The following is a 115343-nucleotide window of genomic DNA, read 5'->3' as shown; positions in this document are numbered from 1 at the left end:
GCAGGGACAGGTGGTGGTGCCGGCAATCTATGAGAAGCTAGGCTGGTCCAATGGCCAAAGTGATATCACCAGCGAGTCTATCGGATATTTTGAAAATGGCAAATGGGGGCTTATCAACATCCGGACCACCAAGCTGACTAACGCCCGATATGCTACCCTGGAGCCGTTCAATGATGTGCTTTTCGAAGCAGGGATTGCCGGAAAGTTCACCAACATTATTTTTCGTGGCCTGATAGACAGTAAGTCAGAGGTACATCTTGATTTTAAGTACTATACCATTGATGATTTGGGAGACCACAGGCTGCTCGTTTCCGAATACGTGGCTGGAGGTGAGCTACGCTTTGGGATGTTTTCGGATCAAAATGTGAGGTTGATTGCCCCTGAGTTCGCCTCTATAGACCGTGTTGGAAATTACATTTTGGCCAGCAACAAGGTGCGGAAAACAAGGGTTTATGATCTGAATGGACGGGTAGTGTTGCCTATGTGGGTCGATGAGGTAACACCGACCTCAGAAGGCCTGGTGGTCATCAATGAGGGATATCAGGGCCTGCTGGATCATGATGGTAAGTTGATTCGAGAGCTTACTTATAAGTCGGTTGAAGATTTGATCGAGTTCCCCCACTGGGAAGTGAGAAAGTTAAATGGCGCTGATCAGCGATTTTTTCTCTGCGATTCTTTGAGTTATGATTTTGAAACGGACTTGCTCATTGCTCATGTCAATAATGCGGAGCACCTGCTGGGGGCGAGCGAAACACTCTTTCAGGATCAGCAACATGGCCTAAAGCACATCAGCAACGGATTTTTGGTGACCCGTAACAAGTACCTTCAAACCTGGGGGATTTATAAGACCGATGGCCGTGAAGTGGCCGTGGGGTTTGATTCAGTGGCTGTGGACACTGATTATTTTTATACAAAATCAGGAACTGCATGGGATGTCTATAACCTCTTCGGTAGAAAAATTAACGACAGGCCCTTTCAGCAGGTGAGGAGTTCTCAGGAGCGCAACGTTCCGGTCAGGAAAAACGACTATTGGGGGTGGATTGATTTTCAGGGAGAGCAGCTGATCAACTATCATTTTGAAGACATTGTACCCACTCCCAATCCGGGATATTTTATTGCTAAAAACTATGGCAGATGGGGTGTAAGCACCTTGGAGGATGAGTGGCTGATCATGCCTCAATATGACAGTGTATATACTTATCAGTCCTTTTATTTGGCAGAAAGGGGCTATGCCACCCACATATATGGGCTGAATGGAAAGCTGTTATATGAGCTGCCCTACACCTTGGTGCCGGGAGATTTTCTGGCGGTTCAGGACTCTGCCACAGTGGGTGCTGTGACGGATCAGGGGTATTACATTTACCCTGAGTACGATCAGGTGAGCAGACACGGTGAGTTCTTCGAATTGAAACAGGGAGCAATCACCGGATTAATTTCAGGAACAGGGAGGGTGCTCTTGGGGCCAAAAGATGAGGTGGAGGATGTGCTGTCCTATTCAGAAGGCTATTTTCATATCATCAAAGACGGCAAGCACGGTTTTGTAGACGAAAATGGAAAGCTCAGAATAGCCAACAGGTACGACTCGGCCCAATATTATCATGACGGACTGGCTCCTGTGAAGTTGTTGGGAAAATGGGGCTTTGTAGACCCGGCAGAAAATTTGGTGATCCAACCGTTTTACAAGTACTCCAGCGTATTTGATCATGGGCTCGCTGTGATCCAGTCTGGTGAAAATTTTGGGATTATCAATAAGGAAGGGGGGGAAGTGATCACTCCGGCATGGAAGTATATAGAGCGCCTCTCTACCGGCAATTACAGGGTCACTGACTGGGACCTGAAAATGGGTCTGGTAGATACCAATGGTAAATTTATCGTGCGGCCCAACTACGGATCCATAGAGGATACTGATCAGGCATTGATTATCGCTGGGAGGTCTGGTAAAAAGGGAGTCCTTGACTACTCAGGCTTCACCAAAGTACCCTTCGACTATCAGCAGATAGAGATTGTTGGCGATTACCTGTTGCTGCGGAAATAATCTAGACTACTTTCAAATGGATCAGGTCATCCTCCACAAAATACCGGGTGGCCATTTCACCAAGATCCTCAGGCCTTACCGTGTCCAGTGTATCAAGGAAACTGTAGAAATACTCATCGGAAAGTCCGGCCTGTTTCAGTCCTTTGATCATTTCCAGGGAGCTAAAAGGCGAGTCGAATGAATTGAGAAATTTGCCCTTCATGTAGTTGATCACCATTTTGAATTCCTCTGACCCTGGAGGCTCACTTTTCAGTCGACCGATCTCTTTAAGGATTTCCTGCTGAGCCACCTCCGTTTTCTCACGGAGGATCTCTGAACTAATGGTCCAGTAGGATGCATTTTGCAGATGGATCAGGCTGGAGTGAATCCCATAGGTGAGTCCCTTTTTCTCCCGAATGTTTTTCATCAGTCGTGAGCCGAAAAAGCCACCAAGTAACTCGTTGGTGATTTTCAGCAAGTGGATGTCAGGATGAGTCCGGTCAATTATGATTTTACCCAACCGAATACTTGCCTGAGTGCTGTCTTCACGGGTCACCTCCAGCTGTTTGGTGGTCTCGGGTCGGTGCTTGCCTGAGGCCTGCCGCGTGTGAAAAGCTACTTTACCAAAGCAACGGTCAATGGCCCCAATCTCCTCATCGGTCACCAGACCGGAAATGTAGAGCTGCGGAGTGGTGAGGAGGGCGCTTTTGAAACGGAGAAGGTCCTGATAGGTGATCTTTTCCACCATCTCCACGTCCATCAACAGGCCATAAGGATGGTTCTTGCCAAAGAGCATTTCCCTGAACTTCAGGTTGGCGAAAGCGTTGTTTTTGGCATGCTGCTGCCGCACCTGCTCTATTCTTATTTGTTTGAGGGTATTGAATTCACTCTCCGGGAATACCGACTCGGTCAGCATCTCCACCAGCAATTCCAATAACGCAGGGAAAAATTTATTGAGGGTATATAGCTTGATCGAAACCCCATCCAGCGTGGGAGTTACCTCCAGATGACTCCCAAAGAAGTCAAAAGCTTCCGCAATCTCCTCCGAAGACTTTCTGCTGGTGCCTTCTGTGAGCATCTTGAAAAGGTAAAATGCCAACCCGGGTGATGGTTCCTCCCAGCGACCTACCGGCACAGCGATTTCAAAAAGTACCAGTGGCTGCAATCCCTGATTGACAACAGTCACCGGAATATTACCCAACATCATTTCCCTTGGCTGAGGCAGATGGGGCCGGGCTACGGCGGTTGCTTCAGGGGCTACTGATCTGTCTGGCATTAATTCACCGTTGGCTCTTCGTCTTTGGTATCGAAACTAAAGACAAATGAAAGTCGGAGCGTATTCCCCAGCGGGTGATTGTTTTCCTGAGGTACCAGATATGAGAAATCAATTCCGAAAACCTGGTATTTAAAGCCAATACCGGCTGTAAAATATTTTCTGTTTCCTTTGTTCTGATGCTCATAGAAATAGCCCGTGCGAATCGCAAAAACCTCGCGGTAGCGATACTCAAGTCCCGTAGAGATCATGATCTCCTGCATTTCTTCGCTAAACCCATTGGGAGCATCCGTAAATGAACCGAATGAACCGCTGAGCAGAGGTCTGTTAGGGTCTTTTCCTTTGGCAATTACCGGATCACCATTGTTATCTGTCACCAGATCGCCATCTGAATCCACTTCGTAGATTGGCGGTGTGGGCACCAGTAGTTTGTTGAAGTCCAGCAAGAGTGCCACACTATTGTAAGGATCCATATCTATTTTGAAGGCCGTTCCCAAACGCAGGTTGGTTGGGATAAAGTCTTCATTGGAGTCGTTACTGTAGGTGATTTTTCTTCCGAAATTGGACAGGTGCGCACCAAAGGACAGCTCCGAGTTCATGCCGTTGAAAATGAGTTCCTTGGTGTAGTAAAAGCCCAGATCGATCGCCACACTGGTACCAGCTTTGGCATCTGGCGCTCCGGTGATGTTTCCAGAGAGGTTGGACCAGATGTACCGGGCAGTCACCCCCACACCTATGTTTTCAGAAAGTTTTCTGCTGTAGGTACCATCAAAGGCTGCTTCTCTGGGGTTTTCCAAACCAAGGGGTTCGCCATTGGAGTCGGTCAATTGGATTTCACCCAAATCAAAATACCTCAAAGAAACGCCGATGGTCTGTATTCTGTCAATTTTGGTGTGAAAGGTCAGGTAATTGAGGGACATGTCGTCCACAATATTTCCCAACCAGGGAGAGTAGGAAAACGAAAATCCGAGATCGTCTTCTATGAAAGCGAGTTTGCCATTGTTCCACTGCACACTGTACTCATCAGGAGAGGAGGCTACACCAGCATCTCCCATAGCTGAAGCGCGGCTGTCCGGAGCGAAACTCACGAATGGAACTGCCACGGTAATGGGATTTCGGGCACTGTCTTGTCCCGAGATATAAGCGGAGTTATTTTGAGCCGCCACCCCGATCGGAAGTAGCCCGACGAATGTCCAAATGGCGTGTTTAATACGTAAACTCATTCAATGATTTTTTAAGGTTGGCAAAGATAATTAATTAATGATTATTAGGCGTTTGATAACTTCATTGGTCGCATCATCCAGCGTGCTGGTAACTTTGAGTCGGTACAGGTAGATGCCCTTATCCAATGGAGCTCCCTGATAGTTGGACGCTCTGATGGTCAGATGATCCACTGCCCTGGGACTACTATCCACCTGAAAGTTACTTTCCTGTACCAATTCACCCCGCATATTATACAATGATATTTTCACTTCCAATTCTTCGTCTTCCCGATCATGCTCAAACCTGAAAGTTGTTTCCCCAGCCTGGGACACCGGATTGGGGTAATTCACAGCATTGTACAGCCTTATGATTGGTTTTTCGGATACCCTAAACTCAACTGTGGTTTCGGCTACATTATTGTGTGCGTCAAAAACTTTTAGGGTAGCGATGTACTTGCCCGCTTCCAGATTTTGGAGAGGAAAAAGCACGGTGCCACTTTTGTAAGTATCCGTGTGGGCAGTGTAAAATTCGTTTAACACAATTTCATCTCCGCTGTTGATCCGAAGGGTGATACCCTGGTTAAATCCATTGTCAGAAATGTTAATCCCTGTTTCGTCGGACAGGTTGGCAATAAGGAGACTATTGGTGCCTACCGTGCCACCGGATGAAAACGTGGAGTCGTTGATGAAAACTCTGATTTTCGGAGGTGTTTCATCTTCAGGCACATTATCAGCAATGCCTCCCAATACAAAGTTCCGTGAAGCTCCGGAAGCATCCGTTCGTTCGTTTTCGTTCCAGGCATACATCGTTAGTTTGCCAGGTTGAAATTTGTATGAGATGTTTTTCGGTAGGATAAATTCAGTATCGAAGCGTCCGTCGGTCACAGTAATTTCACCTCTGAACAGTGAATTGGTCTGGTCAGAATAAGTGAAGGGGTCACTTTCCTGCCCCTTGGTCACTTTTTCCTGAGGAATGTCCCAGAGCGTGACGATGGCCTTGCCCGAGAAGTCAGATACCAGGGCACCCTGGGAGGTGATTTTCCCGGAGAGGTGAAATACTTCCAGCGCACTCAGCGTGTCTGGTTCCGCTTCCAGCTGGTCAAAGCTGATGTCGTGTTCAGGGTAGTTGAGTGTGAGCATGGGATCCCCGAGAAGTGAAAAATTCCTGTTGATAGGGCCACTCAGACTGCCGTTTTTGGTCAGCCGAATGATGTCACCAAGCCGGGGGTGTCGTCCATCTATTTTCTTAAACAGGTTTTCGTGTAAGGCCTGGTTTACCGGGAAGTTGGTATGCGCATATACAGGCCTTGTGGTGGTGAGCAGCGCGATGGCCCCGCCATTGGGATTGAGCAGAAGCCGCTCAGCTCCTGAAACGAGGATGGGGCTGTCATATTTTCCAAACTGGCAAGTAGCTGTAATGAACAGGGGAAGTTTATGTCTGTTGGTCAGGTTACGAATGACCGAAAGCGTAATTACATTTTCCTCTGTGAGTTGACTTTCGTTGCCATGTCCCATGTAGTTGAGCATAAACACCCCATCTTTTATGGTGTTTTGAAAGGCCTCCAATGCTGGCGAAGGACTTACATCTTTACTTTGGTCATAGAGGTCCAGATAGAGTTTTCTGGCGGTATATTCCATGGCTGTGGTATCTATGATCTGGAAAAATTGCTCCGCCTGAATCATATGGGCATTGCGATCTCCATCGTCGGAGAAGTAGGCTATCTGATCTCGCCATTTTCCAAATACCTGAGTGGCTGTTTTGTACCTGATGATTTTGTCCACTACCTCATGCCCTTCTTCGGGGGTTTTCACGGGTAGTCTGCCCACACCAATGTCCATGGTATGGTCTTCATATGGAATGAGGAAGGTAGTGGAAGAGTTTTCTTTTCGAACACCCTCGTACCAGGTGCCCTCGTTTTCTTCCAAAAAGGCAAAATAGTCGTCTGAGGAGTGACTCAGGATGTTATGAGCCGACTCATGTGATTCATACACAGGCACAAAGTTGGTGTTGTTGCTCAGGCGGTCTTTGTAGTCATAGGAGGCATCGCCAAAAAGCAAAAGGTACTTAATTTTTCCACTTTTCAGGTAGCAATATCTCACGTAATCACGGATGGCTGTGAGATCTTGTCGGCCAGCCGAAAATTCATTGTAGACCTGACTAGTAGTGACTACCCCCACAGAGAGACCACTATAAGATTGATGGAAAGCTGCCAGCCTGTTGGCGGCATCCAGAAAATCGGGATGAGTGACTATGATGCCCTCATTACCCGCCAGACTTTTGATGTTTTGGTTGCTAATGGCATGGAAGTATTTGGGCGCAGGAAAGTCATTTCCATCAAAGGTGATGAAGGTGTGCTGGGAATATTGGTTCGAAAACTGAATTTTGGAGTCAATCACGGTGCTGTTCAAACGACCAGCATTCAGCGGATCGGTGATGTCCCACACCTGTGATTGGTTAGAGGCCTGGCTGATTTCAAAGGTACGTAGACTACCGGGAGCAAGTCTGATGATTATCTCCTTGTCATTGCCAAGATTGATTTTCCTTTTGATGGCCATCACAAAAAAGTCGAGGAAGCCAAGAGAAGTATCCACTCCAGAAGCAGGTTGAAAGCTGAGCGTGAGGGTGACCTGATCTCCCGAGACCCGTGTTTTCTCTTTTAGGGAGTTGTATTTGATTTTTTCGCCATACACCCCATTCTGAATGGCCTCCAAAGGGATACTACCCAATAGGTTGCCATTCACGCTGACATCAAAGGAACAGGGTCCTTCAGAGTTGGCTGCCGCACTTACCCAGACTTCCACGGAATCGGCCTGTCCCGATATGGAATATTCAAAACTTTGCTGGGCATCCTGATTTTTTTTGAATTTTTCCCCGAGCCAGTTGCGTCCGGATCTAAGCTGATTCTCAATGTCTACCTCATGCGTCACATAGTCATAGTATGAGGTGGTCAGGCTCCCACTTATGGCCGGACTTTCGATGGTTCCAATTCGTTTTCCGGGAGCACCACCCGTGGTGATAAAGTAGTAGAGTGTATCACTGTAAAGATTGTTTTCATACACGGGAGCGCCGCTGCTATCCAGCATGAGCTTGTCCGGCCCTTCGCTGTAAAACAAGAAATAATCCTGATCGTCCAGACGCCCATCCTGGTCCCCTACACCCCAAATCGCCAATTGTTGCGGGTCTGAAAACCGCTCTGCGCTGTTGGCCTGAGGGAGCATGCCCCCGCGCCGGGTTCCATATATTTTTAAGGTGCGGGCATCAAACGCGGCATTCATTCCAATCTCCTTCATCAGGAAATTCTTGTCGAGTTTGTAGATACCCTCCTCTGTAAGGCCTACTTTGTGCCATTGGCCATCTGATAGCACACTTTGGCCCAGAGACCAGGTGGCGATACTCAATGTAAGGAAGGTGATTAACAGGCGCATCTATCTACCAACGTGCATTAAATGGATAAAATTATATTTTGACATGAGATTAAACGCCTGAGCGAGTACTTAAATTCCCAACAACAGAGAAGACCAGGTACACAGGGATGATCAGCGGCAGGGCCGCATCCTGGAGTACAGCAAGCAGACCTATTACGACCAGCATCAGGAGGTATTTCCATTTGTTTTCAGCCCAACTGACCCCTTTAAATTTGAGAGCTATGAGTGGTAAATTGGCCACAAGGAGCAAACTAGAAACAAGTGTGAGGAGCAATAACCCTGATATGGATAGGGAAAAAGTGGCTGGCAAAAAGGTAAGGGAGGTGATTAGTACGGTATTAGCGGGGGTGGGCAGCCCAATGAAATGATCTGTCTGTCTGTCATCGATATTGAAGCGTGCGAGCCGGATGGCAGAAAACACGACAATCAGAAGCCCGGAAAATGCCAGGTACTCATTAGTGGGCTGCTGCTCCCGGATGAGCATGACCATGTACAGGGCCGGCAACAGCCCAAATGAAATCATGTCAGCCAGTGAATCCAGTTCCTTGCCTATGGGCGATTGTACACCCAGGATACGGGCAGCAAATCCATCCATGAAATCAAAAAGCCCGGAGACGATGACAAAGTAGGTGGCCAGATGAAAGTCACCTTGCAGAATGGTAATGCACCCAAGGGCACCTGTAATCAGGTTGAGGCAGGTGATGAAATTTGGAATGTGCTTTTTCATGCGCCTTTGATGAAAGGATTATTTGCCTTTTCATAACCCACGGTGGTTGAGGGGCCGTGCCCGGGGAAAACCTCCGTTTCTTCAGGCAGGGCGTAGACCTTAGTTTGTATGTTTTTCAGGAGCTGTGCGTGATTACCCCCGGGGAGGTCGGTTCTCCCTATGCTTTCGCGAAAGAGCACGTCCCCACCAATTAGCTTCTTCTCTCCCTCATGAAAAAACACCAAATGACCGGGAGAATGCCCCGGAACGGAAATGCATTGCAAGGAGGTCTCACCGAAAACAATATGGTCTTTCTCTGTCAGGAGCCGATCAGGCTCTGCTTCACTGTATTGATGAATCCCCCACTGCGGTGCGTAAGCTTTCACTGCCCTGAAAATCTCCAATTCGTCCCCGGGCAGCCAAAGCGGACAGCCAAATGCCAGTTTCATATCGTAGTTTCCCAGCACATGATCTATGTGGCAGTGAGTGTTCACGATCGCCTTGATTTGGATTCCGGTTTTTTTAACAAAATCCGTCAGTTCTTCCTTTTCGTAAGACTCATAGCAGCCAGGATCTATGATGACCCCTTCCATACCGGCATCCCACAAAACGTATGTGTTTTCGTAGAAGGGGTTAAATACGAATGATTTAATTTCCATTTATTCAGATTCAATGGTTCAGTATGATGCAAATTTGTGAAAAATAAGTTTAGGCAGTGGAGAAAGTCGATTATTTGATTGTGGGGCAGGGAATAGCAGGTAGTTTGCTTGCTTATGAACTGATGCAGGCAGGGCAGCGGGTGTTTGTGCTGAATGAAGAAAAGGAAACTACCTCATCCAATAAGGCAGCGGGTATCTATAACCCGATCACGGGCCGAAAGCTGGTGAAAACCTGGCTGGCTGATGCGTTGTTTATGGAATTGGAGGCGTACTATCTGGGCCTGGAGCAAATATTGGGCACTCATTTTGTCTACCCCATGCCCATTTACAGACCTTTTTTCAGCTTTGAAGAGCAGAATGACTGGTCAGTGAAAGCTTCAGAGCCGGAGTACGCTCCTTACGTAAAAGAATTGCGGGCCAGGTCTATGCAGCTTCCGGGAGTGATTGATCCTGTGGGAGGTTTGGTGTTGGACAAGTGTGGGTATGTCAATCTGCCAGTCATGCTCCGCCACATCAAAAAGTATTTTCTGGATAAGGGAGCTTACCGGGCCGAAGTGTTTCAGTACGACCAGATGACAATAAATGAGCGGGAGGTGACGTATAAGGATATCGTGGCAGAGCGGGTGATTTTTTGTGAAGGGCCTATGGCTGTAAACAATCCTTACTGGAATGAGTTGCCATTTAAGTTGGTAAAAGGTGAAATTCTTGAAGTGGACAGCCCACTGCCCACTGATCTGATCCTGAACAGAGGGGTGTTTGTGCTTCCAAAAAACGGTCACTTCAGTGTGGGGTCCACCTACGACCACACGCAACTGGACTATGAACCGTCGGTCAGTGGAATCAAAAACCTCAAAGACAGGTTAGGTAAATTGTATCAGGGAGAATATACAGTCGTTTCAACGTCAGCTGGTGTTAGGCCAGCCACATTTGACCGACGGCCGTTCATAGGGTTTCATCAGGACGAACCTCAGATAGGCATATTTAATGGGTTTGGAACAAAAGGCGTTTCATTAGTTCCATATTTTGCCCGCCAATTGGTAAATTACCTAAGCGGGGTTGGTGAAATAATTCCCGAGGTGAACGTAAGCAGAGTGATTAAATGAAAGGGTTCTTATTGACAATTGTGATGGTGATGTTAGCGACGGTTTCGGCTGTGGCTCAATACTATCATACCCCATTTGGACATAACCGAATTCAGTACAAGCGATTCGACTGGTACTATTATTCCACGAATAACTTTGAAGTATACTACTACCCCGGAGGTCAGGAGTATGCCAACGAGGCGTTGAGTTTTCTGGAGAAGGAGTTTGTGGAGCTCACCGATATTCTGGGCTATGCGCCCTACACCAAGACTAAAATATTTATCTATAATTCTATTCAGGATCTTCAGCAGAGTAATATTGGCATTGGCGGGGACGTCTTTACCATTGGGGGAAAGACCGATTTTGTGAAACTTCAGGTGGAGTTGGCCTATCCCGGTCAGGCTTATGAGTTTAAGCATGAAATGATTCATAAGCTCTCGCAGATCCTGATCAATGACATGATGTTTGGCGGTAGTCTGGCGGAGATTTTCCAAAATTCCTATCTGCTCTCCCTCCCGGAGTGGTTCATCGGAGGAGCGGCTCGCTACCTGAGTTACGGATGGTCTCAGGAGATGGACGATTACGTGAGAGATTACCTGAACCGCAAAAAAATTAAGAAACTGGTGAAAATCCAGAACGAAGAAGCGGAGATTATTGGTCAGTCTATCTGGAACTACGTCGCCATCAAATATGGGAAGAGCAATATTTCCAACATTCTCAACCTTACCCGGATCATCCGCAATGAGGAAAACAGCATTTCCAGTACCCTGGGAATTTCCTTCAAGGATTTCCTGAGCGACTGGCAGAATTACTATATGCTCCAGCGGGAGGAGATCGGAGAGAATTATCGGGGGCCAAAACAGGAAGATATTGTCGCCGGATTCAGGAACAAGGACATCACCCTTTCTCATGTGAAGATGAATGCCGATGGGGATAAGGTGGCCTATGCATACCACAAAAACGGTCGGTATGAGGTGAATGTATTCAACCTCACCTCGGGCAGGGAGTCCACTGTAGTGAGAGGAGGCTATCTGATCAATGATCAGGACATAGATTATCACCTGCCACTGCTCGATTGGCAGGACAATCAAACGTTGGGGGTTCTGCTTTACAAGAGAGGCTATTTGTATCTGAACACCTATGACGTCAATACCGGAGATAAATTTCAGAAACCCCTCAATCGTTTCAGACAGGTAGAGAGTTTTTCCTTCAACGATAATGGGAAACTGGCCATTATCAGCGGGGATGTGGATGGTCAGAATGATTTGTTTTTGATCAGTATGCGGCGCAATGCCCTGAAGCGAATTACCACAGATCTGTACGACGATCTCGATCCCGTGTTTATTCCAGGTACCTCCACCATTGTATTCAGCTCCAACAGAGAGTCTGATTCAGTAAAAGTTTCCGGCTCCAAGTCTACACTGGAGGCTGTGGGGAATAATTACAACTTGTTTGTCTACAACCTGGACACTACCACCACCATGTTTTACCGGCTGACGAATACCTATAGCGTAGACCGCAAACCGATAGCCAAAAATCAGAATGAAATTTTCTACCTCAGTGATCAGAAGGGCATTACTAATTTGTATAAATACAGTCTGAGAGACTCTACTTTCGTGCAGGTTTCTGACTTTCACTATAGCATCATCGACTATGACCTGGCTTTCAATAACCCTGATAAGATCAGCTTTATGATGTTGGATGAGGGCCGGCCAAAAGTTTTTGTGGAGTCTCCGTATGATCTCAACCGGCGTATTTTCACCCCACAGACAGGGCGCCAGCGATTGCAGCAGGCCCGGTTTATTGCTGCCCGGCTACCTCAAAGAAAGAAGCCAGAGCCAGAGCCCATTCCTGAGCCGGAAAGAGAACTGACAGAAATCGATTCATTGGTTCTGCCGGATTCATTCTTCTTTGAAGAAGAGTCTGAGAAGGATGAAGCGGTGGTGGACAAACCCAAGGATGATGGCCTCATCGATACGGACAATTATGTGTTTGAGGAAGATGTGAAGGCAGCGTTCCGTCCGGAATCATTTTTTTCCAGCTACAGAAAACTTGAGCGGGAATCCAGGGTGATCGGCCCGCAGGCTTACGATCCCAGGTTTAGCTTCAATAACCTCATTACTTCCTTTGCCATAGATCCGATCAGAGGGTTTAGCATCCTGCTGGAGACGGAGATTAATGACTTGCTGGAAAACCACAGACTCAATGGGGGCGTGCTGACCAATACGGACCTGAGAAGTGCCAACATCTACGGAGAGTACCAGTATCTGAAATACTGGATGGATTTTAAAGTGCGATTTGACAGGAATACTTATATCATCGATCCAAATGTAAGTTTCCTGAGAGGCACTCAGGAAGGGGATCTTATTCAGAAGTACACCCTCAACCAGGTGGAGGTAGGAGCATCACTTCCCCTTACGAATACTTTTCGGTTTGAGGTATTCCCTTTTTATGCCAATACGCGATTTTCAAACCTGCAATGGGAAGCTGTGATCCAAAATAACACCGCAACTGTACTTGCTCCGAATAGCATGGTTCATTATGGCGGGGCTCGGGCAGCACTGGTGGTAGATAATACCATCGAGAAAGGTTTTAATATTTACCAGGGTACCCGCGGCCTGATTGAGTTTGAAAACTATCTTGGTTTGAATGAGGTAGAAAAGAGTTTTAGCCGGCTCAATGTAGACCTGAGGCACTATCAGAAAATTCATCGTGAATTCACTCTGGCCGGTCGCCTGTTCTACGGTCGGTCCATGGGGCCCAACCAGCAGAACTACCTCATTGGGGGAATGCAAAACTGGATGTTCAATAGCTATGAAGATCAGGGTGTAAATGATCCCCTGGCCATGTCCAATGCCAAGGATAACTCCAATATCCTGTTTTCCCAATTTGTGACTAATCTCCGGGGGTTTGACTACAATGAGCTTTATGGCACCAACGCTTTAGTCTTCAATGCAGAGCTGCGCTTACCTGTTTTCCGCTATTTTTCAAATGCGCCCATTTCATCCGCTTTTCTGAGGAATTTTCAGCTCATTGGTTTCTATGATTTAGGCACCGCCTGGACAGGAAAGCCACCTTTTACACAGGAAGGAAGTGCTTTCACCAAGAAATATGTGGTAGAAGGGTCTGCCTTCAGTGCAGAGTTGGCCAATTTTCAAAATCCATGGCTGGCCAGTTACGGATTTGGTTTGCGAACTGTGCTCCTGGGTTATTATTTAAAGGTGGATGTGGCCCACCCGATTCGGGACTTTGCAATAGGAGATACCAGAATTCACCTTACTCTCGGATTAGATTTCTAAATTAGCGCATGCTTTATTCAATGACTGGTTTTGGATCTGCCGAGGCAGAGTCCAAAATGTACCGTATAAAAGTAGAGATCAAAACCTTAAATAGTAAGTTTTTGGATCTGGCACCCAAACTCCCCCGAGAGCTTGCGGACAAGGAAATAGAGATTAAAAACCTCATTACACACCACTTGAAGCGAGGCAAGGTGAATCTCGCAATAGAGCTGATTCCGGTAAACCTGGAAGAACCTGCCGTTCACATCAATCAGCAGTTATTCAAAAGTTACTACCGTCAATATGAGCAACTGGCAGCAGAAGTGGATGCCAATCCAAAGGATCTGTTTCGGTTGGCCCTGCACTCTCCTGATGTGATTGTGCCGGATGGGGATAGCAATGAAGTGGACTGGGAAATGGTGCAGGGAGCACTTATGGAAGCATTGGAGAAGTGTAATCAGTTTCGTGCCGCCGAAGGGAAAAGCCTTCAGGAAAAGCTATCGGGCTACCTGGATGGCATAGCGAATGGGCTGGCTGAAGTCACCCAGCATGATCCGCAGCGAATCAGTCAGATTCGTGAGCGCATCACCTCCAGCATTGAAGAGATAAAGGAGAAAACACAGGTAGATCAGAATCGATTTGAGCAGGAGCTCGTCTATTATGTTGAAAAACTGGACATCACTGAAGAAAAGGTCCGGCTGGGAAGACACCTGGAATATTTCAGAGAGGTGATGGAGTCAGGAGATTCTCAGGGTAAAAAACTGGGTTTTATTTCCCAGGAGATCGGACGAGAGATCAATACCATTGGCGCTAAGGCCAATGATGCCGTGATCCAGCGTGCCGTGGTTCAGATGAAGGACGAGCTGGAGAAAATTAAGGAACAAAGTATGAACATTATTTAGACGGGCGCAGCCCGAGTACAAATAAAAAAGCGCGACAGGATGTCATCCTGTCGCGCTTTTTTATGAATAATGCTTCAGATTTAATCGATATCAAACCGGGCCGAAAGATTGGCCCAGTCCATATTCACCACGCCATCTTCTGACAAGCCTATGGTAAACTGTTCACTGAATTTGGCGGATTTCAGAGGGGTAGCTTTCACACGGAGCACATCCTTGCTTTCGTCGTAGTTGTAATGCCCCCACTGGTCCCACGTGCTATTGAAAATCACCACCCATTCATCTTCTCCGGGAATTGTAAACATTGAATACTTGCCTTTTGGCAAAGTATTGTCACCAATTTTCACATCAGCGGAGACTTCAATCCAGGTGGCTTCATTGGCACCGGTTCGCCATACTTTCCCGTAAGGCACCAGATCTCCCCAGATGGTTCGCCCTTTTACCGAAGGCTGACTATAATCTATGGTGATGGTCGTTCCATTCACTGTATTGGTTACCTGAGCAGGTGGACTGGGTCGTTTGCTTTTGTCTTTGTCCTGAGCCACCAGCGTCGATGAGGTGAACCAGATAAAGGCCATGGCCAGGAATACTTTTGAGTAGGTTTTGAATTGTTTCATAAGGGTTTGTTTTTCTAGGTAAACACGTGTTAAACCACTAATGGTTTTCACTTGGAGCCAAAAAAGCCCCGTATTGCGATGGAATGTCTGTAGGATGCTATTTGCGGAGAGGCTTTAGAATGGGTAGAAACAGCTGAAGGCTGCTCAGAAAAACAGGAAATAGTTATATTGTAAAAAAAAATCATCAACCGTATGAAAAAGCTCATTTACCTAACCGTTGCTGCCTTAGTGCTCGTTGCCTGTGAGGGACAGGTCAGTAAAGAAAAAAGACCGCTGGTGAAGGCTATTAATCAAAAGGTAGGCGACATAGATGCGAATCACAGAGTCCGGATCGTAGAAGATGATTTCCACTCCGGCGATTCAGTATATAAAATCCGTGGTTACTTCATGGATGAAAGCCTTCTGAAACTTGTTGGTATTCTGCATACTTCGCACGTGGACAGGGACGATTATTTTTATTTTGAAAAAAATGCTCCCATTTTCAGCGGGCATCTGGTCGTGGAAAAAGACGGGCAAATAGCCTCTGAATATAAGTACTACTATGGGGCTGACGGGCTTGTTGATGAAGCCCTGTTCTGGGAGGATCACTACGAGGTAGGTAAGCGCTTCCCTCATGAACACTTTGAAGAATTCAACCCTGACAAGGATTCGCTGAGGATTGCAGAAGAGGAGAGGCTGTATTTTTTCCTCAGTAATCTTGACATGGAAGGCTTTGAAATCAAACACCTCAATGAAAACCTGGATGCCAATGTCCGAAGGTGAGATCACGATCAGGGAGGCACAGCAAAAGGTGGATCAGTGGATAAAAACCACCGGAGTGAGGTATTTTGGTGAGCTTACGAATATGACCATTCTGACCGAGGAGGTGGGGGAACTGGCACGTATCATGGCTCGTACCTATGGAGAGCAATCTTTTAAAGAATCCGATAAAGGGCGGGACCTGGGAGATGAAATGGCGGATGTGCTCTGGGTATTGATTTGCATGGCTAATCAGACGGGCGTGGACCTGACCGAGGCTCTTCAGAAAAACTTTCAAAAGAAGAATGTGCGGGATGCCACCCGGCACCAGGAAAATGAGAAGTTGAAATAATGGAAGTAACACTGACCACTCCTGCATTGCTGTTCCCGGCCATTTCGCTGTTGCTCCTGGCATACACCAATCGGTTTCTGGCCATTGCAAGTATTATCCGGCAGCTACATACCAAGTATCTCAACAACCCCGAAAGTGTACTGAAAGGGCAGATTCAAAACCTCCGTCTTCGGCTTTTTCTGATCCGAACCATGCAATTTTTTGGAGTGGGGAGTTTGTTTTTGTGTGTACTGGCCATGTTTTTTATCTACCTCAAGGTGGGCGAGTGGGGGAGTGTTATTTTTGGGATCAGCCTGGTCTGTTTGTTGCTTTCCCTGTTTATATCTTTGCGTGAAATACAGCTTTCTACCCGGGCGCTCGAAATAGAGTTGAGCGACATGGAATTGGGCACCAAACCAAAATTTTAAATTTTCATATTATGACCTATCTGGTAATCGGCCGTGACCACAAGGACGGCTTTGAGAGAAGACAGCAAAATCGTGCCGCCCATTTGGAAGGTGCCAAAAAGCTGAAAGAGGAAGGGAAATTACTCTATGCAGTGGCTATCCTTGAAGAGGGCAAGATGGCGGGTTCCGTCATGGTGATGAATTTTGATTCTGAAGCTGAGCTGAATGACTGGAAGGCCAACGAACCTTACCTGACAGGGGACGTCTGGGGTTCTGTAGAGATCACCGAAGGTGCTGTGGCGCCACTTTTCAGCTGATCACCTTCAGGCAACCCTCGGTATAAGTTGGGATGGTGGAGTATAAGCTTTGATCCATGCAAAACTCAATATCCCTTTCCACACCAAATCCTGAGAGCCTTTGAGCATGTGAAGAGGCTCTTGCTATTTTCAGCAGATCAGATTTGTTGGCTTCAAAAAGCTCAAACGCCAGTAGGGCAGCATCTCCGGAAAGCGTATGACTCTCTCCCAGGGCACTGGCCAGGGCCCCGGCAAATAGGGTATCTTCAATGTTCACGGTTCCTTTCCAGCCTGCGCAGTGTACCACCACATCTTTTTGCCGGGTAGCAATATAGTCCTTCAATGCCTGCAGGTTGAGAAAAGCACCAATCAGGATCTCGTCAGCATCAGTGGATGCGAGTATGGTCTTGGTGCCATTGGTGGTGCTCACAGCGATGGACTGTCCTTTGAACTCCTCCTGCATATACTCAAACGGAGAATTTCCAATGTGAAAGCCTTCCACTTTGATGCCTCCGCGCTCTCCGGCAGTCACCATACCCTGCTGGCCCAGGGCAAGACACTCCTCCACACTGGCTACCGGGTGAATGGATTGCACGCCGTAAGCCATTCCTGTGACCATGCATGAGGTGGCCCGGAAGATATCCACTACTACAGCGATCTTACCTTGAAGGCTATATTGATGGATGAGTTCCGGCGTGAGACAGACTTCTATGACGTTCATTTGATAAATGGGGGTTTAGTGACTCTCGCTTCGAGTTGCTTGTTTCTGATGGCAATGAAAATTTTGCTGTCGGGCTGATGGTAGCCTGTGTTCACATAGCCAAGGCCGATGCCTTTATTGAGCAGTGGAGACATAGTGCCAGAGGTCACATGACCAATGCCGTTACCGTTTTCATCTACTATTTCATAGTCATGTCTTGGAATGCCCTTGTCAACCATTTCAAATCCGACCAATTTCCTGGTGATTCCTGTCTCTTTTTGTTTTTTCAGTGCTTCGGCATTCACAAAGTCTTTGGTGAACTTGGTGATCCAGCCCAGCCCGGCTTCCAGCGGAGAGGTCTCATCGGTAATGTCATTGCCGTACAGGCAAAATCCCATCTCCATCCTGAGCGTGTCACGTGCACCCAGGCCGATCGGTGCTATCTCAAATTCCTTTCCCGCTTCAAAAATGGCCTCCCACACTTCCAGGGCATCTTGCTTGTCTACATACAACTCAAATCCCCCGGCGCCTGTATACCCGGTGCCAGAAATGATCATTTCTTTTCCAGCCAATACTCCGGTGGTAAAGTGGTAAAATTTAATAGCTGACAGGTCCACGTCAGTCAGGCGCTGCAGCACCTCCGCAGCTTTGGGACCCTGCACGGCAAAAAGTGCCGTATCAGCCGAAATGTCTTCCATTTCAGCATCAAAGTCATTGTGAGACTTGATCCAGTTCCAGTCTTTTTCGATGTTGGAGGCGTTGACGACCAGCATATACTCTTCCGGCCCAAACCGGTAAACAATCAGGTCATCCACAATGCCACCCTTGTCATTTGGCAGGCAGGAGTATTGGGCTTGTCCGTCTACTATTTTCGAGGCATCATTGGAGGTCACTTTTTGGATCAAATCCAGTGCCTGTGAACCAGTGATCATAAACTCCCCCATATGAGAGACATCAAATACTCCAACGGACTCGCGTACTTTCATGTGCTCCTCTTTGTCTGAGCTGTATCTTACAGGCATCTCAAATCCCGCAAATGGGACCATCTTGCCACCAAGGGAAACGTGTAATTCGTGCAGGGGTATTTTTTGTGTTGTCATGGGGAATGTTTGTTTGGGCGCAAAAATAGGAAAAACTCCTAAAGTCCCACGAAGATCATTTCATCCGTCATATTTTCCGGGCGAATGACCAGGTCAGAGCCTGAGTGGGAAATATGAATAGCATCCGGATCCAGCAGGCCCTGCATGTAGCGATTACCATATTTTTCGGAGCTGGTGGTGGGTGCCAGCGCTTCCCGGTAGCAAAATGATCGGGTAATGATACCCAGCGAACCGGAGAGCAGCCGATAGATATAGACACAATCATTTACCCCATTGTAGATCTCCGCAAAGTACCGGTCATCCGGATTCACCGGGTTCACCTGGCTGGTGGTGAAAACGAGGTAGAGAAAGTTTTCTTCACAGGTGGGTGAAAGGAGCCCTTCAGGGGTTCTAAAGCCCAAAAAGCGCCAATAGGTCATTGCCAGAGGCCGGTCGTTTGGCTGTTTGGAGTTTACGGCACAGTAGCTGATCTTCTCGGCATTGAAGATGTCAATAAACTGAGTAGGCACCCCGTTGATGCTGGGGTCAGCTGGACACGCCGCTTTAATATCTCCTGAGACGTAATAATGCGAGAGAGATTCAGCACCCAGAAAGTTCTTATGGCCTGGAGAAAAGATCAGGAGTGATAACTGGTCATTGGCATCAAACCATTCCAGATAAAAAAAAGAGGTGTCTGGATTGATGACGCGTTTGAGCACCATGTGCTCATTATCCAATACCTGAGCGGATGTTCTCTTCGGATCGAAAAAACTCCTTTCACAGTTCGCCATATTGTCCTGATCACCATGATAGCAGCTGGCCAGGGTTGTCAGACAAACGAGCAAAAGAAGGGATTTTCCAATCATTCCATAATTTAACCATTTGAGAGTTTAATCCCTACCGGACAATGGTCAGATCCGAACCGATCATTGTAGATGTGAGCAGACTGAAGGGTGGGTCCGAGCTCTTTACTCACCAGAAAGTAATCAATGCGCCAGCCTACATTTCGTTCACGAGCCTTGAACTTGTAGTTCCACCAGGAATACTTGACTTCATCCGGATGGAAATGGCGATAGGTGTCTATAAAGCCGGCGTTAATGAGGTTGTCCATTCCGTCTATCTCAGTCTGGGTATATCCTGAGGTCTTATTGTAATTGGCCTTGGCCCGTGCTATGTCCAGTTCTGTATGGGCCACGTTCAGATCGCCACACACGATCACCGGTTTTTTCTCATTGAGGGCTTCCAGGTGTTCCCGAAATACCTTGTCCCAGTCAGCGCGAAAATCCAGCCGCTTCATGCCTTCACCGGAGTTGGGGGTGTAGACAGTGACCAGAAAGAACTTATCAAACTCGGCAGTAATGACCCTTCCTTCCTGATCATATTCCTCTATTCCCAGGTCGTAAGTGACTTCCAGAGGCTCCTGTTTGGTCAGAATGGCAGTGCCGGAGTATCCTTTTTTCTCTTTAGAGGAGTTGAGGTATGATTTGTACTGAGGTAGCAGCTCCAGGGCAGTTCTGGCATCTTCTGGCTGAGCCTTGGTCTCTTGCAGGCACAGGATGTCCGGATCCATTTCCTTGATGTCTTTGAGAAAATCCTTTTTGATGATCGCTCGGATGCCATTCACATTCCACGAAACCAGGTGTAGCTCTGCCATAGGTTTTTTATGCTTTTTGTTATTGGCTCGAAGTTAATACCCTCAGTCAAAATGAACCCGATTATGGTTGAATATCCTCGTACTTAGTCGAGAAGAAATTGCTGGAATAATTCCAGAAACTGGCCTACGTGGAAGCCATCCATCAGGCCGTGGTGTACATGCAATGACACGGGAAGCTTTTTGTTTCCGCCTTCTTCATAAAACTTCCCAAAGGTAAATTTGGGAATACTGTCTTGACATTTGAAGTCGCGGGCATGGGAGATGGCGGTGAAGGGAAACCAGGGGATGGACGAGTAATGAATCACATCAGCTCTGTTGGTGTTCTCACTCATCCTCAGGCCGATTGAGTTTTTGGCGTCATCAAATTCCGCCCGGGCGGCTTCTACAAATTCCTCAAATGTGTCCGTGTAAGGCACAAATGTAAATGCGAAGGTTTTGTCCTCGCGCAACAAAGTAGTGGATGCATGGATTCTTTCGTAAAGCCAGACTTCTTCCCCCTCCATTCGGTACCTGAACGGGATACTCTCATTGATGGCACGGAGGGATTGATAGAGGTAATAGAGGTAGAAGGAGAATCCTTCGGTTTTGGACCTTTGGTAGGCGCTGGTACAGTCCACATGAGTGGTGATCCCAAAGAAGGGTTCGTCAAATCCCTTAAAGAAATGGAAGTGCTCACTTCTATTCCATGAGGTCAGGTCTACGCTTGTTTTTTTGCTCTTTACCGACAAATTTAGGTCTGATTATCCGATTTTGGCACCATTGGGTGCGGCTTGCTCTGGCTGTAGCAGTATCACTTGATTATGTTCATTGTAGATTCCCATCACCAGGCATTCACTTATGAAAGGGCCGATTTGCTTGGGTGGAAAGTTCACCACTGCAATCACCTGCTGGCCTAAAATATCTGAAATTTTGTACAAATCGGTTATTTGTGCCGAGCTTTTTTTAGTACCTATTTGAGGTCCAAAGTTAATTTCCAGTTTGTATGCCGGCTTTCGGGCTTCAGGGAAGTTCTCCACCCTCACCACGGTACCTACGCGCATATCTATCTGTTCGAAATCTTTCCAGGTGATCATTGACGGTTTCAGTTTAAGGATGAAAAAAGGTGTCCAAATTTAGAATTTAGTTTTGATCGGAGCAACCACACCGATCCAGGGAAGGGCCAGGGTGCCGGAGTTGGTATCAGACAAGAGGAGCCCATATTGAAGATTTACGCCTGATAAATTCTGATGACAGATGAGAGAGTACAAGTACAGGTCCGGAAGGGTGTAATTTTCTGAAACCAGGGTAATGTTTTTGGAGATTCTAATGGCGCCACTGAAGGTTACCAGCAGTTCCGGAGTGAGCTCCTCTTCGGCATAGCCTTTACCGGCACCCAGGCTGATGTGAGCGGAGGGGCCACCGACAGAAAGGTCTCCATAGACCATCCCGAAGCTGGATTGAGATTCACCTAAAACCACCCCATTGAGCGCGCCAATCCCCAAATTTACCTTGTCTTTAAGAATCGGCAGGGTCAGTTTTGGAGTAATCCACACAGGCAGACTATTCCCGATAAAGGGCATCATGCCCAACCCCAGGGAAAAATGGTCTGTAAACCCGATGTTGAGTTCATTGAGTATCAACCAGGCATTGCGATAATAGGCCTCTCCTTTTTTTACACCAAAGCCGGAGGATCTAAATAAATAGACGTTAGGAGGATGATACCGGGCATTTGACCCACGGTACCTGGTATTTGACTCACGGTAGCTGTCACCGGACCCACCATAGCGTTCGTCGTTTGTTACTTTCCCTAAGCGTCGTATCACATTGATGTCGTCAAATTTGATTGTTATCTGGCCGATATTATCAGTCTGAAAAAGGATGTATTCGATTTCCTTTTGGACAATATGCCCAACATAGGTATTCCCATCGCGCGTTTGAATTTGATAGCGTGTACTGTCCTGGGCAACTGCCTCAGTGGACGAAAAAAGGGCTGAAAGTATAAGAAAAGCAACCCCAAGTGTATTGGAGTAATGATTAATGGACATTTTCAGGCGGTTGGTTAAGGCTCAAAATTCTTCTGTGATCGGTGAAGTTTCAATAAGACCCTGCTAATCCTTTTTTGGTGGGAAGGGCTGATCAGCTCGGGGTGACGCACTTCCAGGACATGAATGAGTTTTGCGCCATCTTCATGGGAGATTACCGGCATCCATTTCTCAGCATATTGGCCCAGTTGGTTGTCGGGAGCGGAAGTCACCTGCTCAAGGAGTAACGGCCCGATGTCCGCGCAGTATGCATCCTCGGTATATAGGCCAATGAGAATTTTCACGCCATGGTCTCTGGTGATCACACCCCCGCTATCCATCAGGTTCAGAATGACCCCAAGATCATTGAAGGTGGCCGCGTGGTGAAGGAATGAGAATGTGCTCAGTGCCGACATGGCCCGCCATTGAACCTTATTCATGGCATGGTGTAAGAGCATGAACACCGGCTGATAGGCATCTGCTATCATACCGGGATTTTGTTCTCCGATCATCTCAATCACTTTTAATCCGTCCGAGAGTTCATCGGGGTTGGTGGACTCACGGAGTACTTGCAGTATTTCACGAATACTTGCTTCATCTGAGCTGGACAGTATTTCACTGGCGAGTTGCTTGTTAGGGATTTCGTTTGATATTCCCTGCGACCTGGCGAATCTGTGTCTGACGTTCATGTGTTGAAATTAATCAAACAACTCCAGTTGGGCAGGGAGTAGCTGGAAAGTCATGCGATGATGCGGGGTTACACCCTGTGCTTTGATGGCTGACCGGTGAGCCCTGGTGGGATAGCCCATATTGGTTTCCCAACTATATCCCTCAAATTCGAGAGCGAGTTGCCGCATGAGCTCATCCCGGTATGTTTTGGCCAAAATGGAAGCTGCGGCGATGGAATAGTATTTACCATCTCCTTTAATGATGCACTCAAAGGGAATTTCGTTGTGTGGTTTGAACCGGTTGCCATCAATGAGGAGTAGCTCGGGGGTGATTTTCAGCTGGTCTACGGCGCGATGCATGGCCAGGTATGAAGCATTGAGGATATTAATGTCATCTATTTCTCCCGGGGAGGCCACCCCCACCCCAAAACTGATCGCTTCTTTTACTATTTCTATTCTCAGGGTATCGCGCTGCTTTTCCGTGAGCTGTTTAGAGTCGTTCAGTACCGGGTGGTGATAGTCTGGCGGTAGCACTACCGCCGCGGCCACCACTGGTCCGGCCAGGCAGCCACGTCCGGCTTCATCGCAGCCCGCTTCTATTTGGTTTTCCTGAAAATAGGGTAAAAGCATCGCTGTAAAATTATATCAATCTGACTTACTACAGTGGGTTGGTCAAACTAATGTGAAACAGGTGTCCAAGGTTCGTACGCTTTTTCAAAAATGGACACTGCGCTGTATTATTTGGATACACCTGGTGCATGTAAAATGTGAGGCAATAGCTGAAATTTTGTGATTGAAGTGGTTTTATTTTTTTGGCATTGATATGGTAAGGCAGGCCAGAGTTGTTTCTAATGATATTCAATAGCATATGAAATTTATCGCCACAATCATTTTTTTAGTAGCCGGAACATATGTTTCAGCTCAATCGCTCACTCAGACCATCAAGGGTCGTTTAGTAGACCAGCAATCAAAGTCTCCAATCATCGGAGCAACAATATTGGTGAAGGATTCGGAGCCTATGCTAGGTGCAGTGACCGACCTTGAAGGGTACTTCAGGTTGCCGTCAGTGCCTATTGGCCGACATGTTTTGATTTTTTCGTCGGTTGGTTACGAGGTAAAAACACACCCCAATGTGTTGGTCACCTCGGGAAAAGAAGTATATCTGGAGGTGGAAATGGTAGAGTCACTGGTGGAAATGGCCGCGGTGGAAATTGTGGCTTCCAACAAGCAGGATAAGGGTCAGCCAATGAATGAAATGGCCACCGTAAGTGCCATCTCACTGAGTGTGGAAGAGACCAGTCGCTATGCGGCCACATTTGACGACCCGGCCAGGGCGGCGGCCTCACAAGCCGGAGTGACCACCGGTGGAGATGACTTGCTGAATGAGATTGTCATTCGTGGTAATTCACCAAAAGGGATTCTGTGGCGACTAGAGGGCGTGGAAATCCCCAATCCAAACCATTTCAATTCGGTGGGTTCGTCCGCAGGAGGGGTGAGTATGCTCAGTGCCAATGTGCTCAATAGCTCAGATTTTTTCACAGGCGCTTTTCCGGCACAGTACGGAAACGCGACCTCTGGAATCTTCGACCTGAATTTGCGCAAAGGAAATTTTGACAAACAGGAACACTCCTTTCAGGTTGGCCTTTTGGGTATTGGATTGGCCTCTGAGGGGCCGTTGAGTAAGAACTCAAACGCTTCTTATCTCATCAATTACCGGTATTCCACCCTTGCTCTTTTTGAGCACCTCGGGATTGATATCCTCGGCGATCAGGAGGACATTACTTTTCAGGATTTGTCCTTCAAAGTCTTTGTGCCCACTAAAAAGGCGGGGACATTCTCCCTTTGGGGGCTTGGTGGGGCCAATACCTATGGCTATAAGGCGGATACAGTCAACACCAACGACTTCTACTTTGAGGACGAAAGCCAGTGGATGGGGGCGACGGGGCTCACCCATATTGTCTACCTGGGGGCCGATACCTATTTGAAATCCATTGTTTCTTACTCAGGCAACAGAAATGATTACTCTGAAGATTCACTCCGCCTACAGGTATGGTATACCGAAGACTTCACAGAAAGCCAGTTTCGCGTTTCTTCATTCTTAAATCATAAGTTCAATGCCAGAAGCACGCTGAGGGTCGGGGGTATTTACAGCAGACTGGGGTTCAACCTGAAAAGTCAGAGTTGGTACCGGGATCAGGAGCGCTTTATCACCATTTTGGATGAAAAAGGCAATGCGGGGATGTATCAGGGTTTTGCACAGGTACAACACCGGTTTACTCAGGATTTTTCGGTGAATGTCGGCGGGCATCTGACTTATTTTGGCCTTAACCATACGGCCTATGTGGAGCCGCGTGCCGGCATGAGGTGGCAGTTGACACCCAAAGGAGCTTTGACAGGGGGAGTTGGACTACACAGCAGGAAAGAGAGTATCGCGCTATATCTGGCACGTGAATTCAGAGAGGATGGTAGCGCGGTGTATAACAATAAGAACCTGAAATTCACCAAGGCTGCCCATGCAGTGGTCGGTTATGAACTGATGCTGAAACCAGATCTGAAATTGAAGTCTGAGGTCTACTATCAGCATTTGTATGATGTGCCCGTGTGGCCAAATGACACGGTGTCCAATATGGAGGCACTTACTTTTTCATCCATTAACTCCTATGATGGATATACTACTGTGCCGCTTGCCAATAAAGGAACGGGAAGAAACTATGGGGTGGAACTGACCCTCGAAAAGTATTTTACCAACAACTATTACTTCATGACCACAGGGTCGCTCTATCAATCCAAATACACAGCCATTGACGGAGTGGAGCGAAACACGGTTTTTAATGGAAACTACATTTTCAACGCCCTGGGCGGAAGGGAATTTGCATTCAACAATGGGCAAAGGGTGCTGAGTATCAACAGCCGATTGATCTATGCTGGTGGAAAAAGGGAGTCTCCCGTGGATATTGAAGCGTCAAGGGCTGCCGGGTATACCATACGAGATTACTCCCGTACCTATGAAGATAAGATACCCGCCTATTTTCGCTTAGACCTGGGAGTGAGTTACAAATGGAATAAAATCAGGTCTGCCACTGTCGTGGCCATCAATGTCCAGAATGTTCTTGGGATCGAAAATGTAGCTTTTACTTACTATGGGGCAGAGACAGATCGGGTGTGGAATGCCACTCAGCTGGGGATGTTTCCCAACCTGAGCTACAAGGTAGAGTTTTGATAACTTTGAATGATGGAGAAAAACCCCTGGAAAAAACAATCGGGTAAGCTGATTTATGACAATCCCTGGATCACCGTGGAGGAAGATATGGTAATCAATCCGGGCGGTGGACTCAGCCAATATGGCAAGGTGCTCTTCAAAGCTTTTGCCATTGGGATCATTCCAATGGATCATGAGGGCAATACCTGGCTGGTTGGTCAGTGGCGCTATACCCTGGGAGAATACTCCTGGGAAATCCCCATGGGCGGTGGCCCTAAATCGGAACCAAAGTTGGAGTCTGCCAAAAGGGAGTTGAAAGAGGAGACCGGCCTGTCTGCCGGAAAGTGGACTGAATTGTTGACAATGCACACCTCCAACTCTGTAACCGATGAGGTGGGATATGCGTTTGTGGCAGAGGATCTCACCGAAGGTGAAACCTCTTTTGAGGAAACCGAGGATCTCAGGATATGGAAACTTCCCTTTTCTGAGGCTCATCAGATGGTACTGGATGGGGAGATCACCGACAGTCTGAGTATGGTGGCCATACTCAAGTTGGGGAGAATGCTGCGGATTTAATGACCCGGTGAGTTCCCCTCATTTCCTGACGGATTGGTTTTCTATTTTTGCCACCAAAAAAAAACAACCACTTGACCCTAAAAGAACATTTTAGTAAGAACGTAGTATTGGCCTATCCGGTGGTGATTGGCCAGCTCGGACACATCATGGTGTCTGTGGCAGACACCATGATGGTAGGACGCGTAGGGGTTATTCCCCTGGCCGCCGCCACTTTTGCCGGGACTTTCTACCATGTATTGATGCTTTTTGGCATTGGCGTAAGCTATGCGGTGACTCCACTGGTGGCTGCCACCAAGGTTGGAGACCAGCCGCGATTGATGAAGTATCTTCAGAGTGGCATGGTACTGAATATCATACTGTCGGTGTTCATGATAGCCGTTGGGCTGCTGGTCAGTCCATTTTTGCAGTACTTCGGGCAGGAGGAGGCAGTAGCCATTGCTGCCAGGCCTTATTTGATGATCATGTGTGCCTCCATGATGCCGTTGATGATATTTCAGACCTACAGGCAATTTGCCGAAGGGCTTTCTGATACCTTCAACCCAATGGTGGTCTCTATTTTCGCCAATCTGCTGAATGTAGCCCTCAACTATGTGATGATCTATGGAGCCCTTGGTTTTCCTGCTATGGGGCTTATGGGTGCGGGCTATGCTACACTGATCAGCCGGGTGATCATGGCTGCACTGATGTGGTGGATGATCCGTCCACGCATGAAAGGCTTCGAGTGGACATTTGACTGGGGTCTGGCCAAAAAAATGCTGAAGATAGGAGTGCCTTCAGGAATGCAGTATGTATTTGAGGTAGGTGCATTTGCCACCGCTTCTATCATGGTGGGGTGGATCAGCGCTGAGGCACTGGCAGCCCATCAAATCGCATTAAATCTATCGGCGATTACTTATATGTGTGCGACGGGGATTGCAGCTGCGGCCACCATTCGCATTGGTAATCAGATGGGACTCAAAGATTTGAGAAACCTGAGGATTGCCGGGTATACGTCCTTCACCCTGGTGGCCATGTTCATGTCCGTTTCCGCACTGATGTTTATCCTGTTCAGAGTCGAACTCACAGGCTTTTATGTGAAAGATGCACATGTTCAGTCCATTGCGGCCAGTCTCATGATCATTGCGGCAGCATTTCAGGTGTCTGATGGAGTGCAGGCCGTCGGCTTGGGTGTGCTTCGGGGGCTCACAGACGTGAAAGTGCCTACTTTGGTTACTTTTGTTTCCTATTGGCTGCTGGCCATTCCCGGAGGCTATCTGCTCGGATTTACTTTCGATCTTGGGATACACGGGGTTTGGTATGCGCTCTCCGGGGGGCTGACCCTTGCGGGAATTTTACATATTCTGAGGTTTAGGAACCTGACCAAAAAATTGAGACTTTAAAATCTTCCTTTCCTGAATCGAACGGAAAGACAGAAGGGGGTGTCTATTTAGCAAATCCCGGAAATATGAGATACCTTTTGATATTCATAATGGCATGGATGATGGTAGGATGTGAAGAGGATTCGATGATGACGACCAGCGACATCAGGTATGGTACCTCTTTTGGCGAGTGCATTGGGTATTGCGTTCGGGAAACCACCTTGAATGGTCAGCAGATCACCGTCCAGGCCATATCCCGGGACGATGATAAGGCTACTAAAACAAAAGTAGCAGAGCTTTCCAAGGCTGAGGCGCTGGCCATCAGGTCAGGAATAGACGTGCGTCAGTTCCAGGAGTTACCCGCCACCATAGGATGCCCCGACTGTGCAGATGGTGGTGCAGAGTGGTTAGAGTTGCAGATCAATGGAGAGTCTGTTCGTGTTACTTTTGAATATGGTGCCGACATTGACGGCATCAAAGCCGGGGTGCTCCGGCTAAGGGAACTGACTCATGAAATGGATCCTGCTATGGACTGAGATGCCGTGAGGCCATCCGCATTTGTTATTCACCATTGGGGGCAGCATTTGCTGGTCATCCGACCAAAAACCCTCTTCATTAAAAAAATAATCTCCCGACTTTTCTAAAAGTCGTACTTTCACCTTTTTGCTATGAAAAATCAAAAGGCCGCGCTTGGTTTTATTTTTATCACGGTTCTGATAGATGTTACAGGTCTGGGGATCATTATTCCGGTACTTCCTCAGCTCATCACAGAGCTCACCGGAGGCACGATCAGTGATGCGTCTATCTATGGGGGCTGGCTGATGTTTGCCTATGCTTTTATGCAGTTTCTATGTGCTCCGGTATTGGGCGGTCTCAGTGATCAGTTTGGCAGGCGCCCGGTATTGCTTTTTGCCCTTTTTGGATTTGGTGTAGACTACATATTTATGGCGTTGGCCCCGACCATTTGGTGGCTTTTTCTCGGCCGGATTGTGGCCGGTGTGACTGGCGCAAGCTTTACCACCGCATCAGCGTATATCGCGGATGTATCATCACCGGAGAAAAGGGCACAAAACTTCGGGATGATCGGAGCGGCCTTTGGGCTGGGCTTCATTGTCGGTCCTATGACCGGAGGAATCCTTGGAGAATTCGGCTCCCGAGTTCCATTCTATGCAGCCGCGGCTTTGACCCTCGTCAACTGGCTGTACGGCTATTTCGTACTTCCGGAATCTCTCAGCCCGGAGAATAGGAGAAAATTTAGCTGGAAACGTGCTAATCCGTGGGGCACACTGGTGCAACTCAGAAATTACCCGACGGTGATAGGGCTTATTGCTTCGCTGGTGCTTGTGTACATAGCGGCTCACGCCACGCAGAGCACATGGGCTTATTTCACCATCGAAAAATTTAGCTGGAGTGAGGCTCAGGTGGGCTATTCACTGGCCTTTGTCGGTTTTATGATTGCTCTGGTACAGGGTGTGATCATACGGCCGGTGGTGAATAAAATTGGTCAGGTTAATGCCGTGTATGCCGGGCTGGCTTTCAATACATTAGGCTTTGTGATGATAGCGCTGGCTACTCAGGGTTGGATGCTCTATGCCATTATGATTCCTTACGCCTTTGGAGGTCTGGCCGGACCTTCGCTGCAAGGCATCATGTCTAACAGCGTCAATGCGAATGAGCAAGGCGAACTGCAGGGAGGACTGACCAGTCTTGTGAGTGTGACTTCCATAGTCGGCCCTCCATTGATGACGGGCATTTTCGGCTATTTCACAGCTGCCGAAACGGATTGGTATCTGCCTAGTGCACCATTTTATCTAGGGGCTGTATTTGCATTTCTGAGCCTGGTCTTTGCAGTGCGGACATTGAGTACTAAAAAGACGAGGTAAAAGCGTAAGCCAGTACGACGAGACACAGCACGACATGATAATTATCATGATTAATTTTTCGTGATTAGTTAATCGTTTGTCCATTTTTTCAAGTCAAATCATTTAGTTTTAGCCACAGGCTCCCAGGAGCTTATCACCGCCCTTACTGTTTGTTCAAACAGGCTTTATGTAACGTTATGAGGAAAATTTTGATAGCGGACGACCATTCGTTATTTAGCTCCGGTATGTCTGCTTTATTCGTGCGGGCGGGCTACGAGGTGGTTGGTACAGTGGAAAAGGGGAATGATGTTTTGTATGAGGTGATCACTCATCATCCTGATATTTTGATTTTGGACCTGAACCTTCCAAAGAAAAACGGATTGGAGGTACTGAAGGAAGTGCGGGCCTATAGCCGTGACCTGATCATACTGGTGGTGACCATGTACAATGATCGGACCCTGATCAATTCCGTGAGGAGAGAAGGAGCCAATGGGTATTTCCTCAAGAACAGTAATCAGACAGAACTTTTGGAAGCTTCTGCCAGATTGAAGCCCGATGAATTCATGGTCTCCGTGACTGTAGAAAATTCAAATTCGGCGGATCCGAGCGATTTAGTGGAGGATGAATTTGACCGGCTGATTAAACTTACCGTCAGAGAAAAAGAAATCCTGAAGCTTTTGGTACAAGGATTATCGTCAAAGGAAATAGGAGAGTACCTGGAAATTAGCCCCTCCACAGTGGATACTCATCGCAAAAACATGCTCAAAAAACTTTCATTCAACAAAGTCTCTGAACTGGTGAGCTATGCCTTTAGGAACAACCTGGTATAGAAGCTGGAGCATATTGCTGACTGCTTTTTGTGGCTTTCATTTGTCGGCCCAGCAGGTTCCTTTGAGTACTTCTGCTCCAAACCAGGCCATCACTGTCAATCCTTATGTGGAGGTGTATCAGACCGCTGATTCTTTGTCTGCAGAAGAGGTGATGGCCCGCATCAGAAGCGGCGACCTCAGGCAGTCTGAAAACAAGACCTCTCCCGGCTTTTCGCGGGACTTTTTCTGGATCAGGTTTACGCTGCCAGGTGGTCAATCGGGTGCCTGGGTGCTGGAACTGGACAACCCGCATATTGATTTTGTGAATCTCTTTGAGGTTAAGGGGGATGAATCCCAATTGGTAGGGAGGGGTGGAGATAAGCAGGCGTTTGGTTATCGTACGGAGATTAACCGGCGGTATGTTTTTTCCATCGTGATGACAGGGCAGCCCCGTGAATTTCTACTGATGGTTGATAAACGTAATGCCTCGGTGAGCTTTCCGCTCAGACTGTGGACGGAAGCGGCCTTCAGAACCTACGAGTCAACGACCAATTTGCTCTACGGGATTTACTTTGGGATTCTTGTTTTTGTGAGTGCCTTCAGCTTCGTGATTGGTGCCGGGATGCGGGAGCGAAATTTCCTCTCCTATGGCATTTATGTCGCAATTATTGGCATGTATATGTTTACCCAGCTGGGTTTTTCATTTCAGTATTTGTACCCTGAGTCTTCCGCTTTCAACAATTACTCGCGGGTGATTTTTTCATTTTTGCTGCTCATCACATCCATGGACTTCTTTAGCCGGCTCCTGGACATCCGGAAGTACCTGCCATTACTGAGCAAGATTTACAAAATCGGATGGGGATTTTTAGGTGTGGTTTTTGTCTTTTGGCTGTCGAACAGGTTGCTGAATCCGGACTATGCCCGGTATACTATTTTGACCCTAAACATCCTCTATGTGTTTATTCTGGCCTTTTTTGGCTCGGTGTTTTATGTGAGCCTGAAGACCTGGCGATTTCAGCGCGGCAATGTGCTGCTCGTCATGTTCGCTTTTTTTGCACTCATGGTTGGCGCTTCCATTTATATACTTATAGAATATGGTGTGGTTTCCGAAAGTTTCTTCCCGGTAAACCCAATCATTATTGGCTCGGTGTTGGAGGTTTTGATTTTGTCTGTTTCCATGGCGTATCGGGTGAAAACACTCAATGAGCGCAAGAATGAACTTTCAAACAAGCTCCTGCGTCAGCAGAAGGATTTGATGCGTGCTTTTATTCGCGGGGGTGACATGGAGCGAAAGCGTATTTCGGAGGAACTGCATGACAACATTGGCAGCAGTTTATCTCTGCTGAAAAACAGCCTGGCCGCTGAGCGGTTTGATCCGAAGATTGTGAATTCAGACATAGATGCGCTCTGCGAGGAGGTGCGCACCTTATCACATCGTCTGGTGCCCCATCAGATGGAACTGATTGGATTTTCCGAGGTGCTGGCAGACTACTGTAAGCGCTACGAGCGGGATTCAGGCATCAGAGTAGCATTGGATCAATTTGATTTTCCGGTGGTGCCGGAGCACATGTCAGTGCCGCTTTTGCGAATCGTACAGGAAGCTTTGCAAAACATCCTGAAGCATGCACAGGCCACAGAGGTAGAAATCCAGCTGGTGGGCTATCAGGATGAAATCGTGATTACCATCGACGATAATGGTGTTGGCTTTGATCCGGTACAGATGGCAGGGGGAAATGGTCTCATCAATATGCAGACCCGATGCGAATCTCTGCATGGTCATATGGATATTTCATCCCACGAAGGAAAGGGCACCAATATTCTCATGACCATTCCCTTGTACTAGGTTAACTGGTTTATGATTGCGTTTTTTCCTGAAGTTTTCGAACCACTTTCAGGAGGAGTTTCTTGGGAGTGAATTTTGCAGACCCAGCCAGTAAGGTATTCATTACCCCATGGATGGCGGTCATTTCCCCTTTCATCATGGCTTTATAGCCAAACTCAGCTACTTCCAGAGAGGTGGGGAGTTGCTTTCCTTTGAAGAGTTTGGAGTCTTCCATGTCTGCGGCTAGCTGAAACCCCGACTGTGTAGCGCCCGGACAGAGTGCTGTTACTGATACCCCATATGCTTTCCATTCTTCATAAAGCGCCTCTGAATAGGCCTGTACGTAGTGCTTGGTGGCATAATAAACTGCCATTAGGGGCCCGGGCTGGAATGCCGCCGTGGAGGAAACATTCATAATCCTACCAGATTTTCTGCCCACCATGTCCGAGCCGAAAAGTTTGGTGAGCTGTGTCAGGGCGAGGATGTTTAAGTTGATCATCATCTCTTCCTTTTCCCAGCCCGTTTCATGGTAGTTGCCAAAATCTCCGAAACCGGCGTTGTTGATGAGGTAGTCCACCTGAATGCCTGCTTCCATCACCTGATCATAAACCTCCTGCCCGGCATCCGGTATGGAAAGGTCCTTTGGGATGTTCAAAACTGAGATTCCATAAGCCGCTTCCAGTTCTTTTTTGAGTTCTTCAAGTTTGGAGGTGCTGCGGGCTATCAGTACCAGATCTCCATGGGTTTGTGCATGTATTCTGGCAAGTTCAAGTCCAATGCCTCCGGAGGCTCCGGTAATAAGTGCTACATTTTTCATAACTATGAATTGACGGCCGTTTATGGGCTTTTTCTATTCACTACAAGGTAGCTCAAAAGTATCAATACGAGGATGATTGCTGAGAAAGTATACAAGGTGACCTGGAGGGACTGCTCCAATGCCCAGCCCAGAACAATGGGGCCAAGTGCAGTGGAAACAACCATGATGGTGGTGACCATACTTTTGATTGCACCGAGGTTTTTAGGGCCATACATCTCTGCCCAAATAGCCACACCTGTTAGAGAGCTCAGACTGGCCGTCATGCCCAGGAGAATCATATAGACAAGCGCAAAAACTTTGTGCTCACCGATGGCTAAAAAAATCAACCCCACAGCCAGCGGTAGCAGGTAAAACACAAAAACTTTTCTGGCAGTGAACCGATCGATCAGTGAGCCTCCCAAAAAAGAGGTGACTACCTTTGAAACCCCATAGCCAATAAAGGTAAAGGCCATCCAGTCCAGGGTCCAGCCCTTTGCCTGGGCAATAAGGTTTTGATGAATGAAAATGCCGGTGATGAAAAACGGAAGAAAGATAATCACCGGCACAGTCAGGTAAAAATGGGGGTCTTTGAGAACCTGCCTTCTGGTGAAATCATTAACAGGGGTACTGTTGTTGATAGCTCCTGATTCTTCCTGCCCTGGAAGGTGGTTTCTAATCAGGAGATAAGCACCCGGAATGAAAACCAATAGGACACCCGCCCCCATGATGAGCCAGGCATTTTCCCAGCTATAAAGCCCGATTAACCCCACAAAAATGAGTGGCATGAAAGTTTCAGCCAGCGAAAGACCCATACTGGCCAGGGAAAGGCCTTTTCCTCTGTTTTTGGTAAAAAACTTGGCAATGGCAGTAGAGCCAATCAACACCATACTTCCCTGACCAAAAAATCGCATCAGAAACAGCGCGGGTAGCAGCAATGCATAGCGGGCACTGAAAAACATAAAAAGACAGGCCGTAATCAGTCCCAAACCCCCGAGGACGCTAAGTGTGGAAAGTCTGGCCCTGTCCACCCATCCGCCGACCAACGGCAGGACCAATGCACTCGAGATGGTGGCAATGGCGTACCTGTTGCTAAAACCAAGACTGGTAAGGCCCATATCCCGCAATAAGTAAGGGACACTCACGCTAATGAGAAAGGTCTGGCCAATGGCCGAAAAAAAATAATGTAAAGCACCGTATCCAAGGATTTGAGGGTGTTTTTTGACAATGTGTAGATAGGACATGGCAGGCTCTAAAGGTGGAGATAAATCTAGTTTAAAACTGTGTAAAATATACGCACAATATTGGCGGATTGACTTTTCGTATGGCTGATTTCTCCTGGCTTGTTGAGCTTTTGTTGGCTTCACAACGATCGTTCACTCATTGTTCGTCATATTACCCCCATTCACCGAAATAGTTTGAGGAATGCCCCACTCTTCCCTAATTTCATCAACTTAACAGCTAAGTGAACCTATATGGAAAATTCAACAGGAGAATCAGAAAATACACTTTCCCGGCAACTGAGGTATCTCCAGAGTGTGATCACGCTCAAGGATATGATGGATGAGGAAAACCTCAACATTGTTTATCTGGGAAGAGTCACTCAGTCCACCATAGATGGCATAGCTGATATGACCAAAGAAGGCATTTCTGAGAAAGGGGAAAATAGCCTGGTGACCAAAAGGGTTTATCATGTGATGATAGAATCCCTCCAGAATATCTGCAAGCATGCCGACAGCAAAGCCAGTTATACCTCGGACAGCCTGGAAGAGGGGTTGGCCAAAGAGGGCGTTTTCCTCATTGGCGATAACGAAACGGAGTATTTTGTGACCACTGGCAATCGAATCTCCATGCCCAATGCCATCCGGCTTAGGGATGTACTGGACAAAATCAATGAATTAGACAGAGATGAGATAAAAGCACTCTATAAAACCGCCATGATGAACTCTGAGCTTTCTGAAAAAGGAGGTGCGGGTCTGGGCTTTATAGACATGGCCAAAAAAACAGGCACTAAGTATGAGTATTATTTCGAGCCGCTCGATAATGAATCCTGCTTTTTTATCCTGACCATCAGGATCACCAAAAGGTAATTTCTGACCATAGATACCCTGATACAGAGACGGTCTTTATTTAAAAACTACAATTAAGGTAAAAATAATTCCTCGTTGATTGATTTAGGAAAATATATTAACTACGTTTAAGGTAAATATTATTTGATATGGGAAAACATCAGTTGGGTGAATTTGAGGAAGTGGTGCTGCTCACCGTTGCCATTCTTCAGGGGGACGCCTATGGGATAGCCATCATTGAGGAGATGGAGACCCGACTGGACCGCAAGGTGAGCATAGGGGCACTGCAAACGGTACTGCGGAGGTTGGAAAAGAAAGGATATCTCAAATCCGAATTTGGGGAAGCCACGGCCATACGCGGAGGTAAGCGCAAGCGGTTTTTTGCACTGACCCAGCATGGGCGAATGATTCTTCAGGAAACCAAAGAACAACGCCTGAGTCTCTGGAATGCTATCCCGGATTTGTCCTTAAAAGAGTCATGAGTGATCACCGGCCACCAGAGTGGATGCTTCGTTTTTTTCGTTGGTTTTGCCATCCGGACTATGTGGAAGATATAGAGGGGGATCTGGAGGAGCGTTTCGCCACATATACTCAGACCAGTGGTGTGAGAAGGGCCAAATGGCTTTTTATGAGAGAAATCCTGAAACTCTTTAGGCCAGGGCTGATCAAAAAATATGATTCCAACATTCAATTTACCCCATACGGTATGCTTCACAACTATTTGAAAATTAGTTTTCGAAATATCCTCCGACACAAGACATTTTCGGCACTCAATATCGCCGGACTCAGCGTGGGCATCGCCAGCTGCATCCTCATTCTCATCTATGTAAACAACGAGCGTTCTTACGACACTTACCACAAAAAATACGAACGGATTCATCGCGTGTTGCACTATTTTGGGAGCCGGGAAGGTGAGATGGATTTTGACACACTTGCCGAGAGCGATTACATCGTTTGGGGAAATGCGCCAGTGGCCCCGGCCTTAAAAAGTTATTTTCCTGAAATAGAAACGGTCTTTCGGTTTACCAGCCCCAGTCCGTGGCTGGTGTCTTATAAAGAAAAGACTTTCAGTGAAAACAACATCGTTTTTGCGGACTCCACGGCTTTTGAGATCTTTGATTGGTCCATCATCGCTGGTGATCCCAAGACGGCATTGGTGAGGCCCAACACCATAGTACTCACTAAAAAATTGGCTGAGAAATATTTTGGAGAGGAGAACCCGATAGGTCAAACATTGATAATGGATACTGAGGATCCATTTGAAGTGACCGGAGTTATTGACATTCCTACCAACTCCCATTTCTCGTTCGATGCCATGATCTCAATGACCACTTTTAAGAGCATGAGGCCGGAGATTTTTGACAACTGGGGGTACGTAGATTTTTATACCTACTTCACCGTGCGACCAGGGGCCAATGTGGATGAGTTTGCTGCCAAAGTGCCTGATTTCCTGGAGAAGAACTTCACAGCGTCTTTCAATTATTATGTGAGAATGGAACCCCTGAGCGAGGCTTATTTGCACTCTGAGGCGGGGCGGCAGCCCGGGCCGGTAGGGAGTCTCAACAATATCTTCATATTTACGTCTGTGGCTATTTTTATTCTGCTCATAGCGTGCATTAATTTCATGAACCTTTCAACGGCCCGGTCTGTGGAGCGCGCCAAAGAGGTGGCGATTCGGAAAACCATTGGCTCCCTCAAAAGTGCCCTGATTTTTCAGTTTTTGGTGGAGGCCATGCTGGTGAGCTTTTTGGCAGCCTTAGTGGCCATAGGGCTTGTACTAATTGGTCATCCTTACCTGGAGCTGTTGTCGGGAAAATCATTGCCAATTGACTGGCTATTTACCCTGAAGAATGCTGTTCTGGGAATCTTTTCTCTGCTGACCCTGGGGCTGATTGCCGGTTCTTATCCTGCGTTTGTTTTATCCGGTTTCAGGCCTGTTAGTGTACTCAAAGGCTCCTTCAAGACATCTTCCAATGGAATCTGGCTTAGAAAGGCCCTGGTAAGCCTGCAGTTTGCACTGTCAGTGATCTTGCTGGTGGGTACTGCAGTGGTCTATTCTCAACTCGACTATCTGCGAAATCATGACCTGGGCTTCAATCCTGATCGGGTACTGGTCATTGATTATGGCTACGACAGTATCGTACAAAGGAAGATTGAGGTAATCAAAAGAGCGATGAAGCAACATCCAAGTGTGGTGGAAGCCTCGGCATCACGAGCAACACCAGGGGACTTTTTCCCTCATGCGGGCACCGGGGTGGAGGAGCCTTCCGGAGAGATGAGCTATCAAAGTCCGGCGATTTACGAAATAGATGAGGATTTCGTAAGCACGTTTCAGATGAACCTAATAGCGGGAAGGACTTTTTCAAAGGACTTTCCATTGGATTCCAGCAACGCACTGATACTCAATGAATCGGCCGCCAGGCTATATGGCTACACCGATCCGGCTGATGTGGTTGGCAAGTCCTTTGAGCAGTGGGGGCGGAAGGGCAAGGTAATTGGTGTCATCCAAGACTTCAATTATGTATCTCTTCACAACAAAGTGGAGCCATTGTCACTTCGTTATGGTACCAGGGGGAATATAGCCATGCTCTCTTTAAGGCTCAACTCGGACAATTATGCCAGTACATTGAGTGAGCTTGAAGAAATCTGGAATCAACTGGTGCCTCACCGGCCATTTGACAATCACTTTCTGGATCAAAACTTCAATGCACAATATGAGGCAGATGCGCGGTTTGGTGTCATCTTCACCATTTTCTCAGGTCTGGCTGTATTTGTCGCCTGTCTCGGTCTGTTTGGGTTGACTATTTTCAGCACCGCTCAGCGAACCAAAGAGGTGGGAATTCGCAAAGTACTTGGTGCATCTACGGTGAGTATCGTGAGACTGCTTTCAAGAGATTTTCTACAACTCTTTGTCTTGTCACTTTCAGTGTCCATTCCATTGTCGTGGTACATCATGACCAGGTGGCTGGAAAACTTCGCCTACAGCATATCCATCGGTTGGGAGATTTTTCTTTTGTCGTCCATCGTCATACTGGTCATCTCTCTGGTCACTATGAGTATGAAAACCATCGGTACGGCACTTTCCAATCCCGTAAATGCTTTGAGGGATGAGTAATTTTTGTTCGTTTCAATAGGAGCTTGAAGAGGTATAAAAGAAGCCTTCATAAATTGATGTAAGAGTTTTGGCCAAACAATAACCCTCCCAGGAGATTGAGTGCAGCAAGTGTTAAAATCTTTTTAGTCACGATGTTAGGCTTGGTGAAAGGTGTGCATCGCGAATGGGTTGTCGTCTAAGACTGACATATCCATTTAAGTTTTGTAATTGCAGAAAATCTATAACGTACGGTTTATGGGAGTTGGATATTGTGGTTTTTCATTGGCTGTGATTTTGTATTTCTTACTAAATACCAGAACAAATAAAAGTTCTTCTCGTATATTAGTTCTACAATTTAGTATGATACTGCTTGGATATGAAGGAAACACGATTAGGAGAATTTGAAGAAGTCATCTTACTACTGGTAGGGATACTGGGAGAGGAGGCTTATGCTTTCAAAATTGCTGAAGAATTCCAGGCTCAGTCAGGGCGGGCTTCTTCTATTGGTTCGGTACACTCTACGTTGGATCGACTGAAGGAAAAGGGGTTTCTGACCTCTGAAATGGGCCAGCCAACCGCTGAGCGGGGTGGGCGACGTAAGCGGATTTATTCCATTACGGCAGAAGGGAAGACAGCACTGACTTCTTCCAGGGATTTCAGGCTGTCTCTATGGAACCAGTACCCCGGATTGTCTGTAGATCAGTTAAGTTTTCTTTCCTGAGGCTTGAAAAATAAGCACCCCATACCCCCCAAAGCGGCTACCCGCCTACTCACCTGGCTTCTGCGATCAGATATGACCGAGGAAGTGTTGGGAGATCTGGAAGAGAAATTTTATTCAGTAGCTGAGCATAAATCCTTCTTAAGGGCAAAACTCAACTACTGGTACCAGGTACTCAACTACCTGAGGCCTTTTGCAATAAAAAAATCAAAGTCAACAAGCATCCAATCTACTATGGTACGTCACAACCTCACCCTTACCTTCAGAAATTACAGAAAGTATAAGACTCAGTTTTTGATCAATCTTACAGGTCTGTCCACCGGCCTGGCATGTGTGCTGTTCATCAGCCTTTGGGTGGCTGATGAACAGAGTGTGGATCAGTTTCATGAACATAGGGACCAGTTGTACCAGGTCATGTCCAATCACAGCGATGCCAGCGGCATTCACACACTGAGAGGTGTCCCCGGAATGCTGTTGGAGGAAATCCAGGCCAAAGTGCCGGAGGTCCGGTATGCAACCGCCTCTACAGACACCCATGAATTCACCCTTTCTTCAGAGGAGTCCTATTTCAAAGCCGATGGAAAGTTTGCCAGTGAGGATTTCTTACAGGTATTTTCCTACCCTTTGGTGGAAGGGGCAGGCATTTCTGATAAGTCCGGGATTCTCATTTCAGAATCGCTGGCGATGCGCATTTTCAAGAGCACCCATGTCACAGGCAAGTCGTTAGTCTGGCATTTTTTTAATAAGAAAAAGGCGGTTGTGGTAGCCGGGGTCTTTCAATCTATTCCTCATAATTCTTCTGATAATTTCGATTTTGTCATGTCCTGGGACTTTTTTCATGATGACCTCATAACCTATAAAAACTGGTTTAATTACTATGGAAGGATTGCCGTGGTACTGAATCCATCAGCGGATCCGAAAATGGCCACCGACAAGATAGACGCACTGCTGAAAGAACACCAGCAAGATGGAAAAGTGGACTTGTTTTTGACCCGCTACAGTGACCTTTACCTGCATGGCAAATATGAAAACGGGGAGCAAGCCGGTGGCCGGGTGGAGAATGTGGGTCTGTTTAGGATCATTGCTTTATTCATCCTGTTTATCGCCAGTATCAATTTCATCAATCTTTCCACGGCCAAAGCCACACATCGCATCAAAGAGATCGGGGTGAAAAAATCACTCGGGGCTTCCAGGGGGTCGTTGATGGGGCAGTACTTTACAGAGTCCCTCATGCTGAGTCTCCTGTCTGTGGTGGTGGCATTTCTACTGGTGTGGCTGTTGCTTCCTCAGTTCAATTTTCTGGCTCAGAAACAGCTCACATTAAACCTCACATGGCCGGTGATCCAAACCGCGGGATTGTTAATCATAGTAGTGGGGGTGGTGGCCGGTAGCTACCCAGCCTTGTATCTGTCCGGTCTCAAGGCCATCGAAGTACTAAAAGGTAAGTTGTCACGGAAAACCGGAGAGGTTTGGGGGCGAAAATCGCTGGTGGTCATTCAGTTTTCTCTGTCCATTATACTTATCGTATCTGTGCTGGTGGTGTACCAGCAGATGGAATTTGTAAAGAAGAAAAATCTGGGATATGATCGAGAAAACCTGGTCTACTTCGAAAGAGAGGGCAGGCTTATGGATCACTCAGATGCCTTTGTGGCGGAGTTGAAGAATATCTCTGGTGTTACCCATGCAGCCCTCTCGGGGTTTAATGTAGGAGGAGGAAATTCTACTGGAGGAATTAGCTGGCCTGGTAAAACGCCTGAGGATCAGATTCAGTTTTGGGAAATCAACTCAGGAAATGGTTTGGTGGAGATGTTGGGACTGGAGCTGGTGACAGGCCGTGCGTTTTCTGCTGAGTTTGGAGCCGATTCCTCGAGTGTCATTTTTAATGAAACGGCCATTGCGGCCATGGGAATGGCAGACCCTTTGGGAAAAATCATTTCACATTACACTGGCGATAAGAAGATCGTGGGGGTAGTAAAGGACTTTAATCTGGTATCACTGCACACCCGCGTGGAGCCCATGGTCTTCCTGTACAAGCCAGCTGATACGCACTGGGTCATGGCCAGGCTGAAGCCGGGAAACGAAGTGGCTACCATCCAGGAAATGGGTTCACTTTACGAATCATTTAATCCGGGATACGTCTTCAAGCCGCAGTTTGTGGATCAGGATTATCAGGCGCAATATGCTGCCGAAGAACGTGTAGGGGTGTTGTCGAGGTATTTCGCAGGGTTTGCTGTTCTTATTTCTTGCCTGGGTTTATTTGGATTGGCGGCCTTCACGGCAGAGCGGCGTACCAAGGAAATCGGAATCAGAAAGGTGATGGGCTCCAGTGTCCTGGGTATTGTTTATCTGCTTTCCCTGGATTTCACCAAAATGGTACTCGTGGCGGCCATGATTGCTATGCCGATCAGCTATTTTATTGCTGCTGACTGGTTGGAAGACTTTGCATTCAGAATTGGTCTTGAATGGTGGTTTTTTGCACTGGCCGGCCTGAGTGCCTTGCTGGTGGCATGGCTGACTGTAGCACTTCAGACCATCCGGACGGCCAGAATCAACCCGGTAGAATGCCTGCGAAACGAATAAATTCCCTCAATTAATACTGAAAATACTGGTTGCATCCCTCATCATCCAGGGTAGAGTTCATGGTTTTGAGATACTCAATGATGGTTTCTGCGGTGGTTAGTCCTTGTATTTCTGCCTTTTCCAAGGGAAAATACTGGTCGTAAACTGCCGGAATGTAATCGTTGATGCCGATGGTGACGAGCTCCTCTGGTGGTATGGCCTTCCCATCCAGATAAAGCGTGAGGTTTTGTCCGCTCTGCTGAAAAGTGACCCCTGATACATGCAGACCGGCTCGGGTTTCGGTGAAAAAGTCACTCACCTCCTGTGCCGTCATGGTGAAAATCACACTTTGATTGTTGAAGGGATCCATGTTGTATATTTCCAACGTGGTGATGTCTCCCGCATCAATGTTGGAGCGTATGCCGCCACCATTCTGGAAGGACATGTCTACCTGCAGATAGTCCTTGAGCGCAGCGGTATAAAAACAGCCCAACTCGTTGCGATCGTGATCAGAGAGGGCCACGCCAATTACCTCGTTAAACTGAGGGGCATTGTTGTAAGTGGCTATGAGTGCTGACAAATCCTTGTCGCGCTCAGAATATTCATGGAGATCGATAAAGGAGACCTCTGAGCTGGTGATACGGGCCTTGTCCACGATCAGATCCAGACGTCCGAGCAGTGCCAGGTAGGAGCCCGCCTGCACTACCGGTGCATCGTTGATCACTACATTGACTTTTTGGTGCGAGTGGCCGCCAATGACCGCATCCAATTCTGGAAAGATTTCAGCCAGCTCCAGGTCATTTTGCGTGCCCAGGTGCGTCAGTGCGATGAGTACGTCTGAGTTTTCTTCTTCCTTCAGGTTACGATGAGTGTTCAGCACATCAGTGTGCCTTCTGAATTGCATTTCGGTGACGCGCCAGGGATGGGTGGCGGGTATGATGGCTCCTGGTTTCCCAAAGGTTTCTACGAGCCCCAGAAAAGTCACTTTCAGGTCTCCAACAGCTATTGTTGTGAAGGCATCAGGCTGTGGAACCCCACTGTCTTTCATGTTTACGTTGGCACATACCCAGTCAAATTCGGCCTGCAAGACCCTGTTTTTGAGGTGATCCGGTCCATAGTCAAACTCATGATTGCCCAGCACCGACACGTCAAATCCAGTTTTGTTCATGATGTCAATCATTGGATAGCCCTTTTCCTCATATTGATCTACGATTGGGTTGCCCGAAAACATATCGCCGGCACAAACCAACAATACGTGTTCGTTGGTTTCTTTCTCCTTATCCACAAGGTGCTTGATTTTGGAAAAATTGTTGAGCTGGCCATGTTGGTCATTGATGAAAAATATGGTGAGGGTATCTGCAGTGCTGGATGGCTGTTCGGGATCTATGGTGGCATGATCACCACAGGATAGGAGAACTAAAACAAAGAGCAGATAGAGGTATCGTTTCATATCGGAGCTTACTGAATGACAAACATAAGGAATCCGGTTATCCTTTATTTGCTTAACAATAGTGAAACTAATACATTACATTCACGTTTGTTAAGTAAATAATTTGAAAATGAAAGAGCAGTCTCTCGGAGAATTTGAAGAACTGGTATTGCTAATGGTGGCAGCGCATCATGATGAGGCTTATGGTGTACTTATTTTGGAAAGTCTGGAAGAAAAGCTGGACAAGAAAGTCAATATCAGCGCCATACATGTGGCACTGAAACGCCTGGAGAAAAAGGGGTTTGTTAATTCTCGCTTTGGGGGGATCACCACAGACCGGGGCGGAAGGCGAAAGAAGTTTTATGTGATCAGTGCACTCGGCAAGAGTATGCTGGATAAACAATACGCCCTGCGCACGAGCATCTATCAGGAGATCCCAAACATATCTTTCAACTAACCCAATGGAAGTTACACCCCCGAAAAGAGCATTGAAGTTTCTGCGCTGGTTTTGTCGTGAAGAGTTTCTGGAGGAGATCGAAGGTGACCTCATGGAGCTTTTTGAAAAACGTGCAGGGGTCTCACTACAAAGCGCCAGGCGAAAATTCCTGTGGGATGTCGTTTGTGCATTTCGACCGATCAATATCAAATCATTCACCATTAACAACTGGACCATGAACGCCATACAGAATTATACCAAAGTCTATTTCAGGCGATTCCGAAAGGAAACCACCCATTACCTGGTCAACACCCTGGGCCTGGCACTGGGATTTGCCGTACTTTTTTTTATCCTGATGTATGTCTATGATGAGGAGCATTTGGACAGGTACCATACCAAGGCGGATCGCATCTACAGAGTGCTGGAAAAACGCACCGGAGAGGATGGCGAGGTTCAGCATTTCAGTGCCACATCCAATATGCTGGCTGATGGGTTGAAGGACGAATTTCCCGAAATAGAGGAAACGGCCAAAATGCTCTCCCTGGGTTCCGGAGGGTTGCAGTATGGAGAGACACTATTCAATGATCGCAATTATGTTTTCGCCACTAAAAGCCTTTTTAAAATCCTTGATTTTAATATCCTGGCAGGTGATCCGTTTCAGGATGTCAATGGTTCTGTGGGAGTAGTCCTCAATGAGACCACGGCGCAAAAGCTCTTCCGCGATGAGGATCCTATTGGTAAGATCGTGACCATGCCCGGCAGAATGAGCAGTGTGGAGGTGGTGGCCGTATATGAGGATTTGCCTGCTACTTCCACTTATCAGTTCAATACGGTTTATGTGTCGGATTTTACTCAGTTTCCATCTTACTACGGTAACTGGCTGACCTCCTGGGACTCCAGAGGGATGACCACCTGGGCGCTCTTCAAAGAAGAGAGCCGACCCGAATCTGTCCAGGCTAAGAAAAAGGCATTCATGGAGAAATACTACAATGATGAGATTCGCCCACACCATGATTTCTATTTTCAACCCATAGCAGAAATGCACCTGTCCTCTGCTCATCTGGATGCTTTCGGCACGGATCCGGTACAAGCTGTTCCATATTCTCAGCGGCAATTTGTATCCATTATTTTTCTCATAGGCATTTTTGTGATTACCATAGCTGCGCTCAATTATATCAACCTGTCTTCAGTGCAAGCCCTTAAAAGAACCCTGGAGGCGGGCATCAGAAAAGTGAATGGAGCTACCATCGGGCAGTTAAGGTTCCAGTTGTTTGTAGAGACTTTTTTAACCCTCCTGATCGCCTATGTGCTTTCTGTGGCATTGCTGATTATTTTCCATTCAAAATTCCTGGAGTTTTCCGGCAAGGATATTCCGCTAGGTCGGTTTTTTAGTCCGGAGCTATTGGCCTATCACGCTGCGGCTTTTGGTGTTATTTGGGTGCTTTCATCTCTGATCCCAGCCATCTATTATTCTAAGCTTAATCATTCTCTGATGCTCACCCGCAATGTGTTTGTAGGGAAAGGCGATCTGTTGCGAAAGTCCTTTGTGGTGGTTCAGTACGGTATTTCACTGTGCCTGATTATCGGATCTATAGTGCTCTACCGGCAGCTACACTTTGTGCAGACCAAGGACCTGGGCTTTAAGAATGATAAATTACTTACTCTGGATATCAATAGCGGAGCTGCGCGTCAGCAGTTTAAATCGATCATTACCGGGCTAAAAGCCAATGCCAATGTGATAAATGCCACCACTTCTTCCCGGGTGCCGGGAGAGTGGAAGTCCATTCCATCTGTTGAATTAACCCTGGTTCAAAATGAAAACCCGGTGGTCGCCACCCATTATGCGGCAGATGAAAACTGGCTGGACACCTATCAGATGAAACTTAAAGCAGGTTCGAATTTTTCCGGGATTGCGGGTAGTGATACCCTGAAAGTAATTCTGAATGAAAAGGCCGTGGAACTGTTGGGTTTGGAGGACCCCGTAGGGAAGTCCGTTTGGTTATCAGAAGATACCTTGTCCAAAATGCAAATCATTGGCGTAGTGAAAGACTTTCATTTTCAGTCCTTACATGAGCCGCTCGGGCCTGTGGTGATCACCAGCTGGAACAACCCGGTACTAGGGATAGATTACTTTACCATCAGGTACCGGGAGAATGTTTCCGATGTATTGACTCATATTGAGACCGTCCAAAAGCGGTACGACCCGGAGACACCAGCGGAAATCAATTTTCTGGACGAACGCTGGGAGCGCTACTATCAGGCGGATCAGAGCAGAAGTTACCTGATTCTCATTGCCACCATTATTTCTATCATCATATCGGCTTTTGGTCTGTTCGGCTTGGTCAATTTCACCGTTGAGAGAAAGACCAAGGAGGTAGGGATTCGGAAAGTGCTTGGCGCCAGCATCCCTAACATTTTGCAAATCATCTTACGGGATTATGTGGTGTTGTTGCTGATCTCCCTGATCGTGGCAGCGCCGGTGGCCTGGTGGGTGCTGAGCAGCTGGCTGCAGGATTTTGCTTATCGCATAGATCTCTCCGTTGGCGTTTTTACCATTGCGTTTGCTGCTGTTTTGGTTGTTTCCTTTGCTACGGTGATCGCCCGTGTGTATCGTTTAGCCAAATCAAATCCGGTTAATTCCCTTAGATACGAATAAGAAAAGGGTAGGATTGTAGGATTATTTTCGTAAATTTTTCCAAAAGTGAAACCTATTTACCACTTAGCGAGTTTTATTAAGGTTGGAATTTATTGTCTAAAAGAATTTGATCCGTACCCAATAATATCGTAAATTCGCGGTTCTTTAATTGAATTTAGCGAAATAGATTCTGAAGGAAAAATTGGTCGTTTTTGATCTTAGAAACCAACGGCTGATTGGAATATTAACTATAAAGAAAGCACATGCGACAACTCAAGATCACACAATCCATTACCAACCGAAGAGAGAGTCACACTCTGGAGAAGTACTTTACTGAAGTAAGTAATGTACCGATGATTACTCCTGACGAGGAAGTGACACTGGCTAAAAGAATCCGCGAGGGTGACGAGCTGGCTCTGGAGAAGTTGGTAAAGGCTAACTTGAGATTTGTGGTATCTGTGGCGAAGCAGTACCAAAACAGAAGCCTTCCCTTGAATGACCTCATCAATGAGGGAAACCTGGGGTTGATCAAGGCGGCAAAAAAGTTTGATGAAACCAAAGGTTTCAAATTTATCTCTTATGCGGTGTGGTGGATTCGTCAGTCCATCATGCAGGCTTTGGCTGAGCAGTCAAGAATTGTTCGACTGCCGATGAACAAGTCCGGTGCGATCAACCAGATCAGAAGAGCATATGCCGAGTTGGAGCAGCAGTTCGAGCGCGAGCCTACCGAGGAGGAATTGGCAGAAATTCTGGACATGAAGCCTAGTGAAGTGAGAAACACACTGGGTGCTGAGGTGAAGCAAATGTCTATGGATGCGCCTTTTGGTGAGGATGAGTCCGGTTCACTGTTGGATGTCCTGGAAAACCAGACTACAGGTCCTACGGACGGTGAGTTGGTGTTCAATGACTCTCTGAAAGTGGAGACGCTAAGGGCACTTTCTACCCTCACAGCCAGGGAAAGAGAAGTAATCATGATGAGCTTCGGTATCGGTCATGACAATCCTTATACACTGGAAGAAATTGGAGATGCCATGGGATTGACCCGTGAGCGTGTGAGACAAATAAGAGAGAAGGCCCTTCAGAAATTGAGAGAGCCTGGTAAAAACAGAAGGCTTAAGGAGTTTGTAGCGAATTAATAGCCAATAGATAATTGAGTAAAAACCCTGCCGTGAATCATTCACGGCAGGGTTTTTTTATTGAATCCTTATGGCAATGCCACCTCCCAGCACCAGCAAGCCGGATCCCACGCCTTCTTCTCCGGCGAAGTTATTGTCTGGCCCTCTGTAGGTTTTAGCTTCTATTTTAAGTGCTGCATTTTCGGAAGGGTAGTAATTGACGGACAAGCTGAACACGTTCATTACAAACTGCCCCGTGATACCATTGATGAGCATATCGTCTTTGTCGTTCACATTCTCATACCGACCAGCTACCGACCATTTTTCTGTGAAAGTGTATTTCCCAATTAGTGTAATGAAAGTGGTGCCAATACTCTCGTCTGTGATGCTGTTTTTCTGAGTGGTATAATCCAGGATACCGGCAATTTTCAGGTTCTCTATCGGCTTTGCTTCGAGAATTACATTGTTATGAAACCTCATCAGGTCCATATTGTCATCGGCACTTTCATTTCCATAGTAGTTGCCGTAGCTGACTTTTATTGCTCCATTGAAAGTATGATCAACGGCCAGTCCAACGGATTTTTTGTTGTTGGTCTCGCCTATATTTTGCCATCCGTTCAGCACCACCGCTCTTAGCTGGGTATTGTCTGAGAGGTCGTGGGTGTAACGCAGGCCGGACTGATAGTAAGGCGTGTACTCTGTGGCCAGTGCGGGGGAATACAGATCCCGATCCAGTGACAGGGCACTTTCGTAACCAAAATGTCCACCGAAAATGCCCACATCCAACCAGCCGTTTTTAGTTATCTGATAACCAGCATAGGCTTCATACACCATTTGATAGAGCTTTTCCGGTTCAGCGCCATAGTTGTTGGCGGGGTAGGTACCTACTTGTAGTGCCAGACTGGCCCTGATTTTATCTTCTTCGTAGGCAGCACTGACCCAGGCATGACTCAGGTTAAATTCATTGTGTTTATCGTATTGAGTGACGTAAAGTCGCTGATTATTCAGAGGTTTGCTGAAGTCAAAATTGTAGTAGGTATCCAGGTAGGCACCAAACTTGATTTTGGATTCCTGTGCTTTTGCATTGAAAAATTTCAAAAAAAAGACACATATAAATATAAAATAGATAGTTTTTCTCATTTGATGATGTATTTGATTTAATTAATTTTGCACCTCAAAACGAATAAAGATAATGGATTTACGATCAGAGCGAATCAAAAACATGGCAGAATCTGCAACCCTGGCCATGGCAGCAAAGGCAAGGGAGCTGAAGCAGAATGGAGTAGACGTAATAAGCTTGAGCCTGGGCGAACCGGACTTTAAGACGCCTAAACACATTCAGGAGGGAGCGAAAGCGGCCATTGATGAAGGAAAGTACTTTGCGTATCCTCCAGTAAATGGTTATCTGGACCTTAGAGAAGCTATCAGCGCTAAATTCAAAAAAGAAAACGGCTTGAATTATTCGCCTGATCAGATTGTGGTTTCCAATGGAGCCAAGCAGTCCATCGCCAATGTATTTCTGGCCCTGCTGGATCCGGGAGACGAGGTGATCGTATTTTCGCCATATTGGGTAAGCTATAGTGCCTTGGTGGAGCTGGCTGAAGGTAAGTGTGTTTTTGTGAGCGGAGATTTGGAACATGACTTTAAAGCAACAGCCGAACAGCTGAAAGCCTCTATCACAGACAAAACAAAAGCATTGATTTTTTCATCACCATGTAACCCTACTGGTTCAGTTTTCTCCCAGGAGGAGTTGGAGGCCATCGTGGAGGTGCTAAAAGAATATCCAAACATCGTGGTGATTTCCGATGAGATTTATGAGCTGATCAACTACGGAGAAAAGCATGTGAGCATTGGAGCCATTGCGGGCATGGAAGATCGTACGGTTACTGTGAATGGTTTTGCAAAAGGGTTTGCCATGACCGGCTGGAGAGTGGGCTACATAGGTGCACCACTATGGCTGGCCAAAGCGGCTAACAAAATGCAGGGGCAGATCACCTCAGCCAACTGCTCAATCGCCCAGCGGGCGGCATTGACGGCCCTTACTTCGGATTATGAGCCATCGTACAAGATGGTGGAGGAGTACAGAAGCAGACGGGAGTTGGTGTACGGCTTGCTGAGTGAAATCCCTGGTGTGGAGGTGAATATGCCCGGTGGAGCTTTCTATTTCTTCCCGAATGTGAGCAGTTACTTTGGTAAAAGTGTCAACGGCAAGGTCATTGCTGACGCAACAGACTTGAGCCTGTTTTTACTGGAAGATGCCAACGTATCAGTCGTCACCGGTGAGGCATTTGGTGATCCCGGGTGTTTGAGGCTGTCATATGCGGCTTCTGTTGAGGATTTGAAAACAGCCATGTCCAGGATGAAGACCTCATTGGCTAAATTAGCATAATGGTATTTGACTCCATTCAGGGGGTTTTTAATGCTTTTACAAAACTGAAAGTATTGATCATCGGTGATTCGATGATCGATACTTATACCTATGGCGAGGTGCACCGGGTATCCCCGGAGGCACCAGTGCCCATTCTCCAGGCCCGAAACACAGAGCATCGCCTTGGTGGAGCTGCCAATGTGGCGCTCAATATACAGGCGCTAGGTGCCTGCCCTATTCTTTGTACACTCACCGGAGCTGATGAGGAGGCAGATCTTCTAATTCGGCTCCTGGAGCAGCAACATATCTCTGCTGCGCAGGTGGTGAAAAGTAACGAAAGAGTGACCACTGTTAAGCACAGGGTCCTTTCCGGACCTCAACACCTGCTCAGGATAGATAGAGAAACGGAGCGGTTGCTGACGGCTACCGAGCGTCCAGTATTGACTTCATTCATAGAGCCAATCATAGGTGAGGTGGATTTGATCCTCCTTCAGGACTATGATAAGGGTTGTCTGGACAAGAACCTGATTCAATGGATCATCCATCAGGCACAGATGCACAAGGTGCCGGTAGCAGTGGATCCAAAAAAAAATAACTTTCTTACTTATCAGGGTGCGAGTCTGTTCAAACCCAATCTTTCCGAAATGAAGGCGGGACTGGGTGTTCAGGATTTGAGTCTTGACGAATCTTCCCTCTTTGCGGCTGGTGTTGAACTATCTCAGAAAATGCAGTTTGATCAGCTTCTGTTGACCTTGTCGGGCGGAGGCGTTTACTGCCATTCTGATACAGTGTCTCAAAAGTTGCCAGCTCATTTGAGAAGTATCGCGGATGTGTCCGGGGCTGGCGATACGGTAATTTCAATTGCCGCACTTTGCCGTGCGCTCAACTTGCCCCTGCTATTTACCGCTGAGTTGGCTAACTTAGGAGGCGGTATTGTCTGCGAGTATCCTGGAGTGGTGCCGATAGACCCAATCCGATTGCTTGGAGAAGCCCGGACCAATGGGCTTCTCCTGGCGCAATTGAAATAACCAGCCGTTTTAATGAAGGGGAAATTCGTATTGTGCGTCATCGTACTTTTTGCTGCTGGCATGAATGTCACGGCGCGTGAGGCACAGAAAGGTACATTGGATTTGAGAGATGCCGATCTGTCGGCTGCACCCGTTACCCTGAATGGTGAATGGGCTTTTTTTTGGAAGGAATTACTCTCACCGGAAGCCATCCCACCTTCTAGACAGGACTTTTTCTATTTCCCTGAGCTATGGAATGATCATGTCTATCAGGGAGGAGTGCCTCTTACCCGAAGTGGTTTCGCTACCTACCATTTGACAATCCTGCTACCGGGAGACCGGCCGGATCTGGCCTTGAGAATCAAGCATGTTTATTCAGCGGCCAGACTGTATATAGGGGACAAAAGGAATGATTTCGGCGGCCAGGTAGGAATGGATCCAGCTACCTCAGAGCCTAAGTGGGTGCCCCAGATCATTGAACTCCCGGATCAGGATACTGTGCATCTCACCCTTCAGATCTCTAACTTTTCTCATCGAAAGGGTGGAGCCAGAGAGGCGATACTTTTAGGGGATGAGGCCTTTTTGAGAAGCCAGGCTAATGAACTTCTGGCTTTTGATTTGCTATTGGCTGGTACTTTGGTAATGACCGGATTGTTTTTTTGTGCACTCTATTTTTTCGGTCAGCGTGAAAAATCGGCTGTTTTCTTTTCCATTTTTTGTCTCACTTTTTCCTATCGGGTGGTGGGAGCCGACGATTACACCTTGCAAATTATTTATCCGGGTATAGCGTGGCTGACGAGTATTCGCCTTGAATACCTTTCGCTTTTTGTGCCACCGATTTTCTTCACACTCTACACGCACTCACTTTTCCCACTGAAGTACCGGGTGAATCCGCTGTATGTTTTTGTGGCTATTTCGGTACTTGCCTCGGGGATTACACTGATTTTTCCGCCGACAGTTTTCACAAGTCTGGTTGATCTCTACTTGATACTGCTCCTCGTAGGTATTTTAATAGTTGCGTATGTATACATCCGGGCTTATCAGCGAAACATGGAGGGTTCCAAATATGCTTTGATCAGTTCACTGCTGATTTTGATGATCTTCTCTTACAAGATTTACCTTTACATGGGTGCCGCAGAGGAGGTTGAGCTGATTTCTTTCGTTGGGTACCTAACGTTTTTCTTTTTTCAGTCGCTCATTTTGTTTTTTCTCTTCACCAATTCATTGAAGGAGGCCAAGGAACAAGCGGAACATGCCGCCCGAACCAAGTCAGAGTTTCTTTCCATGATGTCACATGAGATCAGGACACCCATGAATGCTGTGATTGGTTTGTCTAATTATTTACTAGATGACAATCCCACAAAAAATCAGGAAGAAACGCTCAATACCCTTAAGTTCTCAGCAGAAAACCTGTTGGTTATTATCAACGATATTCTTGATTTCAGTAAAATTGAAGCAGATAAAATAGCGTTCGAGTACCGCCCGGTGGATATCCGATCACTGATCGGTGAACTCAATCGGGTGTTTCTGCCTATTGCGAATGCCAAAAATCTGAAAATGGTTTTTGAGTGTGACGAACGAATTCCCCGGTTCATAGCTTGTGATCAGACCCGAACGAGTCAGGTACTTACCAATCTGCTGAGCAACGCTATAAAATTTACAGAGGAGGGAGTGATTCGGTTAAGTTTGCAATGGGAATCGCAAACCACCGAGCAGGTTGTCATTACCTTTGAAGTAGCAGATACTGGTATTGGGATAGATACACAGCGTCAGGAAGATATTTTTCAGAGTTTTACCCAGGCGAGCTCATCCACTACCAGACGATACGGAGGTACAGGCCTGGGCCTTACTATTACAAAAAAATTACTCAAATTGCAGGGGTCTGACCTGATGCTGGACAGTGAATTGGGAAGCGGCTCATCGTTTTGGTTCACCCAGCAATTCAAAATCGTCGAAGACATTATTTTTGAGAGCGAAATGCCTGAAAACATACAAGAACAACAACTGCACATAGAGGTGCTATTGGTGGAGGATAATCAGATTAATGTGATGGTGGCCACCAAGTTTTTGCACAAATGGGGAGCCAGTGTGACTGTGGCGTCTAATGGAATAGAAGCGATAGAGGCCATCTCCACTAAAAACTTCCATGTGGTATTAATGGACTTGCAAATGCCAGTGATGGATGGGTTTGAAGCAGCTGTGGAAATCAGAAAGAAGGATCATCTGACTCCAATTATTGCATTAACAGCCTCTGCACTGTCCGAAGAACAGAAAAAAATCAGAAACTCGGGAATGAATGATTATATTATCAAGCCCTTTGACCCGGGGGAACTTTTGAAAAAGCTCCGTCACTATACCTGATACTGGATGTTCGCATCGCGATTTGTTATTTGCTACCTGTTACTTTTTGTTGGAAATTTCTCCATGGGGCAAACTCCATCTGCTGTTATAGACTTGAGAAATGCAGATTTTAACAAAACTATATCGCTCGATGGGACTTATGAGTTTTACTGGAACCAACTCCTCTTACCCGGGCAGTTTGATGCGCTGAGTCCCATCTACTTCCCGTTTCCGTCACTTTGGAACGATCAGGTGGTTGGTAACCAGACTTTGGATGCCAAAGGCTGTGCCACCTACCGTGCGAAAATACTCCTGCCGGATAGTTCCGGGTTTACCCTCTATGTTGAAGACGTTTACAGCGCTTTTGCTTTATACTTCAATGGAAAACTGATCGCTAAAAATGGTCAGGTCGCCATGTCACCTGATGCTTATAGACCCAAATGGAGACCTCAGTTTGTGACTTTGCCGCATGTTTTGGATACCAATGAACTTGTCCTTCAAATCGCCAATTATGATCACAGCAAAGGTGGAGCATTGGAGGGGATGGAAATAGGTATTTCAGATGAAATGGGCAGAGAATACCTCTCAATACTGGCTTATGACCTTGTGCTGACCGGTAGTTTAATTACAGGCGGGCTTTTCTTTCTGGGTCTTTATTTTTTCGGAAGGCGTGACAAGGCCATCCTTTATTTTGCGCTTTTCTGCCTGATTTACAGTTACCGTGTGATTGGTTTCGGATATTATGTGCTGCATTCCCTGGTCGACATCTCATGGTATGTGACCACCCGAATTGAGTACCTGACTTTGTTTTTAGCCACTTTTGTTTTTGGTCGTTTTGTACGCCACACCTTCCCACTGGAAGCCAGGAAGATCATTTGGGATATGCTGGAAGGGATTTGCCTGGTATTTATAGGACTTACGCTCCTATTTCCAGTGTCAGTTTACTCCCACCTGGTGGAGCCTTTTTTCGGCATCTTGTTGATTTATATCGCATTGACGTTTTTTATTTATGTCAGGGCAAAAATCAATCGTCGGCCGGACTCCACCTTTGGTCTGATTAGCATAGGAGTGGTTTTTCTGGTCTTTGTGTATAATATTTTTGTTTATTTCGGCCTTTGGGAAGAATACAAGGCTGTTTCATTTTGGGGGTATGTTTCCTTCTTTTTTTCACAGTCACTCATACTTTCTTTTCGGTTTGCCAATTCGTTGAAGCAGGCAAAAGAGGAAGCCGAAAAAGCATCCCAAGCCAAGACAGATTTTTTGAGTACCATTTCGCATGAAATAAGGACCCCACTGAATGCGGTAGTTGGTATCTCACACTTTTTACTTCAGGATAAACCCAGGAAGGATCAAAAGGAAAACCTGGTTTCACTCAAGTACTCCGCAGAGAATCTCACTTCCCTTATCAACGACATCCTTGACTATAATAAATTGGAGTTTGGCTCGATAGAATTTGAGGAAATGACTGTAAACCTCAAAGAGGTTATTACCAGCATTTACAGAGGATATAAGGTGAAAGCTCAGGCCAAGGGGTTAGACCTGAATCTGGAGTTTGACGAATCCATTGCGATTGAAATCATCACTGACAGAACCCGTCTGAACCAGGTGCTCAATAACCTGCTGGACAATGCCATCAAATTCACAAAGAATGGTCATGTGTCCCTGAAGGTCAAACGACAGGGAGAGAGTAGGGATAAGATCACCATCAGGTATGAGGTGGAGGATACGGGCATCGGTATTCCCGAGGATAAACTGGAACAAATTTTCGAGCGGTTTACGCAGGCCAGCTCTTCCACTACCAGAGAGTTTGGCGGGTCTGGTCTCGGACTTTCTATCATCAAGCGGTTGTTAGAACTGCAGGGGGTCGCGATTCACGTGCGCAGTAAGGTTGGGGAAGGGACCGTATTCTTTTTCGAACAGGAATATACAAGGGGGGTGGCCCGCAAGGTGGCTCCTGTTTCCTTTGAAGATCAGGAGCAGGAGATGGTTGAAAAGCTTCATGGGAGACAGGTGCTTTTGGTGGAGGACAATAACATGAATGTAGTAGTGGCCAGGAAATTTCTAAAGAGCTGGAATATGAAAATTGACCTGGCAGAAAATGGAGAAATCGCTGTGGAAAAGGCATCCAGTAACTACTACGATATCATACTGATGGATCTGCAAATGCCGGTCATGGATGGTTATGAGGCCACCAGAGCCATTAGGGCAGCCAAAAACAGCGTGCCTATTGTGGCCCTCACGGCATCAGCGCTTGTGAGGGTGCAGGAGAAAGTGCTTCATTATGGGATGAACGACTACATTACCAAACCCTTTGATCCTGAAGAGCTCAGGAAAAAGCTGGTGAAGAACATTCGCGGCTAGGACCGATATTCCTTCACCGTATCTATGAAACACCTCACCTTATCCGGGTCCGTATCAGGGTACACTCCATGTCCCAGGTTGGCAATGTGCGGATGTCCCTCAAAAGCTTTCAGCATTTTGATGGTTTCTGATTTGATCTGATCAAAGGTGCCGTATAGCGCACAGGGATCCATGTTACCCTGTAGGGTTTTTTCAGGGAGGAGTTTGCGGGCTTCTTTCACATCCATATTCCAATCCAGCCCGACGGTGTTGCAGCTGATGTTCGCCATTTCAGCGAGAGCGAAAAAAGCACCTTTGGCAAAGACCGTCACCGGCACTTCTGTGATGGCAGCGGCAATTTTCTCTATGTAAGCCAATGAAAATTTCTGATACTGCTCCGGGGGTAGTACACCCGCCCACGAGTCAAAAATCTGGACCATATCCGCACCTGCCGCTATTTGTCCTTTCAGGTAGGCGATGGTGCTTTGGGTGATCGTATCCAGTAACCGATGAGCCAGTTCTGGGTCCGTATAAAGCATTTTTCGTGGCCTGGAGAAGGTCTTACTGCCACTCCCCTCTACCATGTAGGCGAAGATGGTCCAGGGGGCGCCGGCAAAACCAATAATCGGCACTCTCCCTGATAGTGCTTGTTTGGTCATCTTGATGGCTTCCAGCGTATAGGAAAGGTCCTCTGCTTTGGCTACTTTGAGTGAAGCCAGGTCTTCCGTGGCGGCCACCGTCTTCCTGAAAATAGGCCCTGTTTTTTCTACCATCTCATAGGGTAGGCCCATGGCTTCCGGGATGACCAGGATATCCGAAAAAATAATTGCGGCATCTACTCCTAGGATGTCCACAGGCTGAATGGTGACTTCAGCGGCCAGCTCAGGGGTCTCTACCAACTCCTTGAAACCGCTCAATCCGTTTCTGACTGCCCGGTATTCTGGTAATATTCTTCCGGCCTGGCGCATCACCCATACCGGGGTTCGTTCTGTTTTTTCCCCGCGGGCTGCTCTTAAGATGAGGTCATTCTTCAACATGGGCGCAAATATAGAAACTGAATCTTATCTCCTAATCCTTTGTAGTAGTAAATAGCGAGGGGACAATCATTTCCTATAACTTTGTGGAACCCCAAAAATGACATTGATATGAGTATCCTGTTTGATAGTTTCGATGAATGGCGAAAGTACTGTTCAGATGAGAGCAAACCCCTGTACGAACCTGTGCTCCGATATGAAAGAGAGCAAAAAGGGAAGAGTGAGGAGGAGGTGTGGACCGGGCTGTCCAAGGCCTATCTTGTGATGCGAGAAGCTGTACAGACAGGCCTCACTCAGGAAATGAACTCCTTCTCAGGAATGATCAACAGCGGCGCAAAAAAGGTGGCGAACCTGCCATTGTCAGTGCTTTCCCCTGAATTCCAAAAATTGATATCAAGAGCTTTGGCGGCCAAAGAGGTCAACTCCTGTATGGGCAGAGTAGTTGCAGCGCCCACAGCCGGTGCTTCCGGTATTTTACCAGGCACCATGGTTACCCTGCAGGAGATACATGACCTGCCCGACCGAACCATCCTGGAAGGGTTGTTAATTGGAGCAGGAGTGGCACTGATTCTCGAAAAGCGTGCTTCTATTTCCGGGGCGGTGGGTGGCTGTCAGGCAGAGACAGGTGCTGCAGCGGCCATGGCTTCTGCGGCCATCGTTTATGCACTTGGTGGTACCGTGGATCAGGCTTTCAACGCGGTGGCCATTACCATACAGTGTATGCTGGGACTGGTCTGTGATCCGGTGGCCGGGCTGGTGGAAATCCCCTGCGTAGTTCGCAATGCAAGTGCAGCAGCCATTGCCAACTCTTCGGCTCAGATAGCCCTGGCCGATGTGAGTCCTGTGATCCCGGTAGACGAATGTGTGGATGCGATGGGAGAAATCGGTCAGAGTATGGAAGCCAAGTACAAAGAGACAGCCTTGGGAGGTTTGGCCGCTACGCCCACAGGTCAGGCCATTTCCAGACGCGTGCTGATACAGGATATCGAAATCATGGATGATGAGGACGTCCCCGAATAATATTTAGATCACTCCAAAATCCTCAAGCAACCACCCGGCATAACGTGTGAGCAAGGTAAGGATGAAGGCCCATGCTGCTCCAAACAGCCACATCCAACGGATAATTTCTGAGCGCTTCCCTCCAAATGCATTGGCGAGGATAGCTCCTCCAATAGGTGAAAGGAGGATGGGCGTGAAGAAGGCAATGCCTGCTACACCATATTTAGTCCAGATGCTCACCAGCCTTCGTCTCTTGGGTGTGAAGTTTTTGCGCTTCTTTTTTGCCTTAAAAAGCCGCAGTGATAAGCTCCTGATTTCAGGACCAAAGTAGGTGAGGAGATACACCGTACTCATCATTCCCAATAGGGAAAGGAGGGTGGTCTCCATGATAGAAAACCCATAGGCAAGACCTAAAGTGGGGCCGAAAATGATTTTGAGCGCACTCAGGGCATACACTGTCAGGTATTTTAAGATTACTGGCATTCTAGATTCATTTTGAGCGCGTGAATTTATACGAAATTTATGAGCATGGGTCTTTACGATAAAGTTATCTTTGCGTCCTTTTTGTAATGAAACTACTCGAGCAGCTCATAGACATACCCTCTCCATCTGGTAGCGAATACCTGATGCGGGACTTTATTACCCAATACGTAAAAAAGCACTCCGGTAGCTGGAAAGTTCAGCCAAAGGTTTTGTCGGGTGATTTTTTGCAAGACAACCTCATCCTGGTCTTTGGCCAACCACGTACTGCCATTTTTGCACACATGGATACCATTGGTTTTATGGTGAGGTATCAGGATCAGCTGGTGCCTATTGGAGGACCCGATGTGGAAAATGGCTATGAGCTCGTGGGAAGAGACAGCAAAGGGTTGATCCAGTGTACACTCCGTGTGGATGATGAGGGGCAGTTGTTTTATGATTTTCCGCGCGCCATTGAGACGGGTACCACGCTTACCTGGAAGCCGTCACTAAAAGTAGGTGATGGATTTTTGGAGGGCCCCTACATGGACAACCGGCTGGGTATCTATAATGCCCTGAAGGTGGCAGAACACCTGACAGACGGAGTGATTGTTTTCAGTTCGTTTGAGGAGCATGGAGGCGGGTCGGTACCTATGCTGATTAAATACCTTGCGGAAAACTATCAAATAAAGCAATGTCTGATTTCAGACATCACCTGGGTGACCGAGGGTGTGCAGCATGAATCCGGGGTGGCCATCTCTATGCGGGATAGAAATATTCCCAGGCGGAAGTTTCTGGATCGTGTATTGGAACTGGCCGCCGAGTCGGGTGTAGCTCACCAGCTGGAGGTGGAAGGTGGAGGCTCCAGCGATGGACGCGAAATTCATCATGCGCCCTATCCGATTGACTGGCTTTTTATTGGTGCACCGGAAGACAATGTTCATTCGCCTAATGAGCGGGTGGCTATCAAAGACCTGACAGCCATGATCGCGATGTATATCTATCTGATGGAAAAGCTATGACAGAGGAGAAGATTGCTTTACATGGAAAATCCTTTGAGTTATTTCTATCAGAAAAGGAAATAGCTGATGCGGTTGGTGGATTGGCGGAGAAGATCAATCGGGATTTTCATGGCAAGGAAATGGTGATACTCGGCGTATTGGATGGCGCTTTTATGCTGTTGGGTGATTTACTGAAGCAGCTTGATGTTTCCCTAACGTTGGAGTTGGTAAAGTTGAAGTCTTATGAGGGCGTAGAGACTACAGGAGTGGTGAAGAGCCTGATAGGCCTCAGTGATGAGCTGAAAGGCAAACATGTAGTGGTGGTGGAAGACATCATTGATACGGGGATCACCCTGAGTTACCTGTTGGGTTTGCTGGAAGAGAAAAAACCGGCTTCTGTCTCATTGACCACTTTACTTATTAAAAAGGAAGTTTTTAATGACAAGTTTCCGGTACATTATTACGGGATAGCTATTCCAAATAGATTTGTAGTAGGATACGGCATGGATTACGATGGTCATGGACGGCAGTTGTCACAGATTTATGCCGCCATTGACTAAGTTCACATGTATTATTAATCACTATATTTAATTATTGAATTAAGCATTTTATACCATGTTAAATATCGTACTGTTTGGCCCTCCCGGAGCAGGAAAGGGAACACAAAGTGAGAATATCATTGAAAAGTATCAGCTGGCTCACATCTCCACTGGAGACCTCTTCCGAAAACATTTGGGCGAGGGAACCGAGCTTGGGAAGCTGGCACAGAAGTATATGGACGAGGGTAAGCTGGTGCCTGATGAGGTAGTGGTGGGCATGGTAGAGGACAAAATCAAGGAGACGCTGGATGCTCAGGGCTTTATTTTTGACGGATTTCCCCGCACGATCAATCAGGCCGCAGAATTGGATAAAATGCTTGCTGAGCATGATTTGAAGATTTCTGGCATGGTAGCACTGGAGGTGCCTGAGGATGAGTTGAGAACCCGAATCAAAGAGCGGGCTAAAACCTCCGGCCGGGTGGATGATCAGGATGATGCCAAAATTACCACCAGAATCAGGGTGTATGAAGAGGAGACATCACCGGTGGCTGGTTATTATAAGCAGCAAGGGAAGTTCAATGGCATCAATGGCGTTGGCACGATCGACGGAATATTTAATCAGATATGCACAGTGATTGACAGTTTTACTTAAGGAATGGATTCCAATTTTATTGATTACGTAAAACTCTACGCCAGGTCTGGTGATGGGGGAGCCGGTTCAGTTCACTTCAGAAGGGAAAAATTTGTGCCCAAAGGCGGTCCTGATGGAGGTGATGGCGGCAGAGGGGGACACATCATACTTCGTGGCAATAAGCAAATGTGGACACTGATCCACCTGAAATACCGCAAGCACATCAAGGCCGAGCATGGAGGCAACGGTGAAGGCGGAAAGCGTTTCGGGTTGGGCGGCAGTGATATCTATCTGGACGTGCCAGTGGGTACAGTGGCCAAGGATGCCGAAACTGGAGAGGTGTTGCTGGAGATCATGGAAGATGGGCATGAGCAGGTTTTACTTCCCGGTGGAATGGGAGGTCAGGGCAATGCGCACTTTGCCACACCCACCAACCAGGCACCACGACATGCCCAGCCGGGTATCCCCGGTGTGGAGAAGTGGATCATTCTTGAACTCAAGATTTTAGCGGACGTGGGCCTTGTAGGCTTTCCCAATGCAGGTAAGTCTACACTTCTTTCCGTTATTTCGGCTGCCAAGCCGGAAATAGCAGATTATCCCTTTACAACACTGGTGCCAAACCTCGGTGTGGTTCCCTATCGTGATGAGCGCTCCTTTGTGGTGGCAGACATTCCCGGGATCATCGAAGGGGCGGCAGATGGTAAAGGCTTGGGGATTCGCTTCCTGCGTCACATAGAGCGCAACTCTATGTTGCTGTTCATGATCCCGACAGACGCGAAAAACATCAAGGCAGAATATAATATTCTGCTGGGTGAGCTGGAGAAGTATAACCCCGAACTCCTGGACAAACAACGGCTACTGGCCATTACCAAATCAGATCTTCTGGATGAAGAACTGTTGGTAGAAATGGAAGCTGAGCTGCCAGACTTGCCCTATGTCTACATTTCCAGTGTGACAAACCTTGGCATACAGGAGCTGAAAGACAAGATTTGGCAAATGCTAAATGGCTGATTGCGCTGAGTAGTAGCCATTTCTGACAACTTGTCAGCCTCTACGGCTTTGGCAAAGAAATTGCCAACAGTGAGCTATCTCTAAAAAAGTGTATTACCGATGCAGAAGGAAAAAGTAGAAGAAAAAGAACAAGATCAGAATATAGAAGTGAATCAGGAGGAAAGTACTGACCAGCCTGTGGTCGAAAATGAAGGAAATGGCCCGGAAACTGAGACAACGGAGGATGAGCCTACTGAGCAGGAGAAGTTGAGTATCGAGTTGAGCGAAGCAAAGGACAAGTACCTGAGGTTGTATTCAGAGTTTGAGAATTTCAGGAGACGAACAGCCAAAGAGCGGATAGATTTAATCGGGTCGGCCAGTAAGGAACTGATAGAAAGCCTGGTGCCTGTGCTGGATGATTTCGAACGTGGACTGAAATCTATGGACGAGAATGAGGAGATGGCTCCGGCGAAAGAGGGGACAGAATTGATCTATAACAAATTCAAGAAAATCCTTGAATCCAAAGGGTTGAAGAAAATGGAAGTCAATAAAGGAGATGACTTCAATGACGACTATCATGAGGCGATCACGCAAATACCAGCTGAAGAAGAGTTGGCAGGTAAGGTTGTGGACGTAGTGGAGAATGGATATTTCCTAAGTGATAAGGTGGTGAGATTTGCCAAAGTGGTAACCGGAGCAAAATCATAATAATGGCTAAAAGAGACTATTACGAAATACTGGGAGTAGATAAGGGCGCCTCTAAGGATGAGATTAAAAAAGCTTATCGTAAGATCGCTATCAAATATCACCCCGACAAAAATCCAGATAATAAAGAAGCCGAGGACAAGTTCAAGGAAGCCGCAGAGGCTTATGAAGTCCTGAGCAATGACGAGAAGCGTCAGCGATATGATCGTTTTGGTCATCAGGGTGTCGGTGGAGCAGGTGGCTACAGCGGTGGCGGCATGAATATGGACGATATCTTCTCACAATTCGGAGACATCTTCGGTGGTGGAGGTAGTCCATTCGATAGTTTTTTTGGTGGCGGTGGTGGCGGAAGAAGCCGACGTACCCGAAAAGGCACTAACCTTCGCATCAAACTTAAGCTCACCCTTCAGGAAATAGCTAATGGAGTAGAGAAGAAAATCAAAGTCAACAGACTTGTTGTTGACCCTAACACCAAATTTGCTACGTGTAGCACCTGCCAGGGTACCGGACAGGTGCGAAAGGTAATGAACACTATGCTCGGGCAGATGATGTCTACTTCTACATGTCCTACCTGTGGAGGTGTGGGCCAGACAGTGGACAGCAGATCACCTGGCACGGATAGTTCTGGCATGAAGCGTGAGGAAGATGTGATTTCAGTGAAGATTCCTGCCGGAGTGTCTGACGGAATGCAGCTGAGCATGAGTGGAAAGGGCAACGAAGTAGCGGGAGGTATCCCCGGAGACCTGCTCATCCTCATAGAAGAGCAACCGGATGAGACCCTCAAGCGCGATGGAACCAACGTGATTTATGAACTACACGTGAGCTTCATCGATGCAGCTCTCGGCACCGAGGTAGAAGTGCCTACAGTCAATAACCGGGTGAAGATTAAAATAGAGCCGGGAACACAGAGTGGCAAAATTCTGCGATTGAGAGGAAAAGGGATCAAGGATATAGAAGGATACGGTATAGGCGACCAGTTGATCCATGTGAATGTATGGACACCAAAGCACCTGAGTAAGGAAGAAAAGGCCACGCTGGAATCTCTGAGGGATTCGGAGAACTTTACACCTAATCCGACAAAAGGCGAAAAAGGTTTTTTCGAGAACATGAAGGAATTTTTTGGAGCATAATTTAAAATTGCAACTCATCTGTATTTAATACGTATCTGATTAGCATGTTGCGGTTGGTATTCACAGCGGCTTTTGGGCTGCTTTTTTCGTTTTGTTACGGACAGTTAAAGAAGTTTTACACCCTGAAGGAAACCTCTGGTTATAGTACCATAGATTTCACCTTAGAGGCTACTGCTGGAAACTGTTTTATCAAATCATCAGATTCCGAAGGGCCTCTTTCCATTTATGGCAATCCCGATCTTGATAAGATCAATCCCTCGTTCCGAAGTAAAATCACCAATGATGTATGCAAGGTTCATCTGGACCTTCAGGAGTTCAGGTCCTCCAGCCTGAGCGATGGTATCCTGCTGGCTATGATCAGAGATAAGTCTGAGCAAAACAACTACTGGAAGATCATTTTTGACCGGGAAAAGAAGTATCGGCTCAACCTGAGTTATGGTTTTGGAAATGCGGACGTGGATTTGAGTGGTACCTCTGTCGAAAATTTCAAAGTGAGGTCAGGGAGTGCGGATATTTTGGTGGATTACAGTGATGGTGAGCCCAACAAGATTGAAATGGATACCTTCTGGGTGAAGGCAGACATGGGTTCTATTGTGGCCCGGCACCTGGAGCTGGCCCGTGCCAAATATGTGATGGCTAATATAGGTTTTGGTAGGGCCCTGCTGGATTTCAGTGATGCCAGTGACAGCCGGTGTACCGTGGACGCCTCAGTTGGGGCGGGAAATCTGGATGTTTTTCTTCCAGGCAGGGATGTGCCTATGATTATTTATTTGAAAGACAGCCCACTGTGCGGAATGCGTCTGGCAGAAGGATTTGAAGAGGTAGAGCGCAATGTTTTTGTCAATATGAATTACCGGGCAGATGCCAAAAATCTGCTCACCTTCAAAGTAGATGTAGCGCTGGGCAATGTGGCCTTTCACTACGCCAATTAAGTTCCCCCGATCATCCGCCAGGATGACTCATCACTCCTTTTACGATAAGATACTGAGCCACAATATAAGTGGACATAATCCAAAATGTGGATAGCGGGATATCAATCACAAATTTATCCAGGGCAATGAGGCTATCAGAAAGCACAAAGAGGGCAGCTCCGATGAGTGCCAGCTCATAACTTTCATCAGATGTCTTACCCTGACGAAACCGTGCCATGCTCACCATCCCAAGTATGCAGGCGGCATAGGCTATTATAGGCCAGACCAGATTGCCTGTATTCGGTAGCACAAAGTAGAATAGGATAACGCCGTAAAGCAGAATCGGGCCCAGTTGTCTGACATTGACCCTGGGTTTGCTATAAGCCGATTTGTACATCACAATGGTGTAAAGAATCTGTGCCACAAGAAACATCCCTAACCCACCCAGGAAATAGACTTCTTCATCTGGGAATAACAGGAGGATATCACCTGCCCATGAAAAAGTGAGCCCAACCGCCAAAAGCAATCTGGGTAAGGTGACCATGCCCTGTGCCATTACAAAAACCAGATAGATAAGTGTAGGCACCAGCAAAATCTTTGACGTTTGGTTAAGTTGGGGTGAGTCTATCAGCTGCGCCGTGATGTTAAGCGCCCCAATGACCATATAAGCTCCAATAACTATTCTCTCTTTCATTTTCTGTTAAAAAACTGGAGGTAAAAGAAGGCAATTAAAGAGAAAAATCCCGCGGCTCCAAATATGATCGGAAAACGCTCATTTATCCCCTGATAGGCAGTGCCGGATATCAGCGCACCCATGCCGATCCCTATTTCAAGAAAGATAAACAACGTGGCGACTCCTTTTCCCCTGGTCGCTTCCGGGCTCAGATCAATGGTCCATGCGAAAAGTGTGGGCGAGTTCAGGCCATAACCAATCCCAAAGATGAATGCACCGGCAAAAAATTGAAATTGTGTAGTGGAGAAGCCGAGTACAATCATGCTCGTGAAGATCAGTAGCGTGCTTACCTTCAGGACCACTTTCCTCCCAAAACGATCCGACAATTGACCGCCAATGATCCTTACCAAAAGAGAGGAGCTGGTAAACACCACAAAAAACAGCCCCCTGTTTTTGATGCCCAGAAAATCACTAAAGTCTGGCGCCAGAGTGACCACTGTGCCAAAGGCCAGTGTGGTTAGTATCATCACGGTGGAGGGGATGAATACGGAAGGTTCGAAAATGTCCGAACGTGAAATTTTCAGCATTTTAGGATGAAAGGCCTTGTTGGTATTCAGCGTCTCTTTCATGCCTATAAGAATGGCCACTGAAGCAAAAGCAAACACAGAACTGAGGTAGAAAAGGCCATCAATTCCATACTGCAGGAAAAACCATGAGCCTATGGCCGGCCCAGAGGCCATCCCCACAGAACCAAAAAAGCTGGAAATACCCAGCGCCTCTCCACGCTTGTCCGCAGGGACTATGTCGGCAATATAAGCTGAGGTGCCCGTAGGCTTAAATCCGGTAGAAAATCCGTGAAACAATCTGATCAGCAAAAAACCTGAGACCGTGGCTACAACCGGATACAACAGTGCTGCCAGGCCACTGACCGTGGCACCCACTACCATCACTGGTATTCTCCCCCACTGATCTGTAAGTTTACCACTGAAAGGTCTCGAGATACCCGCTGTGAGAGTGAATAGAGCAATGATAAGGCCAATGTATTCTTTCCCTCCCATACCGGTGAGATATGCCGGAAGTTCCGGGATAATCATGGTAAAGGAGGAAAAGAATAAATAGGAGCTAAAAGACAGGAGCCAAAAGTTCTTAGAGTACTTTTTGAACATTCCTAGTCTTGCTGATGGAGTAAAAAAGTTTTGATAAAGTCATTAATATCACCATCCAGTACATTTTGCACATCGGTGCGTTCATGCCCTGTTCGTGCGTCTTTGATCAGCTTGTAAGGATGGAGTACGTAATTTCGGATTTGAGATCCAAAATCAATCTTCATCTTCCCGGCTTCCACTTTGTCACGTTCAGCATTGCGCTTTTCTATCTCCATCTGGTACAGCTGGGATTTCAGCATTTTCATGGCACCTTCCCTGTTGGCCAACTGTGAGCGTTCTACCTGACAGACCACCACAATACCCGTTGGTTTGTGGGTCAGCTGCACCTTGGTTTCCACCTTGTTCACATTCTGTCCACCCGCACCACCGGAGCGTGAGGTATGCATTTCTATGTCGTTGGGGTGGATGTCTATCTCTATGGAATCATCCACCACAGGATACACATATACCGAGGCAAAAGAGGTGTGACGTCTTCCACCACTGTCAAATGGTGAAATCCTTACCAACCTGTGCACGCCGTTTTCTGATTTCAGAAAACCGTAGGCCAGTGGGCCGTCAAACTCGAGGGTCACGGATTTTACCCCTGCCACATCGCCAGCCTGAAATTCCACTTCGCGCACTTTGTAGCCATTTGCTTCTCCCCACATGATGTACATTCTCATGAGTATCCCAGCCCAGTCATTACTTTCAGTTCCGCCCGCACCCGGGTTGATCTGAAGCATGGCTGAGAGTTGGTCCTCTTCACCAGAAAGCATCTTTTTGAATTCAAGCTCCTCCACATCGACGAGCGCTTTTTCATAGGCAGCATTCACTTCTGCCTCGGTGCCCTCGCCTTCATTTAGAAACTCCTGTAGGGTTTCAGCTTCCTCCACTGAGGCTGCTACTTCTTCGAATTGGTCAGTCCAGGTTTTTTTGGCCCGGATCGCTTTCATGGTGATCTCCGCATTTTGCGGGTCATTCCAAAAATCCGGCTGAGCGGTGACCAACTCTTCTTCTTCTATTTCTTTTTTCTTGGCATCATAGTCAAAGATACCTCCTCAAGGCCGAGATACGGGCCTTCAAGTCTTTCAACTGATCTGTAGTCATGTTGTGAGATTTAGTGTTGTCGAATATTCGAGTGCGAAGTTATACAGATTTGAAATTGAAGGACAGAAATGCCTGTATTAAAAAGATGGGATTTCTACCAGGTGGTACTCTGCATACTGTGCACCGCTCTCATGATGTCCTTTTGAGAAATCTGACCCATGAGTTTGCCCATATTCACTACCGGAAACCTCCTGATTCGCTTATCCAGGAACATTTTAGCGGCATCGAAAATATTCGTTTCCGGAGTGATGCTAATAACTCCTGTGGTCATGTGCTCTGCCACCTTTCCGCTGAGGTTGGGCATGTTGTTGTACTTTCCACGCACCACTTCTTTCATGCAGTCTCCTTCAGAGATGATACCTACCAGTTCCCCATGTTCATTCACCACCGGACCACCTGATATTTTGTTTTTCAGGAGGGTTTCGATGACTTCATCCATGTGCTGGTCGGGACGAAAAGTGATGAGTTTTGTGGACATATAATCGGCCACACTTACTTTTTGTGTTTTGGGGAGGGGCTTAGCTTGTTGTACGCCCCTGTAACTTTTTACCATATCATTTGAGTTTGGGTAGTCAAATAAGTTACACAAAAAGAGCCTGATTTCCTAATAATTGACCCAAAGTGAAGCCAGAAGCAGGGCGAGGTATAATTTAGGAAAGCGGTATAAACAAAGAAAGCAGTTTGTGTCAAACTGCTTTCATGTTTTTTAGATTTTGTAAATCCAGTTGTGTGGATCCGCTATTTCTCCGGTTTTGATTTTGGTGAGCGTGTCCAAAAAGTCCGCGGAGTACTTCCATCCCTCTATCGGTGGTAAGTGGTAATCCACTCCCTCGTGATGTATGAGCTTGATTTGAGCAACGGTGGCCGCAGTCCCCGCACCAAATGCTTCCTGCATGCTGCCATTCTCAATGGAGTCAATCACTTCACGGACTCTCACGGGTCGTTCTTCCACTTTCATTCCTTGGTCTTTGGCCAGCTGAATGATGCTGTCTCTGGTGATGCCGTTGAGTATGGTGTCGCCAGCCGGAGCGGTTACCAGGGTATCATTGATAACAAACATCAGGTTCATAGTGCCACTTTCTTCTACAAATTCATGTGTTTTGGCATCTGTCCAGATGAGCTGATTGAAGCCTTCTTTCTGGGCATCCACGGCGGGCTTCAGGGCTGCAGCGTAGTTGCCACCGGTTTTGGCAAATCCGGTACCGCCTTGGGCAGCGCGGGTGTAGTTGGTTTCTATTTTTACTTTTACAGGCTCCGCATAGTAGGCGCCTACAGGGCCGGTGATGATCAGAAACTGGTAAGAGTTGGAAGGTCGGATGCCGATATAAGGATCCATCGCCAACTGCAAAGGTCTAATGTAAAGAGAGGTTCCCGGAGCGGATGGTACCCAGCTGCTGTCAAGTCTGAGTAACTCAGTGAGCCCGCTCATGAAAAGCTCCTCTGGTACCGGGGGCATGCACATCCTTTCTGCACTTACCTGTAGCCTCCGGGCATTGGCATCTGGCCGGAAGACCAGAATTTCTCCGTCAGCAGATCTGTTGGCCTTCAACCCTTCAAAAATAGTGGAAGCATAGTGCAGGGTAGTGTTGGCAGGAGAAATGCTCAGGTTGCCGTAAGGGACAATTCTCAGGTCTTGCCATTGTCCATTGCTGTAGTCGGCGAGGAACATGTGGTCTGAATAAACTGATCCAAACTGAGGCTTTTCCAGGTCTGCCTCGTGGATTTTCGAATGGTTGGTTTTCGTGATGTTGATGTCGATTGTCTCAGTCATACCTCAAATAATTAGATATATGTTTTTAATCATTACCTGGACTCCAGGGAGTTTCCGGTGCATTCAGGAGTTGAGCCATTTTTCGAGACATCACAAAAAAGTAGTCCGAAAGCCTGTTCATGAATTTGATTAGTTCACTCTCCACGGGTTCGTCATGGGAGAGTGCAATAATACTTCTTTCAGCCCTGCGGCAGACTGTCCTGCATACGTGGCACAAAGATACAACCTGATGACCTCCCGGCAGAATAAAATTTTTTAATTCTGGAAGTTCACCGCTTGCTTTGTCTATCCAAACCTCCAATTGTTTGATTTCAACCTCTGTGACCCTGGGTAATTCAAACCCGGTGAAGCCCGGCGCGGTAGCCAGAATGGATCCTATGGTGAAGAGGTTCTCCTGTATCCAATAGAATTGATTCCCAATGCGAGCCTCCACTTCAGGGTGATCTTTAAGTAATCCGATAAAGGAATTGAGCTCATCCACATTTCCGTAAGCGTCAATTCTAAGGTCAGCTTTCGAAACCTTCTTGCCGCCGAGAAGAGAGGTCTGGCCCTTGTCTCCGGTTTTGGTATATAACTTGGTACTCATAGGGTTTATTTATACAGCTGCTACAGTAGATCGCACGTTTTCGTTGACCTCATCGGACTCTATCAGTCCGTCACGAAGCCTGATAATCCTGTGCGCGTATTCGGCTATGTCCTCTTCGTGTGTTACCATAATGATTGTGTTGCCTTTTTGATGCAGGTCGGCAAAGAGGTCCATGATGGAATAAGAAGTTTTGGAATCCAGGTTTCCGGTTGGCTCATCTGCCAATATGATACTTGGGTCATTCACAAGTGCCCTGGCGATGGCTACACGTTGCCTCTGCCCACCTGAGAGTTCATTGGGTTTGTGCTGCGCACGATCGGCCAGGCCCACACCATCCAGCGCAGCCATGGCTTTTTCTTCACGGTCTTCTTTTCCATAACCCGCGTAGATCAGCGGTAGGGCCACATTTTCCAGAGAAGAAGCTCTTGGCAAAAGGTTGAAAGTTTGGAAGACAAACCCGATCTCTTTGTTTCGGATTTCAGCCAATTCATTTTCGGTGAGGTCACTAACGTCCTGATTATTGAGGATATAAGTTCCATCGGATGGAGTGTCAAGGCAGCCGATGATATTCATGAGAGTGGACTTTCCTGATCCGGAAGGACCCATAAAGGCCACGTACTCTCCCCGTTCTATTTGGATGGAGATGGATTTGAGTGCGTGGATGGTTTCGCTACCCATCACGTAGCTCTTCTTGATATCTTTAGTGTCGATTATGAGGCTCATAGACTTAAAACTAATAAGTAAAGTTGTTATGTAAGGTACCGACTAACAAACGGTAGATTCTATAGTTTTGGTTTACAAATTAACTTCTATTATGCGAGTGGTGCTAATCCTTTTTGCCTGGTTGCTTCAGAATCCATTTCAGGGATGGGATACTTTGTCCCGGTTAGAGCTGATTAGTGGCTTTGATGATTTTCTGGGAGAAGAAACGGAGGTTCCTGTTTTTTCTCAGGAACTGAAAGCTTTCGAAGGTGAGGTTGTGACCATTGAAGGGTATGTGATTCCCCTTCAAACAGATCAGGAGGGTGATTTTTTTGTACTTTCCCGCTTTCCTTATAACAACTGTTTTTTTTGTGGAAATGCCGGACCGGAGACGGTCGCCGAGGTTTACACAAAGGGCAAGGTGGCTATGGAGGATTCCAGAGTGCGGGTCACCGGCCGCCTGGAGCTCAATGCTGATGACCCGCTACACTTATTCTTTATTTTATCAGAGGCCAGGGTTACCCTTCTTGATTGATCAATTCTCACTCGGTGCTTGGGTTTGGTCTTATTGCTGAAAAATCTTCCGATTAAAGGTCTCATCATGCCGTCATGTCCCTGGTACAATGATGATATTGATTATTAAAAATATTCAAATTATACCCCAATTAGGTGTAAGAATTCTCAGAACAGAATAGGATTTATGGAAATCTAATGAGATTATTGTAACAAACCAGACCCAACCTATGGAGAATCCCTACCTAGATTCATCGATCGAGAGAGGTGTATTTGATAAAAAATATCCATCGCACTCAGAGGCCATGGTGGATGACGAGATGGTGTGGGAAAAGTTTAAGAAGGGGGATAAGGCGGCTCTCACCTTTATTTATAGAAACTATGCTAACCCGCTCTATAATTATGGATGCCAGCTTACTTCAAAGGAAATTGTAAAAGATGCCATTCATGATCTTTTTATAGAAATCATCAACAATAAGGAGCGGCTGGGTAACACCAACTCCATCAAATACTATCTCTTCAAATCTCTGCGGAATAAGCTGGTGAAAGTCCTTACTAAAATGGCAAAGGAGCATTCCGGAGACCTGAATGACACCTATCCATTCGAAATATCCATCTCCCCGGAGCTGGTGCTGATCAATCAGCAGATGGATGAGGACAAGCGGCGCATGATCGCGGCTAAACTGAATGAACTACCACCACTTCAAAAAGAAGCCCTGCTACTGTTTTACTATGAAGGCTTAAAGTACGACCAGATTGCCAGCTTACTTGGCATGAAAGTGAAGTCTGCCAGGGCCCTGGTCTATCGGGGAATAGATTCCATGAGCAAACTACTCATCCCCGTTCGCAAGAACCTCTTGTGACCTCCCTTTCTATTGAGAAAATATCAATAATTCGAATATTATTTGTTATTGCAGCTAATCCATGTAATAATATTTTGATAAAAATGCATTTATTTCAATATGCTATGGTCATTCGCTTCATAAAAGTCTTTTACCTATAGTATTGATCAAAAAGCGTTGATGGATTTTAAAGAGTTTGAGGTAAGGGACTTTCTCCAAAATGAGTTTTTCGTGGACTGGGTAATACACCAGCACCCGGAAGCGGATCATTTCTGGAGTAATTGGTTAAAGCGACATCCTGAGAAAGTGAGTGACGTAGAGATGGCTCGTGAATTGGTCAAATCGATTCACTATAAGGAGGAACATGCCATGAAGTCGGATGAATACTCTATACTGATGGAACGCATCCTGCAGCACAAAGCGCCCCATGGGGTTATCAGAACGGCCAGTGATTTTGTTTTGAGGCATTCATACCGGGTGGCAGCTTCGCTTCTGTTCTTAGTGGGGTTCTCATTAATTTTTTACCTGAATTACCCGGACGCCACTTCTACAAGTGAGCCCTCCTTGGTTTGGAAAGTGGCCGCTACGGAGTATGGTCAAAAAAAGGCTGTGCAATTACCGGATGGTACCAGAGTAATGCTGAATTCGGGCAGTACAATCAAATATCCTGAAGGGTTCGGGCCCAACCTGAGGTTAATCAAATTTGAGGGAGAGGGATTCTTTGATGTAGCCCATAATCCGGAAAAACCTTTTGTGATAGAATCCGGAGCCTTCACCACCCGTGTGTTGGGAACCTCATTTAACCTGAAGCATTTCGAGGAAGAGCGCGAAGCAAGCGTGTCTGTCCTGACCGGTAAGGTGGAGGTACAGACCGAAAGTGGGATATCCTCTATTTTACTTCCAAACGAAATGGGGATTTATGATAAGGAAAGCGATGATCTGAGGCGCCAGCAGTTTGACCAGAGAAAGCTAATGGCCTGGACACATGGTACTTTACTATTTGAAAATGAGGATTTGCCTACCATTTTTGAGAGGCTGGAGAAATGGTACGGTGTGACTTTTGAAGTGAAAGAAGGTACCAGACTAGCTGGTAAATACAGTGGAGAATACAAACAAAAATCACTCGAATTGATCCTCGAGGGATTGAGCTATACATCGAATTTTAACTATGAAATGAACCATAAAACCATCTTAATCTATGAGAGAAAAAAAGTAACACACAACTAACCAATCTTACAAAACCTAAAAAAACAAACCCTTGCCTGACACAAGTTGGGGAACTCAGTGGGCAAGGGCGGTTTTTAGCAGTCAATTTTTACTTAACTAAAAACAGTTAAAAATATGAAAAACAATTTACTAAGGGAAATTCTAACCATGTCTAAGCTCCTTTTTCAAGTACTTTTTCTCCAGGTGATCTTTGCTACGTTTTTGTATGCAGAGGAAACCAGCGCTCAGAACAAGAGCGTGTACGAAATCAAAGTATCTATTCATGCAAAGGATGTGTCAGTCATTGAGGTGTTCAAGCAACTGGAAGAAAAGACCGATTTCCTGTTTACCTACAACGATGAGAATATTGATGCCAATAAAGTCACTCTAAACAGACGCAATAAAAGCGTTGGAGAGATACTGGAAGACCTGTCGGGTCTTACGGACTTACGCTTCAAGCGGATCAATGATAATATCCATGTGAACCGTAGCCAGGCCAGGAATGTGAGTGTGGAGGAAAACTACCTCACAAGACAGGAATTTACGGTTTCCGGGACAGTTACCGACGAAGATGGCGCGGAACTTCCAGGTGTAACGGTACTCATCAAGGGTACGGCCACCGGTACTGTAACTGATCTTAACGGCGAGTATAAACTAGCCGTTTCAGATGCTGATGCCCTGGTTTTTTCTTCTGTGGGGTTTTTGACTCAGGAAGTTGCCATCAACGGACGAACCACCATTGATGTTGCTATGAACTATGATGTTCAGTCGCTGGCCGAAGTGGTGGTGACGGGATACACCTCACAGCGCAAGGCGGACATCACCGGGGCAGTAACCGTGGTGGATGCAGAAGCGCTCAATGCCATCAAAGCGCCAAGTTTTTCTCAAAAACTGGCTGGTAGAGCTACAGGAGTGACAGTCTCCAATTCGGGTTCTCCGGGAGGAGGCACCAACATACGTATCAGGGGGATCAGCTCATTTGGGAGTAGTGATCCGTTGATTATTGTAGACGGAGTGCAGATTCAGGGTGACAAGGCCATGAATGGTCTGAACCCCAATGACATTGAGAGTATGCAAATACTGAAAGATGCTTCTGCTTCCTCTATCTATGGATCAAGAGCGAATGCCGGAGTAATCATCATCACCACCAAGCAAGGGAAGCCAGGGAAAATCAAAGTGACCTATGATGGATACGCCGGAGTGCAAAATCCCGTGGGTGGATACAATGACATTCTTATCAAAGACCCGGTGGATTATGCACGGATACAAATTGCCAAGAATCCTGCCTTGACCAACTATTACGGAGGTGATCCTAATAATCCAGTAATTCCGGATTATTTTTTCCCTGTGGCTACCAGCGATAATGGTACTCCGGATAATGCCGATGATGACTTCCTGATTCCAGCCAATCCGAATGAAGCTTCTTATTCCTTTCCGGATAATCTCATCATGAGATCCAATAAAGATGGAACAGATTGGTGGGATGCTGTTTTTGATCCTGCCTTGATCACTGAGCATCATTTTGGCATCTCCGGAGGTTCGGAGAACGCAACTTTTAGTTCATCAGTAGGCTACCTCAAGCAAGATGGTACCATGATCAATACCGGATTTGAAAGGCTTTCAGCCAGATTAAATAGCCGGGTCAACGCTGGTAAATTCACTTTTGGCGAGTCGCTTTCAGTTGCCCATTCTTCGACTGTGGACCAGCAAGGAGGAAACCAAAACGAGCAGAATACGGTCACTCAGACCCTTTTGATGAATACCATTGTGCCGGTTTATGATATTGCAGGAAACTATGCAGGAGGTAAGACCAACGGATTTTCTAATGGTAAAAACCCCGTGGCATTTGCTGAAAATAACAGGCACGATGTAGGCACCGATTTCAGGGTGTTGACCAATATTTTTGGAGAGTATGAATTGATCGAAGGACTGAAGTTCAGATCCAGCTTTAGTGTCGATTTCAGACAGAATTTCCAGCCCAGCGCTAATTTTCCCAGGTATGAAGATCGTGAGGTCAACAGTAGCAACAGCTATCAGGAGACACATCAAAGCTATCTGAACTGGGTATGGACGAACACTTTGGAGTATAGCAAGAAGTTTGGTGATGATCATTCCCTGAAACTTTTGGCTGGCCAGGAGGGTGTCAAAAATCAATTCAAGCAAATCAATGGACAGGTGAATGACCTTGCTTTTATCGATCCTAATGTAAGATTTCTGAATCTCAGTTATTCCACTTTCAGCTCTATTGGTAGCCAGGAGCGAGTGGTGGCTCTTGCTTCTGTATTTGGTCAGGTTGATTACTCCTACAAAGACAAATATTTGATCAGTGGAGTAGTGAGGAGAGATGGAACTTCCGAGTTTATAGGAGACAACAGGTATGGAGTGTTCCCGGCCGTGAGTGTTGGCTGGAGGGTTTCCGAGGAGTCTTTTATGAATAGTATTTCCTTCATTGATGACCTGAAAATCAGAGGTGGATGGGGTATCACCGGTAACCAGAACATTCCTGTGGCCTACAATGCCTATAACAGGTATGGAGGAAGAAGTCCTAGTGACGCTGGCTATGATCTTGGTGGAACCGGTGGCTCTATGACCCCTGGATTTACCTTATACCGATATGGAAACCCTAATACCAAATGGGAAGAAAATGAGTCGATGAATGTTGGGCTGGATGCCTCACTCATTGATGGGAAAGTATCAGTGGTTTTTGATGTCTATCAGAGAGATATCAATGACCTGATTTTTGATCCAACGAACCCTGGTTCGGCAGGTAACTCTCAGGCATCATTCAGAAATGTGGCTTCTATGAGAAATACCGGATGGGATCTGGGTCTCGGTTACCGAGAGAGATTTTCCGGAGACCTGGGATTCAATGCTTTCTTGAATCTATCACACTATAAAAACGAAATCATCAAGTTGGATGGAGAGGCCAGCGCGATATTCCCTGCTGGTATCGACAAGCGATTTGGCGAGGTAAATATCTGGCAGGTGGGCTCTCCTATTTCCAGCTTCTATGGATACACCAATGACGGATTTTTCCAGGATGCGGCCGATGTAGCAGCCCTGGATCAGGCAGGTGCAGCCATTGGCAGATTCAGAAGAAAAGACCTGAATAATGACGGAGTAATCAACGGTGATGATCAGGGGGTCATTGGAAACCCACATCCCGATATTACGATGGGATTAAATCTTGGTCTTGACTTTAAAGGGTTTGATTTCTCTGTGATGCTTTTTGCCTCTATTGGAAATGATATCTACAACTACAACAAGCTGTTTACCCATTTTGGTCAGTTTAATTCTAACATGAGCAAGGATGTGTTGACAGATACCTGGACGGAGAATAACAGAAATGCCTCACTTCCAAAGCTTGATGGAGGAGACACCTTTGCGAGTCAGTCAAGTGACTTCTACGTGGAGGATGGTTCATATCTGCGAGCGCAGAACATTACGCTGGGGTATACCATCCCTACAGCAAATATCTCCAGCATCTCTAGCTTGAGAGTTTATGTACAGGCTCAAAATGCGTTTACCATTACAGGTTATAGTGGCATAGACCCTGCATTATCCAATGCCAACATTGGTACGGCAGTAGATGGAAGATTGCAGAATGACGGATGGACAGGTTACGACCTGGGTAACTATCCTGCATCCAAAATCTTCATGATTGGTGTAAATGCTGCTTTTTAATCATTAGATGATAAATAATAAAGAGATGAAAAAATCAATTATAAAAAGTATTCTTTTCCTGACCATCACCAGTTTTCTGGGAGCTTGCAGCGAATCATTTTTGGAAGAAGAGCCCAAGGGTTTTCTCGGGGAATCTAACCTCCAGAATGAAGAGGGCATCAACGCTGCTCTGGTAGGTGCTTATGCGCTTTTGGACGGCATGAACATTGACGGAGCCAATACCTGGTCCGCTAATCCTCAAAACTGGATTTTGGGCAGCGTACCGTCTGATGATGCTTACAAGGGCTCCGAGCAAACGGACTTTGCCGAAATGACTCAGCTGGAGATTTATCAGTGGTCAGCGGGTAACTCTGTAATGAATGACAAGTGGGTGAGCTCGTATGAAGGAGTGGTGAGAGCCAATTCAACCATTAGCTTACTGAGTGGCGCGGACCTGCCGGATGCGGTAAGAGACAACCTGGAAGGGCAGGCGCGTTTTTTGAGAGCCTACTACCACTTTGAATTGTACAAAGTCTGGGGAAATGTGCCGTATTTCACGGAAGCGGATGAGGATTTTGTGAAGTCCAATGAAGGTGTTGATCCTTTGGGAGATGCCATTGCTGATATGACAGCAGCTGTAAATCTGCTGCCCGCTACTCAGGATGATGCCGGCCGTGCTACCAAAGACGCTGCAAGCGCCATGTTGGGTAAATTCTACATGTATAAATATGGAGAATCAGGCAGCACGGCAGATGCCTCCAGTGCCAAAACTTATCTGGATCCCGTAGTGGCCGCTCGTTCGCTGACCCCATGTTTAAAGGATATGTTCCACACTTCTACTGAAAACAATGAAGCCATGATTTTCAGTGTGCAGTCCTCTATCAATGATGGTGGTAACTCCCGAAATGCTAACTGGTTGAATCAATTGGCCTATCCGGCAGGTTCGAGTTTTGGGTGTTGTGGCTTTCACCAGCCATCACAGGATTTGGTGAATGCGTACAAGGTAGATGTCAATGGATTACCGATGTTTGACAACTACAATGATGCCGAACTGGATCCTGCTACTGATGCTGTCGATCCCCGGATAGATTTCACCATAGGTAGAGACAATGTACCTTATTGGGACTGGGACATTCATGATGCCTCATGGATCCGAGACCGGGCCTTTTCGGGTCCCTATAGCCCTAAGAAGTTCTCACATTACAAAGCTGATCCGGTATCTACAGGAGGATGGAACAACAATGCTTACAATGGCATCAACTTCTCCATTATCAGGCTGGCGGACGCCATGTTGCTGTTGGCAGAAGCGGAGGTGATATTGGGCAATCTGGCGGCGGCTGAGGACCTGGTGAATGAAATTCGGGAGCGAGCTGGAAACTGTGCCCAGGGGCCGTTTGTAGACGGTGGAGGAAGTGCGGTGATCACCGATGATATTGATAATCCTGATATCGACTGGGCCAATTATGAAGTGCAGCCGTACCCTGCGGGTACTTTTGCAACGAATGGTCCTGAATTTGCGATGAATGCCGTGAGGTGGGAGCGTCGACTTGAATTGGCCCTTGAAGGTCATCGTTTCTTTGACCTGAGAAGGTGGGGTATTGCTGCTGAGGTGCTGAATAAATACACTGAATATGCAGCACAAACCAGAAGCTATTATGCGGATGCTGCTACCTATGAAGCGAGACACAGATGGTATCCTATTCCTACCATTCAGATCAATGCGAATACCCGAAACGGTGAGCAGATTTTGAAACAAAATACTGGCTGGTAATCAGAGCCACTACTGTATGTTATTAAACAAAAGGCAGATCTCAATCATCTGCCTTTTGTTTTACACTTTTCTGTCATAAAGGATGAATGAGTTGGAATACCGACTTAAATTAAGTTAAATGACCTGCACAAAATTTTTTACCTCCTCCCTGATTGTATTGTCACTTTTGATGATCGCCTGTGGGCCAATTTCTTCAAATCAGGAACTTCTCTTCATGGAGATGTCGATGGATCAGACGGGCATTGCTTTTATCAACGAGGTTCGCGATCAGGAAGACTTCAATATTTTCAATTACCGAAACTTCTACAATGGAGGCGGTGTGGCTATTGGTGATCTGAATAACGACGGGTGGTCGGATGTTTATTTTACTGCGAATATGGCGGCAAACAAACTCTATCTCAACAAGGGTAACTGGTCTTTTGAAGACATTACGGAGAAGTCAGGTACTGCAGGTACCAGGAGTTGGAGTACCGGCGTAACCATGGCCGATGTAAACGGGGATGGTTGGCTGGATATTTATGTGTGCAACTCCGGAGATCTGGAAGGGTCTAATAAAACCAACGAATTATTTATCAATCAAGGAGATTTGACTTTTGTAGAGTCAGCCGCTGCATTTGGCCTTGATGATCATGGATATTCTACTCACGCCTCATTTTTTGATTTTGACGGGGATGGAGACCTTGATTGCTACTTGCTGAACAACAGCTTCAAATCAATAGATCGGGTGGAGCTGTTCACCCAGCGCAGAGAGCTTCGTGACACCCTTGGCGGGGATAAATTGCTAAGAAATGGCAATGGTGTTTTCACGGATATCAGTGCGGAAGCCGGAATTTATGGAGGAGCTGTAGGGTTTGGTCTCGGAGTGTCCGTCAGTGATCTGAATGGCGACATGCGACCCGACCTCTACATTGCCAATGATTTTTGGGAAAGAGATTATCTCTACTTTAATCGGGGAGATGGCACTTTTTCAGAGGAGATCGTTTCGCGCACAGATGTGGTGTCTGGCTCCAGTATGGGAGCGGACGTGGCAGACCTAAATAATGATGGTTTCCCGGAAATATTCACCACGGAAATGCTTCCTCCTGATAATCAACGACTAAAAACCATGACCAGATTTGATGAGACCAACGTGAAGGAGCTCAAGGTGAAGGCGGATTATCACATTCAGGTGTTGCAAAATTGCCTCCATTTCAATGATGGAAAAGGGAACTTTCAGGAGTTGGCGGCTTTGGCGAATACAGAGGCGAGTGACTGGAGCTGGGGCGCCTTGATCTTCGATATGGACAATGACGGATGGAAAGATATATTCGTTAGCAATGGCATCCTTAGGGACATCACCTCTATGGATTTTGCCAGCTTTGCGTCAGATAGAGATAATATTAAAGAGATTATTCAGAAGGAAGGAAAACTTGACGTGAATGACCTCCTGGCTTACCTCCCTTCAACCAGTATTTCGAATTACGCCTACATCAATCAGGGTAATCGGACATTTATCAATCGGGCTGACTCACTTGGTTTGGGCATCCCGTCTTTCAGTAATGGGTCGGCCTATGGTGACCTGGATAATGATGGGGACCTGGACCTGGTGGTGAATAACATCAATGCACCGGCCTCTGTTTATCGGAATAATACGGACACACTTTTTGGTAATGCCTATTTGAAAGTAAGGTTTCAGGGTCCTGGGAAAAACCCTTTTGGCATTGGTGCCAGAGTGACAGCCTACTCTGGTGATAAGCAACAAGTATTAGAAAACTTCACCTCCAGAGGGTTCCAAAGCGCTGTGGAGCCGGTAGTGAATTTTGGTCTTGGAACTTTGAAAACCCTCGATTCATTGGTGGTTGTTTGGCCCGACATGAAAAAGCAAACGATGCGAAACGTTGCGGTGAATAAGGTGCTCACTATCAGCCATGCGGAAGCCAGTCAGCTCTTTCGTGAGACTACTCAGGATGCAGAGCCTCTTTACAGAGAAGTAGCATCAGCCACCCTGATAGGTAATTACCGACACACAGAGAATGATTTTAACGATTTTAACCATGAGCGACTGTTGCCCCGAAAGTTATCTACCCAGGGTCCCAGGGTGATTGAGGGAGATGTCAATGGGGATGGAAAAGATGACTTTATTCTGCTGGGCGCATTCGGTGATCCGGATAAGGTCTTTTTACAAGAATCCAACGGACTATTCAGGGAGAAATCCCAGAAATCCTTGCTGAGGGATTCCATTTTTGAGAGTACTTGCGGGGTACTATTTGATTTGGATAAGGACGGAGACCTGGACCTCCTGATAGGCTCCGGAGGAAATGAGTTTAACCGTGGGCTTGATGCGCATGTGCTGAGGTATTATGACAACAATGGCCGGGGTGAATTCAACCGGTCCGTAGAAAGGGCGCCACAGGCTATTGGTAATTTTTCATGTATTCTCGCTGAAGATTTTGATCAGGATGGAGACATCGATCTTTTTATAGGTGGGCGAGTGATTCCGGGCAACTATGGCCTGATTCCTAAAAGTTTTTTGTTTAGAAATGATAATGGTCTTTGGACCAATGTGGAGCCTCAGAGTTTGGCTGGAGCAGGGATGGTCACTGATGCAGTGTGGAGTGATTTCAATGGAGATAACCTCAAGGACCTGATTGTAGTGGGAGAGTGGCTGCAGGTATCCGTTTACCTCAATAATGGACAAGGGCTGGAGGAGGTCTATGCCATACCCGGTACCGGTGGATGGTGGAACCGCATAGAAGTAGCAGATCTGGATTGCGATGGCAAGGATGACTATGTGTTGGGCAACTGGGGTTTAAACACCAAGTTTCAGGCCAGTGAGGCCAGGCCTTTGACCATGTATGTAAATGATTTTGATGGAAATGGGAAATCCGAGTTTATCCTGAACTGGTATCCTCAAGCTGAAGTCACGTCTTATCCCTTTGCCTCCAAAATGGACCTGACAGGTCAAATACCCGGTGTTAAGAAAAAGGCCGTGACCTACGAGCAGTATGCCGTAAGCACCTATGAAAGCTTGTTTGACGAAAAGCAACGAGCGCAGGCGATGGCGTATTCTGCTTCTTTTTTGGAAAGTGCCGTACTATGGAGCAATGGCGGTGATTATCAAATGGAACCACTTCCCCTCGAAGCGCAGGTAGCTCCCATTTATGCCATTGTGGCTGATGATCTCGATAGCGATGGCATTATGGATCTGCTGTTGCTTGGAAATTTTCACGGCCTAAAGCCAGAAGTGGGCTATCAATCAGCCAATAAGGGAGTATTTCTCAAAGGCGAGGGCAACAGAGCTTTTACTTACATGCCCAATGCCCAAAGTGGCATCACGGTCACTGGTGAAGTTCGCGATGCAGTACAGCTGGATATTGCCGGACAAAAGGCCATATTGGTAGCCAGAAATGACGAGGAGGCATTGCTTTTTTCGGAGGCAAGAAGCGAAGTGAAAAAGTAAGTACAGTGACATCAAAAGTGATATCCTGACCCACTGCATCAAAATATAATGAGCTCAAGAATATGAGGAGAATCAACCTAAAAACCTTTAATACCTACCTTTTGGTAGCTTTTAGCCTTTCAGTTCTTATTGCTTGCAAAGAGGAGTCTGCCTTCAAGTCTTTGCCAATGGACCTTACGCATGTCAACTTCAATAATGAAATAATTGAGAATGACAGCTTTAATATCCTGGACTTTGAATACGTCTACAACGGTGGGGGTGTCGCGTTGGCTGATTTTAATAATGATGGCCTTTCTGATGTGTTTTTCACCGGGAACATGGTGCCGAATAGGCTATATCTCAACCAGGGAGGAATGACTTTTAGGGACATTACCGTCAAAGCGGGTGTGGGTGCTCTGGATAAATGGAGTTCCGGGGTAGCGGTGGTAGATGTCAATGCTGACGGCTGGATGGATATTTATGTTTGTGCTACCGTGTACTCAGCCCCTCAGAAAAGGAAGAATATGCTGTTTATCAACCAGGGGCTTCAGGGTGGGCTTCCGGTTTTTGAAGACCAGGCGGCAGCTTATGGATTGGATGATGACAGTCATACCACTGTTGCGGCTTTCTTCGACTATGACAAAGATGGCGATCTGGACGTGTACCTTGCCATCAATAAGATGGACCCTGTCATGACCCCCAATGTGTACAAGAAAAGTCACACTGAGGCGCTTGACAGGGTGGACAAACTTTTTAGAAATGACTGGGATGACAGCCTGAGCCATCCGGTGTTTACAGAAGTGTCTAAGGAAGCAGGAATCATTTATGAGGGCTATAGCCTGGGCGTTAATGTCTCCGACATTAACGGCGATGGCTGGAGTGATATCTATGTAACCAACGACTACCTCACGCAGGATCTGATTTATATCAACAATCAGGATGGCACTTTTACTAACCGATCCAAAGACTTCCTGGCTCATACCAGTTATTCGGCTATGGGTAATGATGTGGTAGACATCAACAATGATGGATACCCGGATATAGTTGCTGTGGATATGCTTCCGGAGGATAATTTCCGGAAGAAGACCATGATGATGAACAACAACTACACAGGATATATCAACAATGAAAAATATGACTACCAATATCAATGTGTCAGAAATACTTTGCAGCTCAATCAGGGCTTTAGCCCTGTGACCGGCGAACCTACTTTTGGTGATATGGCCCTTCTCGCGGGGGTGTCATCTACAGATTGGAGTTGGGCACCGATGGTGGCAGACTTTGATAATGACGGGTTGAGGGATTTGATCATCACCAATGGTTTCCCCAAAGACATCACCGATCGGGATTTTTCAGATTATAATGTGGAAGTGGGCCGCTACGCCAAAAAGTCCATGCTTCTGGCCAAAATACCCTCCGTGAAGATTCGGAATTATGCCTATCGCAATGTGAATGGCGTTCAGTTTGAAGATGTCACAACGGCCTGGGGGATCAATGAGCCGTCCTTTTCCAATGGTGCAGCTTATGGAGATTTGGACAATGACGGTGACCTGGACTATGTGGTTAATAACATCAATGACCCGGCTTCCATTTTTGAGAATTTGAGTAATCAAAAAAAGGAAAACCCCAATAACTGGATTCGTATTCGATTGGTAGGGAAGGGTCGGAATCCGGGAGGAATAGGTGCTCAGCTGAAAATTTACCATGGCGGGAATACCCTTTATTGGGACCACAGTCCGTACCGTGGATACCTCTCTAGCAATGATCCTACACTGGTTTTTGGCCTTGGGCAGTCTGCCAGAGTGGATTCTGTAGTGGTGTACTGGCCCACGGGAGAGGTGGAGGTGCGCTCTGCCGTACCTGTGAATGAGCACATTACCTTGAGCATTGAGAATGCCAAGAAGAGGCAGCCAGTGTCGGGAGCAAAATCAGTTCAATATTTTGAAGCCTTATCAGAGGAAGTTGTGGCTGGATATATTCATGAAGAGGATGAGTTCATTGACTTCAATGTGCAGCCACTCTTGCCACACAAACTCTCTCAGTATGGGCCGGGCATGGCCGTGGGTGACGTGAACGGAGACGGACTTGATGATGTATACATAAGTGGTTCTCGTTTCAAAAAAGGAACTTTTATGATTCAGCAGCCGGAAGGATCGTTTGCCAGGGAAGACCTGCTCCCACAGATAGATGAAAAAACCAAAGGCGAAGAATTGGGTGCTCTATTATTTGATGCGGATGGGGATGGCGATCTGGACCTCTACCTGGTGCATGGCAGCTATGAGCTTGCACCCGAGGATTCCAGCTATCAGGATCGCTTTTATGAAAACCAGGCTGGACAATTTGTTTTGAATAAAGAGGCGCTGCCACCATTTTTGGCGAGTGGGTCATGTGTGCGGGCCGCCGATTATGATCAGGACGGGGATTTGGATTTATTCGTTGGTGGCAGACAAGTGCCACTGCATTACCCTCTGCCTGCGAGTAGTTATTTTCTCCGGAATGAATCAGGTAAAGGGCAGGTAGAATTCATCATTGACGAGGAGGCATCGGGCTTGCTGGAAGATTTTGGTATGGTGACAGATGCGCTATGGACTGATTTTAATAATGATGGGAGTACTGATCTGATTCTTGCCGGTGAATGGATGGCCATTAATTTTTTGCAAAACACAAACGGAACCTTCCGGAATGTGACCGCTACTTCTGGTGTAGACGAGAATGTGGGCTGGTGGAATAGCCTCAGTGCAGGTGATTTTGATGGGGACGGAGACGTGGACTACCTGGCTGGCAACCTTGGACTCAACACCATCAATAGGGCCTCGACTGAAACACCTATTGGTATTTACGCCTCTGATTTTGATCGCAACGAAGGGCTGGATGCTGTACCAACGGTCTTTCTGCCTGATGAACAAAGGAGGCTCAAAGAGTTTCCTTTTTTCGGACGTGGAGATATGATCAAGCAAATGACCAAAATAAAGGCGGATTTCAGGATGCATGCAGATTTTGCCAGGGCTGGGATTACGGACATCTTCTCTGCGGAGCAGTTGTCAGGTGCTACGGCTTACCATGCCAACTACATGGAGTCTGCGTATATTGAAAACCTGGGCGGTGGCCGCTTTGCGATGACTCCACTGCCGCTGGAGTGCCAGGTGGCGCCTGTTTATGGCATGATCTCCGGCGATTTCAATAGCGATGGAAACCTGGACGTGCTGATGGTAGGCAACGACTATGGTAATGAGGTATTGCAGGGCCGGTATGATGCTTTCAAAGGACTGCTGATGCTGGGTGCCGGAGACGGCACTTTTCTGCCTGTAGGCATGGAGCAAAGTGGGGTGTATGTGCCGGAAGATGCCAAAAGTTTGACGTATGTCACCGGCAGTGAAGGAGGCATGACAATATTTGCTGCGCAGAACATGGGTCCTTTAAAAGCCTTTTCGGTCAACACCGGTGACCAACGGGTTATTTCTTTGGAACCTGCTGATGCCAGGGTAGAATACCTCGATGCTTCCGGTCGCATGCGCGTACAGGAGGTGTACTATGGGCACACCTACCTGTCTCAGGGATCCAGAAAAGTATTGATACCCGCTGATGCCAGTCAGGTGAGCATTACCACCTTTTCCGGCGATCAGCGTGGCTTGTAGCGTCTAGGAGTTGTTATAGATTTTGAGCACGGTTCCGCGAAGCACATTGGCCTTTTCGGAGATGAGAAAGGCTATGTTCTCCGCGATTTCCTCAGGTTTTACCCAGTTGTCAAAATTGGCATCTGGCATCCCTTCCCGATTTGGAGGAGTGTCTATGATGCTCGGAATAATGACAGAAGCCTGAATATTCTTGTTATTCTTATCCTCGTTAATGATTTCGGCCAGCTTGATAACTGCACTTTTGGAAATGGCATACGGCAGCACAGCGCCGGCACCTCCTTCGATGGCGGGTTTGGCGCCCACGAAAATCAGTTTTCCACCTGTGGCTTCGTTCATCCATTTGATGGCGTTTTGCGCGGAGTGAAACGCCGTGAAATAATTGAGTGTGAGCATTTTCATCATGTCTTCACTGCTCACCTCTCGGATGTTTCCCATGGCAAAGCCGCCTACCAGCATGATGACCGCATCCAGCTTTTGGTATTTTGTTCTGATTGTCTGAAAAAAGATTTGGGTTGCTCTCTCATCAGTGAGATCACATTCGTAAAAGTCCACGCCATTTTCAGGTGCTTTGTGGCCAGGCACCAGAGTGCCGATCACGGAATAGCCCTCTGAGATCAGTTTTTTTGAAACGGCACTTCCAAGATTTCCTGCCGCTCCCGTGATTAATACATTTTTGCTCATAACTTTCAGGTTTTTAATGTTGTCTTCAGTCCACTAAGTTATGGAAGATTCTAAATCCAATTTCTTTGGAGATGTATATGAGGTGGTAAAATTGATACCAAGGGGTCGTGTGACTTCCTATGGGGCCATTGCCAATTATCTGGGCGTGAAGGGCAGTGCACGCATGGTGGGTTGGGCCATGAATCAGGCCCATGGTGATCACACTGTGCCTGCCCATAGAGTCGTTAATCGCGCCGGTTTACTCACCGGCAAACACTTCTTTAGTGGAGGCCCGGAAGCCATGCAGCAGCTATTGGAGGCAGAGGGAGTCGTTGTGAAGGATGACAAAATTGTTGATTTCAAATCCGTCTTTTGGGATCCGGCAACAGCGCTACAGTTATAGGCCGTATGATCTTTTCTGGTAAAATTGAAAATTATCAGGCTTTTTTCCTGATCAGAAGCAGTCCGATAAATGTAAGCAGCCCATTCAAAATCAGGATTTCGAAACCAAACTTATACCCCCCAAGCCAGGCTACTGAGTTGATGTTGATGATGTAGGAAATGATCGGGGAGAGTAAACAGATCACGGGCACCAACTCATCGCGAAGGTCATACCTGGTGAAAATACCGAGTGCAAAAAGTCCGAGCAACGGGCCGTATGTGTAGCCTGCAGCCACGAATACTGCGGTGATCACACTTTGATCATTGATGGCCTGAAACACCAGAATCACCAGAAACAGGACAAAAGAGAAGCCCAGATGAACCAGCTTTCGGAGGGTCTTTTTCTGGCTATAATTTTTGGGTGAAAACCCTAAAAAGTCCACACAAAATGAGGTGGTCAGGGCCGTGAGTGCCGAATCCGCACTCGAATAGGCCGCAGCGGTGATTCCCAGTAAAAATACCACGGCCCCAAGGGTTGAAAAGTGGTTGATGGCCAGCTCGGGAAAAAGAAAATCCGTTCTTGCGGGTATGGCTACCCCAATGGCTTCTGAATATTGAAAAAGCAGGAGTCCCATGCTGAGGAAAAGGAAATTGACAATGACCAGTATGATGCAAAACCAAAACATGTTTTTTTGTGCATCGGCAAGGCTCCGGCAGGTCAGGTTTTTCTGCATCATGTCCTGATCCAGTCCGGTCATGACGATGGCTATGAAGGCCCCTGCAAAAAATTGTTTGAAGAAGTTGCGTCCGCTCTGCCACTCCCAGTTGAAAATACTACTTCGCTCATCCTGCGCGATGCGACCAATCATCTCCCCAAAACTCCAGTCGAGCTCATTGGTGATAAACACAATGCTAATGACCACCGAGGCAATCATAAAGGCTGTCTGCAGCGTGTCTGTCCATACGATGGTCTTGATGCCACCCTGAAAGGTGTAGAGCCAGATAAGTACGATGGTTACCAGCACAGCCACCCAAAAGGGTAAATGGAAGGCATCGAAAAAAGAGATCTGCAACACACTGGCCACCAGAAAGAGCCTGAAGGAAGACCCAATGATTCTGCTCAGCAGAAAGAAGAAAGCTCCGGACTTATAAGACCAGAATCCAAAACGCTGCTCCAGATAGGAATAGATTGAAACCAGATTGAGACGGTAGTAAAGTGGTAACAGTACTTTGGCTATGACGAAATACCCGAGTAAGTACCCAATCACCACCTGGAAATAATAGAAGTTGCTATTGCCCACCTCACCAGGTACAGAGATGAACGTAACACCCGATAACGAAGCCCCGATCATGCCAAAAGCCACCAAATACCACGGCGATTGGCGGTTGGCATTATAAAAATCACTATCCGATGCGTTTCTCGACGTGAGCCATGAAATAGCGATCAGAAGAATGAAATAACTAAGGATAATGCCACCAACAAAGACCGGACTCATACGATTATCTGACTAAATGTGTGAAGAAAGTGCTCAAAATTGTGGCAAATAAATCACATAGACTAATTTTGCAGCTTATGGTACAGATGGAGTTCGCACCGGAAATAGAGGAATTAGTAGATGTAGAGACCGATCTCGGTCAGGGCGATATCAAAGATCTGATTGTTCACAATGACGATCACAATACGTTCGATCACGTGATCAACACCCTGATAAAAGTGTGCAAGCATGAGGTACATCAGGCTGAGCAATGCACTTATATCATCCATTTCAAAGGGAAGTGTGCAGTCAAGAAGGGATCATTCAGAGAGTTGAAGCCTATGAAAGAGGGGATCAATGATGCTGGCATTTCGGCTACTATCGAATGATGGAGTATCCTTCAAAGCTCGTGGAGCAGGCGGTAGAGGAGATCTCGAAGCTTCCCGGAATAGGTAAGAAGACTGCCCTCAGACTGGCCTTGCATATGCTTAAACAGCCACAGGCACAGACAGCCAATCTTTCTGAAGCACTGACCAATCTTCGGGAAAACATCAAATATTGCAATACGTGTCATATCATTGCCGACACTGAGGAGTGCACCTGCAAGACCCTGTCACGGGACACCACGGTGATCTGTGTGGTAGAAGATACGCCAGATGTATTGGCCATTAGAAACACCGGTCAGTACAATGGTCTTTTCCACGTGTTAGGGGGACGAATTTCCCCGATGGATGGCATTGGCCCTGATAACGTCAAGATTGATTCATTGGTAGAGAGGATCAAACGGGATGGCGCTGTGAAAGAAGTGGTGCTGGCCTTAAGCTCAACTATGGAGGGTGACACTACCGCATTTTATATTGCCAAAATGCTGAGGGATACCGACGTGAAGGTGTCCACCATTGCCCGGGGGATACCTGTGGGGGGTGAGCTCGAATATACCGATGAAATCACACTCGCGCGAAGTATTTCTACACGTACCCTTTTCTCTGCAGAGCATTAACAGGAATAATAAGGCCATTGTCTTTTTTATCCTTTTAAGTCTCGTTCATTACCTTGTTTTTTCTTTGCCGACACTGTATTTTAGATCAAGACGGATGTCCAATGGCGTAATTGACCCATATGATTCTACTCCTGTTTTCTATTCTATTAAGCCCATTGCACATCACACGGTCGCTTCAGGATAGCCTTGTGACCGGCGAGGATCAGTCTATCGAAAGTAGGATTCTGGATTTAAGTAGGCAGATAGAGGCACATTCAGATACCCTGTCTCTGGCCAGGTATACCTTTTTGCTCGGGAAGGAGTATGCCAAAATGGATTTTACCGATAAGGCCCTGGAGGAGTTGAATCAGTCTTTTCGCTTCTACCGTGCTGCTGGCGACTCTGCAGGAATGGCCGACGTACTGCGGCAGATTTCTTTCACTTATTCGCTGGTGCAGGAGTATGACAAAGCCCTGGACTTTATACTTCGGGCACGTGGCTATGCCAGAGATCTGAAACAAACCCGAGAGATTAATCATAGGATTGGTTACGTTTATTTTAATCTGAAACAGCTTGATTCAGCTGAAAAGTATCTCAATATTGCCGTGGTGCAATATGCCAGGACGGGTGAGGTGGGGGCCAACTCCATGATCAATCTGGCCGGGATCAATATTGCCAGGGCCAGGTATAAAGATGGGCTCTCAGGCCTGCTGCAGGTAGAGCGTGAGGGACTGCAGTCACTGACTCCTTCTGCTCAGTATTTCGTTTTCAATTTCATTAGCGCTTTGTATATGAAGCTGGGCAATGCCGTGATGAGCAGGCAGTACCGGAGTAAGCGTGACTCCTTGAGCGTTGACCTGGCGCATTTGGAGAAGACGCTGGATTTTTATGAAACCAATATTATAGCCGATACGCTCGTAGGGGACTATACTGCTGCGGTTCAGAAGCAGGGAAAGTATGTAGAGCAGCTTAAGTCCTACTACAAGAATAATCTCACCACACAGCTGGCCAATTATCAGAAGCTCTTTGAGCTTCAGGAGAAGGAGATGGCCATCGACCTTTTGGAGAAGGAAAATCAGGTGTATGAGCTGCGGCAGTATGAATCCAGGTCTTACATCATTATCCTGATTTTGGGGGTGACGGTCCTGCTTTTGGTGATTTTGATTACCTACCGCTCCCTGTCCCATAGGAATAAACTTAATAAAGAGTTGCAGGCGCTCAATGCGCAAATATCCTCTCAGCACGATGATCTCCAACACAAGAACGACCTCCTGAAGAAAATTATCAATGACCTGAAAGGCACGCAATATCAGCTTATTCAGTCTGAGAAAATGGCCTCTATTGGCTCTTTTGCTTCGGGAGTGGCGCATGAGCTAAACAATCCGATCAACATACTTAGCGGGGGGCTTCAGGTGATTGAAAAGAATCTGGCAGAGGTAATGAACGCTCATTCTGAAAACCAGGAGGAGCTCCTGGAGGATATCAATATCATGCTGAGGGAGTCTAATTTCAGTATTTCCAAGATCAATCGGATCATACAGGCATTGATCATAGCTACTTATACCGAGCATAGTCCCAAGATTCTGGATTTCACAGAGATCGTTGATAATGTGCTGATCGCCTTCAGCAGGACGAGCCATCCCGAGGTGAGGTTTTCCACCAAGGTGGATTCGGTGAGCTTAGAGTGTTTCCCCAATAGAATTCATCACGCACTCAAGGCGGTTTTGGAAAATGCTTTCTTTTTTGCGAAGGAGTCTGCTTCGGAGGAGAAATGTGTCTGGGTGGCGGCCAGCCAGAAGGGGGAGAGTCTGGAGGTGAGGATTGAAAATAATGGACCCGCTATTCCTGAAGATCATCTGATCAGAATATTTGACCCATTTTATACCACCAAAGATGACGGGGTGTCTCCTGGATTAGGATTATACTTTGCCTTTAGCGCAGTGAAAGAACACGAAGGTAGGATTGAGGCTAAAAATGAAAACGACAGGGTGGTCTTTACAATGACACTCCCGGTGCGTATGAGCACTGTGCCTATTTAGGGTGACAATTTTTCCAGAAACTCTACCATGTTTTCTTCGTGGTCCAGGCTCAGACGTTTTCTCAGGCGGTATCGGGCGGTTTCCACTCCCCTTAGGGAAATGTTCAGGATGGGCGCTATCTCCTTGTTGGTCAGGTTCATTTTCACCAGGGCGCATAACCTCAATTCTTTGGAAGTGAGATCCGGAAAATAGGTTTTTAGTTCCTGAAAGAAGTCATCGTGCACCCGTTCGAAATTGGCTTCAAATACGTGTATATGCTCTTCGTTATTCAGGTTGATACCGATTTTGCGTATGAGATTCCGCAGCATATTTCGGGAGCGCTCATTTTTAACCACTTCTTTGAGCTCTTTCAGGTCTTCACGGAGGTCTGTCAGGAGTTCCCGTTTTTTGACCAGGAGCATGGTGTAGTTGGCCAGCTCCTTGCTTTTGAAGATGACATCTTCTTCCAGTATTTTTTTGTCGCGCTCTATCCTTTCCTTTTCGCGCTCCAATCGCATCTGATCCAGTTCCAGCTCGAGGACTGTTCGTTTCTTCTTTTCTTCTTCTCTGGTTTTCTCCTTCTCCACCACAATTTTCTTTTTCACCAGCTTTCGCGATCCTACAATGATCAACAGGAGCATGAAGGCATACATACCTAAGGCCAGGTGGGTCATGTACCATACCGGCGCAATGCTGAAACGATAGGTGGCTTCTGAGGCAGTTTCGCCAATCATACTCCTTGCTTTCACCTTGAAAGTATATCTGCCAGGAAACAGCTGGGAGTAAATTCTAAAGGGATCGGCGCTCCAGTTCGACCAGTCCTCGTCTATCCCCTCCATTTGGTGGCTGTATTGCACCTGCGTCTGATCTTTGAGCTTGGGAGCTGAAAATTCAAACCGGATGTCACTGGCAGAATGTGGGATTTCTTCGGATGACCCTTTCAGCGATCGCTTGATCCGCTCATTGTTGTATTGATAATGCACTTCTGTTATCAGCGTTTTCTTTGTGTCAGCGTGCTGCTGAAAGGAGAGGTCGTAGGCGTATAGTCCGGTGGTGGTGCCTATGAGCACATTGCTGGTGTTAATGGGGAGTATACTCTCCATGCCCCGGTTAAAAGTTCCTTTGAGTTCCAGAAAAAGTCCCTTTTGAAGTTTTTTACTGTCATCTTCGAAAAAGCCGGCTTCATCATCCTGTATAAACCAGGTTTTGTCCTCGTATTGCAGAAGTTTTCTCACGTTCACTTCTGTACCGAAGCGTTCATTGAGTTCGGTCATCGGGTCGAACTGGTTGGTGGCCTCGTTGAAGGTGTAAATTCCCTGATTGGTGGTAAATACAATATGATCCTTCCACCTGAATACATTGATACTAAAGGGGGAAGGCAAACCTTTTTCACGGAAGTGCTCCAGCCCTACTACGTGTTCGAAGTTGCGATCAAATTGCAGCTTGAAGACGCCTTTGTAGCCATGACAAACCCAGAAGGTGTTCTCTTCATCACTCTGGATGATGTCCCTGCTGGATTCATTGAATCCATCAACACGGTAGAGAATTTCAAACTTCCCGCCCTCAAACCTGAGCATGTGTATGCCGGTATATGTACACACAAAATAGTGATTTTCTTTTCCTCTGACAGGGATCACCTTCCACACCCCGGCGAGCCCTTCGATCTTCAGGATGTCGTCATCATCGATCACAAAAAGGCCACCATTGTGGCTGCACAGGATTTGGCCATGAAAGCTCTGCAGGCTCCATGCCTGACCCTCCAGACCGGGTATTTTTCTGAATTCCAGGCTTGCAAAATGAGGATTTTGGACAATCCGCTGGGAGACAAATACGCCCTGATTGGTGGCGGCGTAGATTTTACCCCCTCTGATCATGACGTCAAAGACGGAGGCATTCTCGAACAGCACAGAAATAGGCGAGGAGATATTGATGCAGTCAATGCCATTGTTTAGGAGCGCCCAGATGTTACCCTCGGAGCTCTCAAAAAGGTTGAGGACTGTATGGTCTTGCAGTTCCATGAAGCTCTCCGTTAGCGGCACGGGATCACCACTTTCATCCAGCACCATGATCTGTGAACTAAGGGTGCCGAGGTAGTAATTTCCGGCAGAGGATTTGATGGCAGAAAGTATCTGGTTGTTGGAGGTCTCTGTGAAGTAGTTTTTGAAATGCCGAATGCTTTTTGTGAGATTGTCAAAAGAATATGAAGCACCGGGACGGGTGAAAAGAATGATTTGGTCTTCCGCAGGGCCAGCTGCTATGGCAGCGATGGTTGCATGATCGTACTGGGCAGGAATAATCAGCGATTCGAAAGAAAGCGTTTTGAGGTCCAGGGTTTTCACCCCTTCGTCATTGACCAGGTATAATTTGTCATTGATTACAGCAGAGTAGTAAAAGCCAGTGGAAGGGATGGTGAATGCCTTGTTGTTGGAAATGGCTACCAGTCGTGATAGGCTCCGAAAGACAATGTGGTTCTGAACGTCGTGGATGGCCCATATATTCTCCAGGTTTCGGTCTTCAGGGCTGAGCTGGTCCATGAGTGACTGATAGGAGTAGTCGCCATACTCATCACGCTCGATCCTTCCAAACTCGTTGAACCCGCCCGCATAGACATGACCATCTGTACTGTGGAGGAGACTTCTTACTGAGGAGTTGTTGGGGAGGTTCACTGTTTGCCATCTGGCTCCATCAAAAATGAGCGTGCCATCATTGTTCCCAAAATACATGATGCCATCGTTGTCCTGGCACATCGCCCATATTTGCGGATCTCCACTAAAGTCTTTTCGTGTATAATGGATTATGCGGGGGGTGCCTTTGATTTCTGCTCGTGCGGTAGCATTTTCATCATTTTTTTGCCCAAAAAGAGGGACAAAAAGCAGAATCATGAAGCCAAAAAGTACAACTTTCCAATGTTTTATGTGCATTTTAATCTAAAAATTAAAGATCTAATACATTGAGAATCAATTTATTATCAGCAGATGGCGTAGTGCTGATGTACGAGTGCAGACTCCCGATGTAATTATAGTGTATCAAATACTATCAGATAGTATATCCTATGAAAGTATTTTTGAAATGAAGAATTGCGAATGAAATCGATTGGATATTGTGATTTCATTAATGGGGTAATCAAATTTAGCGTTTAAAAAATCAAAATTGCAAATGAGGTATTTTTTCAGAGTTGGAGTGCTGTGTTGTTTTCTGTTTGGCTTTGGGCATTTCGCTTCTGCTCAGCTTCTGCATGCAGAGGGTCAGAAGATTGTTGATAGTGAAGGAAATGAAGTCATATGGCGAGGTATCGGCCTGGGCGGATGGATGCTTCAGGAGGGCTACATGCTCGGAACCTCCGGAGCGCAGCATGTGCTGGAGCAGCGGATAGAGGAGTTGGTAGGAACAGAGAATAAGGAACAGTTCTATGAAGCCTGGTTGGCGAATCATACCCGCAAGATTGATGTGGACTCCATGGCCAGCTGGGGTTATAACATGATCCGTTTGCCCATGCATTATAAGCTCTATACACCGCCTATTGAGGAGGAGCCTGTGGCCGGAGAAATCACCTGGATTGATAAGGGTTTTGAAATGACCGATGAGCTGCTGGAGTGGTGCAAGGCCAACAACATCTACCTGATTCTGGACCTGCACGCCGCGCCTGGCGGACAAGGAGAGAATGCAGACATTAGTGACTATGATCCTTCCAAACCATCTCTGTGGGAGAGTGAAGCCAATCGCGCTAAAATGGTTGCCCTATGGAGAAAACTGGCAGAACGTTATGCAGATGAGCCCATGATCGCTGCCTATGATTTGATCAACGAGACTAACTGGGGCTTTCAAAATCACGACTCTGACCCTAATGGATGTGCCGAGTCTCAGAATACCCTGCTTTGGGATTTGCAAAAGGAGGTGACCGCAGCCATCAGAGAAGTAGATCAAAATCATATAATCGTCATAGAAGGAAACTGCTGGGGAAACAACTACTCCGGCCTCCCTACACTTTGGGATGACAACCTCGTGATCAGCTATCATAAGTACTGGAATGGAAATACCCAGGGAGACATCCAGGGCATGCTGAATATGAGGACTGAAAGAAATGTACCCATCTGGCTGGGTGAAACGGGGGAAAATTCCAATAAATGGTTTACGGATTGTATTGAGCTGCTGGAAGATAACAGCATAGGCTGGTCCTGGTGGCCGCTGAAGAAGCTGGGACTAAACAACCCGCTGGAGGTACAGTACAATGATGACTACCGGGCGGTGGTCAAATACTGGAACGGTGAAGGATCGAAACCCACACCGGAAGTGGCATTGGCAGGTTTGATGCAGCTCGCAGAAGACGTTAAACTGGAAAATACATTTTATCACCCGGATGTGGTAGATGCCAAGATACGTCAACCACACACGACAGACACTAAACCCTTTAAAGCACACAGGCTCATCGAAGGGCAGACCAACGTGGTTCAGGCAACTGACTATGATTTGGGTAGAAATGAACATGCCTATTACGACAAGGTATCTGCCAACTATCACGGAAGTACAGGGGAGTATACAGCCTGGAACAGTGGTTGGGCATATAGGAATGATGGTGTGGATATCGAACCCATCTCTGACTCAGAAGAACTGACCAATGGCTACAATGTGGGATGGACCGAAGATGGCGAATGGCTACAATATACCATGGAGGTGGATGCCTCAGGGGTGTATCAGGTGGTTGTTCGCTATGCGGGCGAAGCTACCGGTTGGATACACCTGGAGTTAGATGGAGTGGATATCTCCGGGCCAGTGGAGTTGCCAGCTACAGGCGGTTATCAGGTGTGGAAAGATAAGGTTATAGAAAATGTGGGCATTGAGTCAGGAACCAAATCCATTCGCGTTTATATAGACAAGGGCGGATTCAACTTCAGTTACTTCGGTTTTTTTTTGACCGGGGAACTGACTGACCTTGATTTTGACGCCCTTTCTTCAGCTACCTATGACGATAAGTCCATTCTTTTAAATCTTAATAAAAGAGTAAAACAAGAATCGATTGCCAGTGCCGGGTTTGTTGTTGCTGTGGATGGTCAGGATCAGACACCCAGTGAAGTGATGCTTCATGATGAAAGTGAGTTCCGGCTTCTGATCAAAGTCAATCAAACATTGGGAGATGACAATGTGATCCTGCTGAGCTACAGCGGGACTACTTTGGAAGCCCAGGATGGTACGTTTTTAGAGACATTTTCAGATTTACCTGTGGACAATCAGTTGCCGGCTCATTTTTCCATTCCTGGAAAGATAGAGGCAGAGGATTTTGAAGTGAACGTGGGACTGGAGCTGGAGGCTACCACCGACACTGGGTTGGGGCAAAACATTGGCTACACCAGCACTGGTGATTACCTCGAGTACCTGGTGAACGTTCAGTTTTCCGGTGTTTATGACCTGGATGTCCGCATTGCCTGCAACAATAACTCCGGGAAACTGGCTTTTCAGCAGCTGGACAAAGAAGGTAATGTACTTAACGAGACGCAGGTGGATGTGCCGGTAACGGGTGGATGGCAAACATGGGAGACTGTTAGCGCTCAGATGACCCTGGATGAGGGCCGAGGAGTACTAAAAGTGAAGATTCTGGATCCTGAATTCAATATGAACTGGTTTAGATTCACAGCAGCTCCGGAGGTTTTGGAAGTTGGGGACTCAGAAGCAATGAAATTTTACCCTAATCCGGCGGATGATTACCTGACCGTTAATGCTCCTGATCTTGGTAGCCGTCTTCAGGTGACTATTCATAATCTGTCTGGCCAGATGGTTTTCGAAAAGCAAGGAGTATCCCATCTGGAACGAATCGACATTTCTGAATTGCCCGGAGGTTTGTATGTCATAGGAGTAAATGGAGAAAGAGGGGTTCTGAAATCAAAAGTGATGATCAGATAAGCATGAGGAGGCTTGGCACATCGATTTCTTTGATTTTACTTTTTTCCTTTCATGGGGCGGTCAGGTCGTATGGAAATTCAGGAAAGCTTTCGGTCGTGACCTTATCCACCTTGATTTGAACGACCTTTCCTCAGGCGTTTATCTGGTTTACATAAGCAGTGAGGACAGCATCAAAGAAGTGCAAAAACTGATCATCAAGTAATTAAAAATCAACCAATCCAACCTTTCTTAAGCTGCTCAATATGGGCGGCTTTTTTTATATCTCCTGCTGAGTGAATTCCTCGCCACAACTACCATAACCAGATTTTTATGCTTGTACAGGTAGCAAGATTACAGGCCAAAAGGTGATAGATCAGGGTATAGGCATCTTTAAAAAATACCATTCAGCCATATTGGAGAGCTGTGGTGTGTAAAAATTCAAAATAAGCGAGTATTTGGAGTCTCTTTTTTGGAAGTTTCTATGCCAAGTCACCGGATTTTCTCACAGAGGTTATTTTTTCGATACAACATGTCCACTAAGGGAGAAGACCACAGTGTATATCACGGAGTAATGGCTGCAAAATTGTACTATTCTAATGACCTTATTAGTAATTCTTACCAAATAAGTATCCGGTAATCACAAATATTAGCTCTTTTTTGAGTGCATAAATATTTGACATTAAATGATTTACTTCAAATGAAGTACTTATGACGAGACAGTAAAAACAATGAAGTAATCAAAGCGAGGGGTGAAAATGAATATCACTAAATGAGGATTATATATTTGGTGTTGAGGATTTCCTGATGATCATGAGATTATTTGAAATTCTTCCAATTAACCATCACTAATAAACCTTATAAATATGAGATTGAAAATTTTACCCATGTTTAGGAGCGCCAACCGGCTCTTAATCGTACTAGGTCTTTCGGTCCTCAGCAGCATGGTATATGCTCAGGACTTTCGAGTGACCGGTACCGTGACGGACACTGAGACCAATGAGGGTCTGCCTGGTGTGACCGTATTGGAGAAAGGTACCTCAAATGGTACAATAACGGATGTTGATGGTAATTATACCCTCGCATTGCCGTATGAAGTTGCAACTTTGGTTTATTCCTTTGTGGGTTTTACCACCCAGGAAATAGCCCTCGCAGGGCAGACCAAAGTTGACGTGGCACTGGAGATGGATATCCAGTCACTGGAGGAAGTAGTGGTAGTAGGCTACGGTGCTCAAAAGAAAAGTGTGGTGACTGGAGCCATTTCTAGTGTGAAGGCCTCAGACCTGGAGACCTTACCAGTGAACAATATTAGCCAATCCCTTCAGGGACGGGTCTCTGGTGTGACCATCGCTGCTAACAATGGTCAGCCAGGTGAGGGAGCAACCATACGCATCAGGGGGATCACTACCCTGAATAACAACGATCCGCTTTGGGTTGTAGATGGAGTAGTGGTTGACAATGGCGGTATCAATTACCTCAATCAATCAGACATAGCCTCTGTAGAAGTATTGAAAGATGCGGCATCACAGGCGATTTACGGAGCCAGAGCGGCGGCCGGTGTGATCCTCGTGACTACCAAAAGCGGTAAGTCCGGGAGAATGAATATTGACTACAATGGTTACTATGGAGTTTCCGGACCAGCCAGAAAACTGAACCTCCTGAACGCCACTGAGTACGCTACCTTGAGAAATGAGGCACTACTGGCTGACGGAAAAGCTGCGCGCTTTGCAGATCCGGCATCTTTCGGAGAAGGCACTGACTGGCAGGAGGAAATTTTCAACAATGGAGCGAAGCGTCAAAACCATGAGCTCAGCCTCAGTGGAGGAAATGAGAACTCCACATTTTACTTCTCATTTGGCCATCTGGAGCAGGAAGGGATTGTCTCCACCGAAATTTCAAAATACAAGCGGACCAATATAAGGTTAAACTCAACGCATAATCTTAAGAAGTGGCTGACGGTGGGAGAAAACATAGGCTACGCACACAACGAGTCCATAGGTCTTGGTAACACCAACAGTGAGTTTGGAGGGCCGTTGAGTTCTGCCATCAACCTGGATCCTATTACGCCAGTAGTGATTACTGACCCTACGGTGGCGGACGCTCCGCCATATTCTAATAATCCGGTAGTGAGAGATGCGCAAGGCAGACCATACGGTATTTCGGATATTGTGCAGCAGGAGATGCTCAATCCTTTGGCGTATGCCCAAACCCGATTGGGTAACCATAGCTATGCAGATAATATCATTGGAAATGTGTTTGCAGAGGTCAAGCCGATCGAAGGGTTGACGTTGAGATCCACCATGGGTGCAAAAATGGCATTTTACGGTAATAGAGACTTTACCCCAGTATTTTACCTGAGCGCCACCAATCAGAATCTGGACAAGGCCAGAATAAGTGGGGGTTTGAATAGGAGATTTGACTGGAACATAGAAAATACGATTAGTTATACCAAATCACTTGGTGGTCACAACTTTACGATATTGGCTGGCCAGGGAGCCTATAAGGACAACATGACTTATAGTTTCGGGGTTACCAAAGCCAATATCCCTGTAGATAACTATGATGATGCGTCTTTTATTTACAATGTAACTACTGACGATATCACGGCCAGTGCCGGTGAGGGTGTGATTCACACAGTTTCTTCACTTTTCACCAGACTGAACTACAACTTTGATGAGAAGTACCTGTTCACAGCAGTGGTAAGGAGAGATGGGTCGTCCAGATTTGGAGCAAACAACAAGTACGGAGTATTCCCGTCAGGGTCCATAGGTTGGGTAACTTCTAATGAAGGTTTCTGGCAAAAAAACCAGATCATCAACTTCCTGAAAGTACGTGGAGGATATGGTGTGGTAGGTAATGACAATCTTGGGGATTTCAGGTTCCTCTCTACTATCGGTTCAGGACGTAACTACACTTTTGGAAATGACGATTCTTCTGTAAATGGATACAGCCCGGATGCTCCGGCCAATCCAGACCTGAGATGGGAGCAGACCAGTCAGTTAAACATTGGATTTGAGTCTACGCTGTTCAACGATTTCACATTGAATGCTGACTGGTATAAAAAAGAGACGACAGACATCCTGAGGACCAAGCCTATTCCGAGGTACACCGGTGTGATTGGTAACCCATATGCCAACATCGGAGATATGGAAAATATGGGAGTGGAACTAGAGCTGGGTTACAGAAAAAGCCTTGGTGATGTCAACCTAAACGTGAGCGCCAATGCTTCATATGTTGAGAATAAGGTGACAAACCTGGGTGATGTGGAGTTTTACAACACCTCAAGTGTGCAGAACATGGGCACCATGGCGAGAATGGCCGTGGGTCAGCCGATCAACTCATTTTTTGGATATGAGCGTCTGGGTATTTTCCAAACCCAAAGCGAGATCGATGCCTATGTGAATGATGAAGGTGCGCTGATTCAGCCGGATGCCAAACCTGGGGATTTCAAATGGGCCGATCGTGACGGAAGTGGCGATATAGATCCTGAGGATCGCACTTTCCTTGGTAGCCCAATTCCAGATTGGACTTACGGTGTGAACATCAAATTGGACTACAAAGGCTTCGACCTGCTGGTGTTTGGTCAGGGGGTACAGGGAAATCAGATTTTCCAGGGACTCAGAAGATTGGATATCAATGCCGCTAATTATCAGACAGCAGCACTTGGCAGATGGACAGGTCCGGGTACATCCACTGATTTCCCAAGACTCACAGACGATGATCCAAACAAGAACTTCCAGTACGCTTCAGATTTTTATATCGAAAATGGGTCATACTTCCGCTTGAAGGTTGTGCAGTTGGGGTATTCACTACCTCAGTCACTGCTGGATAACATCAAAGTGCGTAAGGCCAGATTTTACGTGATGGCAGAGAACCTATTCACATTCACGGAGTACACTGGCTATGATCCTGAAATCGGAGGAGGATCTTTCGGAATTGACCGGGGTATCTACCCGCAAGCCCGCTCTTTCATGGTAGGTCTAAATGTTGGATTTTAAGAAGCAAAAGGATACAATTATGAAAACTAAATATATCAATCTATCGATCCTATTAGGCGCCATGCACCTGTTTGCGGGTTGCTCTGACAGTTTCGTAAACGTGGAACCCAAGGGTACTGCGCTTGAAGAGAATTACTATAGAAATGCCGAAGAAGCATTCAATGGAGTGATTGCAGCCTATGATCCACTTGGCTGGACCAACGGGTTCGTGGTAAAGACGGGCTGTCTTAACGCCGCTTCTGATGACTTCTTCGCCGGTGGAGGGGGACCTACTGACATCAACGCCATGCAGGTTTGGGACGACTATTCCCTCGATCCGGTTACCGGCCCACAGGGTGAGTTCTGGAACCGAAATTATTCCGGTATTTTCAGATCAAATATTCTGATCCAAAAGCTTCCGGAGATCGACATGTCTCAGGCAGTAAAGGATCGCTACATGGGCGAAGTGCTTTTTCTCCGTGCCTACTACTATTTTGACATGGTGAGGTTGTTTGAGCGCTTTCCGTTGATCACAGCCCCCATCCCTACTTCCGATATTTTCGAAGTAGAGTCTTCAGACAGGACTGCTGTTTTCGAACTCATAGAGGAGGATTTAGCGGCTTCAATAGAGCTGTTGCCAAGCACCATATCCGGAATGGAAGAGGCGGGTCGCGCTACAAGAGGAGCAGCTTTGGCCCTTCTGGGTAAAGTATACCTGCAACAGGACAAATTTGGGCCTGCTGCCACTGAGCTGGCCAAGGTCAATGGGACACCTGGTGGAGCCAATGATTTTGGTTATGACCTGGTGGACAACTATGCTGATCTCTTTTCACTGGACAATGAATTCAATGCTGAGTCCATTTTTGAGATCAGCCATAACTCTACCTCGCAGGGAAACTGGGGCTGTATAGCTTGTACGGAAGGTAACCCCATGAGTATCATGGTGGCACCTCGGGGCTATGTGATCAATGACCCCTCTCAGGCACCAACATTCGTGTCTGGATGGAGCTTCAATACGGTCACTCAGAGCCTAGTAGATGCCTTTGTGCAAGGTGGGACATATGACCCGCGATATGCTACCACAATCACGAATATTGATAGCCTGGAGCAGTTGGGGATAGTTTCTTACACCCACGCTCATGAAAACACAGGCTACTTCCTGGCCAAGTTTGCGGGCAAGGAAGAGGAGAAAACGGCAGATGGTACAGTGCCTTTCGAAATCAACTTTGGCACCAATGAGTATGAAATCAGACTGGCTGATACTTACCTATTGGAGGCAGAAGCACTGGTACGTGGTGGCGGAAATGTAGCCCGTGCGCAGCTGCTACTGGATGCGGTTAGAGCCAGGGTAGGTCTGACACCGGTTCCTGCCACTTTCGAAAACATCGTTGCTGAGAGACGTCTTGAACTTGCCGGAGAAGGCCACAGATGGTTTGATCTGGTAAGATGGGGCATGGCAGCTGATAAACTGGGCCCTCGGGGATATGAGGACGGGAAGCACGATGCCTTACCTATTCCACAGTCCGAGTTGGACTTTTCAGGCACTAAGCTAGAGCAGGATCCCGCTTACTAAAAATATAGAACACAGTCCGGCGCCAGCCGGGCGCTGTTTTACAACCTTAAAGACAATAGTTTATGAAAATTATACGATCAATATTATACTCAGGAGTGCTGGTGATGTTGCTGACAAGTTGCTTTCCTGAAGACGAAGATTTGAGTTTGGGTGAAATCGTAGAGGCAGCATTTACCATTACAGATATCTCCACACCGGAGATGCGAAACACCTACCTGCTGGAAAGCAGCTCAGAAGCATTTATTTATAAGTGGGACCTGGGAAATGGGACCGTTAGCACTGGAAACAAAGTAGATACTGCGTTTTTTGAAAGCAAAGGTGTATACACCGTTCGCCTTACCGTGGTGAGCGCCGGAGGTCAGTCTACCGCCGAGCAGCAAGTGACTGTAGAGGGGGATGCTTCCACGGGAGTGAATGTGCTCCTGGGCAGTGAGATGGATGACGAAAGTGCCTGGACCTTTACCAGCACAGGAAGTACCATGACTACTTACACCTTTAGTGATGGTAAGCTCATTTTTAGCAACGGCGTGGAGGTAGCCCAAACCAATATTGCCGTTTGGCAGGAAGTTGAGCTCACAGGAGGAACGGACTACCAGTTTTCTGTATCGGCTTCCGGATCAGGGATGACCAACTCCTGGATGGAGGTTCTTCTACTGGATGCAGAGCCTGTGGAAGGTGTGGATCCAAGTGCCACCCCGATTGCCGGTCTCAATACCTGGACGGGGTGTGGTGGCGATGCCTTTGATGGTAAAATACCGGCTATCTCCTGCATCGGAGATGGTAAAGTGAGTATTGTAGAGGATGGCACCTATTACCTCCTGGTAAAGGTGGGTAGCTGGGACGGAAACCTCGGAACCACAGGGCTGATACTGGATGATATGACCCTGGTAGGCCTTGACACTGCTCCACTTGTTGAAGGAGATAATATCCTTTCCGGGAGTGATATGGAGGATGAAAATGTATGGACCGTAACCAATGTAGGACTTTCGCTGACCACCGTTGAGTTTGTGGATGGTGTGATGAAGTTTACCAATGGTTCTGAACCCGCACAAACCAACGTAGGTGTGTGGCAGGCTGTGGATGTAGCTGCCGGGCAAAAATATCGCCTGAAGGCCACCGTGGTAGACCCCGGAGCCACTGGTTCCTGGATAGAGTTTTATGTACACTCCACAGAACCTTCTGACGGCACGGATTATACACAAGGGCGAATTGAAATAGGCGAAAACACCTCTTTTGAAGAAGCTGGTACAGTGTACTTCCTGATTAAGGTAGGCAGCTGGGATGGTAACCTGGGATCAGGCGTGACCATAGATGATGCTCAGCTCGTGGAGCTCAACTAATATTTTACCGGTGGTGCCTGATACTTTGGGCACCACCATTTTTTCAAATTTTAGAATCAGGTATTTGCACTTGTTGCAAAGGAGAGAAGGTTTTGTCAACCTAGAAAAATCATTGAAGGATGTTTAGAAAGTATTTATTGATTGTGGTGGTATTCTTCGGAATACTGGGCTGTGAGAATCCAGACAGCAGATTGATGGAGGCCTCGTTTTTGACCAGGCCCACACCAAAAATAGAAGCACTTTTGGCCAAAATGACCCTTGAAGAAAAAGTAGGGCAAATGGCTCAGGTGACCCTGGATGTGATCACCAAAGGAGAAACTGTATATGTCAGCGACGAACCCTTGGAGCTGGACCTTACATTGGTTAAGGAGGCCATTCTGGACTATAAGGTCGGTTCCATTCTCAATACTGCAAACAACCGTGCCCGCACCATAGAGCAGTGGAATACCATCGTCTCAGAAATACAGAACATTGCAGTAAACCAATCGAGACTGGGCATTCCGGTGATTTACGGAATTGACGCCATCCATGGGGCCACCTACACCGCAGGAGCCACTTTTTTTCCACAACAGATTGGCCTGGCAGCCACATGGAATAGAGAACTGGTGAGGCAGGGGGCGGAGATTACCGCTTACGAAACGCGAGCCTCAGGGATTCCCTGGAATTTTTCGCCGGTTCTGGATTTGGGGCGCGATCCTCGCTTTCCAAGAATGTGGGAAACATTCGGTGAAGACATCTACCTCGCCTCAGAGATGGGCAAGCAGATGATCAAGGGATATGAGGGGCAAAAGAATGAGGTCTCTGTGCCAACCAAGGTGGCTTCTACCTTAAAGCACTTTCTTGGATACTCCGTGCCATACACTGGCAAAGACCGGACACCCGCTTTTATCCCTGAAATGGAACTCCGAGAGAGGCACCTCCCTGCGTTCCAGGCTGCTATTGAGGCTGGAGCTCATTCAGTCATGATCAACTCGGGGATCATCAATGGGGTTCCGGTTCATGCCAATAAGGACATTATCACCAACCTTTTAAAAGGTGAGCTGAACTTCAAAGGTGTGGTGGTGACCGACTGGAAGGACATAGACAATCTTCATTTCAGAGATAAAGTAGCCGCCACGAGAAAAGAAGCGGTGAAAATGGCCGTCAACGCAGGCATTGACATGTCAATGATCCCTTATGATTACGACTTTTGTACCTACCTGACAGAGCTGGTAAAAGAGGGGGAAGTGACCATGGAGCGCATAGATGATGCAGTTCGTCGTATCCTCACACTCAAAGATGAGCTTGGACTTTTTGAGCAACCGGTAACACTCCTTTCGGATTATCCGAATTTCGCCAGTAAGGAGTTTGAACTTGCCGCGTTTGATGCCGCATCTGAGGCCATTACACTCCTTAAAAATGATGGGACACTCCCGCTGAGCAGGGGCTCCAAAATTTTGGTAACAGGGCCTAATGCCAATTCTATGCGTACCCTGAATGGGGGCTGGTCTTACTCCTGGCAGGGGGAGAAGGTAGAAGAGTTTGCCAGCGGATACAATACCATCCTGGAGGCTATCCAGTCAAAAGCTGGTGTGGCCAATGTGGAGTTTGTAGAGGGTGTGGCGTATAATCACCAGGGTAAGTATTGGGAAGAGGAAGTTAAGGATCTGGATGCTGTGATTGCTGCAGCCAATAGGGCTGATTATGTGGTGCTTTGTCTGGGAGAGAATACCTATACCGAAAAGCCCGGCGATTTGCATGACCTGACGCTTTCTCCCAACCAACTAAACCTGGCTAAAGCTGTAACCTCTACAGGCAAGCCGGTGATCCTCGTACTGAATGAAGGCCGGCCAAGGTTGATTAGCAGTATTGAAAGTCAGGTGCAGGGTATTTTGCAGACCTACCTTCCTGGCAACTATGGCGGTGATGCCCTGGCCGCTGTGCTTTTTGGAGAGGTCAATCCCAGTGGTAAGCTGCCTTATACCTATCCTATGTTTGGCAATACCCTGGTTACTTATGATCACAAACCATCCGAAGAACAGAATAAAATGGAAGGGATGTATGATTACGAATCTGACTTTGCCGTGCAGTACCCATTTGGCTTTGGACTCAGCTATACAGAGTTTGACTATAGCGACATGGAGTTTTCCCGCGGGTCAATCGATTCGGGTGAAACCCTTAGCATTTCTGTCTCTGTGACCAATGTGGGGAATGTAGAAGGTAAGGAAGTGGTACAGCTGTACATCTCCGATCTTTTTGCCTCAGTGACTCCCGATGTGAGGCGTTTGCGGGGATTCGAGAAAATCTCTCTGAAGCCGGGCGAGACCACCAGAGTTTCCTTTGAGATCAGTGCCCGTGACGTGGCTTTCGTGGCCAAAGACCTGTGCTGGACAGTGGAGGCAGGAGAATATGAAGTGAATATCGGCGAACTCAAAAGTCGATTTTCAATTACCGAAAGTAAGACATTCAACCAGATAAAAAAGATTTTATAAACCGTTTCAAAATCAACTTAAACCTTATAAACATGAGAATTATTTTTAATAATCTGAGATTTTTGAGTGCAGCCCTGGCGATGGCACTAGTGACCATATCGTGTAGTGAAGATGAGCCTATTGCCCCTCCTACAGCGAGTTTCAGCTTTGAAGTAGATGCAGCAAATCCTCTTTCTGTAACTTTTACCAATACCACCGAAGAGGGTGAGACTTTTGCCTGGGACTTTGGTGATGATGCTGGCACCTCAGCAGAGGAGAGCCCTACCTACACTTATGCAGCAGGGGGTACTTACACTGTCACGCTTACGGCTAATAACGACGGTGGATCCGATGTGTCTACCAAGGAGGTGACAGTGAAAGAGGCAGAGCCCGAAAACCAAATAAAAAATGGTGGCTTTGACGATGATTCTGAGTGGACCTTGCAGCAGTTTAATCCGAACGCCAATGCTGATATATCCATAGCCTCCGGTGTTCTGACTATTGGTGAGGTTAATCCGGATGCCGGATGGGGTGGAGAAGCTCATGGCGGTGCATGGCAGGCCGTTACAGTCGAAGCTGGGACTTATGGCTTTGACCTGGATATTACTACTGATGCTGCGGATGAGTTCTGGGCGGAAGTTTGGGTAGGAGATGCAGAGCCGGTAGCAGATCAAGACTACAATACTGAGGTTGGCGCTACTGTGGTTTTGGCAGTAAATACCTGGGATTGTGGCGATGCACAGGCCACCTATTCCGGATCTCTGAGAGACAATAACTGTGGTGCCAGTGACGGTACCATCACACTGGCAGCGGGAACATACTATGTCGCGATCAGGGCAGGAGGGATCACCTTCCCAACTGGCGGAGTGGTTATAGACAATGTTTCTATGTTCGCCGAAGATTGACATTAAGCAAATGGGAAATGGTAAGGAGCTCACGGGGCTCCTGCCTTCCATTTTGGCCCCTAAGATTTTTGTAAATTATGCCTATGATTTAGCTAATCAATACCCAATGACCAAGTACGTGTGAAAGAGCACTTACCTACAAATGTGAGAAGTATGTAGATGAGATGTGGAGCAGGAAAATACGATCAACCCTAAATGATGTATCATGAAAAACTCAATTCTACAAATTACCCATTTCATCAGGTGCATGGTGTGCCTGTTGTGTGTTTGGATTTTTACGGTGAGCGCATACGCTCAGTCCGTTACTCAGTTTGTTACCTATGGAGATCAGTCAAAGCTGCTGGAGCAACTTCCCACTACCCCCACTTTTACCAGCACATCCAATGGCAACCCTACTCTGGCTTTTGACCCGGGAGCGACCTATCAGACCATAGATGGGTTTGGTTATACCCTTACGCAGGGAAGTGCCTATGTGCTGATGACCGAAATATCGTCAAGCCAGCGCGCGGCCTTGCTGCAGGAATTGTTTGATCCTACAGCTGGAATTGCCAGCGGTATTGGAGCCTCCTTTTTGCGCATTGCCATTGGCGCTTCGGACATGAGCCAATATCCTTATACCTATAATGATCTTCCTGCCGGGCAGACAGATGTGAGTCAGTCCCAGTTTAGCTTACAGGGACCGGATATGGACTATGTTATCCCCATCCTCCAGGAGGTAATAGCCATCAATCCCAACATTAAAATAAAAGCCGTACCATGGACCGCTCCGGCCTGGATGAAAACCAATGGATCTCTAAGTGGGGGGAATCTGAAGCCTGAGTATTATGCTTCCTACGCCACGTATTTTGTCAAGTACCTTCAGGCCATGCAGGGACTTGGTATTCCCATCTATGCGGTGGCTCCTCAGAATGAGCCTGAGCATTGCTGTAATAACCCCGCCATGCTGATGACTGCTCAGGAGCAGATCAATTTTATCCTCGAGCTGGGACCAGCGATTCAAAGTGCCGGATTTTCTACTAAAATTTTAACATGGGATCACAACTGCGATGTACCCGAATACCCCATCGAGGTGCTTGGCAGTGCTGCTGGACAGTACGTGGATGGCGCAGCATTTCACCTGTACGCAGGTGACATCAGTGCCTTGTCCACGGTACACGATGCCTTTCCTAATAAAAATATTTATTTCACCGAGCAGTACACCGGTGCAGGGGGAAGTTTCCTGGGTGACCTGGCCTGGCACATGAAGAACGTTGTGCTGGGAGGGACCAACAATTGGGCGAAGGCAGTGCTGGAATGGAACCTGGCCGCGGATGCCAATCAGGAGCCACACACCTCAGGTGGATGTACCAATTGTCTCGGGGCACTCACGCTGGATGCCGGCAGCGTGACCAGAAATGTTGCTTACTACATCATTGGGCAGGTCTCAAAATTTGTAAGACCGGGTGCGGTGCGTGTGGCCACTACCTCCACGGGAAGCCTTACATGTGCAGGATTTATCAACAACGCTGCAAATGGAAATACCCGGGTGCTGGTGGTTCATAACGATGGTAATCAACCAAATACTACCTTCAATATTGAGTATCAGGGTAAGATTGCTACCGTCACTCTGCCAAAAAAAGGTGTAGGAACCTACATCTGGACGGATGGGGGCGGTGGTAACAACCCACCAACAGCCGCCTTCACATACAGTGCTTCCAATCTCAATGTTGACTTTGATGGGGCAACAAGTAGTGATTCGGATGGTACCATTTCCTCCTGGGCATGGGACTATGGGGATGGAACTACCGGGAATGGGCAGTTGGCCAGTCACTCCTATGGAGCAACTGGAAGCTATACCGTTTCCCTCACAGTTACTGATAATGGTGGAGCTACAGATACTGACTCGCAGGTGGTTTCGGTCTCTTCAGGAGGGACTGCTACTTCATTATACGTGCAGTCAATTACCACAGGTACCCAGGGTGCTGGTCAGGGTAATAAGTACGGCACTGCTACGGTCACCATCTTTGATGATCAGGGGAGTCCCGTAAATGGAGCCAATGTCACTGGTACTTTTAGCGGCACATTTAATGAGACAGTCTCTGGCCAGACCGGGGCAAACGGGGCAATAACTCTTCAGACCTCAAGCACCGCGAAAGGTGGGGTAACGGTGCATTTTTGTGTAGATAATGTAAGTCACACGAGCCTTACCTATGACGATACGCAAAATGTGATCACCTGTACCAATGGAGGAGCGCGAACGGGGTTTGATACCGGTAAAGAGCTGGAGGAATCAATAAAAATATACCCCAATCCGGTGAAAGATGGTTTGCTCCATTTTAACCTGCCACAGAGCGATCAGGAGTATACTTTTCTTCTAGCGGATCTCTCCGGTAGGATTATATATTCAGAGTCTGTAGCAGGTGAAAGAGATCAGCTGCAGCTGCCAAAAGGAACCCTTTGCGGCATGTACGTCCTAAGCATTAGTGGCACCGATTTCATCTTTGAAAGGAAGATCATCCTTGAATGATCCATTGAATAGATCTCAAGATTACATACTTCTCATATGTAATTGAATCAGGCAGGCGGCGGTGAACTGGATTTTCTGCTCAATGCCTGATTCTCAAAAATAATTATCTGTAACCATTAACCAAACCAAATCATGACAAACACATTACACAATAAAAATGATGGGGGAGAGAGAGGGAGTTGGAGTTTTCGAAATTACGTAGGTACACTTTTGCTTTTGGGTATGATGTACCTGTCCGTGGGGGTCCATGCCCAATATGTTCACACGCAGGGGACTCAGATCGTGGACGAATCCAACAACCCACTTTACTTCAGAGGGATCAATCTCGGTAACTGGCTGCTGTGGGAAGGATACCTGATGATGGGTGATTACAATTTCCGTACCCATACCCAGTTTTTCAATGGTGTAAAGGATGCCTTTGGCGGTAACCTCACCCAGGCCATCGAATTTGAACACCAATGGCGACTCAACTATGTGAATGAGCAAGCCATTATAGATTTGAAAAATCAGGGATTCAATTCAGTCCGGATACCTTTTCACTTTAATCTTTTTTGGGACTATAATTCATCCAGTCCGTCCAATCGAGGCTTCCAGTACCTGGATCAGGTGATCAACTACTGTAGAAACAACGGGATGTATGTGTTGCTGGACATGCATGCGGCCCCAGGTTATCAAAATCCTGGCGATCACAGTGACAATGTGAATTCCAATTCGAGTCAGCCCAGAAACTCAGTGACCTTTTGGGATGGCAATAATGTCAATATTGCTTCGCAGGTTTGGCAGCACATCGCCAATTATTACAAAAATGAGCCCGTGGTATGGGGTTATGACCTGATCAACGAACCAGTGCCTCAGGCAGGCAGGGAATATGAGTTGCTCCCGTCGCTGATCACCATGAGAAATGCCATCCGTCAGGTGGACAATAACCACATCATTGTGGCAGAGGGCAGCTGGTGGGGATCTGATATGCAAAAACTTGATTGGCAGGATGGTCAGGTACAGTCCAATTCAGGAGTTAATTCTCGATGGGACAATAACCTTGTCTACCAGACGCATCATTATTCCAATGATGTTTCAGCGCTCAACGGTCGAAAATCACTTACCGACCGATTAGGCGTGCCTTTGATCCTGGGAGAATATGGAGAAAATAGCAATAGCATCCTCAGAGAGATGACTGACTGGTGTATCAATAACAATGTCGGCTATTTCCCATGGTCATTTAAGAAAATGTATCATGATAAGTGCATCTGGACCATCAATCCTAACAGCGGATATAATGCTGTGCGCGATTTTATTCGGGATGGAGGAAACCCGCCTAACAATGCATATAACAACATGATCAGCTTTTGCCAAAACAACATTGGCAATGGAAAGCCGGGAATTACTTTTCATCAGGATTTTTATGATGCAGTAAAGTACACTGGCTCCACAAGTACCGGATGTACAGGCAGCTTTTTGAGTATCAGTGCGGCCATTCAGGCAGAGGCTTATTGTGACATGTCTGGTATCCAGACCGAGACTACCTCAGATACGGGAGGTGGGCAAAATGTGGGTTGGACAGATGCTGGAGACTGGCTGGCTTATCGGGTGGATATTCCCGCTACCGGCAACTACACGGTCGAGTATCGGGTGGCAAGTTCGGGAGGAGGCGGATCCCTGCAAATTGAACCATTCGGTGGAGGTGCAGCTTTTGGATCTATCTCGGTGTCTTCCACCGGTGGATGGCAAAACTGGATGACCATTTCTCACACTGTAAGTCTCAATGCGGGGCAACAAGACATTGCCCTGGCTATTCTTGCCGGGGGCTTTAACCTGAATTGGTTCAAAATCACCAGTCAGACTTCCGGCACTTCCGCACCTGTAGGCCAAACGATATGGTTGCGCGGCAGTCACGGGGAGTATGTTTCCAGTGAGAATGGTCAGGGAGGAATGAACTGCAATCGAGGCGCTGTAGGAGATTGGGAGAAATTTACGGTTGTGGCTGTTGGATCCAGTCAAATTGCCCTTCAGGGCAATAACGGACAATATGTGAATGCTCAAAATGGTCAGTCAGCCATGACCTGCAACAGTCCTTCTATAAGTGGTTGGGAATCATTCGAATGGGTGGACCTTGGCGGAAATAATGTCGCTTTGCTTGGATTTGGTGACCAGTATGTTTCTTCTGAAAATGGTCAGAGTGCAATGATGTGTAACCGAGGGTCTATCGGGGGATGGGAGACCTTTACCTGGGGCAACGTGTCGGGATCACGAATGACCGATGAGTTGACGGCAAGCACGGAAGAAGCGGAAAAGGTATCCTTTGTGGTTTATCCAAACCCTGTGAAAGGGGGACTGGTGAACATTACACTTCCTCAGGGTGATCAGGAAACTGAGACTGCTTTTGTGGTTTCGAACCTATCAGGAAAAGTGGTTTTATCGGGATCATTTGTAGGAGCAAAGCAGCAAATTCAACTGCCTGTGGCAACTCAGCCAGGTATCTATATGCTGAGTATCAGTGGCAATAACTTAACGGCTGTTAAAAAAATCATCATCGATTGATCAGCCACTAACTCATGAAATCAGGCACAGCGAGTGAATGAAATTTTGCGGTGCTGTGTCTGATTCTATCAAATCTTTCAACCAACCAAAAAACCATGAAACATACATCTATCCAACACAGTAATACAAAATCAGGCGATATGTCAGGAGGAATCGGGCTTCGTCAGCTCAGGTTTTTTATGATCGCCATGTTGATAATCATCACTCAGAGTTCCGTCTTTAGCCAGAGTTGCTGGCTGGAGGCTTCGGGCACCCAAATAGTTAACGCAGAGACCAACCAGCCGGTAATTCTGCGAGCAGTGGGCCTGGGCAACTGGGCACTTCAGGAGGGCTATATGCTCAATCCTCAGGGGTGCTCAGGATGCCCGGGTACCCAGTGGCAGATGAAGCTTCAGTACCTGAATGAAGGCCAATCCATGGCCCAGGTGGAAGCTTTCTATCAAAGCTGGCGTGATAATTTCATTACCAAGGCAGACATTGACTATATCGCTTCGCTGGGATTCAATAGTGTGCGATTGCCAATGCATTATGAGCTGTTTTTGTCCAGTGCCCAGCGCGCCGTTCGCAATAATGTGATTACGGACATTAACAATGGACATGATACCTACAAGAACTCACTTCAAACATGGGTGAACAATGATCAACTGTTCAATGACCCCAACCTGGAGGGGTTTCGAGTGATCGACAATCTGTTGAGCTGGTGTGCAGACAATGGAATGTATGTGATTTTGGATCTGCATGCGGCTCCGGGCGGACAGGGATCGGATAAGAACATTGCGGATATCTTCCATGACAATAACCTCTGGCAGTTCCCCGTCTTTCAGGATGTGACCAACAGACTTTGGGATAGAATCTCCGCTCGCTATATCAACGAGCCACGCATTGCATTTTATGACCTGATCAATGAGCCCAATAATGTGCCCGGAGGAGGCCAGGCGATTCACGCTTTACTACAGCGACTGATTACCACCATTCGTGATAATGGAGACAACCACATGATCATGGTGGAAGGCAATGGCTGGGGAAATAACTATGATTATCTCGAGCCATTTACCTTTTCACCCAATTGGGGCCTGGTATACAATGCGCATCGCTACTGGATAGATCCAGCCGATGATTGGGTGTCTGACTCCAACCCTAACCAGATCAACCGCATGGCTAATCTGGTGGCTTTCAGAAACAATCACCAGGTGCCGGTCTGGATTGGAGAGACGGGTGAGAATACCAATGAATGGTTGAGTCAAAACATTGCAAAACTAGAACAGGAAGGCATCGGTTGGTGTCATTGGACCTACAAAAGGCATGATGTGGGAGCCAATGCTGCGCTAATGAGAATAGGAGGAAATTATCCCACGGACGGAGCTTCGGCCATGGCAGGAGTACTCGAAAGCATCAAATTTCAAAACTGTATCCCCAATACCAATACCATTTCAGCAGTAACTCAGGACCTCCCTGCTCCCTGGACAAGTGGGTGTACTGGCGGGTCCACACCTCCACCTTCCGGCTGTACCGGAGCCTTTCAGGGCATCAGCGTGGCCATCCAGGCAGAGGCCTATTGCGACATGTCTGGTATCCAGACCGAGGCTACCTCAGATACCGGTGGTGGGCAAAACATAGGCTGGACCGATGCTGGTGACTGGCTGGGGTATCGGGTGGATATTCCCACTACAGGCAACTATACCGTGGAGTATAGGGTGGCCAGTCAGAATGGTGGCGGATCCATTCAGCTGGAAGGGCTTGGTGGCGGATCTGCTTATGGAACCATCGCCGTACCCTCTACCACCGGTTGGCAGGTTTGGACCACCATCTCCCATTCAGTATCCCTCACGGCGGGTCAGCAGGAGCTGGGGCTGAGTGTACTGGCTGGAGGTTTCAACCTAAACTGGTTCAGGATCACTGCAGCCAGTACTGGCGCCCCTACCGGCCAGACCATCTGGCTGCGGGGTAGCAACAATCAATATGTATCCTCAGAAAATGGTCAGAATCCGATGATGTGTGACCGGCCGTCAGTCGGTGGCTGGGAGCAGTTTACGATTATCGGCCTTGCAGATGGCAAAGTGGCCTTACGTGGCACCAATAACCTTTATGTTACTTCAATGAATGGCACAGCGGCCATGCTTTGTGACCGGCCATCTGTTGGTGGCTGGGAAGCATTCGAGTGGGTGTCCCTTGGGGGCAACTCCATCGCTCTGAAAGGTTTCGATGGGCGGTATGTGTCATCTGAAAATGGCAGTTCGGGCATGATGTGTGATCGAGCGACGATAGGTAGCTGGGAGACCTTCACCTGGGGGAGTGTATCGGGCTCGCGCATAGCCGATGAGTCGGATGGAATGGTAGCAGAGGAGCAATCCTTTCTGATTTATCCAAACCCCGTGGCTGACCGCTTTAAAATAGACCTTCGGAATCTCGATTTTAATCGGGGTGTGGTGAAGATAACCGATATGTCCGGAAAAGTGATTTTGACAGAGGAACTCCTGAAAGAAGTTACAGAAATAGGTCTTTCCCCGGGAATAAAAGCCGGGGTCTATGTGATCACTGTACAAAAAGGAGATCAGAAGATAAGCCGGAGAATGCTCATTGAGCAATAATCTGGAGGTTGTTTCACTTCGTATTTTTGTTTTAGGTAGAGAAGGGGCTGTTGGCCCCTTTTCTTTTTCCCGAATAGCCAGTGTTTTTTAACCGTTAGTCTTTTCGAAATATACGGTGATCAACTGACCATTGGCCACTCTGAGCTGGCCAACAAAATGATCGGGGCTGGACTCAAGAAGTTTAAATGAAAGCCCGGCATCTTCTGCTGCATCGGAGTAGATAGACAATTGAGTGGCCGTACCAAACCATTGCCCCGTGAAAAAATCCTCGGTTGATTCTATACACTTAGTGTTGTTGCGAAAGTCCATATCAAAATTTTTATAAAATTGATATTGATCGTCGTTGAAACAGTCGTCATATTGTATCCATTGGTCGTTTTGCAGGATGAATTTTGGTGACCAAACCTTGCCGCCAACACTACTTAAATTACTGTACCAGTTTTCTGAAATGGTGGTTGAAAATTCATTCATTCCGTCCCGAATAGTGGCAGAAGTCGTTGGATGAATCCAATTGGTAGCGGCACCTTTTCGTACGTCCAGGTAGTAAACCTGTTGTGCTTCGAGATTTTTTAACTGCAGGTACCCTGCCGAATTGGTCAGCCCGGCAGCTACTGAGCCAGTTTCATTTTGAAAGGCCGCCAGAGATTCATAAACGTAGACTTCAGCGGTGGTTATTTTGTTGCCTTGTGCATCTTCAACGCTTATCACAAGTTCAGTATTGGGCATTGCCTCCCCTTTATCGCAAGCATGCAATGATGCCACAAGGCATAGAATTAGTAGTTGTTTTATCGCTCGAAGGGTCATGGGCTTCCATTAAAGGTATTCCTTTTTATCCCATCCTTCTCCTATATATCCGCTATTACGCTGATAATTTTTTTTAGAAATTCAAAGATCAGATACCCATTTTTTCAAATCTAACCAGCAAGACGTCTCCGCCACTAACCCTCAGCTCGCCCAAAAAATAAGCGGGATCAGACTCCACCAGCTTGAATGAAAGTCCGGCATCTCCTTCAGTATCAGAATAAATGGTGACCTGATTGGCCGTTCCAAACCACTCTCCGGTATAAAAATCCGGATCGGAGGCACTGCACTT

Annotated in this window: 89 protein-coding genes (2 of these 89 cut by a window edge); 56 read left to right on the top strand and 33 right to left on the bottom strand. The window is 46.9% G+C overall.

The window, feature by feature from the left end; translation table 11 throughout:
* Nucleotides 1-2035, top strand: the 3' portion of a protein-coding gene (locus RIH33_RS14265; protein WP_406650988.1) for a WG repeat-containing protein. It extends 107 nt beyond the left edge of the window; the window shows 2035 of its 2142 coding nt (coding positions 108-2142); its start codon lies beyond the left edge, outside the window; its stop codon occupies nucleotides 2033-2035.
* A gap of 1 nt (nucleotide 2036) precedes the next feature.
* Here the strand turns inward: RIH33_RS14265 and RIH33_RS14260 are convergent, their stop codons facing one another.
* Genes RIH33_RS14260 through RIH33_RS14240 form a run of 5 tightly spaced genes read right to left on the bottom strand, consistent with a single transcriptional unit; the run spans nucleotide 2037 to nucleotide 9280 of the window.
* The gene (locus RIH33_RS14260) at nucleotides 2037-3290 is read right to left on the bottom strand and encodes a M16 family metallopeptidase (protein ID WP_406650987.1); all 1254 of its coding nucleotides are present in this window, start codon (nucleotides 3288-3290) and stop codon (nucleotides 2037-2039) included.
* The gene (gene porV, locus RIH33_RS14255) at nucleotides 3290-4510 is read right to left on the bottom strand and encodes a type IX secretion system outer membrane channel protein PorV (protein ID WP_406650986.1); all 1221 of its coding nucleotides are present in this window, start codon (nucleotides 4508-4510) and stop codon (nucleotides 3290-3292) included. Before porV ends, RIH33_RS14260 begins: the two co-directional genes overlap by 1 nt.
* A gap of 30 nt (nucleotides 4511-4540) precedes the next feature.
* Nucleotides 4541-7915 (bottom strand): type IX secretion system sortase PorU, encoded by a 3375-nt coding sequence (gene porU, locus RIH33_RS14250; RefSeq protein WP_406650985.1) that lies wholly within the window; start codon nucleotides 7913-7915, stop codon nucleotides 4541-4543.
* A gap of 49 nt (nucleotides 7916-7964) precedes the next feature.
* A complete protein-coding gene (pssA, locus tag RIH33_RS14245; protein WP_406650984.1) occupies nucleotides 7965-8642 on the bottom strand; it encodes a CDP-diacylglycerol--serine O-phosphatidyltransferase in 678 nt (225 codons plus the stop codon).
* Entirely contained in the window at nucleotides 8639-9280 is a 642-nt protein-coding gene (locus RIH33_RS14240) for an MBL fold metallo-hydrolase (RefSeq protein ID WP_406650982.1), read from the bottom strand. The genes pssA and RIH33_RS14240 overlap by 4 nt, the downstream gene beginning before the upstream one ends.
* A 56-nt stretch (nucleotides 9281-9336) precedes the next feature.
* On the opposite strand from RIH33_RS14240, the gene RIH33_RS14235 reads away from it, so the two are divergent.
* From RIH33_RS14235 to RIH33_RS14225, 3 genes are read left to right on the top strand one after another with little or no spacing between them, the layout of a single operon-like run.
* Nucleotides 9337-10383 carry an NAD(P)/FAD-dependent oxidoreductase gene (locus RIH33_RS14235; RefSeq protein ID WP_406650981.1) on the top strand — a complete coding sequence of 349 codons (1047 nt, stop codon included), beginning with the start codon at nucleotides 9337-9339 and terminating at the stop codon, nucleotides 10381-10383.
* Nucleotides 10380-13661, top strand: a complete 3282-nt coding sequence (locus RIH33_RS14230; RefSeq protein ID WP_406650980.1) for a translocation protein TolB — start codon at nucleotides 10380-10382, stop codon at nucleotides 13659-13661. Before RIH33_RS14235 ends, RIH33_RS14230 begins: the two co-directional genes overlap by 4 nt.
* 8 nt (nucleotides 13662-13669) lie before the next feature.
* Nucleotides 13670-14542, top strand: a complete 873-nt coding sequence (locus tag RIH33_RS14225) for a YicC/YloC family endoribonuclease (protein ID WP_406650979.1) — start codon at nucleotides 13670-13672, stop codon at nucleotides 14540-14542.
* 80 nt (nucleotides 14543-14622) lie between these two features.
* On the opposite strand, the gene RIH33_RS14220 is transcribed toward RIH33_RS14225, so the two are convergent.
* The gene (locus tag RIH33_RS14220; RefSeq protein ID WP_406650978.1) at nucleotides 14623-15156 is read right to left on the bottom strand and encodes a DUF2911 domain-containing protein; all 534 of its coding nucleotides are present in this window, start codon (nucleotides 15154-15156) and stop codon (nucleotides 14623-14625) included.
* Between the two features lie 192 nt (nucleotides 15157-15348).
* Here RIH33_RS14220 and RIH33_RS14215 point away from each other — a divergent pair, with 192 nt between their 5' ends.
* From RIH33_RS14215 to RIH33_RS14200, 4 genes are read left to right on the top strand one after another with little or no spacing between them, the layout of a single operon-like run.
* On the top strand, nucleotides 15349-15918 hold the full coding sequence (locus RIH33_RS14215) for a hypothetical protein (RefSeq protein ID WP_406650977.1): 570 nt from the start codon (nucleotides 15349-15351) through the stop codon (nucleotides 15916-15918).
* A gap of 1 nt (nucleotide 15919) precedes the next feature.
* Nucleotides 15920-16246: a nucleotide pyrophosphohydrolase gene (locus RIH33_RS14210; RefSeq protein WP_406651013.1), complete on the top strand. Its 327-nt coding sequence runs from the start codon at nucleotides 15920-15922 to the stop codon at nucleotides 16244-16246.
* Nucleotides 16246-16653 (top strand): DUF2721 domain-containing protein, encoded by a 408-nt coding sequence (locus RIH33_RS14205; RefSeq protein WP_395418529.1) that lies wholly within the window; start codon nucleotides 16246-16248, stop codon nucleotides 16651-16653. Before RIH33_RS14210 ends, RIH33_RS14205 begins: the two co-directional genes overlap by 1 nt.
* A gap of 11 nt (nucleotides 16654-16664) precedes the next feature.
* Nucleotides 16665-16949, top strand: a complete 285-nt coding sequence (locus RIH33_RS14200; protein ID WP_406650976.1) for a YciI family protein — start codon at nucleotides 16665-16667, stop codon at nucleotides 16947-16949.
* Here RIH33_RS14200 and RIH33_RS14195 read toward each other — a convergent pair.
* The 9 genes from RIH33_RS14195 to RIH33_RS14155 form a co-directional block, all read right to left on the bottom strand.
* Complete coding sequence (locus RIH33_RS14195) at nucleotides 16942-17649, bottom strand: 2-phosphosulfolactate phosphatase (protein ID WP_406650975.1); 708 nt, start codon at nucleotides 17647-17649, stop codon at nucleotides 16942-16944. The two genes, RIH33_RS14200 and RIH33_RS14195, sit on opposite strands and share 8 nt — an antisense overlap.
* A complete protein-coding gene (gcvT, locus tag RIH33_RS14190; RefSeq protein WP_406650974.1) occupies nucleotides 17646-18728 on the bottom strand; it encodes a glycine cleavage system aminomethyltransferase GcvT in 1083 nt (360 codons plus the stop codon). Before gcvT ends, RIH33_RS14195 begins: the two co-directional genes overlap by 4 nt.
* Before the next feature lie 38 nt (nucleotides 18729-18766).
* The gene (locus RIH33_RS14185) at nucleotides 18767-19573 is read right to left on the bottom strand and encodes a hypothetical protein (protein WP_406650973.1); all 807 of its coding nucleotides are present in this window, start codon (nucleotides 19571-19573) and stop codon (nucleotides 18767-18769) included.
* An 8-nt stretch (nucleotides 19574-19581) separates the two neighbouring features.
* Entirely contained in the window at nucleotides 19582-20361 is a 780-nt protein-coding gene (locus tag RIH33_RS14180) for an exodeoxyribonuclease III (protein ID WP_406650972.1), read from the bottom strand.
* 83 nt (nucleotides 20362-20444) lie between these two features.
* Nucleotides 20445-21089: a CatA-like O-acetyltransferase gene (locus RIH33_RS14175; protein WP_406650971.1), complete on the bottom strand. Its 645-nt coding sequence runs from the start codon at nucleotides 21087-21089 to the stop codon at nucleotides 20445-20447.
* A 12-nt stretch (nucleotides 21090-21101) separates the two neighbouring features.
* Nucleotides 21102-21434, bottom strand: coding sequence for a tRNA-binding protein (locus RIH33_RS14170; protein WP_406650970.1), 333 nt, complete (start codon nucleotides 21432-21434; stop codon nucleotides 21102-21104).
* A gap of 39 nt (nucleotides 21435-21473) precedes the next feature.
* Nucleotides 21474-22385, bottom strand: a complete 912-nt coding sequence (locus RIH33_RS14165) for a hypothetical protein (RefSeq protein ID WP_406650969.1) — start codon at nucleotides 22383-22385, stop codon at nucleotides 21474-21476.
* A gap of 14 nt (nucleotides 22386-22399) precedes the next feature.
* Nucleotides 22400-23050, bottom strand: a complete 651-nt coding sequence (locus RIH33_RS14160) for a hypothetical protein (RefSeq protein ID WP_406650968.1) — start codon at nucleotides 23048-23050, stop codon at nucleotides 22400-22402.
* Between the two features lie 9 nt (nucleotides 23051-23059).
* A complete protein-coding gene (locus RIH33_RS14155) occupies nucleotides 23060-23659 on the bottom strand; it encodes a ribonuclease HII (RefSeq protein WP_406650967.1) in 600 nt (199 codons plus the stop codon).
* A gap of 238 nt (nucleotides 23660-23897) precedes the next feature.
* Here RIH33_RS14155 and RIH33_RS14150 point away from each other — a divergent pair, with 238 nt between their 5' ends.
* The 7 genes from RIH33_RS14150 to RIH33_RS14120 all read left to right on the top strand — a co-directional run bounded on the left by RIH33_RS14150 (nucleotide 23898) and on the right by RIH33_RS14120 (nucleotide 32676).
* Complete coding sequence (locus tag RIH33_RS14150; protein ID WP_406650966.1) at nucleotides 23898-26249, top strand: TonB-dependent receptor; 2352 nt, start codon at nucleotides 23898-23900, stop codon at nucleotides 26247-26249.
* Nucleotides 26250-26261: 12 nt separating this feature from the next.
* On the top strand, nucleotides 26262-26804 hold the full coding sequence (locus RIH33_RS14145) for an NUDIX domain-containing protein (RefSeq protein ID WP_406651012.1): 543 nt from the start codon (nucleotides 26262-26264) through the stop codon (nucleotides 26802-26804).
* 71 nt (nucleotides 26805-26875) lie between these two features.
* Nucleotides 26876-28183, top strand: a complete 1308-nt coding sequence (locus tag RIH33_RS14140) for an MATE family efflux transporter (protein ID WP_406650965.1) — start codon at nucleotides 26876-26878, stop codon at nucleotides 28181-28183.
* Between the two features lie 65 nt (nucleotides 28184-28248).
* Entirely contained in the window at nucleotides 28249-28698 is a 450-nt protein-coding gene (locus tag RIH33_RS14135; RefSeq protein ID WP_406650964.1) for a hypothetical protein, read from the top strand.
* Nucleotides 28699-28830: 132 nt separating this feature from the next.
* Entirely contained in the window at nucleotides 28831-30045 is a 1215-nt protein-coding gene (locus RIH33_RS14130; protein ID WP_406650963.1) for a TCR/Tet family MFS transporter, read from the top strand.
* 176 nt (nucleotides 30046-30221) lie between these two features.
* Nucleotides 30222-30854 carry a response regulator gene (locus tag RIH33_RS14125; RefSeq protein WP_406650962.1) on the top strand — a complete coding sequence of 211 codons (633 nt, stop codon included), beginning with the start codon at nucleotides 30222-30224 and terminating at the stop codon, nucleotides 30852-30854.
* Nucleotides 30829-32676 carry a 7TM diverse intracellular signaling domain-containing protein gene (locus tag RIH33_RS14120; RefSeq protein WP_406650961.1) on the top strand — a complete coding sequence of 616 codons (1848 nt, stop codon included), beginning with the start codon at nucleotides 30829-30831 and terminating at the stop codon, nucleotides 32674-32676. The genes RIH33_RS14125 and RIH33_RS14120 overlap by 26 nt, the downstream gene beginning before the upstream one ends.
* Nucleotides 32677-32686: 10 nt before the next feature.
* On the opposite strand, the gene RIH33_RS14115 is transcribed toward RIH33_RS14120, so the two are convergent.
* On the bottom strand, nucleotides 32687-33472 hold the full coding sequence (locus RIH33_RS14115; RefSeq protein WP_406650960.1) for an SDR family NAD(P)-dependent oxidoreductase: 786 nt from the start codon (nucleotides 33470-33472) through the stop codon (nucleotides 32687-32689).
* 20 nt (nucleotides 33473-33492) lie between these two features.
* Nucleotides 33493-34692: a nitrate/nitrite transporter gene (locus RIH33_RS14110; protein WP_406650959.1), complete on the bottom strand. Its 1200-nt coding sequence runs from the start codon at nucleotides 34690-34692 to the stop codon at nucleotides 33493-33495.
* Nucleotides 34693-34923: 231 nt separating this feature from the next.
* Between RIH33_RS14110 and RIH33_RS14105 the strand changes: the two genes are divergently transcribed.
* The 5 genes from RIH33_RS14105 (at nucleotide 34924) to RIH33_RS14085 (ending at nucleotide 41909) form a co-directional block, all read left to right on the top strand.
* Nucleotides 34924-35538 (top strand): SiaB family protein kinase, encoded by a 615-nt coding sequence (locus RIH33_RS14105; RefSeq protein ID WP_406650958.1) that lies wholly within the window; start codon nucleotides 34924-34926, stop codon nucleotides 35536-35538.
* A 128-nt stretch (nucleotides 35539-35666) separates the two neighbouring features.
* Complete coding sequence (locus tag RIH33_RS14100) at nucleotides 35667-35999, top strand: PadR family transcriptional regulator (RefSeq protein WP_406650957.1); 333 nt, start codon at nucleotides 35667-35669, stop codon at nucleotides 35997-35999.
* Nucleotides 35996-38632, top strand: a complete 2637-nt coding sequence (locus RIH33_RS14095) for an ABC transporter permease (protein ID WP_406650956.1) — start codon at nucleotides 35996-35998, stop codon at nucleotides 38630-38632. Before RIH33_RS14100 ends, RIH33_RS14095 begins: the two co-directional genes overlap by 4 nt.
* A gap of 355 nt (nucleotides 38633-38987) precedes the next feature.
* Complete coding sequence (locus RIH33_RS14090; RefSeq protein ID WP_406650955.1) at nucleotides 38988-39332, top strand: PadR family transcriptional regulator; 345 nt, start codon at nucleotides 38988-38990, stop codon at nucleotides 39330-39332.
* Nucleotides 39333-39335: 3 nt separating this feature from the next.
* On the top strand, nucleotides 39336-41909 hold the full coding sequence (locus RIH33_RS14085; protein ID WP_406650954.1) for an ABC transporter permease: 2574 nt from the start codon (nucleotides 39336-39338) through the stop codon (nucleotides 41907-41909).
* Between the two features lie 10 nt (nucleotides 41910-41919).
* On the opposite strand, the gene RIH33_RS14080 is transcribed toward RIH33_RS14085, so the two are convergent.
* A complete protein-coding gene (locus RIH33_RS14080; protein WP_406650953.1) occupies nucleotides 41920-43338 on the bottom strand; it encodes a bifunctional metallophosphatase/5'-nucleotidase in 1419 nt (472 codons plus the stop codon).
* Between the two features lie 109 nt (nucleotides 43339-43447).
* Here RIH33_RS14080 and RIH33_RS14075 point away from each other — a divergent pair, with 109 nt between their 5' ends.
* The 3 genes from RIH33_RS14075 (at nucleotide 43448) to RIH33_RS14065 (ending at nucleotide 47524) form a co-directional block, all read left to right on the top strand.
* Nucleotides 43448-43774: a PadR family transcriptional regulator gene (locus RIH33_RS14075; RefSeq protein WP_406650952.1), complete on the top strand. Its 327-nt coding sequence runs from the start codon at nucleotides 43448-43450 to the stop codon at nucleotides 43772-43774.
* Nucleotides 43775-43778: 4 nt separating this feature from the next.
* The gene (locus RIH33_RS14070; protein ID WP_406650951.1) at nucleotides 43779-46409 is read left to right on the top strand and encodes an ABC transporter permease; all 2631 of its coding nucleotides are present in this window, start codon (nucleotides 43779-43781) and stop codon (nucleotides 46407-46409) included.
* A 242-nt stretch (nucleotides 46410-46651) separates the two neighbouring features.
* Nucleotides 46652-47524, top strand: coding sequence for an RNA polymerase sigma factor RpoD/SigA (locus RIH33_RS14065; protein WP_159583011.1), 873 nt, complete (start codon nucleotides 46652-46654; stop codon nucleotides 47522-47524).
* A gap of 57 nt (nucleotides 47525-47581) precedes the next feature.
* Here RIH33_RS14065 and RIH33_RS14060 read toward each other — a convergent pair whose 3' ends face one another.
* Nucleotides 47582-48643, bottom strand: coding sequence for an outer membrane beta-barrel protein (locus RIH33_RS14060; RefSeq protein WP_406650950.1), 1062 nt, complete (start codon nucleotides 48641-48643; stop codon nucleotides 47582-47584).
* 49 nt (nucleotides 48644-48692) lie between these two features.
* On the opposite strand from RIH33_RS14060, the gene RIH33_RS14055 reads away from it, so the two are divergent.
* Genes RIH33_RS14055 through RIH33_RS14040 form a run of 4 tightly spaced genes read left to right on the top strand, consistent with a single transcriptional unit; the run spans nucleotide 48693 to nucleotide 55579 of the window.
* On the top strand, nucleotides 48693-49892 hold the full coding sequence (locus tag RIH33_RS14055) for a pyridoxal phosphate-dependent aminotransferase (protein ID WP_406651011.1): 1200 nt from the start codon (nucleotides 48693-48695) through the stop codon (nucleotides 49890-49892).
* On the top strand, nucleotides 49892-50899 hold the full coding sequence (locus RIH33_RS14050; RefSeq protein WP_406650949.1) for a bifunctional heptose 7-phosphate kinase/heptose 1-phosphate adenyltransferase: 1008 nt from the start codon (nucleotides 49892-49894) through the stop codon (nucleotides 50897-50899). The genes RIH33_RS14055 and RIH33_RS14050 overlap by 1 nt, the downstream gene beginning before the upstream one ends.
* Nucleotides 50900-50911: 12 nt before the next feature.
* The gene (locus RIH33_RS14045; RefSeq protein WP_406650948.1) at nucleotides 50912-53239 is read left to right on the top strand and encodes a response regulator; all 2328 of its coding nucleotides are present in this window, start codon (nucleotides 50912-50914) and stop codon (nucleotides 53237-53239) included.
* 6 nt (nucleotides 53240-53245) lie between these two features.
* A complete protein-coding gene (locus RIH33_RS14040) occupies nucleotides 53246-55579 on the top strand; it encodes an ATP-binding protein (protein ID WP_406650947.1) in 2334 nt (777 codons plus the stop codon).
* Here the strand turns inward: RIH33_RS14040 and hemE are convergent.
* Nucleotides 55576-56595 (bottom strand): uroporphyrinogen decarboxylase, encoded by a 1020-nt coding sequence (gene hemE / locus RIH33_RS14035; protein ID WP_406650946.1) that lies wholly within the window; start codon nucleotides 56593-56595, stop codon nucleotides 55576-55578. The two genes, RIH33_RS14040 and hemE, sit on opposite strands and share 4 nt — an antisense overlap.
* Nucleotides 56596-56703: 108 nt before the next feature.
* Between hemE and sdaAA the strand changes: the two genes are divergently transcribed.
* Entirely contained in the window at nucleotides 56704-57612 is a 909-nt protein-coding gene (gene sdaAA / locus RIH33_RS14030; RefSeq protein ID WP_406650945.1) for an L-serine ammonia-lyase, iron-sulfur-dependent, subunit alpha, read from the top strand.
* Between the two features lie 3 nt (nucleotides 57613-57615).
* Here sdaAA and RIH33_RS14025 read toward each other — a convergent pair whose 3' ends face one another.
* Nucleotides 57616-58074 carry a hypothetical protein gene (locus RIH33_RS14025; protein WP_406650944.1) on the bottom strand — a complete coding sequence of 153 codons (459 nt, stop codon included), beginning with the start codon at nucleotides 58072-58074 and terminating at the stop codon, nucleotides 57616-57618.
* An 86-nt stretch (nucleotides 58075-58160) separates the two neighbouring features.
* Between RIH33_RS14025 and RIH33_RS14020 the strand changes: the two genes are divergently transcribed.
* The 7 genes from RIH33_RS14020 (at nucleotide 58161) to RIH33_RS13990 (ending at nucleotide 63978) form a co-directional block, all read left to right on the top strand.
* The gene (locus tag RIH33_RS14020) at nucleotides 58161-59072 is read left to right on the top strand and encodes a M20/M25/M40 family metallo-hydrolase (protein WP_406650943.1); all 912 of its coding nucleotides are present in this window, start codon (nucleotides 58161-58163) and stop codon (nucleotides 59070-59072) included.
* Entirely contained in the window at nucleotides 59069-59611 is a 543-nt protein-coding gene (gene hpt, locus RIH33_RS14015; RefSeq protein ID WP_406650942.1) for a hypoxanthine phosphoribosyltransferase, read from the top strand. Before RIH33_RS14020 ends, hpt begins: the two co-directional genes overlap by 4 nt.
* 55 nt (nucleotides 59612-59666) lie before the next feature.
* Nucleotides 59667-60242 (top strand): adenylate kinase, encoded by a 576-nt coding sequence (locus tag RIH33_RS14010; protein ID WP_406650941.1) that lies wholly within the window; start codon nucleotides 59667-59669, stop codon nucleotides 60240-60242.
* 3 nt (nucleotides 60243-60245) lie between these two features.
* Nucleotides 60246-61232, top strand: a complete 987-nt coding sequence (obgE, locus tag RIH33_RS14005; protein WP_406650940.1) for a GTPase ObgE — start codon at nucleotides 60246-60248, stop codon at nucleotides 61230-61232.
* Between the two features lie 99 nt (nucleotides 61233-61331).
* Nucleotides 61332-61919, top strand: a complete 588-nt coding sequence (locus RIH33_RS14000) for a nucleotide exchange factor GrpE (RefSeq protein ID WP_406650939.1) — start codon at nucleotides 61332-61334, stop codon at nucleotides 61917-61919.
* Between the two features lie 2 nt (nucleotides 61920-61921).
* Entirely contained in the window at nucleotides 61922-63046 is a 1125-nt protein-coding gene (gene dnaJ / locus RIH33_RS13995; protein ID WP_406650938.1) for a molecular chaperone DnaJ, read from the top strand.
* A gap of 44 nt (nucleotides 63047-63090) precedes the next feature.
* A complete protein-coding gene (locus tag RIH33_RS13990) occupies nucleotides 63091-63978 on the top strand; it encodes a hypothetical protein (protein ID WP_406650937.1) in 888 nt (295 codons plus the stop codon).
* A gap of 10 nt (nucleotides 63979-63988) precedes the next feature.
* Here RIH33_RS13990 and RIH33_RS13985 read toward each other — a convergent pair whose 3' ends face one another.
* From RIH33_RS13985 to RIH33_RS13955, 7 genes are all read right to left on the bottom strand, one after another.
* On the bottom strand, nucleotides 63989-64651 hold the full coding sequence (locus tag RIH33_RS13985) for a lysoplasmalogenase (protein WP_406650936.1): 663 nt from the start codon (nucleotides 64649-64651) through the stop codon (nucleotides 63989-63991).
* The gene (locus tag RIH33_RS13980) at nucleotides 64648-65796 is read right to left on the bottom strand and encodes an MFS transporter (protein WP_406650935.1); all 1149 of its coding nucleotides are present in this window, start codon (nucleotides 65794-65796) and stop codon (nucleotides 64648-64650) included. Before RIH33_RS13980 ends, RIH33_RS13985 begins: the two co-directional genes overlap by 4 nt.
* Nucleotides 65797-65798: 2 nt before the next feature.
* Nucleotides 65799-66882 (bottom strand): peptide chain release factor 2 gene (gene prfB, locus RIH33_RS13975; protein WP_406650934.1). Its coding sequence is split into 2 segments (ribosomal slippage): nucleotides 65799-66821 and nucleotides 66823-66882, totalling 1083 coding nucleotides; the frame shifts between segments, so codons are not numbered across the junction.
* Between the two features lie 94 nt (nucleotides 66883-66976).
* Nucleotides 66977-67435, bottom strand: a complete 459-nt coding sequence (locus RIH33_RS13970) for a CBS domain-containing protein (RefSeq protein WP_406650933.1) — start codon at nucleotides 67433-67435, stop codon at nucleotides 66977-66979.
* Nucleotides 67436-67588: 153 nt separating this feature from the next.
* Entirely contained in the window at nucleotides 67589-68653 is a 1065-nt protein-coding gene (locus RIH33_RS13965; protein WP_406650932.1) for a branched-chain amino acid aminotransferase, read from the bottom strand.
* Between the two features lie 25 nt (nucleotides 68654-68678).
* Nucleotides 68679-69239: a cob(I)yrinic acid a,c-diamide adenosyltransferase gene (locus RIH33_RS13960; protein WP_406650931.1), complete on the bottom strand. Its 561-nt coding sequence runs from the start codon at nucleotides 69237-69239 to the stop codon at nucleotides 68679-68681.
* A gap of 9 nt (nucleotides 69240-69248) precedes the next feature.
* Entirely contained in the window at nucleotides 69249-69962 is a 714-nt protein-coding gene (locus RIH33_RS13955) for an ABC transporter ATP-binding protein (protein WP_406650930.1), read from the bottom strand.
* 91 nt (nucleotides 69963-70053) lie between these two features.
* On the opposite strand from RIH33_RS13955, the gene RIH33_RS13950 reads away from it, so the two are divergent.
* The 7 genes from RIH33_RS13950 (at nucleotide 70054) to RIH33_RS13920 (ending at nucleotide 84989) form a co-directional block, all read left to right on the top strand.
* Entirely contained in the window at nucleotides 70054-70476 is a 423-nt protein-coding gene (locus tag RIH33_RS13950) for a hypothetical protein (protein WP_406650929.1), read from the top strand.
* Nucleotides 70477-70684: 208 nt separating this feature from the next.
* A complete protein-coding gene (locus RIH33_RS13945) occupies nucleotides 70685-71317 on the top strand; it encodes an RNA polymerase sigma factor (protein ID WP_406650928.1) in 633 nt (210 codons plus the stop codon).
* A gap of 159 nt (nucleotides 71318-71476) precedes the next feature.
* Complete coding sequence (locus RIH33_RS13940; protein ID WP_406650927.1) at nucleotides 71477-72523, top strand: FecR family protein; 1047 nt, start codon at nucleotides 71477-71479, stop codon at nucleotides 72521-72523.
* Between the two features lie 114 nt (nucleotides 72524-72637).
* Nucleotides 72638-76186 carry a SusC/RagA family TonB-linked outer membrane protein gene (locus RIH33_RS13935; protein WP_406650926.1) on the top strand — a complete coding sequence of 1183 codons (3549 nt, stop codon included), beginning with the start codon at nucleotides 72638-72640 and terminating at the stop codon, nucleotides 76184-76186.
* 25 nt (nucleotides 76187-76211) lie between these two features.
* Complete coding sequence (locus tag RIH33_RS13930) at nucleotides 76212-77936, top strand: RagB/SusD family nutrient uptake outer membrane protein (RefSeq protein WP_406650925.1); 1725 nt, start codon at nucleotides 76212-76214, stop codon at nucleotides 77934-77936.
* 118 nt (nucleotides 77937-78054) lie between these two features.
* Complete coding sequence (locus tag RIH33_RS13925; protein ID WP_406650924.1) at nucleotides 78055-81375, top strand: VCBS repeat-containing protein; 3321 nt, start codon at nucleotides 78055-78057, stop codon at nucleotides 81373-81375.
* Nucleotides 81376-81437: 62 nt separating this feature from the next.
* A complete protein-coding gene (locus RIH33_RS13920; protein ID WP_406650923.1) occupies nucleotides 81438-84989 on the top strand; it encodes a VCBS repeat-containing protein in 3552 nt (1183 codons plus the stop codon).
* Nucleotides 84990-84992: 3 nt separating this feature from the next.
* On the opposite strand, the gene RIH33_RS13915 is transcribed toward RIH33_RS13920, so the two are convergent.
* Entirely contained in the window at nucleotides 84993-85670 is a 678-nt protein-coding gene (locus RIH33_RS13915; protein ID WP_406650922.1) for an SDR family NAD(P)-dependent oxidoreductase, read from the bottom strand.
* Nucleotides 85671-85710: 40 nt separating this feature from the next.
* Between RIH33_RS13915 and RIH33_RS13910 the strand changes: the two genes are divergently transcribed.
* The gene (locus RIH33_RS13910) at nucleotides 85711-86052 is read left to right on the top strand and encodes an MGMT family protein (RefSeq protein ID WP_406650921.1); all 342 of its coding nucleotides are present in this window, start codon (nucleotides 85711-85713) and stop codon (nucleotides 86050-86052) included.
* Nucleotides 86053-86086: 34 nt separating this feature from the next.
* On the opposite strand, the gene RIH33_RS13905 is transcribed toward RIH33_RS13910, so the two are convergent.
* A complete protein-coding gene (locus RIH33_RS13905) occupies nucleotides 86087-87526 on the bottom strand; it encodes a sodium:solute symporter (protein ID WP_406650920.1) in 1440 nt (479 codons plus the stop codon).
* 86 nt (nucleotides 87527-87612) lie between these two features.
* Between RIH33_RS13905 and RIH33_RS13900 the strand changes: the two genes are divergently transcribed.
* The 3 genes from RIH33_RS13900 to RIH33_RS13890 all read left to right on the top strand — a co-directional run bounded on the left by RIH33_RS13900 (nucleotide 87613) and on the right by RIH33_RS13890 (nucleotide 90523).
* The gene (locus RIH33_RS13900) at nucleotides 87613-87894 is read left to right on the top strand and encodes an ATP-dependent Clp protease adaptor ClpS (RefSeq protein WP_159583818.1); all 282 of its coding nucleotides are present in this window, start codon (nucleotides 87613-87615) and stop codon (nucleotides 87892-87894) included.
* Nucleotides 87894-88505, top strand: a complete 612-nt coding sequence (recR, locus tag RIH33_RS13895; RefSeq protein WP_406650919.1) for a recombination mediator RecR — start codon at nucleotides 87894-87896, stop codon at nucleotides 88503-88505. The genes RIH33_RS13900 and recR overlap by 1 nt, the downstream gene beginning before the upstream one ends.
* A gap of 119 nt (nucleotides 88506-88624) precedes the next feature.
* Nucleotides 88625-90523 (top strand): ATP-binding protein, encoded by a 1899-nt coding sequence (locus RIH33_RS13890; RefSeq protein WP_406650918.1) that lies wholly within the window; start codon nucleotides 88625-88627, stop codon nucleotides 90521-90523.
* Here the strand turns inward: RIH33_RS13890 and RIH33_RS13885 are convergent.
* On the bottom strand, nucleotides 90520-93423 hold the full coding sequence (locus tag RIH33_RS13885; RefSeq protein WP_406650917.1) for a triple tyrosine motif-containing protein: 2904 nt from the start codon (nucleotides 93421-93423) through the stop codon (nucleotides 90520-90522). The genes RIH33_RS13890 and RIH33_RS13885 overlap by 4 nt on opposite strands.
* Before the next feature lie 235 nt (nucleotides 93424-93658).
* Here RIH33_RS13885 and RIH33_RS13880 point away from each other — a divergent pair, with 235 nt between their 5' ends.
* The 10 genes from RIH33_RS13880 to RIH33_RS13835 all read left to right on the top strand — a co-directional run bounded on the left by RIH33_RS13880 (nucleotide 93659) and on the right by RIH33_RS13835 (nucleotide 114250).
* Complete coding sequence (locus RIH33_RS13880; RefSeq protein WP_406650916.1) at nucleotides 93659-96397, top strand: carbohydrate-binding protein; 2739 nt, start codon at nucleotides 93659-93661, stop codon at nucleotides 96395-96397.
* A 19-nt stretch (nucleotides 96398-96416) separates the two neighbouring features.
* On the top strand, nucleotides 96417-96599 hold the full coding sequence (locus RIH33_RS13875) for a T9SS type A sorting domain-containing protein (protein WP_406651010.1): 183 nt from the start codon (nucleotides 96417-96419) through the stop codon (nucleotides 96597-96599).
* Between the two features lie 640 nt (nucleotides 96600-97239).
* Complete coding sequence (locus RIH33_RS13870; protein WP_406650915.1) at nucleotides 97240-100371, top strand: SusC/RagA family TonB-linked outer membrane protein; 3132 nt, start codon at nucleotides 97240-97242, stop codon at nucleotides 100369-100371.
* Between the two features lie 19 nt (nucleotides 100372-100390).
* On the top strand, nucleotides 100391-101923 hold the full coding sequence (locus RIH33_RS13865) for a RagB/SusD family nutrient uptake outer membrane protein (protein ID WP_406650914.1): 1533 nt from the start codon (nucleotides 100391-100393) through the stop codon (nucleotides 101921-101923).
* Between the two features lie 62 nt (nucleotides 101924-101985).
* Complete coding sequence (locus tag RIH33_RS13860) at nucleotides 101986-103263, top strand: PKD domain-containing protein (protein WP_406650913.1); 1278 nt, start codon at nucleotides 101986-101988, stop codon at nucleotides 103261-103263.
* A gap of 119 nt (nucleotides 103264-103382) precedes the next feature.
* Nucleotides 103383-105734: a glycoside hydrolase family 3 N-terminal domain-containing protein gene (locus tag RIH33_RS13855; protein WP_406650912.1), complete on the top strand. Its 2352-nt coding sequence runs from the start codon at nucleotides 103383-103385 to the stop codon at nucleotides 105732-105734.
* Nucleotides 105735-105766: 32 nt separating this feature from the next.
* Nucleotides 105767-106618 carry a PKD domain-containing protein gene (locus RIH33_RS13850; protein WP_406650911.1) on the top strand — a complete coding sequence of 284 codons (852 nt, stop codon included), beginning with the start codon at nucleotides 105767-105769 and terminating at the stop codon, nucleotides 106616-106618.
* A 205-nt stretch (nucleotides 106619-106823) separates the two neighbouring features.
* Nucleotides 106824-109124: a PKD domain-containing protein gene (locus tag RIH33_RS13845; RefSeq protein ID WP_406650910.1), complete on the top strand. Its 2301-nt coding sequence runs from the start codon at nucleotides 106824-106826 to the stop codon at nucleotides 109122-109124.
* 132 nt (nucleotides 109125-109256) lie between these two features.
* Nucleotides 109257-111662, top strand: coding sequence for a carbohydrate-binding protein (locus tag RIH33_RS13840; RefSeq protein WP_406650909.1), 2406 nt, complete (start codon nucleotides 109257-109259; stop codon nucleotides 111660-111662).
* A 140-nt stretch (nucleotides 111663-111802) separates the two neighbouring features.
* On the top strand, nucleotides 111803-114250 hold the full coding sequence (locus tag RIH33_RS13835) for a carbohydrate-binding protein (RefSeq protein WP_406650908.1): 2448 nt from the start codon (nucleotides 111803-111805) through the stop codon (nucleotides 114248-114250).
* 87 nt (nucleotides 114251-114337) lie between these two features.
* Here RIH33_RS13835 and RIH33_RS13830 read toward each other — a convergent pair whose 3' ends face one another.
* Complete coding sequence (locus RIH33_RS13830; RefSeq protein ID WP_406650907.1) at nucleotides 114338-115012, bottom strand: hypothetical protein; 675 nt, start codon at nucleotides 115010-115012, stop codon at nucleotides 114338-114340.
* 130 nt (nucleotides 115013-115142) lie between these two features.
* Nucleotides 115143-115343, bottom strand: partial view of a hypothetical protein gene (locus RIH33_RS13825; protein ID WP_406650906.1) — the end only. 504 nt of this gene lie beyond the right edge of the window; only the last 201 of its 705 coding nucleotides appear in the window; its start codon lies beyond the right edge, outside the window; the stop codon is at nucleotides 115143-115145.

Origin of the sequence: Marinoscillum sp. (assembly GCF_040222955.1) — a bacterium.
In the GTDB taxonomy this organism is placed as follows: domain Bacteria; phylum Bacteroidota; class Bacteroidia; order Cytophagales; family Cyclobacteriaceae; genus Marinoscillum.
The sequence above is the reverse complement of the archived record's forward strand: the minus strand, read 5'-3'. Positions and strand labels throughout refer to the sequence as shown.

What these genes read in the sequence shown, in the direction of transcription:
- dnaJ (WP_406650938.1), top strand. Translation starts at nt 61,922, where the DNA reads ATGGCTAAAAGAGACTATTACGAAATACTGGGAGTAGATAAGGGCGCC.
- RIH33_RS13905 (WP_406650920.1), bottom strand. Translation starts at nt 87,526, where the DNA reads ATGAGTCCGGTCTTTGTTGGTGGCATTATCCTTAGTTATTTCATTCTT.
- RIH33_RS13940 (WP_406650927.1), top strand. Translation starts at nt 71,477, where the DNA reads ATGGATTTTAAAGAGTTTGAGGTAAGGGACTTTCTCCAAAATGAGTTT.
- RIH33_RS13970 (WP_406650933.1), bottom strand. Translation starts at nt 67,435, where the DNA reads ATGGTAAAAAGTTACAGGGGCGTACAACAAGCTAAGCCCCTCCCCAAA.
- RIH33_RS13910 (WP_406650921.1), top strand. Translation starts at nt 85,711, where the DNA reads ATGGAAGATTCTAAATCCAATTTCTTTGGAGATGTATATGAGGTGGTA.
- RIH33_RS13860 (WP_406650913.1), top strand. Translation starts at nt 101,986, where the DNA reads ATGAAAATTATACGATCAATATTATACTCAGGAGTGCTGGTGATGTTG.
- RIH33_RS13850 (WP_406650911.1), top strand. Translation starts at nt 105,767, where the DNA reads ATGAGAATTATTTTTAATAATCTGAGATTTTTGAGTGCAGCCCTGGCG.
- RIH33_RS13965 (WP_406650932.1), bottom strand. Translation starts at nt 68,653, where the DNA reads ATGACTGAGACAATCGACATCAACATCACGAAAACCAACCATTCGAAA.
- RIH33_RS14105 (WP_406650958.1), top strand. Translation starts at nt 34,924, where the DNA reads ATGGAAAATTCAACAGGAGAATCAGAAAATACACTTTCCCGGCAACTG.
- RIH33_RS14080 (WP_406650953.1), bottom strand. Translation starts at nt 43,338, where the DNA reads ATGAAACGATACCTCTATCTGCTCTTTGTTTTAGTTCTCCTATCCTGT.
- RIH33_RS13960 (WP_406650931.1), bottom strand. Translation starts at nt 69,239, where the DNA reads ATGAGTACCAAGTTATATACCAAAACCGGAGACAAGGGCCAGACCTCT.
- RIH33_RS13950 (WP_406650929.1), top strand. Translation starts at nt 70,054, where the DNA reads ATGCGAGTGGTGCTAATCCTTTTTGCCTGGTTGCTTCAGAATCCATTT.
- RIH33_RS14160 (WP_406650968.1), bottom strand. Translation starts at nt 23,050, where the DNA reads ATGAACGTCAGACACAGATTCGCCAGGTCGCAGGGAATATCAAACGAA.
- obgE (WP_406650940.1), top strand. Translation starts at nt 60,246, where the DNA reads ATGGATTCCAATTTTATTGATTACGTAAAACTCTACGCCAGGTCTGGT.
- RIH33_RS14165 (WP_406650969.1), bottom strand. Translation starts at nt 22,385, where the DNA reads ATGTCCATTAATCATTACTCCAATACACTTGGGGTTGCTTTTCTTATA.
- RIH33_RS14130 (WP_406650963.1), top strand. Translation starts at nt 28,831, where the DNA reads ATGAAAAATCAAAAGGCCGCGCTTGGTTTTATTTTTATCACGGTTCTG.
- RIH33_RS13980 (WP_406650935.1), bottom strand. Translation starts at nt 65,796, where the DNA reads ATGTTCAAAAAGTACTCTAAGAACTTTTGGCTCCTGTCTTTTAGCTCC.
- RIH33_RS13835 (WP_406650908.1), top strand. Translation starts at nt 111,803, where the DNA reads ATGTCAGGAGGAATCGGGCTTCGTCAGCTCAGGTTTTTTATGATCGCC.
- porU (WP_406650985.1), bottom strand. Translation starts at nt 7,915, where the DNA reads ATGCGCCTGTTAATCACCTTCCTTACATTGAGTATCGCCACCTGGTCT.
- RIH33_RS14185 (WP_406650973.1), bottom strand. Translation starts at nt 19,573, where the DNA reads ATGATTGGAAAATCCCTTCTTTTGCTCGTTTGTCTGACAACCCTGGCC.
- RIH33_RS13925 (WP_406650924.1), top strand. Translation starts at nt 78,055, where the DNA reads ATGACCTGCACAAAATTTTTTACCTCCTCCCTGATTGTATTGTCACTT.
- RIH33_RS13955 (WP_406650930.1), bottom strand. Translation starts at nt 69,962, where the DNA reads ATGAGCCTCATAATCGACACTAAAGATATCAAGAAGAGCTACGTGATG.
- RIH33_RS14205 (WP_395418529.1), top strand. Translation starts at nt 16,246, where the DNA reads ATGGAAGTAACACTGACCACTCCTGCATTGCTGTTCCCGGCCATTTCG.
- RIH33_RS14010 (WP_406650941.1), top strand. Translation starts at nt 59,667, where the DNA reads ATGTTAAATATCGTACTGTTTGGCCCTCCCGGAGCAGGAAAGGGAACA.
- RIH33_RS14060 (WP_406650950.1), bottom strand. Translation starts at nt 48,643, where the DNA reads ATGAGAAAAACTATCTATTTTATATTTATATGTGTCTTTTTTTTGAAA.
- RIH33_RS13870 (WP_406650915.1), top strand. Translation starts at nt 97,240, where the DNA reads ATGAGATTGAAAATTTTACCCATGTTTAGGAGCGCCAACCGGCTCTTA.
- RIH33_RS13890 (WP_406650918.1), top strand. Translation starts at nt 88,625, where the DNA reads ATGATTCTACTCCTGTTTTCTATTCTATTAAGCCCATTGCACATCACA.
- RIH33_RS13915 (WP_406650922.1), bottom strand. Translation starts at nt 85,670, where the DNA reads ATGAGCAAAAATGTATTAATCACGGGAGCGGCAGGAAATCTTGGAAGT.
- RIH33_RS13845 (WP_406650910.1), top strand. Translation starts at nt 106,824, where the DNA reads ATGAAAAACTCAATTCTACAAATTACCCATTTCATCAGGTGCATGGTG.
- RIH33_RS13855 (WP_406650912.1), top strand. Translation starts at nt 103,383, where the DNA reads ATGTTTAGAAAGTATTTATTGATTGTGGTGGTATTCTTCGGAATACTG.
- RIH33_RS14110 (WP_406650959.1), bottom strand. Translation starts at nt 34,692, where the DNA reads ATGTCCTATCTACACATTGTCAAAAAACACCCTCAAATCCTTGGATAC.
- hpt (WP_406650942.1), top strand. Translation starts at nt 59,069, where the DNA reads ATGACAGAGGAGAAGATTGCTTTACATGGAAAATCCTTTGAGTTATTT.
- gcvT (WP_406650974.1), bottom strand. Translation starts at nt 18,728, where the DNA reads ATGACAACACAAAAAATACCCCTGCACGAATTACACGTTTCCCTTGGT.
- RIH33_RS14240 (WP_406650982.1), bottom strand. Translation starts at nt 9,280, where the DNA reads ATGGAAATTAAATCATTCGTATTTAACCCCTTCTACGAAAACACATAC.
- RIH33_RS14215 (WP_406650977.1), top strand. Translation starts at nt 15,349, where the DNA reads ATGAAAAAGCTCATTTACCTAACCGTTGCTGCCTTAGTGCTCGTTGCC.
- RIH33_RS14200 (WP_406650976.1), top strand. Translation starts at nt 16,665, where the DNA reads ATGACCTATCTGGTAATCGGCCGTGACCACAAGGACGGCTTTGAGAGA.
- porV (WP_406650986.1), bottom strand. Translation starts at nt 4,510, where the DNA reads ATGAGTTTACGTATTAAACACGCCATTTGGACATTCGTCGGGCTACTT.
- RIH33_RS14225 (WP_406650979.1), top strand. Translation starts at nt 13,670, where the DNA reads ATGCTTTATTCAATGACTGGTTTTGGATCTGCCGAGGCAGAGTCCAAA.
- RIH33_RS14100 (WP_406650957.1), top strand. Translation starts at nt 35,667, where the DNA reads ATGGGAAAACATCAGTTGGGTGAATTTGAGGAAGTGGTGCTGCTCACC.
- RIH33_RS14170 (WP_406650970.1), bottom strand. Translation starts at nt 21,434, where the DNA reads ATGATCACCTGGAAAGATTTCGAACAGATAGATATGCGCGTAGGTACC.
- RIH33_RS14135 (WP_406650964.1), top strand. Translation starts at nt 28,249, where the DNA reads ATGAGATACCTTTTGATATTCATAATGGCATGGATGATGGTAGGATGT.
- RIH33_RS13990 (WP_406650937.1), top strand. Translation starts at nt 63,091, where the DNA reads ATGTTGCGGTTGGTATTCACAGCGGCTTTTGGGCTGCTTTTTTCGTTT.
- RIH33_RS14045 (WP_406650948.1), top strand. Translation starts at nt 50,912, where the DNA reads ATGAAGGGGAAATTCGTATTGTGCGTCATCGTACTTTTTGCTGCTGGC.
- RIH33_RS13840 (WP_406650909.1), top strand. Translation starts at nt 109,257, where the DNA reads ATGACAAACACATTACACAATAAAAATGATGGGGGAGAGAGAGGGAGT.
- RIH33_RS14180 (WP_406650972.1), bottom strand. Translation starts at nt 20,361, where the DNA reads ATGGCAGAGCTACACCTGGTTTCGTGGAATGTGAATGGCATCCGAGCG.
- RIH33_RS14230 (WP_406650980.1), top strand. Translation starts at nt 10,380, where the DNA reads ATGAAAGGGTTCTTATTGACAATTGTGATGGTGATGTTAGCGACGGTT.
- RIH33_RS13900 (WP_159583818.1), top strand. Translation starts at nt 87,613, where the DNA reads ATGGAGTTCGCACCGGAAATAGAGGAATTAGTAGATGTAGAGACCGAT.
- RIH33_RS14070 (WP_406650951.1), top strand. Translation starts at nt 43,779, where the DNA reads ATGGAAGTTACACCCCCGAAAAGAGCATTGAAGTTTCTGCGCTGGTTT.
- RIH33_RS13935 (WP_406650926.1), top strand. Translation starts at nt 72,638, where the DNA reads ATGAAAAACAATTTACTAAGGGAAATTCTAACCATGTCTAAGCTCCTT.
- recR (WP_406650919.1), top strand. Translation starts at nt 87,894, where the DNA reads ATGGAGTATCCTTCAAAGCTCGTGGAGCAGGCGGTAGAGGAGATCTCG.
- RIH33_RS14075 (WP_406650952.1), top strand. Translation starts at nt 43,448, where the DNA reads ATGAAAGAGCAGTCTCTCGGAGAATTTGAAGAACTGGTATTGCTAATG.
- RIH33_RS13945 (WP_406650928.1), top strand. Translation starts at nt 70,685, where the DNA reads ATGGAGAATCCCTACCTAGATTCATCGATCGAGAGAGGTGTATTTGAT.
- RIH33_RS14095 (WP_406650956.1), top strand. Translation starts at nt 35,996, where the DNA reads ATGAGTGATCACCGGCCACCAGAGTGGATGCTTCGTTTTTTTCGTTGG.
- RIH33_RS13865 (WP_406650914.1), top strand. Translation starts at nt 100,391, where the DNA reads ATGAAAACTAAATATATCAATCTATCGATCCTATTAGGCGCCATGCAC.
- RIH33_RS13880 (WP_406650916.1), top strand. Translation starts at nt 93,659, where the DNA reads ATGAGGTATTTTTTCAGAGTTGGAGTGCTGTGTTGTTTTCTGTTTGGC.
- RIH33_RS14220 (WP_406650978.1), bottom strand. Translation starts at nt 15,156, where the DNA reads ATGAAACAATTCAAAACCTACTCAAAAGTATTCCTGGCCATGGCCTTT.
- RIH33_RS14125 (WP_406650962.1), top strand. Translation starts at nt 30,222, where the DNA reads ATGAGGAAAATTTTGATAGCGGACGACCATTCGTTATTTAGCTCCGGT.
- RIH33_RS14120 (WP_406650961.1), top strand. Translation starts at nt 30,829, where the DNA reads ATGCCTTTAGGAACAACCTGGTATAGAAGCTGGAGCATATTGCTGACT.
- RIH33_RS14000 (WP_406650939.1), top strand. Translation starts at nt 61,332, where the DNA reads ATGCAGAAGGAAAAAGTAGAAGAAAAAGAACAAGATCAGAATATAGAA.
- RIH33_RS14150 (WP_406650966.1), top strand. Translation starts at nt 23,898, where the DNA reads ATGAAATTTATCGCCACAATCATTTTTTTAGTAGCCGGAACATATGTT.
- RIH33_RS14155 (WP_406650967.1), bottom strand. Translation starts at nt 23,659, where the DNA reads ATGCTTTTACCCTATTTTCAGGAAAACCAAATAGAAGCGGGCTGCGAT.
- RIH33_RS14145 (WP_406651012.1), top strand. Translation starts at nt 26,262, where the DNA reads ATGGAGAAAAACCCCTGGAAAAAACAATCGGGTAAGCTGATTTATGAC.
- RIH33_RS14065 (WP_159583011.1), top strand. Translation starts at nt 46,652, where the DNA reads ATGCGACAACTCAAGATCACACAATCCATTACCAACCGAAGAGAGAGT.
- RIH33_RS14090 (WP_406650955.1), top strand. Translation starts at nt 38,988, where the DNA reads ATGAAGGAAACACGATTAGGAGAATTTGAAGAAGTCATCTTACTACTG.
- sdaAA (WP_406650945.1), top strand. Translation starts at nt 56,704, where the DNA reads ATGAGTATCCTGTTTGATAGTTTCGATGAATGGCGAAAGTACTGTTCA.
- RIH33_RS14040 (WP_406650947.1), top strand. Translation starts at nt 53,246, where the DNA reads ATGTTCGCATCGCGATTTGTTATTTGCTACCTGTTACTTTTTGTTGGA.
- RIH33_RS14115 (WP_406650960.1), bottom strand. Translation starts at nt 33,472, where the DNA reads ATGAAAAATGTAGCACTTATTACCGGAGCCTCCGGAGGCATTGGACTT.
- RIH33_RS14260 (WP_406650987.1), bottom strand. Translation starts at nt 3,290, where the DNA reads ATGCCAGACAGATCAGTAGCCCCTGAAGCAACCGCCGTAGCCCGGCCC.
- RIH33_RS13885 (WP_406650917.1), bottom strand. Translation starts at nt 93,423, where the DNA reads ATGCACATAAAACATTGGAAAGTTGTACTTTTTGGCTTCATGATTCTG.
- RIH33_RS13920 (WP_406650923.1), top strand. Translation starts at nt 81,438, where the DNA reads ATGAGGAGAATCAACCTAAAAACCTTTAATACCTACCTTTTGGTAGCT.
- RIH33_RS13930 (WP_406650925.1), top strand. Translation starts at nt 76,212, where the DNA reads ATGAAAAAATCAATTATAAAAAGTATTCTTTTCCTGACCATCACCAGT.
- RIH33_RS13985 (WP_406650936.1), bottom strand. Translation starts at nt 64,651, where the DNA reads ATGAAAGAGAGAATAGTTATTGGAGCTTATATGGTCATTGGGGCGCTT.
- RIH33_RS14020 (WP_406650943.1), top strand. Translation starts at nt 58,161, where the DNA reads ATGAAACTACTCGAGCAGCTCATAGACATACCCTCTCCATCTGGTAGC.
- RIH33_RS14195 (WP_406650975.1), bottom strand. Translation starts at nt 17,649, where the DNA reads ATGAACGTCATAGAAGTCTGTCTCACGCCGGAACTCATCCATCAATAT.
- pssA (WP_406650984.1), bottom strand. Translation starts at nt 8,642, where the DNA reads ATGAAAAAGCACATTCCAAATTTCATCACCTGCCTCAACCTGATTACA.
- RIH33_RS14050 (WP_406650949.1), top strand. Translation starts at nt 49,892, where the DNA reads ATGGTATTTGACTCCATTCAGGGGGTTTTTAATGCTTTTACAAAACTG.
- hemE (WP_406650946.1), bottom strand. Translation starts at nt 56,595, where the DNA reads ATGTTGAAGAATGACCTCATCTTAAGAGCAGCCCGCGGGGAAAAAACA.
- RIH33_RS14025 (WP_406650944.1), bottom strand. Translation starts at nt 58,074, where the DNA reads ATGCCAGTAATCTTAAAATACCTGACAGTGTATGCCCTGAGTGCGCTC.